The sequence below is a fragment of the Xylanibacter ruminicola 23 genome (genome assembly GCF_000025925.1).
In the GTDB taxonomy this organism is placed as follows: domain Bacteria; phylum Bacteroidota; class Bacteroidia; order Bacteroidales; family Bacteroidaceae; genus Prevotella; species Prevotella ruminicola.
In genome coordinates, this window is sequence record NC_014033.1 from 1,841,081 (window position 1) to 1,956,423 (window position 115,343).

Here is a 115,343-nt window from a genome sequence, read left to right on the forward strand (position 1 = left end):
GTGGCGTAACCAGCAGCTATTACAATATTAATCATTATTCTACAAATCTTGCTCCATCATCTGGCTTTACCCAAAACACCTGGAATGTTTTTTCGTACTCAGGGAACTGAGCCAGATATTTTTCGGTTAATACCTTTTCTATTTCAACCTTATGAGCTGGGTTAACCAAAGCTATGCAAGCACCCTTGAAACCGGCACCAGAAAAACGACCACCATATATGCCTGGCAGGGCACGCATAATCTCGTAGATGGCTATCAACTCAGGACTACCGCACTCGTAGTTATGGATACTGCTCTCACAAGAGTCGAAGCTCAGTTTTCCAAAGAGTTTCAAATTACCCGTTTCCCATGCTGTTACACCCTGACGCACACGGCGATATTCGCTATAGAAATGTTCGGCTCGACGGGCAAAACGCTGGGGCATGGCAATACGTGTTTTCTCGAAGGTAGCCTTTGAAATATCGCGTAAGAACGTCTTATCGAAAGTTTTCAGTGGCTGATCGGTATAAGCCAACATATTCCAAGCAGCAGTCTTACACTCGAAAACACGAAGGTTATAATCGCTATTAACGAGACTTCGGGTTAATCCAGAGAAGAAAATACCAATCTCGAAATCTGGCATATCAGGATGACGTTTGATGATACGCCAATCGTTGCTATCGCAATCTAGGAAGAGCAAACCATCTTTCTTACCTAAGGCAATGCAAGCCTGATCGAGCAAACCGTTATTTAAACCGATATACTCACGCTCAGCCTCGGATGCTATCTTTACTATCTCGAAGGGTTGAAGTGTAATGTCGTTAGCCTTGGCAAATGCCATCACATAGGCAATCAATACAGCAGCACTGGATGACAAGCCACCCACAGGCAGTGAACCTTGAATAACACCAGTGATGCCATGTTTCAATGCGAAACGTTTGCAAAGCGCATACTTAGCACCACGGGCATAGTCGCCCCAATGTCGCTCGCGCACCTGAGAAGGTGCATCAATCTCGAAATCAACCAACCCCTCGAAGGTTTTTGACTCCAGATGTACATGACCATCCTCGTTCACATCAAACCAAAGGTCTACACCTTTATCGATGGCAAAGCCAGTTACCAGTCCATGTTGATGATCAACATGTGCCCCCAACGGGCAAACTCTATATGGTGAAAATATATGGTATTGCATAAACATTCCTATCCGTTAAAAGATATAAAATGTGTCCCCACGGGGACAGATATTTTGTAGTTTCATTACTTATTCGCACCTTTGCAAGGTTGATATAAGCAATAACGATTAATCATAAAATTAACATCTAAAAATTATGACAAAATTAAATTTCATCAAGACAAATTTACATCATGTCACCGAACCATCCTCGATTGCGGGCTTTCTGAAGCAATATCCTCATCCCTTCTTAACCCCCTCTCTATATAGTCCCCACCCTCTCTCTAAAGAGAGGTGGGGCTATAGAAAGAGGGGTGTAAGGGATAGAGATATTTTCCTTATTGGTTTTCATCGAAAATCAAGTTGATTTTTACTCAAAATCAAGTTACTTTTGATCCAAAATCAAGTTAGTTTTTACTGACCATCAACTTGGTTATCTGACACTAACCGGTCATAAATGGTCAATTTACTATCCGGTTATCGTACTTTTGCAACGAAATAATTATCAAAATTCAGCGATATGACGTACAAACAGACAACACTTTTTGGAGCTTTCAACGAACCGTTTTTTCATCGTAATCGAGAGGCCTCCCCCAAGATTGGAGTACCCCTTAACAGGGGTACGTAAATCTTTAGGGGGAAAAGGGCCTCGAAGTGCGGTGAATTAACTCAAAAGGGGCAATGAATTAATTCATTAGGGGTTTTGAATTAATTGACGGTTTTTTAGGGGTTATATTTTCTGGAGGAACGGGGTTGGAATGTAGGCGGTGGCGCAGAGGCAATTGAGGGCGGTAAGAGCAACGAGCACTCGTTGCTGACCGCGGGCTCGGATAACACGCCCACGAACACCTTTGAACTGACCACAGATAACCTCGACCTCATCGTCGGTCTTGTAATGGAAGTCGCCACCTTGGAGCATCAGTAGATTCTCGTCGTTAGTGCAGGTGGCACGGATAAAGTTGAGCATCTCGTGCTCAGGGATAGTAAGCGGCGGGTTGCGCCAGTTCTCACCCTCGACAAAATGATTGTAGTAGAAGCTGAGGAACTCTGACAGCTGCGGTGCAGGCGAAGGCTCATCGGGATCGTTATTACGAACGAACATCATGGCCTGCCTGGGTATGAGATAGGCGAACACGATATTGGCAATGAGGCATTGCAACACCTTTTTAGGGCGCCCCTTCACCTCGATATAGGTATAGCGTTTGGGAACGTAGGCATAAACACCACTCTGGATGAGCAGCTGCTCGGCTAATATCTCACGACCATAGGAGGCACGAAGTACATACCAACGCTTATCAGGGTCAGGAGCGTATTCTACCGACACCCCTTTTTGTGCATTTACAGCTTCGGGGATGGCCATGGGGGTAAGTCCACAGCGGGTTATTGGTGATGTAGCCTTGTTAGCATTAGTCAATGCATCCATATCGGCCTACTGTTTTTAGGCGCGCCAAAGTCTTGGCGGCAAGGCATAAAAAAAGCGTGGAATCGTCGCTGCCTATTCCACGAACTGAGGCTCTGGTATGCCCATTGCAGTTGAACAGACAACGTCAGAGCCCACGCCGATATGAATACAGTTCACCCTACCCCACATACGGAGATAGGGGACGCGTATAAACACATCCCGAGGACATCTACCGTTGCTATGTTCAAGACTGCAAATGTGAATTTACCAGATTCCAGTTCGTCTTAAACGTAGCGCTTGTAAACGCCTTTAATATGTACGAAAACTCGCTACCCACCCTTCCACTTCTTGGCACGATTGCCTTGAATCCGGCGTGGACATGACGAGAATTCGGGCACAAAAATACACCTTTTATTTGAAATAACCAAAGAAAAAGCCAATAAAGAATAAAAAAATCCTCCTGCCTTGATTAAAAGCAGAAAATAACAATTTGTTCATCTTCTTTTCAAAAAACTTGCATGTTTCAACTATTTGTTTTATATTTGCAGCGTCTTAACAATATTAGAGTTATATATGGAAGATAATAATATCAAAATGGCTTCAGAGCCTGCAGTAGCATATCCCATAACATCTTATACGGATGTGATGGAGTATATTCACTCTATCCATATATCACGTGAAGACAAGGAGAAAGTGGCTCAGCGTCTTACAGTTGAGGTAACTCAACCAGCTTTGGCTGAGGCTTATGATCGCATAGATCACCTAAGTACGCTTGGAATAGATTGGGATGGCCACGGAGCTCTTCCTATATCATTTCGAGTACTTAAAAATATCAAGAGCGTTCTGATGATTTCACAGAATTCTGATTGGGAACACTGGATGATTGCTCCTGATACTAACGCTACGATTGATTTGGAGTCGGAAAAAACTGGAGCTGTAATCAGTCTTGGAGCTTATGAGTATTCTTATTTTGCAAAGGTTAATGGTGAAAGATTAGGTGAGAGTCATATTGATTTTAAACCAGAGGCTTTCCTTGAATTAATGCGTAAACTCGGATGAACACATCAGATACACCAACAGAAATACATCAGGTTCCCTCCGAGGAAAATGTCGCTCGTATTCTTTCCAAGGAGTGGTTCGTTAAGGATAAACTTTTATCAGTTGCTTTTGCTTTGGATGCAGGTGAGACTTATCTCTCTGTAAATCGTCCTGCTATTGATACATATGATAGTGATGTTTCTGCATTTGTGAAGAAACATAGTAGTTATGCTTTCGATAGCGATAGTTACAAACGTGCATTGTTAAATGTTGGTGACGTTCGTAGTATAAAAGTAGAGGTTGGGGCAACTCAAATGATGACAGATGTTGAGGTGGAACCTCGAGATGCTCATACAAAGTCGCATGCGGGTATTTTCACCAGGTTCCAAAACGTGAACATCAAGAAAGGTCAGATATTGAAAGCTGGTCCAACAGCCGAGGAAATCTCTGCAGATACGGTACTTTTAGAAGTCCGCAAAGAATTACTAGCCCTTTCAACTGTTGAGGATTGCAAGTTTTAAGTAGGCAAATAAGCAAGTACAATATCCCCTATACAACAATCGACTTGCAAAAATAAACATTTAATGTTTAAATTTACTTTTCGATTGCAGAAACACTAATACCATGCTAAAACACTCAGGGAGCGCCCCGCGGCAAGGGGCAGACAGCCCCGACGAGCGAGGGCGGGTGGAGCGAGCTTTATGCGAGCGGGGGGCTAAATGGCTATAGTACTAGTTAACCCAATAATTTTATTCCGTCTTCAGTTACGTTTTCGCGGAAAGGACTAATTATACTGCTTTCCCAATCGCGTTTGGTATATAAGATCGTATTAATGCACTGATTATAGTCCCAACCCAATTCGCATAATGGATAAGAATAATCATCAATATCCTGAGAGGTTATGTGATCTTTATCAAGCAGGATAAGCACATCCCAATCAGAATCTTCACGAGCATCACCACGTGCTCTTGAGCCAAAGAGAATAACTGTAGCACCCTTTGGCACAATCTGACTAACCTTGTCTCTTATAGCATTCAAGATTTGATTATTAATCACGCTTACCCTCCATCTTATCAATAAAAATCTTATAAACTATCGGATAGGCTTCTGAGGGTGAGAATTTTATCTCAGGGCGGAGAAGTAGCGTTGTGTCCTCCAAGAACTCCGGGTCTTGCATTTTCTCCTCCATATTATTCACAAACTGCTTGTACGACGGTGCCTTATCTACCACAAATTCCATATACTTCTTATAGCATAGCATAACCTTATCCACGTCCACATCATGCTTGGTCAATGCACAATAAAGGTCAAACAGGTCGCGTCCCTTCTTTCGTTGATAAAGCGCACGCAGTTTGGTTCCAAGTAATTCCTCGAAGTGATAGGTTGTCAATTCTGTCTTACCTGTAAACCACGAGTTTTTCATACTAAAAGGAACTTTAGTCAACCCCAGCACGTTAAAATGCTCAAAGCAGTTGATTTCAACCTTCAGTCGAATCTGTATCACAGGAGCTATCTCCGATTCAACCCTAAACAACATTGTATTGTTGTATCGTTTCTGCTTGGTCACTCTATCGGGTAGCCAACTGAGCACTTCTCCTAACCTATACATAATAGGTTTGATAGGACCAGGATTAATCTGCACAAGGTCGATATCCTCACTATAGCGAGGCTGCGGTGATAAGTAAAGCTTATGCAGGGCTGTGCCACCACGAAATGCTAATTGTGAAGCGAGAAATTCATCGCTAAAGATACTTATCAACGCACGGCAGATAATGAGATCTTGCTCCACCATATAAGGCTCTGTCCAAGGAGCCATTTCCTTCCATTCTTGGATAAAGTATTCTGGTATCATATTTCATCAGTTTCTATTTCTTGATTAACGATCACCTTCCATCGACTATCAATTACCATATCGTCTGTTTGAGTCTTCGACTGCTTCAGACGGATTTTCCGAAACAGTTTACTCTGCTTTTGTGCAAGCATCAGCAGACGATCGGCAAGTTCATGCTCTTCAATCAAATCAAGCAAATATCCCAGACGCTGAATAACGGGTGCATTAAAGAAAGTGAGAAGATCTGTGAAGGATTCGTCGAAATGCATGTTTTCTGATAGTTCTATCAGCACCTCTGTAACGCGATTAATACCACCAACCTTGTTCTCATTAAGCACCAAATCAAGGGCCGTTAACTCAGGCGACGAAACATTTATGAACCCCATTTGAGTCTTCACCTGCTTCACATACATCATAGGGAGAGGGTTGCGAAGTGTAAAATCAAGTCTTACTCCATTCTTTATTCCAGAGTGTATAGGTGCTCCGTTCACTGTAACCTGGAACGCCATTGCCCGCTGATGCCCCGCGCCGTTCAGCGCAGCAGCCGACAGCAGAGATACGTAATAATCCCTACCTAAAGACTTCATCAGATGGTCGATATAAAGCGATGGTGGCACATTTCCCTTCAACCGATACTCCGTAGGCACCACCACATAGAAATTCTGCCAAGGAGAAACAATCACACCCTTCTTACCTAACCTCGACAAAGCCGTATTCAGACTATCATCCGCCTGCGATAGCCCTTGTGCTAACACATCTTCCTTCGTAAAGATGTACCTGCCTCGAATCATTTGCTGGTCAACCCAGCTCTGTAAACTACCCGTTCGCATAACAATCTACTAACAGAAATAAACATTTAATGTTTAAATTCGCTTTTCGGCTGCAAATATAAACAATATAATTAAAACTACCAAGTCTTTAAGGGAAAAAGTTACTATTAGATGTAAAAATACCCAAAAGGACCGTGGGGTATGCCGCGCGGCTGGGGGCACGCTGCCCCCAAAGAGCGAGGGCGGGTGGAGCGAGCTTTATGCGAGCGGGGTTATAATGCCGATGCGACTTTGTTGGTGAGTTCGATGAACTGGGGGATGGAGAGCTGCTCGGGGCGGCGGGTCATTATCTCATCGTCGAAGAAACCTGCGGGGGCGGGATGATTGGCATCGAAAATCTGACGGAGAGAAACACGGAGCATCTTACGGCGCTGGTTGAAGGTGGCTTTTACTACACGACGGAACAACTGTTCGTCGCAACCCAGATCGGTCACCTCGTTACGCGTCATGCGGATAACGGCACTCTGTACCTTGGGAGGCGGATTGAACACGCCTGGCTCGACGGTGAAGAGATACTCCACATTATACCAAGCCTGAATAAGTACCGACAGAATACCATACTGCTTATTGCCTGGCTGTGAGGCCATGCGAACTGCCACCTCGTGCTGAATCATACCTGTGCAACAGGGAATCAAATCCTTATTGTCGAGCATTTTGAAGAAAATCTGCGACGAGATATCGTAAGGATAATTGCCTGTAAGCACAAACTGCTGACCATCAAACACCTCACGAAGATCCATTCGCAAAAAATCGCCACCAATGATGTTATCATTGAGACGTGGGAAATTCTCCTGTAGATAAGCCACACTCTCGCGATCGATCTCGACCACCTTGAAGGGACGGGGCTTCTCTACGAGATATTGAGTCATCACACCCATGCCAGGACCAACCTCCAGTACAGGAATGTTGGGACAGGCATCTACGGTATCGGCAATACGCTTGGCGATATTCAGGTCGGTCAGAAAGTGCTGACCGAGATTTTTCTTGGGTCGAACTTGTTTCATGGGGGCAAAGGTACGAATAAGTGAGCGAAAATCCAAATATAGAGCAAAAAAAATCGCAGATTCGAAAATCTGCGACTCCATTTTTCAATTTTTCGTTCAATTACTTATTGTTGTCTACATTAACAGCAACGGTTACTACCAGTGATACAGCTAATGCGAAGGCAGCCATGGTCATTAATAAAAAACTTGTCTCTAAAGTTACCATAATTAATTCCTTTCTCTAATCTTTTATTTATTTGTTATCCTTAAAACCACTGCAAAGGTACGACTGTTATCGCGCACAGCCAAGAAAATAGTAGAAAAAAGGCAAAAAAGTGAGCTTTCTTTGACACGTATCAATTATTATTATTACTTTGGCTTCGCCGAAGGTACTTTCACTCGGAAATAAAAATAAATAGGGATTTATTTTGTATTTCACTCGTTTATTCGTACCTTTGCCCCCATGGAATTAAAAAACATCATCAGTAGCGTTGCTAAAGTGGTGCTGCCTTTTATACTTGGCGGTGCCATTTTGTGGTGGATGTATCGTGGTGAGGACTTCTCGACTATCAGTCGTGTGCTGACCGAAGAAATGAACTGGACTTGGATGCTGCTATCATTCCCCTTTGGAATCTTAGCACAGATGTTTCGCAGTTGGCGATGGAAACAGACATTGGAACCGATGGGCGAGCACCCTCGTTCGTCGGTGTGTCATCATGCGGTGTTTATATCGTATGCGGCCAGTTTGATTATTCCACGTATCGGCGAGTTTTCGCGATGCGCCATACTTAAGCGCTACGACGGCATATCATTCTCGAAAGCCTTAGGCACAGTAGTTACAGAGCGTGCAGTAGATACGCTGATAGTAATGATATACTCGGGTATCATCCTGCTGGTAGAGATGAGTGTGTTTGGCACCTTCTTCCGCAAAACAGGTACATCGCTCGACAGGATATTAGGAGGTTTCTCGGTAACGGGATGGGTGGTAACAGCCATCTGTGCTGTGGCTGTACTGATACTGCTGCATCTGCTGCTGAAAAACTTCTCTATATATAATAAGGTAAAGATGACGTTAGGCGGCATCTGGGAGGGTGTGCTCTCGCTGAAGGGGGTACGCAACCTGCCACTCTATCTGTTTTTCTCGATAGGCATCTGGGTGATGTACTTTCTGCATTACTACCTCACCTTCTTCTGCTTCGACTTTACCGAGAACTTAGGTATCGGCTGTGCATTGGTATCGTTTGTGGTAGCCAACTTTGCCGTTATCGTGCCTACGCCAAATGGTGCTGGTCCGTGGCATTTTGCCATCAAAACCATGCTGATTCTCTATGGTGTGGCTGACGAGCAGGCCCTGTGGTTTGTACTGATAGTTCATACCGTACAGACGATGTTGGTGATTGCATTAGGAATCTATGCCTGGGCTGCCTTGATGTTTACGAAACGTTTTAACCCAATTAAAAAATAAACTATGAGTGAGATTAAAAATCTGAACCCAGTGTGCATCTGGAAGAATTTCTATGCACTGACACAGGTTCCACGTCCTTCAGGACATTTGGAGAAAGTACAACAGTTTCTGCTTGACTTTGCCAAGCAGGTAGGTGTAGAGGCCTTTAAGGACCCTGCAGATAACATTGTGATGCGCAAACCCGCTTCGCCTGGTATGGAGAAGAAGAAGGGCGTGATTCTGCAGGCACACATGGATATGGTACCACAGAAGACACCTGAGAGCACTCATAACTTTGAGACCGACCCTATTGAGCCATGGATTGATGGCGAGTGGGTAAAGGCCAAGAGTACTACCTTAGGTGCCGACAACGGCTTAGGCGTAGCTGCCATCATGGCTGTGATGGAGGATAAGACCTTGAAGCACGGACCTATCGAGGCACTGATTACTGCCGATGAGGAGACTGGTATGTTTGGTGCCAACGCCCTGCCTGCAGGCGAGCTGAATGGCGACATCCTGCTGAACCTGGACTCTGAGTGCTGGGGTAAGTTTGTGATTGGTAGCGCTGGTGGTATTGATGTAACTGCTACTCTGGATTATAAAGAGGTAGAGACCGAAGCCGACGACGCTGCTGTGAAGGTAACCGTAAAGGGACTGCGTGGCGGACACTCTGGACTGGAGATTCACGAGGGTCGCGGTAATGCCAACAAGCTGCTGGTTCGTGTGGTTCGCGAGGCTATCGAGGAGTGCGAGGCCCGTTTGGCCTGCTGGCAGGGTGGCAACATGCGTAACGCTATCCCATTCAAGGCCGAGGCTGTGCTCACATTGCCAAAGGAGAATGTAGCTGCCCTGAAGGAACTGGCTGCCGACTGGCAGGACGACTTCCAGGACGAGTACAAAGGCATTGAGAGTGGCATCGAGGTACTATGCGAGGATGTAGAGACACCAAAGATGGAGGTGCCTGTAGAGATTCAGGACAACCTGATTAATGCCATCTACGGCTGTCATGATGGTGTGATCCGTATGATTCCCAGCTATCCTAACGTTGTAGAGACATCAAGCAACCTGGCCATCATCAACATTGGCGAGGGTAAGGCTTCGCTGAAGATTCTGGCTCGTTCAAGTCGTGAGGATATGAAGGACTATATTGTAAAGACTTTGGAGAGCTGCTTTAACATGGCAGGCATGAAGGTTGAGACTGCTGGCAGCTACGGCGGCTGGGATCCCAACCCCGATAGCGAGATTCTGAACCTGCTCTGCAAGGAATACAAGGCTCTGTTTGGCCAGGATGGTATTATCCAGGTTGACCATGCCGGTTTGGAGTGCTCTATCATCTTAGGCAAGTATCCACACCTGGATGTAGTAAGCTTCGGTCCCACCATGAAGTCGCCTCACACCACTACCGAGCGTGCCCTGATAGCTACTGTAGATCCATTCTGGACACTGCTGAAGCACACACTCGAGGTTATTCCTGAGAAGTAGTTTTTTGGCACGGATTACACGAATTAACACGGATTATTATTATACACAATCGAAAACTTTCGTGTAATTCGCGTAATTCGTGCCTTAAAAATTTGTTTTTTCAATTTTTCTTTTTACCTTTGCACACGATAAATCAATTTAATAACAAACATTATGGACGATTACCCGGCGAATAGTTACAACTGTTAGGCTGGAGGGTGGCAGGCAAGACCGCTAATCCTCTTGCCGCTAAAGTATTGATTGTTAATTACCACTTGTCAAACGGATTAGCAAAATGAAGACATTCTGGAATACCCAAGGCGGACTGACCCAGATAAAGGACTGGCAGCCCAATTGCTGGATACAGGTGACATGCCCCACCGAAGACGACCAGCGCGAACTCGAAGAGAAGTTTAATATCCCCGACTACTTTATGTCGGACATCAGCGATACCGATGAGCGTGCACGTTATGAGTACGATGACGGATGGATGCTGATTATTCTGCGTATTCCTTACGTAAAAGAGATACGATCGCGTACGCCATACACCACAGTGCCCTTGGGTATCATTCATAAACGTGATGTGACTATTACCGTTTGTTTTTACGAAACAAACGTGATGATTGATTTTGTGAGTTTCCAGCAGAAGCGTGGCGAGGGCTTTACCGACCACGTAGATATGATTTTCCGTTTGTTCCTTTCGAGTGCCGTTTGGTACCTGAAGCGACTGAAGCAGATTTCGATGCTGGTAGATAAGGCAAAGCGCAACCTGGATAAGGAGGTGAACAACGAGAGCCTGATTGGCTTGAGCCGACTGCAAGACTCGCTCACCTACTTCCAGACATCTATCCGTGGTAACGAGACCCTGCTGTCGAAACTGAAGTTCAAACTGCAGATTGACGAGCTGGATGCCGACCTGATTGAGGACGTAACCATTGAGATGACACAGGCTCGCGAAACAACCATGATTTACTCGAACATTCTCGAGTCGACTATGGACACTTATCAAAGTATTATCAATAACAACATGAACACCGTGATGCGTACACTTACTACGGTAACCATCCTGATGATGATACCTACGCTGGTGACGTCGATGTTCGGTATGAACCTAATCAACGGCATGGAATCCAAACCATGGGGATTCATCTTGGCAGTCATCATTTCTGTCGCCATTTCGGCTATTGCATGGGGTATTTTCCGTCATAAACGACTGGTTTAGGCCTTAAAAACGCAAAAAAACGCCAAAAAATTAGGTTAATTAAATAATAATGTTTAATTTTGACCCCAAATGTTGATGATGCTAAGCATCATTTAGTAATAATTTAAAAGTTAAATGATGGACTCTCAAGAGAATACCCTCGAACTGGGTAAAAACGAAGAAGTAGTTAACGAAGAGGTTACCTCTCAAGTAGAAACAACTGAAAACTCGGAGCCAGCAGCTGAGCAGGCCGAGGAGCAGACTCGTGTGGTTTATGAGACCAAAGCCGATGTACTGCACCGTTTGCAGGACATTGCACATGGCGAGGAAGTTCCACAGAAGGACGAAGTAGAGTATCTGAAGTCGTCGTTCTACAAACTGCACGTAGCTGAGCGCGAGGCTAAGCTCAAGGCTTATCTCGATGCAGGCGGCGATCCAGAGCAGTACCAGTACACGCCCGACGAGCAGGAAGAGGCTTTCAAAGCCGAGATGGGCATCATCAAGGAAAAGCGCGCCAAGGTTTTCAAGGAGCAGGAGGCTGAAAAGCAAGAGAACCTGACCAAGAAACTGGCTATCATCGACCGCATTAAGGCCATGGTAACTACCCCCGACGAGGCCAACAAGAACTACAAGGAGTTCAAGGCCCTGCAGGAGCAGTGGCGCGAAATTAAGAATGTGCCAGCTGATAAGGCCAACGAATTGTGGCGCAACTATCAGCTGTACGTAGAGCAGTTCTACGATATGCTGCGCCTGAACAGCGAAGCACGCGAGTACGACTTTAAGAAGAACCTGGAGCTGAAGACCGCTCTTTGCGAGGCTGCTGAAAAGTTGGCCGACGAGGAGGATGTGATCAGCGCCTTCCACCAGTTGCAGAAGCTGCACCAGGAGTATCGCGAAATTGGTCCTGTAGCCAAGGAGCAACGCGAGGAAATCTGGAACCGTTTCAAGGCTGCATCAAGCGTTATCAACAAGCGCCACCAGCAGCACTTTGAGGGTGTTCGCGCCAAGGAGGAAGACAACCTGGCCCGTAAGACCGTACTCTGCGAGAAGGTAGAGGCTATTGCTGCCGAGGAGAACAAGGGCAGTGGCGATTGGGAGAAGCACACCAAGCAGATTATCGATATTCAGACTGAGTGGAAGACCATTGGTTTTGCACCTCAGAAGATGAACGTGAAGATATTTGAGCGTTTCCGTGCCGCTTGCGACGATTTCTTTGGTCGTAAGGCTGCTTACTTCAAGGGTTTGAAAGAAACCTTCAAGGAGAATGCCGAGAAGAAGCGCGCCCTGATTGAGAAGGCCAAGGAGCTGCAATCGTCGACCGAATGGAAATCTACCAGCGACAAGTTCATCGCTCTGCAGAAAGAGTGGAAGACCATTGGTATGGTACCAAAGAAGTTGGGCGACCAGCTGTGGGAGGAGTTCCTGGCAGCTTGCAACACCTTCTTCGAGGCCCGCAATGCCGCTGGTGCTGGTGCACGTGGCGAGGAGCGCGAGAACCTGGAGAAGAAGCTGGGCATCATTGAGCAGCTGAAGGCACTGGCTACTGAGACAGGTGAAGAGGTGGCCGAGAAGGTACAGAAGCTGGTTGATGAGTACAACGCTGTAGGTCACGTACCTTATAAAGAGAAGGATAAGCTCTACAAGGAGTACCACGCTGTGCTGGACAAGCTGTATAAGGATTTGAACATCAGCGTAGCCAAGCGCAAGCTGAACAACTTTAAGCAGAACCTGAAGAACGTAGCTGAGCGCGGTGAGAATGCCCTCGACAACGAGCGCACACGCCTGTTCCGCCAGTACGAGAACCTGAAGTCGGAGATTCAGACCTACGAGAACAACCTCGGATTCCTGAATGCCAGTTCGAAGAAAGGTAACAGCCTGATTGACGAGATGAACCGCAAGGTGCAGAAGTTGAAGGACGATATGAACCTGATTCGCGAGAAGATCAAGGCTATTGATGCAGAAAACAAACAATAATTGCGGATGATAACAGAACAAGATAAGAAATTTATGAGGGAAGCCATCCGCCTCGCCAACGAAAGCGTTGAGCGAGGCGGTGGTCCCTTTGGGGCTGTCATAGTAAAGGACGGCGAAATCATTGCTGGTAGCAGCAACAGTGTAACCATTGATAACGACCCTACAGCTCATGCTGAGGTTAATACCATCAGAAAGGCATGTTTTAAGCTGCGCACGTTCGATCTCTCGGGATGTACTATCTACACCTCGTGCGAACCCTGCCCTATGTGCTTAGGCGCCATCTATTGGGCTCGTATCGGCAAGATATTCTACGGCAACACCCGTAAGGATGCCCGCGATATCCAGTTTGCCGATGATTTTATCTACGAGGAGCTGGAACGTCCTATGGACAAGCGTACGGTGCCCATTGTGCCACTACTGCGCGACGAGGCGCTACACACCTTCCGATTGTGGACAGAGAAAACAGATAAAACAGAGTATTAATAACAAAAAAGAGACCTGCGTTGCAGATCTCTTTTTTTGTGGGTGCTGATGGATTCGAACCACCGAAGTCGAAAGACAGCAGATTTACAGTCTGCCCCATTTGGCCACTCTGGAAAACACCCATCGCTCAAATGCGGGTGCAAAGGTACTAAGATTTTTTGAGCTGTGCAAATTTTCGGGCAAGAAATTTTAGAAATAATGCATATTCAGCTAAAAAAACAAGAATGGAGAGCTTGCATGGGCAAACTCTCCATTGTTTTTGTTAGGCCAAAAGAAGCTGATTACTTCTTCTCAGCAGGTGTTTCAGCGGCGGGAGCCTGAGTAGCAGGAGCTGCAGGAGCAGCTGCATCCTTCTGCTGACTGGCACCGAAACCAGGCAGGTTGTTAGGATTGGTAGCAGGAGCCTGATAGTTCTCCATAACAGAGGTGTCGCCACCAGCCTGAGGAGCTACATAAGCGCAGCAAACGCTAACGAGTACCATAAAACCAGCGAGGAACCAAGTGGCCTTCTCGATAAAGTCGGTAGTTTTACGAACACCGCCAATCTGGTTATAACCTGAGAACTGAGAAGCCAGACCGCCTCCCTTTGACTCCTGGATGAGCACAATGCCAATCATAAGCAGTGCTGCAACCACAATGAGAATTACAAATAATGTGTACATTTTTTTATTTATTTTTTTTGTTACTATTTACTATTAATTTCTCTAAGAAACGTATCTGATCTGCAAAGTAAGCATTTTTTTTCGGAATTTGCAAACTTAATCGCTGAATTATTTCCAAAGCTTTCGAATATCTACCCTGTTTGATGTAAATTCGTGCCAAAGTTTCGGTAAAGTACTCACTTTCAACCCCATTTTCGTCCTCAGAGGGCTCTGGTTGGGGCTCAGGACGGTACTCAGGTACCTCGCGCAGCTGGAACCCACCTTTGTCATCATTTATGAACGAATCAATCAGGTCCTGACCAAACATTTTTGGCATCTCACCAGGCATCTCCTGACCACCATCGGGCTCGATATCCATCAGGTAGGCCACGTAATCTACAGCAGCATCGGCAGGCGTAGGCTTGCGCTTGGGCTTCAGTGTCTCGGTCTTGGCCTCCTCGGGGATACTATCCAGGAAGTTATCAATCAGCGAGATGGTACGATCTTCGGTTGGTTCAGCTGGCTGCTGAACAGGTATTGCTGCAGGTGCAGGCTTAGCCACAGGATGATACTCGTAATGGCGCCCCTCGATCATCTGGAACAGCACGCGGCGATCGGTGATATAGGCTGATGCGCGACGCAATTCTTCGTCGAATGTAGGATCATGCAACAGATACAGATTCTGCAGCATCAACAATCGGGCTGTCTGAAAATAGGGATACAGAGCCAGCAGCGAACGCAACTCGTAGAGCGTTTCGCGGTCCATCTGTTCAGGATGCTTAATGAGTTCTGTAATCTCCATTACGCTATTATCTTAACTTAAAATTACCAGTTGGCTACGGTACGGTTGAAGATCTGATCGCAGAGATCCTTCACCATCTGTGTTACCAGTTCCTCCTGCACAGCATTCAGACTCTGTGTAGTCTCGTAGCTCTGCGTGGCAGTAAACTGCTGCTCAAAATCTTCGTTGTGGTTCTTATTATTCGTAAATCGTACGTTCACAGTCATGGAGAGCTCGGTCATAGCCGAATATCCCTCGGCACTCACGCTCTTGTTACGCTGCTCGTAGCGTATAATCTCACCCTCAATCTTCAGGTCGCCATTACGCTTAACCTGCTCCAGTCGGGTATGGTTGGCAAACTGATCCTTCAGCTGATTGTTGAACATCGGGCCCATAGGTCCCCACACATAGCTACTGCGAATGGGGAACTCGGCAATGGTGATGGTCTTGGTCTGCGAATAGTCGATGCTGGCACCGTTGAACTTATAGCTCACGGAGCAGCTTGTTACAACTGCAATGGCAGCAACAAACACGATTGTTTTTATCTTATTGATCCAAGCCATACTGTTTCAATCTGCGATAAAGGGTTCTATCACTAATACCCAGTTCCTGGGCGGCTTTCTTACGATTGCCATGGTTGCGCTCCAAGGCCTTCTCCAGCATCTGCTTACCCATGTCGTTCAGGTTCAAGCTCTCGAGTTCCTTCTCGGGCTCGATGTACTCCTCGGCAACTGCGTCTTCGACAGTTGACAGTGGAGAGTGGATAGTTGAGAGTTGAGAGTTGAGAGTTGACAGTGGAGAAGGCACTGTAGGCAGGGGATCGACGGTGGTAGGCTTCGTGCTCTGCACATCGTCGAGCTGCTTTTTCAGCGCACTCATCTCGCGGCGCATATCGTTCACGTTACCACGAAGCTCGAACAGAATCTTATACAGAATCTCGCGTTCGTTCTCAAAGCTATGATCGCCACTGCCATCGCGATGGATGGTGGCCAGCTGTGTGGTTTCATGATCCTGAGGGATGAACTGACTGAGCACCTGAGCGGTGATGGTACGTTCGGGCGAAAGCACACTGATTTGTTCAGTGATATTCTTCAACTGGCGAACGTTGCCCGGCCACTTGTAGTGCAGCAGTATCTGCTTAGCACCCTCGTCGAGCACCACGCGGTCCATCTTATATTTCTCGGCCATCTGCAAGGCAAACAATCGGAACAACAGGATGATATCCTCGCCACGCTCACGCAGAGGAGGCATCTGGATGGGTATCGAGTTGAGGCGATAGTAGAGGTCTTCGCGGAAGCGACCCTCGCTGATGGCCTGACGGATATTCACATTGGTAGCGGCTACAATACGTACGTCGGTTTTACGAATCTCGGTGCCACCCACCGGGATATACTCACCAGTTTCGAGCACACGCAGCAATCGCGCCTGGGTGGCCAAAGGCAGTTCGCCCACCTCGTCCAGGAAGAGCGTACCCTTGTTAGCTACACCAAAGTAACCTGGCGAATCGTTGATGGCACCAGTGTACGAACCCTTTACATGTCCAAAGAGTTCTGAGTCGATGGTACCCTCGGGGATAGAGCCACAGTTGATGGCAAAATACTTTTCGCGTCGGCGTGGTGAGTTGTCGTGAATCACCCTTGGAATGATTTCCTTACCCACTCCACTCTCGCCTACAATCAACACACTAAGGTCGGTTGGCGCAACCTGCAAGGCTACGTCGAGCACGTGGTTCAATGCGTCGCAATTGCCAACGATATTGTACCGCTGTTTGATGTTTTGAAGTTCTGATGTCTTCATTGAGCTGACAAAATTACATATTTTTTCTGAAACATCTGCAATTTTGGCAGAATTTTAACGCTTATTACTTTTCTTTCTTGTCCAACTTGATTAAAAGCAGACCAATAGCCGTCCATATCAACTCACGCAAGCGCACCAGCAGGGCTACAAAAATACCAGCATTAGCTGTCATACTCAAGCCCTCGGTACTCATCAGGAATCCACCCTCGCGACCACCCAGTTGCAGGGGCATAAAGAACAGCATATTGGCAAACAACGTGGTGAATGCGTAGATGAGGATGCACTGTGGAATGGTTACCCCAGGCATGATTACCAGCAGGATAAAATAGATTTCGAACGTAGAGGCCACACGGCACAGCAGTTCGAGCACCACAGCCAGTTTAAATGTACGGGGGTTCTGATTGTGCAGGGCAGCTATCTGCTCATCTACCTCGGCCAGTTTTTCGCGGTTGCGCTCGATAAAGGGGGCAGCCCACTTCTTTACCATAGGGAAATGACTCAGGATGGTCATACCCGTCATGGCAATACCACGCTTGTAGCCACGCAAGAAGAACCAGATGGCCACCAGTGCCACTGCAGCAATGATGGGCAGCAGGATATAGGTCAGCGGCGTCATCTTCTGCGTGATAATATAAAGAGGTACGCTAAGCAGCCAGAACCAGAAGTGACTGTAGATGTGCGTCATCACATACAGTATGACTGACGATGATGCACGCTGGGTGCCCACCTTGGGCGACAGCGACATGATGCGATAGGGCTCACCACCCATCAGTCCACCAGGGGTAGCATAATTCAAGGCAAAGGCCGAGATGGTGATCTTATAGAGCCACCAGAAGCCCACCTTGCATTTGCGACACACGCCCATCTCGTTGCCGATGGTATTGATAATGAGATACCACGAGGCGGTGTTCATCATATACAGGAAAGCCCAAAGTACCAGCACACCTACGAACCAATAGCCCGCATGCTGGATGCCCTCCCAAGCCTGACGGAAGTCGAGCTGCGAGGCCATGATAATCAGTACCAATAATCCGAACAGGAAAAATCCGTTCTGATATTTTTTATTCATTTTGTCTAGTTTCTCGTGATTTTATTTAAAGATATCCTTGGCACGAGGCATCTGGAAACGTGCCTTGTCGCCATCCTCACGCTTCTCGTGATACAGTTTGGGCAGTGGATTAGCCAATGGCTCATCGTACTCGGCACGATGGCGGAACATATCTACAGCCGTATAGATGGCATGGCGCAACGAGGTAGCATCGGCAATTCCCTTACCGGCTATCTCGAACTCAGGACCATGAACGGCAGTAGTGCAGATGGCAGTCATACCAGCCTTCAGCTTTACGCCATACTCGGTAGCCAGCGCATTAAATGGCAGTGTGCCCTGATCGTCGTACATAGCCAGCACACCATCAAACTGCTCGTACTGGTTGTTGGCAAAGAATTCCTCGGCAGCATAAGGACCAAAGGCCATCATGTTCTGCTTCTCCAGCTCGGCAATGGCAGGGGCGATAATCTGCTCCTCCTCGGCACCTGGCTGTGGATTCAGTGCCAGCACAGCGATACGGGGATTGTTTACGCGGAAGTCGCGCTTCAGGCTCTTGAAGAAGATGGTACCTTTCTCAACGATTTTCTCAACGCTGATGCTCTGAGCCACCTCCTTGATAGGCAGATGGTTGGTAAGCAGACCGATACGTACACGCTCACTGAGCATGATGGTAAGCGGCTTTTCGTCGCGATTGGGGTTGGCATTTGGCACCACGGGGCCCAGCACCAGTACATCAAACAGGTGCTTCTGCATATCCTCTTTAACACGCTGCATCACAGCCTTGGCTGCCTTATCCGACTCATCGGTGGGCTGTCCGAAATCTACCTTCACCTCCTCGTCGAAGGCGGCCAACAGGTTCACACGCCCGTCCTTGGCCTCGGCAGCGTCGTTAATAATGCTATACTGGGTTTCTATCTCCATAGCCTTACGATGAAAGGCTGCGGCTTTAGGCGAACCATAGATGATAGGTGTACACATATCCAGCATCATGGGGTCTTCGAAAGCACGAAGTATCACCTCATAACCAATGCCGTTGGTGTCGCCATGCGTGATGGCCACGCGAATTTTCTTATCCATAGATATATTTGACAATTTTACGATTTACTATTTGACAATTTCTTGGCCGTACTCAGCAGACCACAGGCTGCAAAGATATCCTGTCCACGACTGGCGCGGATAGTGGTAAACACACCATGGGCGGTGAGATAGTCACGCAAGGCTTCCATGCGCTTCTCGTCGGCACCAGGCAAATCCACACCAGGAATCTCGTGGAATCGAATCAAATTTACACGGCAGTCCAATCCACGCACCAGCTTCACAATCTCGCGGGCATGCATGGTGGTGTCGTTCAGTCCGGCAAAGCAGATGTACTCGAACGAACAACGGCGCTGGTGCGAGAAGTCGTACTGCTTCAGCAGGTCAATCACCTCGGTAATCGACATCTGCTTCTCGGCAGGCATCAACATCTGGCGCTGTTCGGGCAGTGGCGAGTGCATCGATATAGCCACGTGGCACTCACTCTCGTCGAGGAATCGCTTCAGCTTGTTCTTCACACCCACACTCGATACAGTGATGCGGCGCGGACTCCAGGCATAACCCCAATCGGCAGTCAGCACCTGGGTGGCCTGCAGGATAGCGTCGAGGTTATCCATGGGCTCACCCTGACCCATAAACACGATATTGGTCAGTGTGTCGCGCTCTGGCAACGCATATATCTGGTTCAGGATATCAGCAGCAGTCAAACTGCCCTCAAACCCCTGTTTACCAGTCTGACAGAACAAGCAATTCATTTTACAACCCACCTGACACGATACACACAGCGTGGCGCGATCGCCGATTCCCGAGCCTTGCTCGCCTACCCGTCGCCTTTCTGGTATATACACCGTTTCAACAAACTTACCACTACGGGTTGGGAACAGATATTTGATGGTTCCATCCACCGAACGCTGACAGTCGATGGGCGCCATGCTGCCCACCTCGTACTGTTCGGCCAGTTTTTCACGGTTTGCCTTCGACAGGTTGGTCATATCGGCAATGCTACCAACATGTTGCTGGTAGAGCCACTTGGCAATCTGTGCAGCCGTAAACTTGGGCATTCCCAATTCGGTTACCACTTGCTGCAATTCGCCAGGCTGCATGCCTAATAATACCTTCTTTTCGTCGTACATCTTTACTTTTTGGGTGCAAAGGTAGAAAAATTTCCCTAATTTATTTGGTTTTCTCGGAAAATATTACGAATTTTGCGCTTTATAAATCACTAATTACACGTAATGAGAGAAAAAATTGACTGTTTTTTGCCTTGCAACGACCTTGAGACAGCGCGCGATGTGATAGCGCAAATCAAGGGTAGCAAGACTATTCAACATATCTGTTTGCTGGTAAACCAACCCCTTGAGGCCACAGACGAGGCCCTGAGCGATTGCGAGCAAATAGTAGTTAACGACCTGACAAGCAGCACAACCCTACAGGCTATTTCAGAACATGCCAAAGCTGATTACGCCCTGTTGCAGATTCGTCCACGACAGATACAGATGGCCAAAGGCACACTCGACCGCATGCTGCGTATCGCATCCGATTCGGATGCTGCCATGATCTACGCCGACCACAACGACCTGATTGATGGCAAGCTGCAGCCCCATCCTGTTATCGATTATCAGATAGGTAGTATCCGCGACGATTTCGATCTGGGCTCGCTCATCCTGGTTAAAACCAGTCTGCTGCACTGCTTTACCATGCAATGCAACGAGCACCCCTATCAGTATGCTGCTGTTTATGCCCTGCGCTTGTTCCTGAGTCGTAAAGGCCGTATCTTCCACATTAACGAGAAGCTTTATACCGAGCAGGAGACCGATACACGCGCCTCGGGCGAAAAGCAGTTCGACTATGTGAACCCACGCAATCGCGAAGTACAGATTGAGATGGAGCATGCTGCCACCGCCCACTTGGCTGCCATCGGCGCCAAAATCGACCCCACGTTCTATCGCCGCCCCGACTTTAACGAGCAGGAGTTTGATGTAGAAGCATCGGTGGTTATACCTGTTTACAATCGCGAAAAAACCATTTGCGATGCTGTTAACAGCGCGCTGAGCCAGAAAACCAAATTTAAGTATAATGTGATAGTGGTTGATAACCACTCTACCGATAAGACGACCGAGTTGCTGCGTGGTTTCCACGACGAGCGACTTATCCATATCATCCCCGAGCGTAACGATTTGGGTATTGGTGGCTGCTGGAACATGGCCATCCACGACGACCGTTGCGGACGTTTTGCCGTGCAGCTGGATAGCGACGACCTGTACTCGTCGCCCAAAACCCTGCAGCAGATTGTAGATACCTTCTACAAGCAGAATGCCGCCATGGTGATTGGTTCGTATCGCATGTGCGACTTCGACCTGAACACGCTGCCACCAGGACTCATCGACCACGCCGAGTGGACGGATGAGAACGGACCTAACAATGCTCTGCGTATCAATGGTCTGGGTGCGCCACGCGCCTTCTTCACCCCACTGCTGCGCCAGGTTGGATTCCCCAACACCTCGTATGGCGAGGACTATGCGTTGGGATTGATTTTCTCGCGCCACTACCGTATCGGTCGTATCTTCAGCGAACTTTATCTCTGTCGCCGCTGGGGTGGCAACAGCGATGCAGCCCTCTCTATCGAAAAGGTAAACGCCAACAACCTGTATAAGGACCAGTTGCGCTCGTTAGAGATTATGGCGCGCCAGCAGATGCTGCAGGGCAAGCAGGAAATGCTGAACGATTCGCCCCTGATGCGATTCTTCAACCGTCAGTTAGAGAAGTGGGATGATGCCCGTCGCCGCTATCACGACCTGCGCAACGTGAAGACCCGCGAGTTGTCGGTAGGCACTTCAACCATGAAGGTGCAGTATAACCCCGCCCGTATCGTATCAACAGGCGCTAAGATTGACAAGCAGACACTGGCCGAGCGCCCCTGTTTCCTGTGCGAGCAGAATCGCCCCAAGGAGCAGGTTAAGAAATCTATCGATGGACAGTTCGACCTGCTGGTCAACCCCTTCCCCATCCTGCCCATCCACTTTACCATTCCATCGGTAAAGCACGAGCCGCAGTTGATTCGTAATGCCTATGGCGAGATTCATAAGCTGCTTACCGAGTATCCACAGATGATGGTATTCTATAACGGACCAAAGTGCGGTGCTTCGGCTCCCGATCACGCCCACTTCCAGGGTGGCACATCAGGTGTATTACCCCTGCAGATGGCATGGGGCCGCTTGTCGCGCAGTCTGAAACCCATCCTGGAGCTGAATAACGAGGAGGGCATCTCGCTGATTGAGGAGTATCCCTGCCCCGCCCTGCTCATCCACAGCAAAACGCAATATGGCGACGAGCAGCTGTTCCGTCGTTTGTACGAGTCGCTGCCCATTAAAGAAGGCGAGCCCGAGCCAATGCTCAACATCGTAAGCTGGCGAAACGATGCCGATTACTACTCGGTGGTATTCCCCCGCGACAAACACCGTCCCGACTGCTACTACAAGGAGGGCTGCGAGCAATACATCATATCGCCAGGTGCTCTGGACATGGCAGGTTTCATCGTTACCCCACGTAAGGAGGATTTCGATCGCATTACCCCCGAGGTAGCCCTGGGCATACTTAACGAAGTATCGCTGCCAGCCGATGCGCTTCAACAGGTTATCGAACGCCTGAGAGCTACTCAAAATTCAATGGTCAATGGTCAATGTTCAATGAAAAAAGAGCCAAACGTTACCGTGGGTATCGTCAGTGGCGAAAAGATATCGTTCAGCCTTAACAAACCTTACATGGCTAAGGGCGAGGTGATTACCGGCGACCAGGTAGTTGAGTTTAGCGATGGCGGTATTCTGTGGCGTGGCACCCAGTATCGTAACCTGACATTTACCCCACAGACCGACGATGCCTCGTTCTCGCTCAACGATGTGACTATCGGCGTTAACTTCCACTGGGAGCGCAAGGAAACCCAGACCTTCGAGGGTACCCTGCGCATTGTGGTTGAGGCCGATAAGATTGTGGCCATCAACGAGTTGCCGGTCGAGAAGTATCTTACCAGCGTGATATCAAGTGAAATGAGCAGCACCTCGAGTGTTGAGTTCCTCAAGGCCCACGCCGTTATCTCGCGTTCGTGGCTGCTGGCACAGATTGAGAAACGCAAACAGCACGAAAGCGGTGGCGACAATTTCTTCTCGTTTACTAAGAGTGACCAGGAGTTTATCCGCTGGTACGACCGCGAGGATCATACCATCTTTGATGTATGTGCCGACGATCACTGCCAGCGTTACCAAGGCATCACCCGCGCCAACAACACCCATGTTGAGGAGGCTATCAGCCAGACTCGCGGTCAGGTGCTGATGTATGGCGACGAGATTTGCGACGCCCGTTTCTCAAAGTGCTGTGGTGGTCAGACCGAGGAGTTCCAATACTGCTGGGAAGATACCCCTAAGCCATATCTCGTTTCGTTCCACGATCCTTACTGCAACACCAGCGATAAGCACATCCTTTCGCAGGTACTCAACGATTTCGATCAGGAAACCCCCGATTTCTATCGTTGGACGGTAAGCTACACCCAGCAGGAACTGTCGGAGTTGGTAAACCGCAAACTCAAGATCGACTTTGGTACCATTACCGACCTCATCCCCGTTGAGCGTGGCAAGAGCGACCGTATCTGGAAACTCAAGATTGTTGGTACCAAAAAGACCCTCACCATCGGTAAGGAGTTGGAAATCCGCCGTGCCCTGAGCGAGAGCCACCTCTACTCATCAGCCTTTGATGTTGAGAAAGATGGCGATAAGTTTGTGCTTAAAGGCAAGGGCTGGGGCCATGGTGTTGGCTTGTGCCAGATAGGTGCCGCTGTGATGGGCGAGCAAGGTCATCCTTACGATGATATCCTGCTGTTCTACTATCGCGGTGCCCAAATCAAGCGCCTCTACGATTAAAAATATTTCATGTTTAATGTTTAATGTTTCATGAACAATAAGAATCCTTGGGCCTGGGTGCCCACCCTTTACTTTGCCGAGGGCGTTCCCTACGTAGCTGTGATGACCATCTCGGTTATCATCTACAAGCGCCTTGGTTTGTCGAATACCGACATCACGCTCTACACCTCGTGGCTCTATCTGCCTTGGGTTATCAAGCCCCTTTGGAGCCCGTTTGTAGACATGTTACGAACCAAACGCTGGTGGATACTCAGTATGCAGATACTGATAGCTGCAGCCCTGGCAGGTGTGGCTTTTACCATCCCGGGACCGTTTTGGCTGCAAGGCTCGCTCAGCTTTTTCTGGCTGTTGGCCTTTAGCAGTGCCACCCACGATATTGCTGCCGACGGCTTTTATATGTTAGGACTGGAGCAGCACGAGCAGGCCTATTTTGTGGGCATCCGTTCCACGTTCTATCGCATAGCCACCATTTTCTCGTCGGGCTTGCTGGTAGGCTTGGCAGGTGTGTTGCAGGTGCTCACCCGTAGCATCAGCTATGCCTGGAGCCTGGTGTTCTATCTCATAGCCGGTCTGTTTATCGCCTTGTGGCTCTATCATAGCTGGGCACTGCCCCGCCCCAGCGAGGACACCCATCGCATACAGAAAACCGCTGCCGATATCATCACCGAGTTCTGGAACACACTCGTAACCTTCTTCCAGAAACCACAGGTATGGGTAGGCATCTGCTTTATGCTGTTCTATCGTATGCCTGAGGGACTGCTGGCAAAGGTATCGGCTCTGTTCCTGGTTGATAAGATGGCCAATGGCGGTCTGGGCCTGAGTGATGTAGAGTTTGGTATGGTTCAGGGTACCGTAGGTGTTATCGGCCTTACCTTAGGTGGCATTTTAGGTGGTATCGCCGCCAGCCGCGACGGACTTAAACGTTGGCTGTGGCCTATGGTGATGGCTATCACCATTCCCGATTTGGTATACGTATATCTTTCGTGCGCCCTGCCATCCAGTCTGCTTATCATCAACATCTGTATCTTCTTAGAGCAGTTTGGTTATGGTTTTGGTTTCTCGGCCTATATGCTATACCTTATATATTATAGTCAGGGCGAGCACAAAACAGCCCACTATGCACTGTGTACCGCTTTCATGGCCCTGTCGATGATGATACCAGGATTGTTTGCCGGTGCCCTGCAAGAGGCTGTGGGCTATCGTGCATTCTTCGTGATCGTCGTGGTTTGCTGCGTGATGACCTACATCGTTGCCAGCTTACTGAAGATCGATCCCGAGTTCGGAAAGAAAAAAGAGTAATTTTTAGGCACGGATTACACGGCTTTAATTATATTAAAACACGGCTTTAGCATCGCAACTAAGGCCGTGTTTCTTTGTAAAAGAGCCGTGTAATCCGTGCCAAATTTAAATTCCAGCTCCGTCTTGGAAAGCTACATCCACTGCTTTACTCTGCTGAATGCGCGAGTAAGGCGGCACGCTATGCGTTACCCAGATGTTACCACCAATCACGGAGTCGTGACCGATGGTGATACGACCTAAGATTGAGGCATTGGAATAAACCGTCACATGGTCTTCCAGGATGGGGTGACGGGGGATGTTCAACATGTTACCATTCTCATCGTACTTAAAGCTCTTGGCACCCAGTGTTACACCCTGATACAGTGTTACGTGGTTACCAATGATGGCCGTTTCGCCTATTACCACACCCGTTCCATGGTCGATGGCAAAGTACTCGCCAATCGTAGCTCCTGGGTGTATGTCGATACCCGTTTTGCTGTGTGCCTGCTCGGTGATGATACGTGGAATGACGGGCACCTGCAGCTCGTGCAACTTATGTGCTATGCGGTAGTGCGTCATCGTGTTCATTGATGGGTAGCAGAAGATTACCTCGCCAAAGTTAGGTGCAGCAGGGTCGTTATCAAACATCGCCTGTATGTCGGTATAAAGCAGTCGTTTAATCTCGGGCAATGCATCAATAAATGCAAGTGCTTTCTCTTCGGCTATGCCATAAACCTGTGCCTTGGTACTGTTAGCCTCGCAGTCCTCGCAGAACTGTAGTCCGTGTGCAATCTGCTTGGTAAGCAGTGTTGTCAACTCCTCCATCCACACACCTATATGATAGGCGCGGATAGCCTCGTCGGGCTGTCGCTTTTCAAAATAATCAGGAAAGATAATGCTCTTTACCAGCGTTACGATACGCTTCACCATCTCTACCGATGGCAGCGGTGCCACCGTGGCTGGCATCATACCCAACTCTCTTTCCGATTGCTTCGACAGCAGCGCCACATTCCTGCGCAATGTCTCGTTTATCTTTGTTTTGTCCATACTTACAACGTTAAAGTTCGGGGGCAAAGGTACGAATAAGTGAGCGAAATACAAAATAAATCGACAAATATTTTTATTTCCGAGCGAAAGTACACTCTTATCTACTACAATCTGATTCCGTACTTAGCTATCCGCTCCTCCATCATTCCTTCGGGCATGAATCGGAGGAGCGTTTTTGTGATGGTATTCAGCATGGCCTGGCGGATGTAGTCCTCGCGGATGTAGAGCGATACACGGCGCTGCGACAGATAATCGCCCTCGATGCGGCGCACATTCTCGCGCTGTGCATCAGAAAGGAACGGCAGGTGCATCTCAGGGATAATGGTAAAACCGCCATTCTCGTCAACAATGCGTATCAGGGTATCGATACTGCCAGCCTCGTACACCCTGCGGCCCTTGGTGCGCGCCTTGCAAAAGCTGAAAGCACTATCGCGCAGGCACTGGGCATCGCGCATAATCCACATTTGTTCGTGCTCCAGATTCTCGGGATGGAACACGGGCAGCTTGCGCCAACAATCGGCCGAGAGATACACCATAAACCGCTCGGTATAAAGCGGTATCTCGAGTATGCCCGGGTGTGCATGTCCGCCAGTGGCGATAGCACCATCGATATGTCCCTGCTGCAATTCGGCCTGAATGGCATCGCCCTTAAGCTCGATGATGGAAAGTCGCACCTGCGGATAATCCTCGGTATAAAAACGGATAAACTTGGGCAGGATATAAGGCGCGATGCTGGACACAACGCACAGGCGCAGATCGCCAGCCACGTCGCCCTTGTCTTCGCTCACCAGCTCGTTGATTCGCTCGGCCTCAGCGATGGTACGCTCGGCCTGACGGATAATTTTCTCGCCGGCAATCGCGGGCGTAACACTCTTGTTGCTACGCTCAAAAATGCGCACGTCGAGTTCGTCTTCCAACTTTACCAACATGGCACTCAGGGTGGGTTGCGAAATGCCTAAGGCGTCGGCAGCCTTGGCAAAACTGCGGTAGCGATCGATGGCTACAATGTACTTAAGTTGCTGTAATGTCATACGTTCCTGATATTTATAATAGATTACATCGATGCAAAGATAGATAAAATAATTCGTATATCTATCAAAATATGCGTAATTTTGCACCGTGAAATAATAAAAATGGTAAAAAGGTAACTATTTAATAAGGTAAAAAGTATGGCTAAAAATTTTCATCGACACTTTAAAACGCCAGGTAAGCCACTCTACTGGATTATCATCGCCTACATCCTGCTGGGATGGTTTTTCCCAGTGATTGGTCTGGTGGCAATCATCTGCATGATTGGTCCGGTGCTATTCAGTATCTGGAAAGGACGATGGTGGTGCGGCAATGTTTGTCCGCGCGGCAATCTGTACAGCCGACTGCTGTCGAAGTATTCCCCCCACCGCGAGATACCTAAGTTTGTACGCACCTTCGGGTTCCGATTGTTTATGGTGTTCTTTATCTTCACCATGTTTGGCATACAGCTGAGCTTTGTGCCCTGGAGCGAGGGCGGACTGCCCATGTGGGCTGGCATCGGTAAGGTGTTCTGGACCATCATTGTGGTAACCACCATCGTGGGTGTGGCGCTGGCATTCATCTATGCCCCACGCACCTGGTGTACATTCTGCCCCATGGGAACCATCTCGAACTGGGTATCGCCCAAGCACGCACCACTGCCCAAGGCATTTACTAATGTACACGTATCGAGTGCCTGCCAGATGAAGTGTAAGAGCTGTGCCCGCGTATGCCCCATGCAACTCACCCCGTACGACTCACGCGGTCAGGAATCGGGCTATCTGGATGCCGACTGCATTAAGTGCGGCAAGTGCACCCTGGCCTGCCCCACGAAGATTATGAGCATGAAACATGAAACATTAAAGATTAAACATTAAACATTAATACCAACACAATTTTTTATATATAGCCCACTAAAACTTGATATCGAACTTATATTCGGGGATTATTTCTACGTTCTGGATATCTACCACAGGGCCGTGTTCGAAATTGGGCACGGCCTTTTTGGGCAGATCGCCTAAGAAGGGAGCGTTGGCACGCAGCGGACGGAAATAAAACGTCAATGGATCGGTCTTAAGATCATCGGCATAGCGTTTCAAGCCAATCGTCCAGGGCTCGCCATGATAGAACTCATCCTGCACCAGCTGGCCCTTCATAAAGGCCATAGCCACATCGCCAACATAGTGGATGCGGAGGAAAAACTCTGACGCCTCTCCCCCTGCCCCTCTCCAAGTAGAGAGGGGAGTTTTTACTGATACCGACATGCGGCGGGGACCTGCTTTTGTTACCTCGAACTGGGGCGTAACAGGTGCTACGCTAGCTGCCAGAGCCTTAAAGCCCTGCTTGCTGGGATAAACCACATAGCTTACCTGATGGTTACCAAGGCTTAGCAGCGTGGCGCCATTGGCTGCAGGCAGCACGGTGGCATCGGTAATCAGCAGTTTGCCGTTTACCTTGAGTGCGTTCAGCGCCTGCTGGCGGGTAAGCGTGGTTACCTTGATGGTGCGACCAGAAGCCGTTTTTAAGGCAAAAGTACTCTTAAAACCTGCAACAGGCTTAAAAAAATGCTTTCCCTTTACGGTGGTGGCATCAAACAGATATTCGGTAGCCATACCATCGGGCGCAAAGAAAAAATAATGCTCGGCATCACCATCCTTCAGCTTTGTAAGCAGCTGTGCGGTGGCGTATTTCAGCAACGCACCATCCATATCGAGATTGAAAGGCAGGATAACACTCTGATCCTTGCCAAGCGTAAAACCTCCCTGAGCGGGAATGTTTAATGTTTCATGTTTCATGTTTAATCTAACCTGCAGGTTAGTCTGATCGTGGCGCAGGGTGTCGTGGTCCTGAAAGTTAACCATAAACAGGAATCCGCTACCATCCTTGATGCGGGCGGCATAGCGCAGATGGTCGCGATTGTCGGGTGTCATCTGCTGCCAATCGGCAGGCAGAACGGGCTCCATAGGCGCCAAAACATCGCCGAAATCGGCCAGGAAAGTGTGCAGCAGTCGCAAGTTACGATACATCTTACCCTCGAGTCCGAACTCACCGATAGGTGCCTGAAAATCGTAGCTAATCTTGGGCATACCCATGGGCTCATCGTTAAACGAACCCACCCCACCTATCTGCTTGGGCGTGCTACCACCATGATACATGTAATAGCCAATGCCATTGCTACCGCTACCCAAGGTGCGCACCATCAGGCCCTCGGCTGCCTGAGCCGTTACTATCGGACGGGCGCCATAAATCATCTGGATACCAGCACCCATCTCGGCACAGAACGAGGGGTAATCGGCAGGGTTATAACGTGTAGGCGCATAATCGGCCTCCTTGGTTAAATCCTTAAACATCAGGAATTTCGACATATGAGGCTTAGCCCAGAAGGGATAGGTATAGGCCGCTGTAACGGGGATGGCCTCGCCCTCGATAACAGCCGCATTACCCCACCCTGTGGCGGTGTAGAAAGGCACATCGATACCAGCCTCAACAGCCATCTTTTTAAGCAGCTGCATGTGCAGGTTACCCATCTCGGCACCAGTAGCCTTACGCGCCTGGTTGCCCACACCAATCATGGCCTCGCCGGCATTGTAGCTGGCAGCCGTGTTATCCTTGGGTTCGCCGGCATAGGTAATGGCCCAAGGGGCAGCCGAATGCTGCATCTCGTTCTCAACCTGACAGCCGATAATCGGGCCACCATCCTTGTAATACAGGCCTTGCAACTGCTTGCCAATCTCGGTATAGAGTCGCTTAACGATTTTCAGGTATTCGGGATCGTTACTACGCACCTCAAGAGGTTTGGCAAACAGCCAATCGGGGAAACCGCCACTACGAATCTCGCCATGGCAGAACGGACCGATACGCACAATCACAGCCATATTGTGCTTTTTACAAAGCTCGATAAAGCGGCGCAGATTGCGCTGACCGTCCCAACGGAACTGGCCCTCAACCTCCTCGTGCAGGCTCCAGAACACATAGGTAGGGATAACAGTTACACCACCCGCCTTCATCTTCAAGATTTCCTCCTCCCACTGCTCGGCCGGGTAGCGACTGTAGTGGAACTCGCCCATCACGGGGATAACAGGCTTGCCTGCCATCGACATATAAAAACTGTTTACATCGATACGCTCGCCCAGCGGGTTTACGCCACCCATGCGCAGGTGGTTACTACGTATAAGCTTAGGCTGTGCTGGCTCGTTAAGCTGGTACACCTGCTGTGCCTGTACCGCGGCACAGAACCCCAACGCTAACATCACGAATATCTGTCGTTTCATACATCTGTTTTTTAATTCGGCTACAAAAATACAAAATCCCCCGCCAAATGACGAGGGATTTGAAAGAATTATTATAAAAATAATGTATTACTGCAATGCAGGGGCATCGGTCTCGGTGGGCCAGTATGGGTTCTGGTACATCGGACTCTGATCGATGCTGGCGTGGTCGGCTGCTGTGAGCAGGAACTGACGCAGAGGCAATGGCTGCAGATAGTAGGCCATACGCCATGTCAATCCCTTAGCATAGCTATTGTTGGTCATGTTAACCACGTGTGGGCAGTGGTACTCGCTGATGCTCTTCTGCGATACGTTCGAGCTGCTCGAGCCATCGGCCACGAGGTCGTTATACCACTTCTCCATCGGTGTGTTCCATAGGTGGATACCCTCGGCATAAACAGGCTTCTTGATCAGCTGCTCGTAGGCGCGCCAGCGCTTCAGGTCCATGTCGCGCAAGCCCTCGGCCAGGAACTCACAGCTGCGCTCACGACGGATGTTGTAGAGTGTAGCATCGGTGAGCAGCTCGCCAGCGGTGTAAGCACCCCAGTCGAGTGTCTCCTTGGTCATGTCGGTAGCAGCGATGGTCACCTGAGGATCGATGGCAGCACCGGTGAATCCGGCAGCCTCGCGCACCTTCTTCCAGTACTCCAGAATCTTGCCCGAGTTGATGTTCTTGGTGAGCATATACTCAGCCTCGATGTAGTTGAGCAGAGCCTCGGTGGCACGGAAGATAACACAAGCGTTGTAGCTACCGCCATTGGCAGTGAGCGAACGGTCGAAAGTCATACCCTTGCGGATAGCGTAACCAGTGATGTAACCATCCTCGGCATTAGCGTTGGTGATGTTTGGTGTAGGCTCTGTCTGAGTCCAGTGTGTACCGGCATCGTCGGTCACGTTCTTAAAGCAGTTCACCTGTCCGGGAACCTTCAGCATCACCTGCAGGCGTGGGTCGCGGTTCTCAACCACCTTGGCAATCTCTGAATCGTCGTAGGTATAGGCCGAAGCGTAGATAGGCTTACCATCAGCCATCACATAGCGCTCCACCAGCGAACGGGTCACGCCTGTGCCGATGTTTCCCTTCTCAACAGCCACCTCGATATCGTTGTTCAGGCCCAGCGACTTGCTGTACTCGCGCCACAGCAGAATCTCGCTCTTGCCAGCGCAGTTGGTAGTGCCCCACAACTCGAGGTAAGGATTGCTCTCGCCCTCGGCCTGAGGAACCACGCCGTTGTTGATAGTCAGGCTGTTCTTATACTTCTCGGCCACCTCCTCGGCTGCTGCTGCAGCAGTCTCGAAGAAATACTTAGCCTCGTTCTCGATCGAACCAGTGGGGAACTGGTAGCCAGGATTCTTGGCAGCACCGGGCCATCCTGCACCATTGGGCACGAATGGAGTGCCGGCAAAGTTGGTGAGCCATGAACCCATGTAGAGGGCCACGCGGCTCTTGAACAGCTTGGCAGCGTCGGCCGAGATGCGGGTGTGGCGCTTCTCAAAGTCGGGTTTCATGTAAGTGATGGCTGTATCCAGGTTGTTCACGATGAAACGAGCCACCTCGTTACAAGGCTGACGATGGCTGGCAGCCACGAGCACTGCCTCGTTATCGGGCAGAGCCTCGGTCAGGATAGGCAGGTCGCCATACTTCTTCAGCATGTCGAAGTAAGCATAGGCACGGAAGAAATAAATCTCGCCCACATACTGACGGATGTTGGTCTCGTTGCCGCTGATGGCATTCTGGGCCAACTTAGCCTTGAGCTCAGCCAGCTGATAGTTCACGTTGCGGATGTTACCCCACGACCAGTCGCCCTCGCTCTGGGCGGTGTGCCACAGATTGGCCGAGAATTTGACGCTTGGTGTGCGGGCTGCCTGAACGTCGGTATTGTTATCGTTAGTGTAGGTTCCGTAGTCCCAACCGCCATGACCAGGCATGATGTCCTGATAAAAACGGTTTGCTACAGCCTGCACCTGATCCTCGCTGGTGTAGAAATTCTCTGGTGTCAGCGATGATGGTGGCTCCTGCTCCAGATAGTCGGTACATGAAGTAACGCCAGCTGCGAGAGCCAATGCTATGAATGATGATTTATAGAGTTTCATAATTTCCTAATCTTTTTTTTTACGTGAATGTTTACCATTAGAATGATACGTTAAGACCGAATGCAAATGTCTTCTGCAAAGGATAGCCGTTGTTCTGATCAACCGAGTTCGACATCAGTTCAGGATCGAACTGGTGAGGCATCTTGGTGATAGTAAACAGGTTCTCGGCCGAAACAAATACACGCAGGTTGCTGATGCCCCAAGGCTGAGTGATCTGGCGTGGCAGGGTGTAACCCAGCTGCAGGTTCTTCAGGCGAACATAAGCACCATTCATCAGGTAGCGTGTCTGGGCCTGCTCGTTCTTGTCGCTGAACTGTACGCGGGGCAACCAGGCATCCTGGTTAGCCTGCTGGTAACCGTTCTGTACCGACCAGGTGTTGGCATCGCGATAGTAGTCCTGAACATCGGTGATACCTACGCTCCACCACTCCCATGAGTTGGTGGTACCGAACAGATACTCCAGACCGCCGCCCCATGAGCCGCCAATCCACCAGTCGCGCTTCATCACGCCCTGGAAGAAGGCGCTGATATCAAAGCCCTTGTAAGCTGCATTCAGGTTCAAACCAACCAGGTAGCGAGGTGTTGAGTTACCAATCACCTTCAGGTCGCCGTGGTCGGCCAGTGTCTGAGCGCCGCGCGAAATCTTGTTATCGCCGTTCAGGTCGCGGTACATAATGTCACCGGCAGCCCAGTTGCTGCCCAGTGAGCTCTGATCGGCTGTTGCCAGGTGAGCGTTCATCTCCTCGTCGCTCTTAGCGATACCGATGGTCTCGAAGCCCCAGATTTCGTTCATGTAACGACCCTCGATATAGTTGTTAATCGAACCGGTGGGGTTGTTAGGATAACGGGTAATCTTGGTGCGGGCGTCAGAGATGTTGAAGGTAACACCGTAAGACAGACCGTTCTTGAGCACGTCGCGCCAGCTGATCTGCAACTCCCAACCAGCAGTGCGCAAGTCAGTATTGTTGGTCACGGGCACACCAGTACCCAGGATGGCAGGCAGCTCAGGAGCGTTACCAACCATATCCTTGGTGTTACGGATATAGTAATCGAAAGTACCAGTCAGTCGGTTGTTGAAAGCACCGAAGTCGAGACCCAGGTCGTAGCTCTCCACCTTCTCCCATGTCAGCAGGGCCGAAACCAGTCCAGGAGCGCTGGTGGTGTTAGGCTTAGCGCCATTCTGCAACCATGAACCAGCCACCGAGTTGTAGGCGATGGTCTGATAGGTCTGATACCAGTTGTTGATGTTCTGGTTACCCAGCGAACCATAAGAAGCACGCAGCTTCAGGGTGTTGACAGTACCGGCCAGATTCTCCCAGAACTTCTCGCGGGCGATGTTCCAACCCAGTGATACTGAGGGGAATAGCTTCCACATCTTGTCGCTACGGAAACGTGAGGTACCATCGTAACGCAGGTTAGCCTCGAACAGGTACTTCTCGTCGTAGTTGTAGTTCACACGACCGAAGAAACCGGCTGTCTGCCACTGGTTGCGCGAACCGTTCACATCAGGAACGATAGCCTCGCCCGAGTAGCTCAGACCGTTGGTCAGGTCAACCTCCGACTTAGTAGGATCCAGGATACCGTTGCGCTGCAGGCCGAACTGAGTGCGCTTGAGCTGCTCGGTCTGGAAACCGCCCATCACGTGGAAGTTGTGCTTCTCGGCCAGCGACCAAGTGTATTCGGTGTAGGCCTGGAAGTTCAGGTAGTTATCCTTATACTCATCCTCGTGAACATTCGAGTTCTGGTTGTAGATGATAGCCTCGCCAGCCACGTTGTGGTTGTAGGTGCGCTGGCTATCCCAGTGGCGGATAGAGTTATCTATTTTGTAGTTGAAATCGATATGGGTGATCCAGTTCTTGATAGGCTCGATCACGAAACCAAGCTGGTGGTTGAGCACGTCGCGCTCCTTACGATCCACACCACCTGTTGCCAAACCCAGAGCTGGTGATGGTGATGAGTACAGATAGCCGTTGCGATCGTAGAGAGGCAGCATAGGCCAACCCTGACGGGCCATATCGTTATACAGGCTGCTGGTGAGGGCAGCTGGACGATGATAGTTGGTGCGGGCAAAACGCATGTTGTAGTTCATGCGAATCCACTTGGCCAGCTCGATGTTCATCTTGGCGGTACCGTTGTAGCGCTTGTAACCATCGCTACCCATGTTCATGAAACCGCCCTGGTCCAGATAACCGATTGAGGCATAGAAGTTAAGCTTGTCGGAACCGCCGTTCACGCTGGCGTTGTGCTCCTGCGAGAAGGCTGAGTTGCGGTAAACCACGTCGTACCAGTCCACATCGTCGATACCGTAACCGTAACCGTCGTCCCAGGTCACACCGTTCTGCGAACCGATAGCGTAAACCAGCTTGCCATCGGCTGTGCGACGGGTGCCAGGACCTACTGGGGTGGCATCGTGATACTCCTTGATGGCTGCCATGCGCTCGGCATCGAAGAATACCGACTGACCCTGATTGGTCTTGGCATCGTTCAACCACGAAGCATAGTCAACCGAGTTCATCATGTGCTTGCCACGAATCAGGTTGCTGAAACGGAAACTGTTGTTATAGTTCACCTTCACCTTGCTGTCCTTGCCACCGTTCTTAGTGGTAATCAGGATCACACCGAAAGGTGCACGGCTACCATAGATTGATGATGCAGCAGCATCCTTCAGAACCGAGATGCTCTGGATATCCTGTGGGTTGATGGTGTTCAGGTCGCCCTCCATACCGTCGATCAGGATCAGAGGCGAACCGCTTGAACCCTCACCGATAGTGGCGGTACCACGAACGTTGATGCTGGGTGATGCATCGAGCGAACCGCTGGTTGATGCAATCTGCAGTCCAGGAACAACACCCTGCAAGGCCTGAGCGGCATTTGCTACGGGGCGCTGAGCCAGCTCGTCGCCATCAACAACAGAAACGGCACCCGTCAGATTCACCTTCTTCTGAGTACCGAAACCTACTACTACCACCTCCTGGAGAGCCTTTGAATCCTCCAAAAGGGTTACCTTTACATGCTGACCAGCGACCTTGATAACCTGAGTCTTGTAGCCGATGTAGCTAATCTCGAGTTCATCACCACGCTGGGCATCGATGGTAAAGTTACCATCATAATCGCTAATGGCGCCTTTCTGGCTACCCTTAACTTTGATGGTGGCACCAATAATGGCTTCGCCAGTCTGGTCAACCACAACACCTTTAACACTTGCAGTTTGCTGAATACCAGTCACTCCACCATACGCCATCACATAGTTTACAGGCGCACCAGCTAAGAGCAACGCAGCCAAGGCCGATGTTAAACACACGCGCCTTGTTGACAATTGATTCATCTTGTACATTTTAATTTTTTGATGAGTTAGTTAATTATTATTGTTAGTAAACAATCTTTCCAAAATTTTTTCAGGGCACAAAATTAAGTAATTTTTCCGATTTAATGCAAAATTACACCAGAAAAATCACTCAAATTGTTATAATATGTAAAAATAACCCTATTTCAGGAATGGCTGGACGGTCTCATCGGGTCCGAGGTAGAATCCTGGCTCCGATGGCTGGTTGTAGCCCACGTTCTGAGCAGCGGTCGAAAGGCGGTAGGGGATGTCCTCCATCAGGCAGTTGATACGATAGGCTGTAGGGATGGGCGACACAAAGATGCGCAGCTCGCTGCTGTCGGGGGTGCGGGCTATCACCTCCTCGCGCCAATCGCCTAATATATCGGCCGACAGGCATGGATTCGACTTGGTCCAGTTGTTGAACACCACGCCTTCGAACTTGGTTACGTCTGCAATAGTATGGTTCTGCCAATCGTACTTGCTCACGGTTTCGTGGTCGAGCAGTTCGCGCAGCAGGTCGCCATCCCACCAGATGCCGAAGTTTACCGACAGGTGGCGGCCACCCAGCTTCAGGTGCTGCTTGTGCTGCGGGTCGTCAGGATCTTCGGCGGTGTAAAGCACCTCGCCCTTCATGTTACGGATGCCATGACTATCGGTACTCCACATCTCCAAGCCAGGATTGGTGGGGTCGATATCAGCCGCCATGCAGCGACCCACATCATTGGCTGATGGTATCTTAAAAATCACCTCGCCTGTACGGGCATTACGGAAATCGCTGCCATCGCGGCGGTTCTCGTGGCAGTCCCACACCTGCAGTTCGGTGCTCTTCGGGTCGAAAGCCATCAGGTGCAGCGCATCGCCATGGCCCATGCCGGTATTATACAATCCACGGCCATCGTGATCTACCGCCATCGAGCCGTAGGTAATCTCGTCGCAACCGTCGCCATCCACATCAGCCACACGCAGGTTGTGGTTACCCTGTCCCGCATAGCTGTGCAGGGGTTTGCCATCCTTGCCAACACCCTCGTTATTGGTGTCGAACACCCAGTGCTGCTTCAGTTCGTGGCCGTCCCAATCCCAGGCAGCCAGCACGGTACGGGTGTAATAACCGCGACAGAAGATGGCCGAGGCATGCTTGCCATCCAGATAGCCCACGGCAGCCAGCATACGGTCGGAACGGTTGGCATAGTTATCGCCCCAGTCGCTCAGGTTACCACGTGCAGGCACGTAGGGTTTGGTAGCCAAAGCCTTACCCGTTAAACCATCAAACACGGTGATATATTCGTTGCCGGTTAATATACGCCCTGTTTTAGGGCGCCCCTGCTTATTATACTTAACCCACTCGCCTTCGGGCTTGGGATTCTCGGCATCGGCAGGCGCACGGTGGCGGTAGTCGGCATTGGCATCGCCAATCACACGCCCCACTCCATCGCGGGTACCATCACTGGTACGCACCATCAGCTCGGCACGTCCGTCGCCATCCAAATCATAAAATATAAAAGGTGTATAGTGGGCGCCGCTACGGATGTTGATACCCAAATCGATACGCCACAGCAGCGTACCATCCAGTCGGTAGCAGTCCAACAGCGTGGAGCCGGTATAGCCATCGTGGGCATTATCGTGGGCATTGGTTGGGTCCCACTTCAGCAGTATCTCGTATTGTCCGTCGGCATCCACATCGCCCACACTGGCATCGTTGGCCGTATAGCCGAACGTACGTCCGTCGGGTGTTACGCCATCGGCAGGCTTCTGCAGTTTGATGGGCAGATAGCCATCGGGGGCATCTGCACGCAACTGGTAGCAGCCGTTCTTGCCGCCACCACGCACCTCGTAGGTAGCATCGGCAGTCAACGGCGCTTCGTCAACAAAAAAAGTACCACCCTGTCGCAAGGGCTTAGAATTCAGCTTTTGTCCGTTGCGGTACACATCAAAGGGTTGACCTACGGCATCGCTGGTAAGGGTGCGCCAGCTTACCATCACCTGATTTCCACTACGGATGGCTACCACGCCACGGTCTAATTGTTCGCGGTTGATATGCTGCATGTCATAACGCGGCTGGGCCTGCAGCATGGTGGCGCCCAACAGCATGAGTACGGTTGTTAGTGTATTCCTTTTCATCGTTAAATCATGTTTTTTCTGCAAATTTACACCATATTTATAATATGCGCTCGACTTTTTATACGAAAATCTGTAGATTTGTACGTTTTACATGCACGTATCTCGGAAATAATCGTTAATTTTGCGCCAAATAACGACTAACAACGATGAACTTCAAACAAACCCTCATACTGTGCCTGCTCAGCATCAGTAGCATGCTATCGGCACAAAACAAGATTCTAACCAACAGCCGCCATATCAGTTCGGCCGATGGCCTGCCAAGCAATCAGATATTCGACATGACACAGGATGCCGACGGCTATATCTGGATGGCCGCCGCCAACGGCTTGTGCCGATACGATGGCTACCACTTCTACAACATCTATAACCTGGGGCCCGAAAGCGACCCTATCCATGGCGTGGTGGGCTACGTGTTCCCCGACGACGATAAGCGCCACCTGTGGATGCGCACCAGTACCTACGTGTATTGCTGTTACGATCTGCATGCAGGCTGCTTTATCGACTTTACCAACAAAGGCGACCATGCCCGCACCTATCGCAGATTTATACGTGGCAAGCAGGGTGTGGTATGGATGTTCGACGATGAGAGCGGTGTGCGCCGCGTAAAGGGTAATACCGACGGCCCCGTGAACTGTACCGACTATACCAAGGCTAATGGCGGACTGCCCATCAACCACGTGAACGACGCTTTCGAAGATACACAGGCCCGCCTGTGGGCCATGACCTCATCGGGCATCACCATCATTGATGCCAAAGGCAAGGCGCGCACCATTGCCAAGGGCATCTTCTTCCGTCGCGGCATACAGATTGGCCGACAGATGCTGGCACTGACCAACACTGGACTGGTTTACACCTTCGATGAGCAGGGTCGCGAATTGCGACGCATACCCATCGCTGCCGACGTGAACAATATCAATATGGTAACCGCCAGTTTCCAGTGGCACGGTTGCTGGATGATTATGACCAACAACCAGACGATTATGGTTAACCCCAAACAGGGCACTGCAGCTGCCACCGAGCAGTATCACGTGCGTAGCGGTGCCGTGATGGAAGGATTGACCAACGACGATAACTACTTTGTGAGCAACAGCACAGGTATACTGTACGTGTTCCCCGCCCAGGGCGACATGCGCGTGCTGAACCTGATGCAGGGCGTGAAATCAACCGTTGAACGTTTCCGTCGTTATAATATTAAGAAAGGTGCCGACGGCCAGTACTACATTGCCAGCTATGGTAACGGTCTGTTTGTGTACGACATCCAAAACGACCGCCTGCAGCACTATTCGGCCACATCGCCATGGGCTATCGTAGGCAACAGCTATCTGAACAACATCCTCATCGACCGCAGTGGCTGCATCTGGCTGAGCGAGGAGTCAACAGGACTCACCTGTATTCTGCCTCCCGACAAGACCAACGCCGACTATTTCTACCCGCAACCCAACCGTAAGGGCGATTGGAGTAATTTTGTGCGTATGGTAACCTACACGGGTGGCAACCGCGTACTGCTGAGCACGCGCGACAACATGCTGTACGAGCTGAACCCCACCTCGTGGCAAAGCGCCACAGCCACCACGCTGCCTGCTGCTGTTTACGCTTATTACAAGGACAGTCATGGCCACCAGTGGATGGGCACTCGCGGTGGCGGATTGTACATCGATGGTAAGCCCATCGAATTCCCATCCAGTCAGATATACGATATTACCGAAGACCCATTAGGCCGATTGTGGATTGCCACCTGGGGCGACGGACTGTTTGTGGTGCGCCTGGAGGCCGACGGACTGCTGAACATCACACATCTGATGAAGCGCTCGTACAACGAGAGTCTGATACGTATCATACGCGCCGACAACCGTCACCACTACTGGCTGGCCACCAACAACGGCGTGTATCATATCGATATGCTGAAGAAAACGCTGACCGACGACGATTTCATCAGTCATAACATCCAGCACGGCGACTTCCCCTTCGACGAGATCTCATGTCTGATGCCCGACTCGGCTGGCAACATCTGGGTAGGCGGTCGTGGTGGTGGCTTGCAGAAGTGCCGCTACCAGGATGGCAAGTTCAGTATCCAGCAGGGCTACACCACCCACGATGGTTTGATTACCAACAATATCCTGAGCGTAACCTCCGACCGTCAAGGCAACGTGTGGGCAGGTACCGACAACGGCATTACCTGTATCCGCAAGGATGGCAAGGTAAACTCGTATCAATTCGGTCATACACTCGAGAGCAACATCTATAGCGAGAACAGTACTGCTATGCTGCCCGATGGACGACTGCTGTTTGGTACAGCCTACGGTATGATGATTCTGGAACCAGAGCGACTGAATGCCAGCACACCCGAGAAGGCTGGTCGACCCATCATCACCATGGTGAGCATTGATGGTGTGGCACGTTACCTTACCACCAGCGACCGCCGATTGGTACTGAGTCACGACCAGAACTCTATCGAATTAGGATTCTCGAACCTCGACTATGCCGGCATCGCCTCTACCCAATACCGCTATTATATGGAGGGATTGGAACACGACTGGCGACAGCTTACCAGCGACAACAGTGCCCGCTACAACGGGTTGCCACCAGGCACCTACCAGTTCCACCTGAGTTCGCTGAACAAGAACAACCAGTGGAGCGAGGAGTATGTGTTTACGGTGATTATCCGTCAGCCTTGGTACAACACCTGGTGGGCTTGGCTCATCTACCTGTTTATTATTGGCATACTGTGCTGGTACTTCTACCGCTCATGGCGACGTAACTTCGAACTCGACCAGCAGATACGTGTGGAGAAAGAGCTTACCACCTTCCGTTTGAACTTCTTTACCCACATCGCCCACGAGTTCCGCACACCATTGGCCATCATCAGCGGTGCCGCCGACAAGCTCACCCAGAAGGGTAACGATACACAGGTATCGCGTTCGGCCGTGCAGACGGTGCGCCGAGGCACGCTGCGACTTACCAAACTAGTTAACCAGCTGATGGAGTTCCGACGTATCAACACAGGTAACCAGCGTTTGGCTGTGGTTGAGGACGACATCATCAAACTGGCACGTACTACCTGCGACGAGTTCCGCGAGGTGGCAGCCCGCAAGGATCAGTCGCTCACCTTTACCCCATTCGCCCATCAGCACCGACTGACGTTCGACCCGCACTTGATCGAGACCATTCTCTACAACCTGCTCTCGAATGCTATCAAATACACCCCACAAGGTGGCAGCATCAGTCTGAAGGCCAAGCTTTCCGACGATCAGCAGCAACTGCAACTGATAGTAGAGGATAGTGGTCCTGGCATCAGCGAGCTGCAGATACCACAGCTCTACCAGCCCTTTATGCACGGCTACGTATCGCAAGGTGGTATGGGCATCGGATTGTACACCGCCTATCAGTCGGCTCTGCTCCACAAGGGACGTTTAGCCTACGAGCGCATTGCTGCCGAAGGTGGCTCGCGTTTCATCGTTACCATCCCCGCCACTGCTGATGTTTATAGTGCCGACGACTATGCCGGCAGTACCGCCGTGAACACCCAGTACGAGCCCGAGCCTACGCCCGACCATATCCGTGAGCTGGCCCCCGTGGCCTTTAACGAGAACTATACCGTGGCTATCATCGAGGACGATCCCGACATGCTCGACCAGATTCGTGAGAGTGTGGGTCGCTATTTCCGTACCATCAGTTACACCGAGGGAAAGAAGGCGCTGAGCGATATCGGCGAGCAGCAGCCAAGTCTGATTCTGTGCGATGTGATGCTGCCCGATGTAAACGGCTTTGAGATTGTGCGCCAGCTGCGTGCCAATGAGGCTACACGCAACACACCGATGATTATGCTTACCGCACTGGATGGCGACGACCAGCTGCTGCGTGGATACAAGGCCGGCGCCGACGACTATATGGTAAAGCCATGCAACTTTGAACTGCTGGTACTGCGCATTACCCAGCTGATTCAGTGGTACGGCCGCTTACATCAGAATGCACAATCGCCAATGGTCAATGGTCAATCTTCAATGGTCAATGTCAATGCCCCCATCATCACCGACGAGGCCGACCAGCGTTTCCGTGAAAAGATGGAAACCATCGTGGCTCAGCGCTTAGGCGATGCCGACTTTAATGTAGATACCCTCGCCTCGCTGCTAAAAATGGGTCGCACCAAGTTCTATGGTAAGATGAAGGAGTTTACAGGCATGTCGCCCAATAGCTATCTGCAGAACGAACGATTGAAGCGTGCCGCCGAACTGCTTATCGAGGGCGATCTGAACGTTACCGAAGTAAGCTACAAAGTTGGTTTCCAATCGCCCACCTACTTCTACAAGTGCTTCAAAGAAAAGTACGGTGTTCCCCCCAGCAAATTCGGGAAAAGCAAATAACATTCCCCTCCTTGAACTGACCAAGGAGGGGAATTTTTAAGGCTGCAGATCAGCGTACTCTTTTGTAACACTCTCGATACACGGGCAGGCCTTCATCGGGTTCAGGTCGTGGTGACCTACGATCACCGCCTTGGGGTAACGACTGTGCAACTCGGTTAACAGCTGTCGCAAGGCTGCTTTCTGTTCCGGTGTGCGGGTGTCGGCTGGCAGATCCAGACAGTTCAAACCGCCCTCGTAGCACACCCCGATAGAGTACTTATTGTGGTTCTTGCAGTGTGCCCCAACCATCCATTCCGGCCTACCCTGCTCTATCTGTCCGTTACGACGCACCACGTAATGGTAGCCAATGCCGAGCTTAAAGCCTCGCTGGCGATGCCAGGTATCTATCTGGGCAACCGAGGATGTCTGGTTGGTTCGCACTGCCGAACAATGAATCACGATGAGGGTTATCGTCCGCATGACTGCACAGCAATAGTTCCCAGAACTGTTGTAATCACTGTTGCCACAAATCGCAACACCTTAGCTACTCTATTCCAATTTACTTTTACCATAAAATCTACTTTTTAATACGTTAATAATCTTTTTCACAACCACCCAACCCTCCTTCATCCTAAGGAGTTTTTCCATCACCCCCTAGCCCCCTCTTCATAAGATGGAGTCTCGACTCTTTTCCCCACCCCTTTCCCTATCCCAGGAAAAGGGGCTTAACCGCTCCTCCTGTCGCTCTTTCATTAAGGTACGCTCAGGGCATCAAAGCCCTGGCGTGTTTTTCCTTAATGGGGGCCAGCCCCCAAACCCCTGTTCGAAAACATTCTTGCGTCCCTTCGGTAGCAAGCGAGCAGAGCTCGTAACCGCACTTCGTGCTTCATGTTTACTCACTACGTTCGAAAACATTCCGCACGAGGAGGTCTTTAGAGGAATGCAAATTCTTTGAATCGATATTGAGTCTCAGATTGCCCTCTGGCAATCTGAGCAACGAAATACGAGAAGCTGTTTGAGCGGAGCGAGTTCTTCGAGTGATTTGAAGAATTTGTGTTCCGGCCTCCGAGCTCAGGACGTTTTCGCACTCTTTCTTTTGCTTCGGTTTTCTTTCTGGTGACAGAAAGAAAATGAAGGAAGGGGGTTGCAGGGGGCTTCCCCCTGCTATGGCTTAGTCACCAATTGGTTCAGTACCGCCACCTGAGGTATTACCGCCACCACCTGTGTTACCACCATTGCTTGGTGTGCTACCACCACCGGTAGAAGGTGAGTCATTCTCCGGCTCTGGGCGCAGCGAGGTGTCGTGAGTCTCCTCAAACACCACATCCTTCAACAAGGTCTTGGCATTCACATACTTCTGAACCACCTTACCGTTCTTCTCTGCAGAACCGGTTACGATACGCTCCACCTCGGGCTGGAACAGCACACGACGAGAGGTGATGGTGCTCGCAGTACAATTGTTGGCGTCGGACACACCGATACTCGAGAATCCTACCTTGAAGATGCCGATACCTGACAGACGAATCTTCTGTCCCATCTCCAGGAAGTGCTTCATAGCAGCTCCCAGCTCGTCGAGAGCCGCCTTGATGTCGCTACGCTTCAGCGTGGCCTGTGTCTGGATAAAGTCGGCAATCTCGTCGGTCTCGATAAACTTCTGGTCGTACACTGGCTGTGCGTAGTACTTCAGATAACTCTTCGCATTGTGAGAGTTCATGTTCTGTGTCTTGATAAATTTCTGTGACATAATGATTAATGTTTAATGTTTAATGTTTAATGTAAAATGGTTATGGTTTATGGTTCGTGAGCGGGGGTGATGTTGGGGTGGATGCTGACGTTTCTACAGCTCGAAGCTCAGTCACTTTGCGGTCGAAGATGAGTTACTTTCCCCTCCTAAACTATCGTCGGAACAACGCGTAGTTGACTTCGGAACGGGCAGAAGATAACGTTCGGACCACCCAAAACTATCATGGATCACTTGCCTTACCGAGTACAAAGATACAACATTCTGAAATACTACTGGCGCACTATGGCGCACTCGGGCGCTCACGGCTTAACTTTTATGATTTTTCTCTTAGGTAGGTCGATATCAAGCTCTTTGCTCAGATATTTTACGGCCCATGGCGGTAACAGTCGCGCTTTAGGACCAACGCCCATGGCAGTGAGCGCAGGCTGATGCAAACTAATCCAACGAGTAAAAGTACGTCGTGGAGCACCCACCATAGCTCGTAGCTCCTTCTTATAGTACGATCTTACTTCTAATTCTTCCATAATGTTTAATATTTAATTTTTAATGTATGACACATTTGACAGATTAATTTATAAAAGTTACGTGCGTACCGTGTAGGTGCGTGCGCGGTACGCGCGAGGCATTCCTAAAACAATGCGTCAAATGTGTCAAAAATGGTTTCGCCGCTTATCACCGATACCTCGTCCTCTGGCTTGGCTTCCTGGGCCATCAGGGTTCTGTTCAGGTCGATATCGGCACCACTATACGCCACCACGTTATAGCCACGCTCACCACGTGAGCGCACACTTACAAAGCCCATGGCCTTCATGGCACGCCCCAGCTTGTTGGGTGTCAATCGGTGTATCAGCAAGCCGCCAATGGTTTGCATAATCTCCGAGGCACTCACAAACACGCACGGTTCGTTCTTAGCAGGCACACGATAGAACTTGCTTACCAGTTCGCGCTCGGGTTTCGACACCTCGAACCGTTTGTTATGCAGCTGCACAACATCCATTTCCTTTTTCTCAAACCAGTAGTGGAACCCCTGCAGATACAGAGCATAGGCCTGGGCAAAGATCTCTTCGTGATGGATAGGATACTCGTAGGGCGAACGGATACTCTCCACCTCGAACGGTAACCAGCGGCGTGTACCCGTGTCGTCGTCGATAAACTGCAGGTTGTTACTGGTACCACAGTAGCTGGCTATGTGTACACGCCGTTCCGAATTGTGCGCATACGGTTTGCGGGCATCGGTAGCTTTTGTGGTCACAGCCCATTTCAGCCTACTCATTGCCTCTGTCTTCAGCGCATCTATCTCATCCAGACAAATCAGTCCGAACGATGATAGTTTCAGCACCTCGTCCTTATCCATCTTACCGAAAGTAGAAGTAGAGTGGAAATAGGCCGACAGTTCGGGAGGTATCAGACTCTCAAGCCAACGGGTTTTGTAGATACCCTGTTCGCCTACCAGCACCAGCACCTCCTCGTTCACCACTTTCTCCTCCAGCCACCCTGCCACCACACCCACCAACCATTTGCGCAAACAGGCGTAAAACAGCAGTTGCTCGTCAGTACCGCCCTTTACTTGTACATCCATCGCCAGCGAGAATATGGGGTTAGTCGTCTCGTCCCACGGCGGCAGTCGGGCCAGATAGGCTTTCAGCGGATTATACAACGGCACAAAATCAGAGTCGATAACCTGCCAGATTTTCTTGGGATTCACATCCTTTTGTTTCGACAGCATACTGCACAGCGAGTTCACCACCCTGTCGCTAATCTCGAACCATTGGCCAGGCAATCGCCATTCTTCCAATGGCGTTTTGCCCGTGGGATATTTAATCCCCATGGCCGCATACTCGCTGATTTCGGGCACTCGGAATTCGTCCTTACCCGTTATCACATTGTGACGCAGGTAGAGCGTGCTCATCAGGAAGTTTTGTATATCCTCCTCGGTGGCACGCACCTCGCGCCAGTTCTTTTTGTGAAAAGCGTCCCCTTGGGCCGAGCGTTGCTTATGCTCCTTTTGTTCGTTCTTAGTCATCTTTTTTCTGTTTATGATTGAAACACGTCACAAAGTTACTGATAATTTCAGCAACCATCACAAAATTAACAAACAGAAACGTTACTTAAAATGATGTTAAAAGGGGCGGTATCCAACCATCAGAACTCGGCATGTATCTCCACATCCTCAAAGCCGGGCACCGTAATGCTGATGCTGGCTGTGCGGATATTCTGCATGATATCGGGGTACAACGGATCGGAAACAGCCGATGGAGTGGCCGTAACATAGCCATCCACCTTGGTTGCAAAACGCTGTACACTATCGGCCGCTACTGTTCCGAGGGCCAACGACTCCTGATAAAACTTCACCATCTGTGGTGTTGAAACCTGATCTTCTGTTACCTGTTCGCAACTTATCACCAAACAGGCCGAGATGATTAAAAATAGTTTGCGCATAAGTAATTTTTTTAATTATTATTGCATTCGGGGTGCAAAGATACAAAAAATATGGCACAAACCGGCATAAAAAGCATAAAAAATCATCATAGCAATAGTGTTTTTAGCGAGGCAAACGAGGGGTTGAGGTTTGAGTTAAGGGTGAGCCAACGAATCAGGTCGTTTTTGCGAAAGCCACGGGCCATGATGTCAGGGCGTGCCAACAGGGCGCCCAGCTCCTGATAGATGATTTTCTTGCTGCCGCGCGGCAGGTCGCAGCGAAAATCCAGACGCTCTATCAGGCGCGCATGGCGGGGCGGGGTTTGCAACATGGGCGCAAGGCGACTGATCATCGCATCGTACTCCCGGTAATACTCACAATTTAAATAGTTGACTAACAGTCGGTTAGATTTGAATTTCATTTTGCCTACGGTTTAACTTCCGCCACTCCATGGGCGGTCGGCTAAACCGTACGAAGCAAAATTTTTCTCTATTATTTATCTACGGCAATCAGCTCGTATTCTTTGATGGCAATACTATAATCAGATGGCTATACTGAATTTCACGCTGGTGCCCTTGGTGTAATGCGGGTCGATATACAGACTGCCGCCAAGCCGCTCTACCAGTGTGCGACTGATGTTGAGCCCGGTGCTGATGCGCCGCTTCATGTGGCGCACAGGGTTGAGCAGCGAGAAGATGGCTTTGCGACGCTCCTGACTGATACCACATCCCGTGTCGGATACCGACACCTCCAGGCAGTCGACCTGGTCGTTGGCCTCCACGCGTATCAACCCTTTGACTGTATATTTAACAGCATTCTCAAGCAGGTTACGCACCACCTTCTCCAGACATTCACGGTTGGTATGCACCGCATAGAAATCAGGCATGCTCGACTTGTAGTCGACAAGCACACTCTCAGGCGCCCGTTTCTGGTATTCATCCACCAGTTCGCGACACAGCTGATTGACATACACAAAGCCCAGCGGCAACTCCTCAGCCAGGTTCTCGTAATAGGTCAGCTCCACCATCTTATCGATGATGGCATCACGGCTCTGCGCATCGGTATGCTCGTTGAGTTCGCGGGCAGCCCAGTACATAAAGTGACGGCGTTCGCGCACATCGTCGACCAGCCGTTCGTTCTGACAGCGCAGTTTCTTCAGCTCGCGCCCGTCGTCGGCGCGCTGGCGTACCAGTTCATCGTTTCGCAGCTGCAGCTCGTCAATCTGCTTATGCCAGTGGTGATACATCACCAGCAGCGCCAAAGCCATGGCCATCACCAGCACGACTGCTATCACACAATAACCACTCATCATCATAGGCCCAACCATTTATATCTTAATACTGAATACAATCGAGGTGCAATCCTTGCGCTGCTGGTCGAGAAACATAGTGCCCCCAATCTTCTGGGTGAGCGCGTAACTGATACGCAGGCGCACACCAACAATCGTGTTGCACAGGTTACCGTCGTTGGGCAGCCGCTCAAACAGCACGTCTTTCATGTTCTCGGGTATCCCCACCCCGGTATTGCTTAACCGAAACACCAGATACTTGCCACTATCATCGGGCATCACCGACAATTTAATATACCCTTCGTGGGTGAACTGCATCGCACTGACAATCAGATTCTTGAACAGCTTGCGCAGATAGCCCAGATGGGTGCGGATGACGAAGTCGTCGGCCAGCGAAGTCTCTACACACATCTGGACATTAGGATTATTCAGATAGCGTTCGCAGGTGTAGAACATATCCTGACAGAACATGTTAACCAGCACTTCGTCGTGACGAGGCACCTGCCCCAGATCGCCATACTGGGCCAGTTCGATGGCACAGTCCACCATCTCACCTACCAACGAGGACTTACTACGCACCTCATGGCACATCATGTCCCAATCGCACTGATCCAACTTCAGTTCGCTGTTCATCAATATCTCCAAGTAACTGTCCACCCCCTGGTAAACAGCCTGCACGTCGTGGAGCACCTGATACAGCATCTTGGCCTTGGAATGCTCGCGACGAGCTTTCTTCATGGTGCTCACCAGCTTCTTCTGGTACTCCAGACTGTCAGGTCTGGGCACCACCTTTTCATTATAGTTATATATCGTCGTTCCCATAGCTCTTACTTGTTTTAGAAGCCCCCTGGCGTCGTCGCGACGGCAAGATGGGGCTGAGTACTAATTACTAATACATAATGTTTTAGACTTTGTTCATTTTATCAACACATTCTGCAGTTCGGCCAGCAGCACCATGCACTGCATGGGCGTCATCGAGGCCATGTTCAACTGGCGGATACGCTCGGCCACATCGTGCTCAACAGGACCTTTGGCTACTGGTGGCTGCAACTCAGGATACACTGGCACCGTCGGCTGCCGCACGACACCCTGAGGCACACTGCTACGCCAGATCTGAAACGACTGCTCGTCGATTGAGCTGTCTATTTTTATCGTTTTACAACCATCCCTGCAGTCCTCTATCTCGTGCCCCAAGCGGTGTAGCACCAACTTCGGGAAGCCTATATCCACTACATCCGAACCTACCACTTTTACAAATTTCCGTCTGACCTCATACTGTCGCACATGGTTCACAAACAGGTAGGCACTACGTTCGAAAGCGCGGTAGAATCCGCCCTCAGGCCATAGCCGGATTGTATTCTCGTTTTGCTGCTCGAAGGCAAGCTTTTCTTTCATTGTCGGCATATCTTCAACTTTCTTTTTTAATACACTACTTCTCGAATAATATCTCCAATTCCACTTCCAGGCGCGCCAGCTGTCGCATCTTCTCACGATACACTCGGCGCACACACACCTTGTATCTCTTACGGTTCATGCTCACATACATCACCTGATACCACTCAGGACTGATCCTGTCGAGCAGTTTCCTAACCTGGTTGTAAGCAGCAAAGTGGCGCATCATGCCAAGATAGGAGTTCATCGTAGAAGCAAACTCGTTCACATGCTCGCGTGCATAGTGCTCATCCGACTGAGCCAGACGATTGTAGCGCTCAATCTTGTCGATACAGGTGGCTATCGTGCGCCGGCTGATATAGGTGCGCCCTGGCATCACCATACCGCCAGTGAACAGTACGCCCTTGGAGTAGTGCTGCAGATACATCTTCTTGGGATGACGCCGCACACCGTTCCGGGCTGCCCATTTGTCGACAATCTCATCACGCATCCATAGTAGCAGTTCCTTGTCGCGACTCACGAATATCATGTCGTCCATATAGTGGCCATAGCTCACCGACATACTCCAGAGACTGTCGGTTATCTCGTGGTCGAGATCGTCCATGAATACCAAGGCTGTCATCTGACTGATTACCTTGCCTATCGGCATACCATGCAGGCCGTCGCTGTGAAACAAACTCTTGTTGGGCGGCAAACCGTTCCAAGCTTTCAGCGGACTGTTACGCACACAATTCAGCTCAGGCCGGTCCATAATCACCACGCGCAGCAGCCATATCATCCACTCCAGGTCGGGACCACGGTATATCTGCCGTAGCAGACTGGCGAACTTGCGCCATGCAAGCTCCTTGGGCAGCGACATGAAGTACGACTGCATATCGAGCTTCATCACCCAGCAGTCGACCGTATAATTAGCTGACTGCTCTCTCACCATCTGCTCTACGCGCTGTATGCCATAGAGCGTGCCCTTGCCCACTCGGGTTGAGTAGTTGTCGTCGATGAACCGCTGCTCAAGAAAGGGCGTTACCCTCTGGGCGAAAACCGTGTCGACCACGCGGTCGCGAAAAGCTGCGCCGAAGATTTCCCGTTTCACGGGCTTATCGCTGACAAACACGATAGAGCGCGAAGGCTTGTAGGTACAGTTTTGCAACTCTTGCCACAGCTTCAGGCACTCCTCTTCGGCATTAATCTCAAAACGAATAGCGTCTATCGTATTACCCTTGTGCCGCAAGCACAGCCAATAGGCTTCGTAGACCTCTTCGTAACTGACACCACATTTCATTTACAAATAGTCAATATTCCATAGGCGAGGACGGGGCGAACGCGTCGGTCCGTATTGGACTTAGTGTTGTTGCCGTTCAGATAGAGTTTACCATCGGTGTTGAAGTTCAGATTGAACGCATAGCCAGCACCCTTTCCACTCGAACAAATGTTATCAGTTGTCTTCTGTCTTTACTAACTGCACCGTTTACGCGACGGTCGTGTCAGTCGATAACCCCTATAGATAATAGTTGACAGCTCTCTCCGCCAAGCCTTGACCGGGCGGACGCTCGCCATTTGGTGTTTGTTATTACTTTATTTAATGATCACTTATCTTTCTGCTCTTTTTCTGTGACACGTATCCACCCCGACAGCATACGCCCGATGGTGTCGTAACGTGGCGCTATCTGCGCATAATGCTTCTTGCTCATCACGCGCTGATGCACACAGATGCGGCACAGCATACGCTGGTAGGTTAGCACCTCGAGGGCCTGGCGCATCTGAGCCACACTCTCGCGACGCTGGTGGTTGGCCACGTAGATGAGCGACATGAGCTTAAGCCCCAGACTGCGCAACTCTTCAGAGAACAGGCGGTCGGTCTTGTTAAACTGGCTCGTCAGCGTGCATATATCGCTGAGCAGCATGGCCGACTCCTTATACACCTTGAGCTTCTCGGCTGGATCGAGCCATTCGCCCTCAACCACCGCAAGGGTCAGCAGTTCGGCACTCAGGCCGAGCTCAAAGCCCCTTCTGGCATCGGTATCAACAGGATTCTCCATTGTTTAATGTTGTTATTTTCTATGTTGCTTCCCCCCTCCCGACCTCCCCCCGCCAGCGGGGGGAGGAGGATTTTGGGAATTTTAAATTTTTAAATTTTTGAATATTTAAATTTTAAAAGGCGAGGACGGGGCGAACGCGTAGGTCCGTACCGGACCTAGTGCCGTTGCCGGCCAGATAGAGGCTACCATCGGTGTCGAAGTTCAGACTGAACGCATAGCCAGCACCCTTTGCGGATTCTGTACTTGCCCAATAGTATCCACCCGATCCTGCAATATCCGTCCACATATTCGACTTATCCACTGTTGCGCCTGTATTCTTCAGGCAGTTCTTTGCAGCAGTATTGAAAGCAGAGGCAGTTGAAGACGCTGCTCCACTCCAATAGCAATAGTTATCAGCATGGAACGTTCCCGGATTGGTACTAATACCACCAAAGAACTTAATCCACTCGTACTGCTGACCGATGCTGGGCAGATACCAGCCGCTGGTACCGGCAGGATGAGCCACCTCGCTCTCGTAAGTGGTCACAGCTGCATAGGCTGCAGGATATACCGCCTGACTGTAATTAGCCGTGCTTGTAATCAGATTTGTTTCGCTGCGACCGTCCATATAGCCAGCACTGGCCACATAGTCATCCAGCTTGGTCTGATTAGTGATATCAACAGGAGTGCCCAGTTGGATGCTCTCGGTTGACCATGCCATGGTGGCACTGCTGCTTACATCCTTCAGAGCGATGGCATAGCCACGCTGGAAGCCTGCTGCATAGTCGACAGCGCTCACGTTGGTACTGAATACGATAGCCACTGGAGTCTTGTCGGGGAACATATCGAGTGTACCCCAGGTACCATCGGCAAACAACAGATCACCAGGAACAGGATCGGGCAATCCCTGATAAGAGATGATACCACTATTGGTAAAGGTAGCGGTAACGCTCTCATCGTCGAAATCGGTCACTGTCACCTGCACATCCAGGTCCTGAATGGTAGATGGCACAGCATTCGACAGGGTGGCTGTGGTAACACTTGCCAGATCGGCAATACTGCTGGCACCATCGCCCTTGATAGTAGCATTTACGACATAGTGCGCATTAGGCTGAACCACATTAGTGGTTTTAGCACCGATAAACACGGGGTAGTAAACCGTCTTGCTATTCCATGCCTGACCATCGCTACTGTAGGTACCCTTGATAACCAGGAAGGTAAGATTACCCGCGTCGTTATTGTTGGGCAGGGTATAAAGGGTGTAGGCAGTGCCATAGCTGGTATGACTGGCATTCATGGTGACATCGGCAATACCGGTACCTGTACCAAGATAATCCTTCTGGTTGGTGGCATTGGTACTTTCGCCCTGATAGTAGCCGGCATAGGCACCCTGACTGAAGGCATAAGTGCCATCATTCATATCCAGATTAATCTTATCGGGCACACCCACGAGGAAGATCTCGGTCGGGGTGAAGCTGGCAGCGGTATGCTTGGTGGTCGAGAAATCAACCGACAGAGAAGCTAATGTCACCTTCGACACCAGGTGGTGGACCGTGACGGTCGACTCCCATTTATCAGCTATGCTGTTGAAAGCAATCGTGCTGTTGCCCACCATAGGCAACTCTGCTGGATTCACATCACCATCATTATCCATATCAAGTGCCTGATCGATAGTAAGTGCTGTAGCCTTGAAGTTGGTAGCGCTAGCCACATTCCACACTTCTTCTGCTTTTCCTTTGATAGTAGCAACCTTCGAGGGTGGCAGATTGATGGCCACACGCACCAGGTCGCCATTGGCGGGCTTCTGAGCATCAGGCAGGCCCGAAGAATAGGTAGAAGAAATCGTCTTCTGCGAGCTGATCTCCTCGCCAGTGCCCTCTATATCAACCTCCTTGATATCAAGCGTACTTCCTGTAGATTTGAAAAGACCTACAGTCAGATTAGTCATCATCATCTCGGCTGAGGTAACCGAAGTCTTATTGTTTGAGTCGTAACCGTTGGAAATAACGGTTGCGCTACGTGTCTGATTACTCACACTGGTAGTGCGGATGTTCAACACGATATCACTTCCCTGCTGCTTACCGGTAACAGCCTCTTCGGTACTGTCGAGCGTACACGAGCTAACACCCACAGCAGCAACGGCCATGAACACCACACTTAGTATTTTTATATATTTTGTATTCATATCTTCTATTTTTTTATTGTTCATATTATGATACTCTCACTATAAGCATGCCAACCTATCAGTTAGTCGTAGTCGTCGAGCCACCTTCGCCACCAAAGGTTGTGTTCTGTTCACCATCACCCCATTCAGACACCGAATTGAAAGCCACGGCTGTGTTAGCCTGCACATCAACACCGGCATCGATACTGGCAGCACCCTTACGCTTAAGCACTACCTTGATGCGATAGTTGCGGTTAGGATAGAATTTGCGATACTGCAACTCATCCATGGCCACACCGCTCACCACATTGAGCAAACGGAAGTTATAATAGCAGGTGCTCTCAGAAGAGCCATCGTTCCAAAGGCCCTTCACAACCAAGCGGGTGTCGTTACCCTCTGTGGGCGAGGCAAACACATTAGGCATGGCATAGAGCACGCACACCTTGTCAACCGAACTACCATCTACCCAGGTGGGATTGGTAGCATTAAGCGTAGCCAGGTCGCCATCACCATCCGAGTAAACCTTTGTTCCCAGATACGCAGCAAAGTGAGCTGGAGCGGGATCGGTCACCTCACCGGTATAGTCGCACACGGTACCTGCAGGCGAGAGGTAATTAGAGAAGCTATAGGTGCTTGAGAAATCGAAACCGAAATCCATCTTGTCAGCCACCTTGTACAGGAACACCTGTGTGGGCTTGAACGAATTGCCGGCTGGGATATCGTTAACACTCAGCGACTCGAGCGTCACCTTCGTAATCATGTGACCCATGGTGACATCGGCTACCAGATGACCGCTGGCAGGCTGGGTAATATCCACCTCGCCATACATTGGCAGACTGTTGGATTCGGTCGCACCATTGCCGTCGGAATCCAACGCCTGAGAGATAGTGAGAGGAGTAGCCTTGAATGTGGCGAGCGGTGTACCAAGCGCCTTTACCCCAGTGAATACTTCCTCGGGCACATTGGCAATGATCACTGCACGGTCGCCAGCAGCAAACTGCGTAGCGGGACTCACGTTATCAACTGTCGTAGAGAATCCTGATGCTGCCGACTGCCCATTCACGTTGAGATAGTTATAATAAATCAACTTGGGAGTATTATTGTCGCCGGCATCTTCCTTGAACACAGCCACCAGCATCGTCTGGATCATCTTCTCAGAAGTCTTGGCTGCCAATGCATCATGGATATTAGTAGCACGGGTAGCACCTACCGAACCACTGTTAATCTTAATCGTCAGAGTACTACCTCCGGTAGATGGGCTTACGTCCTCGTCGGTCTCGCTGACGCAGCCTGTCATCACAACTGCCGTGAACAGCACTACTGCCCAGGCACTCATTCCTAAAAGTTTCTTTTTCATAAGCTTTTCCTTTCTTTTAAAGGGTGAATAAACTAGATTGTTAATACTTATTTTCGAGTTATTAATTCGACTCTCCCTAGGAATAAAGCTCATGGAATGACGTTCAGTAATATTAAGTAATCAGTTCCTTATCCCATGCCTGCAGCTATTTCCACTGCAGGCTCTTCAACGCATCACGCGCCGGTATCACCCCATCGGCCTCGGCCATACGCAGATAAACCTCGGCTTTGTCACGGTTGCCCTCGAGCAGATGCAGCAATCCCAGGTTGCACCAGGCACGCGGGTCGGTCTCCCAGGCCAACAGGTACTTGCGGGCGCGCTGGGCATCGCCACGCAACAGGGCCACACCAGCGGCATCGATAGCTGCCTCGGCACAGTTGGGGAACAGGCGCGCAGCCAGGTCGATGATGTCGCAGAACTCCTGTGAGCCTATCTCGAAGGCGGTGGCTGCCTGATAGAAATTGTCGGGACTGATCGAGGCAGGAATACTGCCATTGCGATAGCTGGTAAGCTGGATGGGCACAGGGCGCGGACCAAACGTGAGCTGATAGTTCAAGCGGCACACGCGGGGGAACAGCTCGTGACGCATCACATCGTAGGTGCTACCAGAGCCTAAGGTGCGCAGAGCCTGCTCACGCCCCTGATCCACAGGGATATTGGCGATGATATCAGCAGCAGCGGCCTGCAAAGGCAACTTGCTGACCGACACCAGCTGACGGATGCTGTCCCAGTCCTCGGATATCCACTGCACGCGCAATTCGTTCTCGCCTGCCACCTGACGCTCCGACAGCATGCGGCGCAATTTCAGCACCTGCTCGGCAGCACGCTCCTCGTTCTTCGGACGGTTGCCTATGGGCGCACCATAGCCGGTAAGCTCTATACCCAGCAGACGACTGCCATAACTGGTGGTCTCGCGACTGATGGCCTGCTGTAACGAGTCAACCAGTCGGCGGTAGTCGGTACTGGTAAGACGGCAGTTATAGGGCACACGCAGCGCTCCTCTGACAGTGATGCCACCCGTACTAGCAGGCTCGGGCGAGAGGAACTGCACCCAATGCTTGGCAATACGAACACCAGTAACATTACTGGCAACTGGGGCAGCGGCAACAGCCGACTCACCAAACAGCGGCTGGGTATTAACGGGCTGCCCTAACGGGATACGCTGCAGCAGCAGGTCTTCGTAAGTATGAGGACTACGGCCCTGCCAGGTGCTCTCCTCGCACTCGGCATACATGGCGGCACTGGCCATCCACTGCTGGTAGGGCACGGTGGTGTCGTAGATAAAGAAACGAGTGCGACGCTGGTTGTCACGGGTAACCAAGGGCACATTGATACGGCGGCGCTTCTTCAGCTTGTCGACGCGACGCTCGTAGCGGTCGCGAGAATCACCGTTGATAGCCACCGACGACAGACGGACAAACTGATGACCAGTCTTCAGCACGGGCGTGAACGTGAGCGTCTCGCCGGTGTTGAGAACCTTGTCGTCGTAACTGACCTTCATGTGCACGCGCAACAGATCGCCCTGAAGCGAGAACTGCTCGTCGCTAATGTGTAGCTGACCTTTATAGGCCCCCTGAGCCGATGCCATCAATGGCAGTGTCAGCAGCAGAAACAGAGTTTTAATTCTGGACATTCTCATTTCTATATATACATTTTTTTGTGATTCAGCTTGTCATTATCGCAGCATGTACACCAGCTGCAGACTGGCCGCTGTAGGCCCTAAGTAGTGCATATAGCACCTGCGGCTTACGACCCGCGTACGGGGCTCGGCGTAACGGCGGTAGTCGTTATAGGCATAGCCAAGGGTGAGCGAGGACTCGAGCCCCCAACGGCTACTCAGTGTAAAATGCCAGCCAGCGGTAACGCCCACCGAGTAGAAGTTGCCCTGTATGCGCTCGTCCTTGAGCTTGAACACGGGCAGGCCAGCCATATTGTAAACGCGCCAGTGAGCCGACGGACCAATGAACGGCCCCGTAAACGGCGCACGGAACCAGAAGCGGGCTTCGGGCTGCACCTTCAGGGTGCGCAGGTAGTGGTTTGTGCTCTGATAAGCGGGCATCCACTCTACATCCGCGTTCAGTGTCCAACGGTGACCGATAGTGAACTCCGCGCCCAGCGACGGTACCGTCAGGGCATCACTCAGCAGATTGGTTTTCACAGCCAGCTCCTGAGCAGAGCCTGTAATGGATGCCAGCATCACCGCCGAGACCATCGCTGCGCGAACTTTATGATATATCTTCATACACATTCCATTTTTCCTTCTCCCCGTACATTCCTATTATCAATAGGAGTATATCATTCTATTAAAAATATTATGCGTACCTTTGCAGCCTAAATTAAATGATTAATGGATTATGAACATACTATCAACTATCAGGATTAACAAATTGGCATCACACTGCTTGAGAGCCATCATCAACAAGAAAGGCAAATCAGAAACGGTTTCTGTCATCAGTCTGCTGCGCCAGACAATCAACGAAACCAAATCGCAACACAAAACCAGTACCCATAAGAATCAGGTGACAGCCGTCAATGCCTTCCAACGGTTCTTGCACGAAACCATGCAAACGTTAGAAACCGTCACGATTGATGAGCTGACACCCGAGACCATCAAGTCCTTCGAGAACTGGGCCATCGGCGAAGGGTTCAAACCTAACTACGTAGCGCTACATATGCGCTGCCTGCGCACTCTGATCAACAAAATCAATGGCCGAGGCTCCGAACTGTTCAAACATGTGTGTACGACCAACCGTCAGACAGAGAAACGTGCCGTAGGCAAGGAAACCATCAAACAGATCCGTGAACTGCATCTGCCATCAGATTCCAACATGGCCCTAGCACGCGACATCTTCTTGTTTTGTTTCTACGGCATGGGCATTCCCCTTATTGATGCCGTGATGCTTAAGAAGTCGCAACTGCGCGATGGGTACATCATATATAACAGGCACAAAACCAACCGCATGGTGAAGGTGCCAGTATGCCAAGAGTTACAACTGTTGCTGGAACGCTTGCCCTCTAACGATTCGCCATACCTGCTACCGGTCATTACCAATGATAAGACAGATAAGATGAAACAATACAGGAGTTTTTACCAGCGCTATATGCGTAGTCTAAAGAAATTAACCCTGCTCTCAGGTATCGAGTGTCGCCTCACGTCCTACACCCCACGTCACACATGGGCAAGCATTGCCTACAGGAACGGAGTCAACATCAACAACATTGCACAAGCCCTTGGACATGCCAATACCAATATTACCTATTTATATATAAAAGAACTGAGTTGCTGGCATCTGGAGACCGCCAACAAAATTGTAATGCAGGCCGTTCAGTAAATAAATGCCTATTTTTTATCTATAAAAGTGGTTTAACCACCCTGATTAGTTAATTAAGCTTAAAATTTGGTTGTTTTTAATTATAAAATAGTATTACAATAATTTAAAAGCTTATATTTGCACCCAGAAACCGCACTCCTATTGATAATAGGATTGCGGTTTTATAATGCCCACAACAAAAAAACGACCAAAAGTTTGGAAGTTTCGGATAATCATCGTATCTTTGCAGCGGATAATGAATATAGAATATGGAACCAAAGATTGGAGACAAGATGAAAGTTAGTCCACAGTTGACTGCACAGTCAGACTGGATTGATGGTGAAGTGATTGATGTTGAACACAATCCGTATATGGGGCTCATCATTTCAATTAAGGATAAGCTCGGAAGAATATTCTTCGGACAGAGTCGTTTCTTTATAGCCTTGTAATAGCAGAATGTTTGCAATCGCTTTTGATATGGACATAAAGGAACTCCGTAGTACTTACGGAGAGCCTTATAATAATGCATACTACGAAATAAAGATTTTACTTCGTAATTATAACTTTTATAATACTCAAGGTAGCGTTTATCTAACAGATAAAGACGATATGGCAAATCTTTTTGCTGCAATCTATGCCTTGAAGAAGATTAAATGGTTTAAATCTTCAGTTCGAGACATTCGAGCATTTAAGGTTGAGAACTGGTCTGATTTCACTGATATAGTTAAAGCAGAAGATTAGGATGTTTCGAAGAACCGGTGCATCTTAACAGCCAAATATAACTTTTCATAAAATAAGAAACCGCCCTGACGAGTCGCTACTCATGGGGCGGTTTTCAAAAAACAACTAACCTTAATTAATCTGCTAACATTTAATATGTATGAACCAAATTATGTCTAGTTGGTAGAATTAATAACCAGGGTTCTGCCAAGCCTTCTTGTCGGCATCGCTCAGGTTGGTACCATCCTCGTTCTGCAGAGTATCAATGAACTTCTGAGGAATAGGACGATACATGTGACGGTCCTGTACGTTAGGTGCAGCCTCGGGGTTGAAAGCCTTGGCACGCTTAACCAGCAGTCCGGTACGAGCCAGCTCATCCCAACGGTTCCACTCACCTAACAGCTCACGAGTACGCTCGTTGAATACGAAGTTAAGCATACGATCGTAATCGCTGGTTGCACCAATCTCCTTCAGGATAGCCTCATCCTCGGCAGGCAGCTGAGTGTAGCTCTTGATCTGCAGATCAGAAGCATCGGTAGTCTCGGCAATACCTGTTGAGAGGTAATAAGTATTGGTGTGAGTCATTGAGTAAGCGTAAGCCTCGGCATTAGTGAGTTGCTTACCACTCTTATCCTTGTTCTTCTTAGGAGTGATGCTGGCAGCTGTAGAGTTATCGGTGATACCACCATCGCTCTTCAGGAAGGCCATCGAACCATCGGTGTAGTAGCTACGATCCTCACCCTTCTTCCACTGACCACGGGCACGCAGCACGTTAACAGTGTTGATAGCCTCCTGGTAGTTACCCATACGAACCTGGCACTCGGCCTTAACCAGATAGGTCTCACCACTACGAGCCATGATTACATCGCGGTGGGCATCGCCCTTCTCACCGGTACGGCTACCGTCGGCAGTCTTGTTGATACCGCAGAATACGTTTGAGGTTGAGGGGTTACCAGTATAGGTGTTCAGCACGTACTTGCCATCCTGGAAAGTAACGAAAGCATTGGGCACCCACTTACCTGTAAGAGGATTAACAAAGCTGTGTACATCGCCACCACGACCGAATGTTCCGTAAGGATTGCCATCGAAACGAGCATCGCTCTTCTTGTTCAGGATGAAGATGATACCCTCGTCGCCCAGATCGGGAACCTGATCGGCTGTGATACCGTTCTGTGAAATCACGTCGGCATCCTTCTTAGCAGCATGGTTCAAACCGTAAACGGTCTTGAAGGTCTTCCACATACGGGCATCGTTCACATTATCGTAAACAGAGTAAGCATACTCAGTAGGACGGCAGCGCTGGAAGTCCATACCACCGATGTACTGGCCACGCTGAACCCAACCACCTGAGAAGTTAGAGAACTGAGGATCGAAGTAGTTATAGGTACGGTTACCGAAACGACCCTGAGTGGTCTTATCCTCATTGTGCTCGGCAGCCATCAGGATTTCATCCAAGCCCTCGTTAGGACAGTCGATACCAGTCCACTTAGCATACAGATCCCAGTAGTCAGATGCCAGAGGACATGCTGCAATCACCTCGTCGCAAAGAGAGATGGCACGATTCAGGTCGGTAGCCTTATCGTACTTAGATGCCCAAGAGGCGCAACGCTCACTCTGACGATACAGCAGGGCCTTAGCCAGGAAGTGGGCTGCAGTGTACTTGGTCCAAGTACCATTACCACGCCACTTATCCTTTGGCAGCATCTTATAAGCATTCTCGAAATCGTCGATAATCAGGTTCAGAGTCTCCTCCTCGCTGGCACGGGTAAAGCTCTTCTTAACAGTACCATTGGCAGGCTCGGTCTCGAGTACCACGCCACCATACTGGCAGAACAGGCGATAGTAGTTGTAACCACGCAGGAAGTGAGCCTCGCCAAGTGCCTTGTTACGCGAATCTTCCTTAGTAACGTTATCGGCCTTGCTGATAATCAGGTTGGCGGTAGAGATACCGTAGTACATCTGATCCCAGAGAGCTGATACGGCAGGACAGTTCTTGTTAGCAGCACCCAGAGCAGGTGTACAGTCCTGAGGATTCAAACGGTTATCGTATGTGTTCCAAGGCTCGGCGGTCAGGTCGGCTCCATTGGTAAACTCATCGCAACCATAAAGGGTAATACCGTAAGCCCACTCGTAACCGAAGTGCCAGCGGATGTTACCATAGAGTCCGGCAGCCATCTTCAAAGCACCAGCCTCGTCTTCCAGCAGTGCATCCGAATAAAGATGTCCAGCATCCTCCTTCAGGAAATCGTTGCCACATGAGGTTGCACCCAGCAGGGTAACCATCGACAGCGCACCGCAAACTATTTTATTGCTGATATATTTCATAATTATCTCATTTTTACATTTTATAATTGTTGCATTTTCTTAGAAGTCAACCTGCACACCAGCAGTTACACCACGATTGAAGTAAGTACGGCCGGTATCGAGATCCATAAAATCGATTGAAGAATAGAGCATACCCAGGTTGCGGCCCTGAACATAGAGCTTCAAACCATTCAGACCGATGCTCTTGAGCACCTTCTTATCGAAGTTGTAACCCAGAGACAGGTTGCGGATCTTGATGAACGATGCATTCTTGAATCCAAGCAGACCAGAATAGGGGTCACCACCAGCCTGGCTGTAAACAGGCTTCTGCCACTCGGCGCCAGTATTGCTTGGTGTCCAGTAGCTGATTTCGCGCTGCTGATACATACCCAGCTGGCCCTCGCCACCGGTACTAACCATGTACTTGAAACGACCCTGCAGATCGAGTGTGAGCTCGAAGCCCTTCCAGCTGATGGTGTTGCTCCAACCAGCGGTGAGGCGTGGGTTCTTGTTACCCAGGATAACACGGTCGTCGGCATTAATCTTGTAGTCGCCGTTCTGGTCAACAGGACGTACGCTACCAGCAGTAAACTTCTCGCCGTTCTCGTTGAACTTAGCCATCTCGGCAGCGTCGCTCTCCTGCCAGATACCATTAGCAGCATAACCGTAGTAAACGGCGATTGACTGACCGATGAACCAAGCATTATTTACATCATCCTCCTTACCATTGGCCAGCTCAACAATCTCGTCCTTCTGCCAAGCCAGGTTCAGGTTAGAGTTCCAGGTAAAGTCCTTAGTCAATACAGGGATAGTGTTCAGAGTAAGCTCAATACCCTTGTTCTTGGTCTTACCCACGTTGGTCTTCATTGAAGGATAACCAGAGAGTGAAGGAATGCTCATATCAAGAATCAGATCGCTGGTGCGAGAGGTGTACATATCGATGGTACCACCGATGCGGCCCTTCAGGAAGCTGAAGTCGATACCAAGGTTCCACTGTGTGGTCTTCTCCCAACCCAGGTTCTTGTTAGGCATCTGCACCTGACTGTTAGAATAGTAAGGCTCGTTGGTAACCAGAATCTGTGAGTTACCAGTGCTGAATGGCATCCAGTAAGAGTTGATGAGACCGAGTGTTCCGTAAGGAGATACGGCAGCGTTACCAGTAACACCCACACCCAGACGAAGCTTCAACTGATCAAGCCATGATACGTTCTTCAGGAACTCCTCCTGCTCCATGCGCCATCCTAAGGCCATTGATGGGAAGAAATCCCACTTCTTACCCTCGGCCAGTACCGAAGCACCATCCCAACGGGCTGAAGCTGTGAGCAGATAACGATCCATGTACGAGTAGTTAACGCGAGCCATGTAAGAAGCCAGCTGACTGCCAGAAGTACCTGAACCGATACCTACCTTATACTTGGTGTCGGTTACATCTACAGCACCCAGGTTGTTCCACAGGAACGAAGGAATGGGCACATTCTCCTCGCTGATGCTGCTGCTCTCCGACTTAGTCTTCGAAGCACTCTGCAACAGGGTTACACCTACAGTATGCTCGCCGAATGTACGGTTGTACATCAGCATGTTATCCAGTGTCCAAGCCAGCTGATGACCATCGCCACGGCTAACGGTGTTGTTACCCCCGGCACGGCTGATAGAGCTGGCATCCAAGAAGTTACCATTACGATAGTAACGGAACTCAGGACCGAACTGTGTCTTCCACATCAAACCCTGCAGAGGCTCGTAGATCTGACCGAGGTCAATCTGAGCATAGAAGCTACCCAACAAGCGGAAGTTCTGACGCTCATCGGTACTCTTGGTCCACTCATCAATAATAGAATAGGTGTTAGTGGTTGAACCACCAGGCTGTGTAATCAGGTCGCCATTCTCGTCGTAAGGCAAGGTGTAACGCAGGATAGCCTTGGCAGCACCGTACAGATCGGTAGGACCTGAGCTGGTACCATAAGCCTTAGAGTAACCATACTGCTGGATGCCATACGAAGCATTGAACGAACCACCGGTCTTGAACCACTTGTTACCCTTTACATCAGCACTGGCCGAGAAGTTGTAACGCTCAAAGGTCTGACCCTTCTGAGTACCCTCGTTACGCAGATAACCGAAAGATACGAAACCGGCAATATTCTTGGTACCACCACGGGCACTGAGAGTGTGCTCCTGAGTAAGACCGGTCTGGGTCACCATGTCGGTCCAATCGGTATCGGTCACCTTCGAACCATCCCATGTTCCACCGGCCCAACCTTTCATCACGTTGGCCAGAGCTGTATCATCACCACCAAAGAAGTTCTTATCCTGCTCCATGGTTGGCTGATCGCCAGGAGTGTACTTATCGGGGCTCATGTTGTAGTAAGCCCAACGGCGCCATGTGATATAATCGCTGGCACTCATAGCAGGACTCTTATCTACAATCTTCTCGAAAGTGAGCGATCCGCTATAGCTAACCTGCATCTTGCCTTCCTGTCCACGCTTGGTTGTTACCAGAACAACACCGTTGGCACCACGGCTACCATAGATAGCGGTTGAAGAGGCATCCTTCAGAATGTCGATGCTCTCGATATCACGAGGGTTCAGAGCGTCGAGGCTGGTTGCCTGAAGGGGCACACCATCAACAACGTAGAGAGGACCCTTACCTGCAGAGATTGAACGCTGACCACGGATAGCAATGCTACCTACGGTACCTGGGCGCTCGCTGGTGGTGATATCCACACCGGCAGCCTTACCCTGCAAAGCCTCGAATGCATTGTTTACTGGACGGGCGTTCAGCTCTTTCTCGCCTACACGTGTGAGCGCACCTGTTACATCGCTCTTACGCTGAACACCATAACCTACTACTACCACTTCGTCGAGCAACTGCTTATCCTCCTCGAGGGTAATCTTAATGTCGCTCTTACCACCAAGGGCAATAGTCTGTGAACGATAACCTACATAACTAATAACGAGGTTACCTTTTGCGGGAGCGTTAGCAACAGTGAACTTACCGTCGAAATCGGTAACGGTACCATTGCTGGTTCCCTTAACAACGACACTTGCGCCGATGATTGGCTCGCCCTGTACATCGACGACAGTACCGGTTACTTTGTTCTGAGCGAATGCGCCAATAGCAAACACTGCGAACAGAACCGTAAACATCAACCTCTGGAGCATGCCCCAGCTGTTGTTCAGACTTGATTTACCAATGTCCTTCATACTGTGTTAATTTTTTGAATTTATAGTTTTGAAATAAAATTTGGTTTTGCTGCAAAAGTAGGTGTTTTTACCTATTTTATATATTACAAAATCGTTCGTTTACTATGATTATCGTACAAACTGTACATTTTTAATTGCCATCGGGCTTGGTTAGATTGGTATTTCCCGAAGGATACCATACAAACGTATCGGGATCATCAGGCTGATTAGGATTGTAATCCTGCCAATCTGTACGCAAGTGCTCTACCAATGGCGAGTGCATCTGTTTCAGCCCCATCACGATACACTTGGCCACCTGCCACGCACCGTAAGGATTAAAATGGGTGTTATCGGCCAGTGCTTCGGGCTGATTAGCAAAGGTATTAGCAGGATAGTGTACCAGCGCCTTCTTTGAGCCCTCGTAACCTAAAGTTTCGTACAGGGTGGTAGTCATACCATTCAGTTCAATCACAGGCACATTCTCTCTGCGAGCCACGGTACGCATAGCCTCAGGATAGTCGCCATGGGTGTTACGCAGTGTTTTCTGGTCGGCCTCGAAGAACCTGCGTGCTGTAGGTGTCACAAAGATGATGTTACCACCTTTGGCACGTACGCGGTCCACAAATATCTTCAGATTGCGTGAGTAGCTGTACCAGGCACCATCGCCAGCTTTCTTCTCCTTCTCGTCGTTATGACCGAACTCACAAATCACATAGTCGCCCTTTCGCAGTTGGGTAAGAATCTTATCCAAACGCAGCTGTGCCAAGAAGGTAGTTGCCGAGAGTCCGCTTTCGGCATAGTTGGCTATCACCACCCTATCGTCGAACCAACGTGTAATCATCTGTCCCCACGAAGCCCAAGGCTCCTGCTCCTGATCCACCACCGTGCTGTTGCCACACAGAAATACCGTAGTGGCTGTGGTATCGGGGGTGATGGTGATGCGCTGCACAGCTGGTGCTGGTCCGCAGAACTGCAGGTTCAGGGCATCATCCCAGTTTTTGTAACTCAGCTCGCGGGGTTTCAGCTTCACGCTGGTGGTAGCATTTATCCGAGGCTCGTGCTTGTTTACCACAAAACTTACGGTTTGGTATTTACCTCTCCTGGTGCTGACAACATCGGTGTAATGCCTACGACTCTCAGCACGTACCACCGTCTGGGCAGCACGCTTCTTTGAACCGAGCGTTACGGTAACACGATAATTACCATCGGGCACCCGGACCGAGAAATCGATGGGACTGACACTCTCTTTATATAATAAGGTGTCGATGGTCTGCGCCTGTACACACAGACTGGCAGCTACGGCCACAGTTAGAATCATTAGTCTTTTCATCAGAGTTATTAATTAGTATGGTGCAAAAGTACAGCCTTTATCACTATCATACGACCGATTATTGTCCGTAAACTATCAAACTTGTACAAAATTGCTAATTTCAGAACGAACGTATATGTATCATCACCACATATTTGCCTACTTTTGCAGCAGAAAACTAAAAACGTACGAAAGAGATGAATACAAATCGTATCACCGCATTGGTTTTACCGCTATGCATGGCAACGAGCATGTGGGCACAACCTAGAACAGTGCAATCGCTGAACCTGGGTTGGGAGTTTGCACGCGACTCGTTGTTTACTAACGCGCACCAGGTTGACGTGCCTCACGACTTTCAGATAGAACAGCCATGGGTTGCTCCAAGTGCCGACGAACGTGGCGACAACACCGATGTGGCTGCCAACATAAAAAGCCGTCTGTCGGCCAGAGGTTTTAAAGAGATGGGTGCAGGCTGGTACAAAAAGACATTAAACATTAAACGATTAAACATTAAAGATGCCCGTCGTTTATTGCTCGACTTCGAAGGCATTATGTACGTAGGCGATGTATGGTTGAACGGTGTGCATATCGGTGGCACCGATTATGGCTACGTGGGTTTTGAAATCGATGTAACCAAACTATGGCGCTATGGCGAGGACAATGAGATTATCGTCAAGGCACATACCATGACCGAAAAGAACTCACGCTGGTACACAGGTGGCGGTTTGTTCCGCAACGTATCGCTCATCGACACACCTGCCGATTTGTATTTCGAGCGCCATCCGCTCTACATCACTACGCGCGATAATAAATATGTAAATATAGCAGCCGATTTTACAAATCGCACCAAGAACCGTCAAACAGTTATGAAGGTAAGTATTTACGACCCTCAGGGAAAACTGGTAACAGAACAGACGGCTAAACGTGGCGGCAACCCACAAACACGTACACTCACGATACAGGCACCCGAGATGGAGATACCCAATGCGCAGCTTTGGGACACAGAGCACCCCGCCTTATATAAAGTGGTGTGCCAGTTGCTGTATGCTGATGATACCGTGGCCGATGAAGTAAGCGAGCAATTCGGTATCCGCACCATTGAGTACGGTCCCGACTTCGGCTTGAAACTCAACGGTAAGAAAGTGCTGCTCAAAGGCTATGCCAACCACCACACCTTAGGCGCCTTAGGTGCAGCTGCCTATCCCCGCGCCATCGAGAAGCGTCTGCAACTCATGAAGCAGTTCGGCATCAACCACATACGTACCTCGCACAATCCATACAGTCGCGATTTTATCCGCCTATGCGATAAATACGGCATACTGGTTGTTGATGAGCTTTACGATAAGTGGACCCAGCAGCACACTGGCGGACGCGTGCCGTTTATGAACCACTGGGCACAGGATGTTACCGAGTGGATTAAGCGCGACCGCAACTCACCATCGGTGATTATGTGGAGCTTAGGCAACGAGCTACAGCAAGATCCAAACCTGCCGTTTAACGACTTTGGTGTTACCTGCTACCAGATGATGCGCCCCGTAGTGAACCGCTACGACTCTACCCGCAAGGTTACCGTAGCCATGCACCCGCGCTACCGCAACTGGGAGACCGACTCGCTGCCCTGCGACTTGGCCATGCACACCGATATACAGGCCTATAATTATAGGTACATGTACTTCCCTGGCGATGGTCGCCGTTTTCCATGGATGACTTTCTACCAGAGCGAGGCCAGCATCAACAAGATGGGCCCGAACTGGTTTGAGATGGACCTGAACAAGGTTATCGGTCTGGCCTACTGGGGTGCTATCGATTACTTAGGCGAGAGTCAGGGCTGGCCAGCCAAAGGTTGGGCACAGGGTGTGTTCGACATCGCGTTAGAGCCCAAGCCCAAAGCCTACTTTTTGAAGAGTTATCTGACCGACACCCCCATGGTACATATAGCCATTATCGAGGATACTGATGCCGGCATAGAGTGGAACGGCATACAGACAGGTAACGATATCCAGTCGGAAAACTGGAACCGCATCGCTGGCACAAAAGTAAATCTGTTTACTTACACCAATGGCGATGAGGTAGAACTGCTACTGAATGGCAAAAGCCTTGGTAAGCAGGCCAACTCTACCGATGCCGAAAAGCGCAACCGCATTTTGTGGAAAGCCATCCCCTATCAGGCAGGCAAGTTAGAAGCCGTGGCCTACAAAAACGGTAAGGTGATAGCCCGCCATGCTATCGAAACCACTGGTAAGGCTGTTAAGCTGCAGGCTATTCCCGATAACACCAACTGGCAGGCAGATGGCGAGGATCTGCAGCATGTGCGCATCATCGCCGTAGATAGCAGAGGTCGCCGTGTATCCGATGCCAGCAACGAACTGCAGTTCGAGGTTGAAGGCGATGCCCGTATTGTGGCTGTAACCAATGGCGATATTGAGAGCGACGAACTGAACGTAACCAATCACCGTCGCCTGTGGCATGGTTCGGCTATGGTTATCCTGCGTGCAGGCAGCCAGCCATCAAAAGTAACGCTAAAGACTACATCCGACAACTTTAAAACCGTTGTCAACAAGTTTGAAACTAAATAAACTACATATGAAGAAAACTATTATCGCACTCGTAGCACTCGTGGGACTCACCACCACAGCTACCGCACAGAACAATGTGTTAGAATCAGCACAGAAAACAAACAACTACTTCATGATGAAGTATAGTGACCCTACCCTTCCCACCAACGTGAAGAAGGTGCGCCCCTCGTCGCTTTGGACACGTGCCGTGTACTACGAGGGACTGATGGCCCTGAATGCCATCGACCCACAGCAGCGTTACATCGATTACGCCATGACCTGGGCCGACTTCCACAAGTGGACACCACGCAACGGCGTGAACACCCTTGATGCCGACGACCAGTGCTGCGGACAGACCTACGTTGAACTGGCAGCTTTGAAAGGTGGCGATCAGAAAGCACTCTTAGCTAACGTCATAGCCAATCTGGATCACCAGATGGTTACCCCAAACTCAAAGAAGCAAACCTCTACGCCCAAGGCCAAGACCAACGTGAACTCGTTGTACGGCTGGTGGACCTGGATTGATGCCATACAGATGGCTATGCCACTCTACATGCAGATTGCAAACGTTACTGGCGAACAGAAATATCGCGACCACGCCATGCAGATGTACCGCTGGACTCGTAACGAGTGTGGTGGTGGTTTGTTCAACACCAAAGACGGTTTGTGGTGGCGCGATGCCGACTACGTACCACCTTACAAGGAAAAGGATGGTAAGGACTGCTACTGGAGCCGTGGTAACGGTTGGGTGTATGCCGCCATCGTACGCTGCATGAACCAGTTGAGTCCTAAGAGTAAAGAATATAAGGAACTGAAGAAGGACTTCCTGCTGATGAGCAAGGGCTTGCTCAGCTGTCAGCACGAAGATGGTTTCTGGCATGCCAGCTTGGTAAGCGATGCCGACTACCCTACCCCCGAGATGACAGGTACCGCCCTGTTCCTCTATGGTATGGCATGGGGGATTCAGCAGGGGTTGCTCAAAGCCAAGACCTATCGCCCTGCATGCGACAAAGCCTGGCAGGCACTCGCATCATGCGTACATAACGATGGATTCTTAGGATGGAACCAGGGCACAGGAAAGGAACCCTCAGCCGGACAACCTGTTACCTTCGACAGCGTACCCGACTTTGAAGACTATGGCACAGGCTGTTTCCTGCTTGGCGCTTCTGAGTATTACAAACTTACCAGATAATGAGGAAATTCTTAACCATAATATGTGTGGCGTGCTGCTATGCCTCGGCAACCTTTGCCCAGGCATGGCCACAGCCCAAACCAGAAGCTAAACCCGGCACCCGTTGGTGGTGGCTGGGTTCAGCTGTTAATCAGCGCGACCTGCAGTGGAACCTCCAGGAGTATGCCCGTGCAGGCATAGGCGCTGTTGAGATAACGCCTATCTATGGCGTAAAAGGTAACGATGCCAACAACATCGCTTACCTCTCACCCCAATGGATGCAGGCCCTGCAATCGGTTCAAGACATCGCCCGTCCGTTAGGCATCGAGGTGGATATGAACTGCGGTACCGGCTGGCCCTTTGGCGGTCCGCACATCTCGTTAGATCAGGCTGCTTGTCGTGCGATTATCAAGGATACCATTATTAATGGCAAGCACCAGTATGAGGTTGAGATTGGACACACCAAGCAGAAGGTAAAACGTGCCGCTCCTGGTGGCGAAGGCTGGGTGGTGGATCATTTCGACCGCAACGCCGTAGCACACTACCTGGATCGTTTTGAACAGGCATTTGCAACATCGGGCGTACCTTACCCTCACACGTTCTTTAACGACAGCTACGAGGTGTACAAGGCCGATTGGACGCCCACCCTGTTCGATGAGTTCCAGAAACGTCGTGGATACGACCTGCGTACTAAACTGCCCGAACTGTTAGGCAAGGTAGATGATGGCAACCAGACGTTGGCCGATTATCGCGAAACACTCAGCGATATGCTGCTCGAGAACTTCACCCAGCAGTGGGTGGCATGGGCACACAAGCATGGTGTAAAGGTGCGCAACCAGGCTCATGGCTCACCTGCCAACCTGCTCGATCTTTATGCCGCTGTAGATATTCCAGAGATCGAAGGGTTCGGTCTTTCAGAGTTCGGCATTAAGGGCTTGCGCACCGATCCTGGCAAAACCCGTAAGAATGATAGCGACGTGTCGATGCTCAAGTATGCATCGTCGGCTGCTCATGTCATGGGCAAGCCCTTCACATCCAGCGAAACGTTTACCTGGCTCACCGAGCATTTCCGTACCTCGCTCTCACAGATGAAGCCCGATCTCGACCTGATGTTCACCTGTGGTGTAAACCACGTGTACTTCCATGGTTCGTGCTACACCCCACAGAACGCTGCCTGGCCTGGTTGGAAGTTCTATGCATCGGTTGATATGAGTCCTACCAACTCTATCTGGCGCGATGCCCCTTTCCTGATGAAGTACATCGAGCGTAGCCAGAGTTTCCTGCAGTTGGGCGAGCCTGACAACGATTTTCTGGTATATCTGCCCGTACGCGACATGTGGCACCAGCGTGATAACAACAACACGCTACTCATGCAGTTCGACATCCACTCGATGGCCAAGAAAGCGCCTCAGTTTATCCGCAGCATCCTGACGATTGACAGCTTAGGTTACGACTGCGATTACATCAGCGATCGTCAGTTGGCTAAGGTACGCATGCAGGATGGCATGCTTGTAACCGAGGGTGGCACCCGCTACAAGGCGCTTATCATCCCCAGCGGCACCACCATCGATGCGTCGCTGCAAGCACAGATCAACCGCTTGAACGCCTATGTGATTCGTGGCGAACAGGCTGCCGATATGGCCAAGTTTGCCAAAGCCGAACAGATGAAGACCACCTACGGCTTGCGCGCCATCCGTCGCCATACAGCCGATGGTTGGCACTACTTCATCGTAAACCTCACACCCAAGGATATTACAGGCGATGTAACCCTGGCAGTACCTTTCGAGAGTGCTACCTGGTTCAACCCCATGAACGGTGATATTCAGCCTGCCGAAGTACATAACGGACAGCTGCACATCGCCCTCAAATCAGGCGAAAGCCGCATCCTACAGACGTCAAATCAACCTTCAACAAATATTACTACAACTGCATCCGGGACCGAGGAGATAACTCTCCAAGGTCCATGGGTGCTTTCATTCACCGACGAAAGTCCACGTGTTGAAGGCACGTTCAAACTGAACAAGCTCCAGACGTGGGAGACACTGAGCGACAGTGCTGCCGTTACCATGGGTACAGGTGTTTACACCACCAGCATCAAGCTTTCGGCCCAACAAGCTAAGCAGCACTGGCAGATTGACTTAGGCGACGTACGCGAGAGTGCCCGTGTGTATATCAACAGTCAGTTTGTAGGTTGTGCCTGGGCCGTACCATTCATTCTGGATTGCGGCAACACTCTGCACAAGGGCAAGAACGAGATACGTATCGAGGTTACCAACCTGCCTGCCAACCGCATTGCCGAGCTTGACAGAAAAGGCGTACAGTGGCGCAAATTCAACGAGATTAACGTGGTGGATATCAACTATAAGAACACCACCTACGCCGATTGGAAACCCGTTCCAAGTGGACTAAATACAACCGTTAAACTGGTTCGTTAAGTCGCACGTTACTTATTATAATAATGTACGTAAACGTTTCGTATTCGAAAACGTTTACGTGCTTTTTTACGCACTTTTTTACCATCGAATAGCCGATTTTTAATTTTTTTATACTATATTTGCACCAATTTAAGGACTAATCTCTGAGAAGTAATTGACTTACTATTATAATTAATAACTTAAACATCAAAGTATGAATCAAGCAATGAGAAGATTGTGCAAACTGTGTCTCTTAGCAGCATTCTTTGTACTGGCTCCCCCTGAGGTGCTGGCTCAAACGATTGCGAAAGGACAGGTGTTTGACTCAACTAACGAGCCCGTTATTGGCGCTACAGTTGTAGAAAAAGGTAGTCCTAAAAACGCTACGATTACCGACTACGACGGTAACTTTAACCTCACGCTGCAGAACAGTAAGCAGGTTGTAATTACCTACATCGGTATGAAATCCAAGACCGTTACCATCAGCGGTGCCCCCGTTAAGGTAACCATGGAAGACGACAACACCACCCTGAACGATGTGGTAGTAATTGGTTACGGTTCGGTTAAGAAGAAAGATCTTACCGGATCGGTAGCAACCGTTAACAGCGAAACCTTGCAGGCTGTACCTGTAGCCAATGCCTCAGAGGCCCTCACCGGTAAGATGGTGGGTGTACAGGTAACTACCACCGAAGGTTCGCCCGATGCCGAAGTAAAGATTCGTGTTCGTGGTGGTGGTTCTATCACCCAGAGCAACGATCCCCTTTACATCGTTGATGGATTCCCCGTTGAGACCATCAGCGACATTCCCGCAAATGATATCGAAGACATCACCGTACTGAAGGATGCATCATCTACCGCCATCTATGGTAGCCGTGGTGCTAATGGTGTTATCCTGGTAACCACCAAGAGCGGTAAGGAGGGTAAGACCAAGGTAAGCTACAATGCTTACTACAGCTGGAAGAAGATTGCCAAGAAGCAGGATGTGCTGAGCGCACGCGACTATGCTACCTGGCAGTACGAGCTGGCCTTGCTGAAGAACAATAACGATCCTGAGAAGATCTCGTCGTACACCGATTATTTCGGCAACTATCAGGATCTGGATATGTACGACAATATTGCCACCAACGATTGGCAGGATCTGGTTTACGGCCGTACCGGTCACACCTTTAATCACAACATCAACATCAATGGTGGTACCGAGAATATCAAATATGCATTCAGCTATGCACACATGAACGATAAGGCCATCCAGATTGGTTCAAGTTTCAAGCGTGATAACTTCAGTCTGAAGCTGAACACCAAGCCCACCAAGACCACAACACTCGATTTCCAGGCACGTTATGCCGATACCGATATCCGTGGTGGTGGTGCACAGGATGCTACTGGTGTATACGATTCTGACCACCGTCTGCGTTATGCTGTTATCTACAGCCCATTCCCCATCAAGAACCTTGATCCATCAGCCGGTTCTGCCGATGACGATTTAGGAAACCTCTACAATCCTATCCAGGCTCAGTGGGATAACGACCAGAAGAAGGAACGTAAGAACCTGAACATTGCAGGTGCTTTTGGATGGGAGATTTACAAGGACCTGAAGCTGCGTACCGAGTTTGGTTACGACGACTACAACAACTACGACCAGCGTTACTGGGGTCTTACCACCTATTATATTAAGAACGTACCAGCAGTTGACAACCAGAACATGCCAGCCATCCGACTGACATCAACTAACCGTCACCGCTTCCGCAATACCAACACCATCAACTACGACTTCAAGAATCTGATTAAGAACGAGGATCACAAGTTGAACCTGATGGTAGGTCATGAGTACGTGATTACCAAGCAGCGCGTTAATACCGACGAGGTACACGGTTTCCCCACCGACTTTGATGCTGCCACTGCTTGGAAGCTCACCTCACAGGGTGTACCCTACTCTATCGACGATGCTTACAGTGCTGATGACAAGCTGCTCTCTTTCTTCGGTCGTTTGAACTACAACCTGAAGGACCGCTACCTGCTCAGTGCTACATTCCGTGCCGATGCCAGCTCTAAGTTTGCTAAGGGCAACCGTTGGGGTTACTTCCCCTCAGCCGCTCTGGCTTGGCGTATCTCTTCAGAGCCATTCATGGCCAGCACAGCCTCTTGGCTCGACGATTTGAAACTGCGTGTAAGCTACGGTACTGCTGGTAACAACAATATTCCAGTTGGTCAGCTTGTACAGACTTATAGCGCCAGCTCTACCGCTTGGGTAAACGGTATCTCTTCATACTGGGCACCATCAAAGACGATGGCTAACCCCGACCTGAAGTGGGAGACCACCATCACCCGTAACGTAGGTTTGGACTTCACCCTGTTCGGTGGCAAACTGAATGGTACCATCGAGGCCTATCTGAACACCACCAAGGACCTGCTTATCCAGTTCCCTGTAGGCGGTACAGGTTACGACAACCAGTATCGTAACATGGGTAAGACCGAGAATAAGGGTCTTGAGTTCAGCTTTACCTGGCATGCCGTTAACCAGAAGAACTGGGGTATCGACATCAGCGGTAACATCGGCTTCAACAAGAATAAGGTTAAGAGCCTTGGTGTGATGAACGACTTTGGTTGGAACACCAACTGGGCTTCGACCGAAATCGGTAACGACTACTGGATTTCTGTAGGCGATCCTCTCGGCCAGGTAATGGGATTCCGCATGGATGGCGCTGGTCGCTACGAGGTGAGCGACTTTGCTGGCTACGATGCTAAGCAGGGTTGGATTCTGAAGGATGGTGTAGCCGATGCTACAGCCGTAGTAGGCACTATCCGTCCAGGTTCGCTCAAGCTCAAGGATCTGGATGGCGATGGATTCGTAACATACGAGAACGATGTAGAGGTTCTGGGTGATGTTAACCCAACAGCATTCGGTGGATTCACCCTGAGCGGTCACGCTTACGGCTTCGACCTGAGCGCTGCCTTCAACTACAGCATTGGCAACAAGGTTTATAATGCTAATAAGATTGAGTACACCTCAACCTCAAAGTACCAGTATCGCAGTATGAGCACCGAGATGGCTGCTGGCAAGCGCTGGACCAACCTCGATCCTGAGACCGGTCTGCTCAGCAACGACCCAACCCGTCTGGCCGAGTTGAACGCCAACACCACTATGTGGAGCCCTTACATGAGCCGTATGGTACTTACCGACTGGGCTCTTGAGGATGCTTCATTCCTGCGTCTCAACACCCTGTCGCTGGGTTACACTATTCCTGCTGCCCTCACCAAGCGTGCTGGCATTCAGAGCCTGCGCTTCTATGTAACAGCTTACAACGTATTCACCATCACTAATTACAGCGGTTTCGATCCAGAGAGCGACTGCTACCGCCGTACAGCGCTTACACCAAGTGTTGACCACTCTGGTTATCCACGTAGCCGCCAGTTCGTTGTAGGACTCAATTTGAATTTCTAAAATGAAGGAGGACATGAACATGAAGAATAATATCAAATTAGCTATACTGTCAATGTCGCTGATGGGTCTGGCCTCGTGCGACATGGATGCCCCCAGCATCTCAACCCTCGACGAATCATCGGTATTCGCCACCTACTCGCTGGCCGAATCAGAGGTGATGTCGATCCACGTATCATTTGGCGAGACCAACTCATACCGTGGCCGTTTCCTGCCCTACTATGGTGTTAACACCGATGTAGAATGGGGTAACGCACCATCGTATGCCGACCGCGTAAGCGATAAGCAGAGTCTGTGGAACTACAGCACTCAGGCTGCTAACGGACAGATGAACACCGCCAACAATGCCTACGCAAAGTTCTACGAGGGTATCGAGCGTGCCAATCTGGCCATCAAGGGTATCCGCCAATATGGTAACATCGAGAACAACGCCGATATGCGCCACCTGTTAGGCGAGGCCCTCACCCTGCGTGCCGTTATCTATAACGACCTGCTGAAGGCTTGGGGCGACGTGCCTGCACGTTTCGAGCCTAACAACTCAGATAATATGTACCTGCCCCGTACCAACCGCGATGTGATTTACAAGCAGTTGCTGGCCGATCTGTTAGAGGCTGAGGACTATTGCTACTGGGCTAAGGAGAATGCTATCACCAAGACTACCGAACGTGTAAACAAGGACTTTGTTAAGGCCCTGCGTGCCCGTCTGGCTCTCTATGCAGGTGGTTACGGTCTGCGTGGCGATGGCTATCGCCTGTCGAAGGATCCCGAGTTGGCTCCTGAGAAGATGTACCAGATTGCCAAGCAGGAGTGCGAAGAGGTGATTGCCCATGGCAGCAGCAAGCTGGGTTCGTTTAAGGAGAACTTCGTTAAGCTCTGTCAGGATAATGTAACAGCTGGTGGCGAAAGCCTTTGGGAGATTCCATTCTCTGCCGGTCGTGGCCGTGTGCTCTACACATGGGGTTTGAAGCATAACGCTAAGGACCAGTACACCCAGCAGTCGCAGGGTGGTATCAACCGCGCAGTTTCTACTCTGTACTACGATTATGATCCCGAGGATATCCGTCGCGACATTACTGTAGTACCTTACGAGTGGAGTAAGGACCTGAAGGATGGCAATGCGCACGTTGTGCTGAGCGGCTTGAACAAGATGTGCTTCGGTAAGCTGCGCTACGAGTGGATGAACCGTATTGTTACCAGTACCAACGACGATGGTGTAAACTGGCAGTACATGCGCTTGGCTGATGTTTACCTGATGGCTGCCGAGGCCGAGAACGAACTGGGTAACACCGCCGCTGCATGGAGCTATATGAAGCCCGTTCTGGATCGTGTACTCCCCGCTGCTAAGGTATCTGCCCTGCAGACCAAGTACACCGCCTCTCAGCAGGCATTCCGCGAGGGCATCTACGATCAGCGTGCACTCGAGTTTGCTGGCGAGGCTCTGCGTAAGGCCGACCTGGTTCGCTGGGGTATCATCGACCAGAAGATGGCCGAGGCCAAGGCTAAGCTCCAGGCTCTGCAGACACGTACTGGCGACTATGCCGGACTGCCCGACAAGGTTTATCTGAAGACTGTTGAGAACGAGAGCGAGATTGAAATCTACGGTCTGAACAAGGGCGAGAACGATGCCACTGTTATCAACGGTTTCGAAGGCGATTGGGAGAGCAAGAGCTGGTTCGGCAGTGCCGACAAGCCAAGCCTTACCGACGATATTATCGACGGTCTCTACGTGGCTACTCCAAGTCTTAACTGCCTGTGGCCTATCTGGCAGAACTTCATCGACTCAAGCAACAACATGCTGAACAACGATGTTAACTACGGTCAGTTGTCTGATTGAAAATTGAACATTGAAAATTGAAGATTTTTTATGAAAAAAATATATTTAAAATCTATCGTATTTGGTCTGGCTACTGTGGCTTTAGCTTCATGTAGCGACGTTGCCGACGAGATTACGAGCATTGTGTATAACCGTAATTTCTCGCCCACCAGCGTAGAGGCCAAGGTGCGCAACCGCACCAATATTGAACTGAGCTGGAACCTTGGCGATGGCGTAACCAACTATAATGTTGAGGTTTATGCCAACGACAGCTTGACCTTTGCCGGTTCGCCCGTACAGAGTTTCTCTGTAACACCCGATCAGGTGCCCGTGCTTATAACAGGTCTGGATGGCGAAACCCAGTACTCATTCCGTGTTCAGGCCACCGATGGCGATGCCACACGCGACTCAAAGTGGAGCGGTGTGTATGCCAAGACCGAGGCCGAGCAGCTGTTCAAGAACGTGAAGGAAGAGGATATCAAGGCTAAGGAGGTAACCCTGCGCTGGACTGCTGGCGAAGAGGCTGCCACCATCACCCTTACACCTGGTAACATTGTGTATAACATCACAGCTGCCGATATCGCAGCTGGTGCTGCTACCGTTACAGGTCTTACACCTGAAACTGAGTATACCGCTGTGATGGCTCGTGCCAATGGTAAGACTCGTGGTAAGATCAGCTTCACCACAGGCGTATATCTCGAAGAGACCGACATTCTGGTTAAGGCCGGTTCTAATATCGCACAGGCCATCACCGACGCTCCTGAAGGCTATCGCCTCATTGTGGAGCCTGGCACATACGGTATCGCTACCGACGAGGCTGCATTTGGCGGTTCAGTAACGGTTAGCAAGAATCTCACCATCAAGGGTCTGCGCCAGAACGATCATCCTGTTATCAAGGGCCGTTTCAAGGTAGAAGCTTCGCTCACTATCGATCAGGTAACACTCGATGGTAAGGGCACCGATGGCGGTCAGGCATTCGATTTCACAGCTGCCAACACCATCGACCACTTCACTGTTAACAATAGCGAGGTGACCAACTACACCAAGGGATTCTACTATGTGAATAAGGCTGCTAAGATTAACAGCTTGGTTATTAACAACTGTCTCATCAGCAACATCGAGTGTGATGGTGGTGATATGTTCGACTGCCGTGCAGGTGCTATCCTGATGCTCAACATCACCAACAACACTATTTGGAACTCTTGTAAGGGTCGTGACCTGGTACGCTACGACGACAAGTCAGGCAACTTTGCCGGTGTAGCTCCTGTCATCACCATCGATCACAACACCATCGTAGGTGCTTGTAACGATGCAGGAAAGCGCATCCTCTATGTTCGCTTCAAGGGCAACAGTATCACATTCACCAACAACATCGTAACCGCCTCTGCCGGTAACTTCTCTAACCAGAAGAATACCGCCGAGCCTACATTCGAGAACAACTTCTACTCAGGAGCTGATGGTTACGTAACCGAAGGTGCCAACGCCAATGCCCTCTTCGTAGATAAGAGCGGAACCATTGCCGATCCTCAGTTCAAGGACGCCGCTAATGGCGACTTCACTGTAGGCAACGATGCCGTGAAGGATAACAAGGCTGGTGACCCACGCTGGTTCTAATCCACAAGTGATTACATAAAAAGAGAGCTGTGCATCATGCACAGCTCTTTCTTTGTTTAGAACGTAAGACGTACAAATACGGGATAATGATCAGAAGGAAGGCGCTTTTGATGCTTCTGGAAATTAATCTCCTGAGGAGCATCGGCGCCTTTTACTGTATCTGTTTGTTGGGGTGCTTCCGACCAATAGGTGTTAGTTAACACGCCGTAACGCTGTACGGTAAAGGCAGGCGATACAAACACGTGGTCGATACGACTGGCGGTCTTCAATTCAGGATCCCAGCTGTTAAAGGTACCGTTCTCGGCAAAGCGGAACTGCGCCTTCTCAAAGCTGTCGTCCAATACACCCGACTGTGTAAAGATACCATAAATCTCGTTAGTCTGATCCACATTAAAGTCACCTGTCAGCACCACGGGCTTACCCTTAGCAATCTCTTTGATACGCTGCACCACCAGTTTAGCACCCTCACGACGGGCCACAGTACCTACGTGGTCCATGTGCAGATTAAAGTAATAGAACTTCAGGCTGGTACCCTTGAGTTTAAAATAGCCCCACGAGCAGATACGCACACAAGCAGCATCCCAACCCAAACCAGGCTTCTCAGGGGTTTCCGACAACCAGAAGTCGCCGTGATCCAACAGTTTGATTTTGTTACGGTCGTAGAAGATGTTTGAGTGCTCGCCAGCATGCTTACCATCATCGCGACCTAAACCGATACAGTCGTAATCGGTCAGTTGCTTTAATAAGTCCTGACGCTGCGACTCCAATACCTCCTGAGCACCAAAGATGTCCGGATGCTCAAACAGTATCTGACCGCACAATACCGGCATGCGCTGCTGCCAGGCATTACCTGCTTTGGCATCGCCGTCGTTCTGATAACGAATGTTGTAACTGCCCACGTAAAGTTCCTGGGCCTGTGTAGTAATGCTGGCTGCCATCATCATGGCAACCAGCATAAGTTTACTGAATACTTTCATTAGTAGCGTTTAATTATTTGTGTAAATGAATTGAATAAATTATCTGTTCGATTCTACTTCGGCACGCTTTGCACGATAGTAACGATCCACGAAATCAATCTGCTCACGGTTGGGCACATTAATCAGCGATGCACCATTGCTGAACTGCATAGTGGTTGGCTTGCTCTCGTCGAAGGTTGGCCAGTAAGGCAGCCCCTTACCGTTAGGATTACCCGTCTTGGCAAAGTTCACCCAGTACTGCTGAATGATTTCGGCCAGAGCACTCTCGGTAGGATACTTCTGAGGTTGGTCGAGGAACATACCGTTCAGGTACATGATATCATCGGCATGAGCCACACCCTTACGACGCGGATCACGTGAAAAACTCATCTCCGAAGGCTGAGCCAGATAAGCCGCATAAGCCGCACTCTTACCAGTCTTGGCCTGCAAGCTAACCCATGCATACGATGGCCATGCAAAGCCCATATCACGGAAGGCATCGCCAAAGCCGTGCCAAGCCTCGTCGTTGGTAGCACCAGGATAGAACTTCAATGCCTCGTCGGCCCAAGCACCAAAAATGCTCTTCAGCGTTTTCTGATAGTCCTCGGCAGTAATGTTACCTGGGGCAAACAGCGCACCCTCGTCGCTATTGGTCATCACGATTACAGGCACATCGTTATACTCGCCGCGCTCATACATACGATACTGGTCGTCGCAAATCACGTAACCATCCACGCAAGGCCAGAAACCAGCAAAGCCCACGTTACCATCGCACAGTGCCATGGCATCCATGGCACGCAGCTGCTTCAGATTCTTTTTCTTCAGATGCTTCATAAAGGCCACACCCTGCTGCTCGGCACCCTTCTGCGAGGCATCAAGTCCTAACGAACGTGGCGCATCGCTCCAAGGCGCAAACGAGCCACCGCTATGACTGATACAACGATGGAACAAACCACGTGCCAAAGGCGATGCACACAGCATGCTACAGCTGATGGCACCAGCACTCTCACCAAAGATGGTTACCTGATCAGGATCGCCACCAAACTGGGCAATGTTACGCTGTACCCACTGCAGGGCATAAATCTGGTCTAACAATCCGTAGTTACCCGAATGGCCGTCTTTGCTTTCCTTAGTCAGTTCGGGATGGGCCATAAAGCCTAAGGCACCTGTACGGTACTCGATGCTCACGATCACTACACCACGCAGTGCCAGGTGCTTCCACAGGTCGCCACCATACCACTCGGTCTGGAAACCGCCACCGTGAATCCATACCATCACAGGCAGTTTGTCGTTTACGGTCTTAGCTGGTGTGGCAATACCCAGATACAGGCAGTCCTCGCTCATCATATCGGCCGTACGACCAGGACGTGTGGGCTGAGGAGGCATTTTTCCAAACTCATCGCACACGCGTACACCCTCCCAGGCCTTGGCAGGCTGTGGAGCGCGCCAACGCAGATTACCAACAGGAGGTGCTGCGTATGGGATGGCCTTATACACGGCCAGTCCATCGTCCAGTACACCTTGTACATCACCAGTCTCTACATGTGTTGCCAACAGCGGTTGAGCCTCAGCAACAAAGCTGGTTGCCATCACAACAGCAACCAGCATCAGTCTTCTAAGTAACACTTTCATCACTTGTTTAATTATTATTTTTTAGTTGTTGTACATTCATTTACCAGATACACAATACTCATATAAGGTATGCCTGTGTTCGATTCGAGACCAATCTCACAGGTACGACTGTTAGAGTAGCCCACCTCGATATGGTTAGCCTCAATCTGTGGGCGCAGCTTGCGCAATCCGTACTTATTCAGCTCTGGGAAGGTAAAGCCTCTGTCGCCAGCAAAGCCGCAACACCCCACACCCTCGGGTAGGAACACGTTGTTTGAGCACAGCTTAGCCAAAGCTATCATATCCTTATCTACACCCATCTGTCGGGTAGAACACGTCAGGTGCAGTGCTATATGACGGTCGATAGGATGGAAATCCAATCGAGGTACCAGGAACTTCATAATAAACTCGGCAGGCTCGTAGAGGTGCATCTTATGCATCACCTTCTTCATACGGTGCAGACACGGACTCTGGGCGCACAGCACAGGATACTTACCCTCCTCGCTGGCTTTCCACAGGGCTGCCTCCAGTTCGGCACTCTTACGGTCGGCAATATCCAGCATACCCTTACTCTCCCATATCTGGCCACAGCACATACGCTCCATGCCCTCTGGGAAGATTACCTCGTAGCCAGCCTTAGCCATCAACTGTATCACCTCATCCACCAGGTCGTGAATCTTGCCACCACTCTTCGACTGTCCCATGGTCTGATTGATACAGCTGGGGAAGTAAACCACCTTTGAACATTGAACATTCTTGCCTTGCAAGCCAGCAGAGCTGGAGCGGAACATTGAACATTGAACATTTTTATCTTCTGTTTGCGCAGCAGAATGGTCAATGGTCAACGGTGAATGGTCAATGGAATTAATGATAAACTGCGTCAGGTCGCTCTTCTTGGGCTGGCGATGCTTCTTAGGCATAGCGGTAGTCCAGAGTGGCAGGCCCATCTTGTTCATCGTACGACATACGGTAGTCATCAGTGTCGGACCGAGTGTGACGTGTGCGGCATGTGCCACGTCGAGCACTACGCGCAGTCCGCTCTTGATGCCCGCCATATGCTTGGATGCATAATCACCCACCCAGTAGCCCAACGGACGTGTGTTCATGTCCAGTTGTCGTATCAGGTGCGTCAGCTCGCCTGTGTTTATCTTCATGGGGCATGACGTTGAACACAAGCCATCGGTAGCACAGGTCTGATCGCCATAGTACTTATACTGCTTCTGCAGGCGCTACAGGCGCTCGTCGTCCTCACCAGTCTTAATCAGATGACAAATCTCGCGCTGTACGGCAATACGCATACGAGAAGATAGTGTGAGTCCGCACGACATACAGTTAACCTCGCAGAATCCGCACTCAATACACTTGTTGGCACGCTTCACCTGCTCGATGGTTTCCTTGGCTGTACTCAGCTTGTGATCCATCAGGTAGTGTCCGCCATCAGGCACACTCTTGAAGTCGTAATCCAACTCTGGCAGCGGCTTCAGACACTTGATAAAGCAGTCGGGATCGTCGTTGAATATCACACCCTGGTTCAGCAGTCCGTTCGGGTCGAAAATAGCCTTCAGCTCCTTCATCACCTCGTAGGCATTCTCGCCCCACTCGTACTTCACAAATGGTGCCATATTGCGACCCGTACCGTGCTCGGCCTTCAAACTGCCGTCGTAGCCCTCTACCACCAGCTTGGCCACATCGCGCATCATCTCGGCATAACGGGCCACCTCGTGCTCATCGGCAAAGCTCTGATTCAGAATAAAGTGATAGTTACCCTCGAACGCATGACCGTAGATACATGCATCGTCGTAGCCATGATCGGCTATCAGCTTCTGCAACTTCACGGTAGCCTCAGGCAGACTCTCGATGGGGAATGCCACATCCTCAATCAGGCACGAGGTGCCTACCGGACGTGTACCGCCTACCGATGGGAATATACCGCTACGGATGGCCCAGTACTTACCGTACACAGCCGGATCCTCGGTAAACTCGGCAGGAATATAGAGTTTGAATGGACCTAAGCACTCCTTAATCTTCTCGATCTTCAACAGCAGCTGATCGTGGGTAATACCCTTGGTCTCGGTCAGTATAGCCGTTAAGTTATGGTAATCGCCAGGCTGCACGCCCTCAATCTTACCGGCATCCACATCCTGCTTATACTGCAGATAAACGGGATCATCAACCGATGATAGCGACTTATAGTCGAGCATCTCGGCACTCTTCACCATCAGGTTCTCGGCGCTCATCTCCAGGTCTTCGTCGCCAGCCTTCAGCTTCTTCATAGCCACCACAGCCTCGCAACTCTCCTTCATGGTCATAAAGTAAACCATGGCCGATGCCTTGAACGGATAGTCCTTCAGTGTTTTCATCGTTACCTCCGACAGGAAGGCCAGTGTACCCTCGCTACCTACGATAGAGTGTGCGATGATATCAAACGGGTCGTCGTAAGCCACCAGTGGGCGCAGATTCAAACCCGTTACATTCTTAATACTGTATTTCTTGGTAATGCGATTAGTCAGCTCCTGGTCGGCACGTACCTTGTCACGCAGTGCCTCGATCTTAGAGATAAAATCAGGATGTTGTTTCTTGAATGCTTCGCGACTCACCGGGTCGCCAGTATCCAGTACCGTACCATCCGTCAGGATGATACGCGCCGATAGCAGCATACGGTCGCTATTGGCATGCACGCCGCAGTTCATACCCGAGGCATTGTTTACCACGATACCACCTACCATGGCAGCACCGATAGATGCCGGATCGGGTGGGAACACACGTCCGTATGGCTTCAGTATCTGATTAACCCTCGCCCCCACTATACCAGGTTGCAGCTTGATGCTCTCGGCTGTATCCGAAAGCATATACTTCTCCCAATGCTTGCCAGCCACAATGAGCACGCTGTCGGTACAGCTCTGTCCCGAGAGCGATGTGCCAGCAGCACGGAAGGTAAAGGGCAGTTTATACTTGTCGCACAACTGTACAATCTTTGATATCTCGGCCTCACCATCACTACGAAGCACTACCTTCGGAATCTGGCGATAAAAACTGGCGTCGGTACCCCAACCTAAGGTACGTAGCTCGTCGGTGTAAATGCGCTCGGCAGGCATGAATCGCCGAAGTTCTGATAAGAATTCGTTTAGCATAGGGCGCTTGGGTTTAGTTATACTTCGATTTTTGTGAGCAAATATACAAAATTTTTCGATATCACCACACTTTTTCAACGTTTTTTTGACTCTTTTGATTTTTTCACAAAAAAATCGTGGTACGTATCAAAAGTTTTCGTATATTTGTCGGCAGAACTTATATAAATATTCACTAACACTAAAATCCTATGTCAGCATTAGTATCTGCTATCCCTATTCTGTTACTCATTGTATTAATGATGGGTTTCAAGGTATCTGGCTACAAGAGCGCTATCGTTACGCTGATTGTAACCGTTGTATTGGCACTGTTCGCAGCACCAGCCTTAGGCATTGTGCCCGAGAAGTATGCACAGGCAAGCATTGTTGGCATCACGCTATGGTCGGTAGTCGAGGGACTGCTCAAGGCCTGCTTCCCTATCATACTTATTATTATATGTGCGATATTCAGTTATAACATCCTTTGCGAAACCAAGGAGATCGAGACGATTAAAACGCAGTTTATCCAGATGACCTCGGATAAAGGTCTGCTGGTACTGCTGCTTACATGGGGTCTTGGTGGTGTGCTCGAAGGTATGGCAGGCTTTGGTACGGCTGTGGCCATCCCGGCAGCCATCCTGATTGGCTTAGGTTTCAAGCCCATGTTCTCGGCTGTAATCTGTTTGATTGCCAACACCGTAGCTGTAGGCTTTGGTGCTGTGGGATTGCCCGCCACCACACTGGCCAACCAGGTTGCTGCCAGCGGTACCGCTACCCCCGAGGAGCTTTGCGAGGTAGCCACCTTTATTATCCTGCAGCTGTCGCTCATGTTCTTTATCACCCCGTTCCTTATCCTAATGCTTACCGATAAGACCAAGGTTGTCAAGAACATCTGCATTGCATTGTTTGTGGGTTCGTTCTCTATTATCGTGCAGTTCTGCTGTGCCCACTTTATCGGTCCTGAGACACCAGCCATTCTGGGTTCGGTAGCCGCCATCGCCGCCATGCTGATTTACAACAAGCTGTTTATACACGATGAGAATCCTAATGACGAGGTGAAGGTTGAGAAGAAGAACTTCGGTCTGGTTAAAACGCTCAAGGCCTGGAGTGTTTACGGTTTGATTATCTTCTTCATCCTGATCAGTAGTAAGATTGTGCCTCCTGTTAACGAGCTGTTGGGTAGTACACTGGTTACCAAGTTCGAACTGCCCGTTATTGGCAACACCTTTAAGTTTGGCTGGCTGTCGAATGCCGGACTGATGATTTTCCTGGGTGCTGTGATTGGCGGATTGATTCAGGGCATGAGTATCGGTGCCTTGCTGAAACTGCTGGCCAAGACCACACTGAACCTGCAGAAGACGGTGGTTACCATCTGCTGTCTGGTGGCCATGGCTATGCTCATGAACAATGTAGGTATGACTAACGATATCGCTAAGGGTCTGGTAATGCTTACCGGCGTGGCCTTCCCATTCTTTGCACCGCTCATCGGTTCTATCGGTACGTTTGTTACAGGTAGTGCCACCAACGCCAACATTCTGTTTGGTAAGCTGCAGGCCACTGCCGCTACCGACTTAGGATTGGTTAACCAGGGCACTTTCTTTGGTGTGAGTGGTAGCGAGACCAACTGGCTTGCTGCAGCCAACTGTGCCGGTTCCGAAGGTGGTAAGCTGCTGTCGCCACAAAGTATCGCCATCGCAACCGCAGCATGTGATATGGAGGGTCAGGATGGCGATATTATGCGTAAGACCATGCCGTTCGCTATCTTCTGGATACTGATGAACGGCCTGATGGTATTCTTAGGCTTGCACGTTATTTAGCAGGCTGCAGGTACCAGCGTACCGTCCAGCTTAGCTCAGCACCGGGAGCCAGGGTTGTATAAGCACCTTGGCTCTCGAGTTCTATATAGGTCTTGCCACGGTTCACGTACACCTGAATCTCGGCCTCACCAGGAGCAGGCTCATCAGCCTTCAGGTCGGCAAACTTCTTGGTCAGCACCAGTCCGTTGTTCTCGTAGCTCAGCCAGCCCTTACCGTCGGCATTCACCTTACGGTTCTGCTGGGCCTCGTCGGCAGCATAGCAAGCCACTCCGTCTTTCTGCTCAAAGTTCATCAAGCCAGCAGGCCAGATGCTCTCCACAGGGGCATCAAACTTAATCACACCGGCATTAGGCACACGGGTAATCTCCCAAGGAGCCACTTTACGTTCCTCACCACTCTCGTTTATGATCGAATAGGTAATCACAATGGCACCATCCTTCTTGTCGGTACTGAAGTCCTTGCGCACACGGTACTTCAGCTTCTCCGATACCGGACTGGTCATCACCAGATGCCCGTCTTTCTCTACCACCTCGTACACGCCCTTGTCGAGTTCGAATACGGGAGGCCAGTTCCACTCCTTCTGCGGACTTGTCCAGAAGGTGCTACCGAAGCTTTCGGGCCACCTGAGCTGCGAAATAACTTCCTGATCCTGATACTTGAGCGACGTGATTTTAGCGCCCTTTTCGGGGGTGATGGTCATGGTTACATCACCAATCTTCACCTCTTTGGTCTGAGCCATAGCAGCCGATGACATGAGCAGGGCTACAGCCGAAAGCATTACAATTCGTTTCATACTTATAGTTGATAATGATTTTTTTGATGTTAGACGCACGCCAAGGGCAAAAGTTAAGCCTCATTATAGTTCGTTAACGTTAGTTGTTTTGTTTTGTGCGCGCTTAATCGTACCTTTGCACCCGAAATGGATAAACTTTGGAATAGGAACTACTGCAAGGTAATGGCAGCCAACTTTACGTTGTTTTTTGCCTTTTACGTGCTTACACCACTGTTGCCGCTCTACCTGAGCGAGCACTTCGGAGCCACTAAGGACGTGATCGGACTGGTGCTTTCGGGCTATACCATCACCGCCCTGCTGTTTCGTCCGTTCAGCGGCTATGTAGTAGATTCGTTTCCCCGCAAAATGGTGCTCATGGTGTCGTTTAGCGTGTTTGCCATCTTCTTTGCCGGCTACCTGGCCGCCTCTACCCTGTTGCTGTTCACCATTGTGCGCACGCTGCATGGCGGTCCGTTCGGCGCCCTCACCGTGGCCAATTCTACCGTGGCCATCGATGTGCTGCCCAGCAGCCGTCGTACCGAGGGTATCGGCTATTACGGCTTGAGCAACAATCTGGCCATGGCCATCGCCCCCACCATCGGCATTTTCATCTACCAGCTTACCAACAGCTTCGAGTTTCTGTTCTGGTTAGCGCTCATCGTAGCCACCACAGGCTGGCTGATCGATAGTACTGTAAAGCTTAAGCCTAGAGATTCTAGCCAGGCTAGAAGCTCAAGGCTCTCACTCGACCGCTTCTTCCTTACACGTGGCTGGCTGTTGGGCCTGAACATGGTGGCTTTTGGCTTTAGTTTTGGTGTGCTTAGCAACTATCTGGCCATTTATGGTAAGGAGGTAATGGGTATTACCGGTGGCACAGGCACCTATTTCATGCTGTGCTCAGTAGGTCTTATCCTCAGTCGCCTGCAGGGTAGCAAAGCCCTCCGCGACGGTCGTGTAACCCATAACGCCGCTACCGGTATGGTCATCTCCCTGGTAGGCTACACATTGTTTATACTCATGCCAACCTTGGCTCAAAGTTCCATGGTCAATGGTCAATGTTCAATGGTCAATGGTCAATGTTCAATGGTCAATGGTCAATGGTCAATGTTCAATGGTCAATGGTCAATGTTCATCGGCTACTACGGTTCCGCATTGTTGATTGGTTTAGGCAACGGTCATATGTGGCCTGCGTTCCAGAACATGACCATCAATGTGGCCACCAACAAACAGCGTGGCACTGCCAACAGTACCATCCTTATCTCGTGGGATATCGGTATGGGATTAGGTATTCTGGCTGGTGGTATCGTAGCCGAGCTCATTAGCTATAGCGCAGCCTTCTGGACGGTAGTACTCGTTAACGGTACGGGTGTAGCCACGTATTTCCTGGCTACGCGCGCCTTCTTCCTGCGCCGTAACCTCAATCCTACCGTACGATAAAATCAATGATTAGCGTACCAGCCCCTTCTTCATGTCGCGCATCTTACAAGGTATCCAAACCGTAACATGGGTACCCTTGCCTTTCTCCGACTTCAGGTCGATGGTGCCATGCAGCCCCTCAACAATCGACTTGCAGATAGATAAGCCCAGACCCGAACGCTGATTAAACAGTGCCAGCGAATCGTTACCCTGAATGAGTGTTGAGAAGTTCGACTTGAAGTCCTGAGGCTCACCGTCGCCTGTATCAATCACTTCTATCTTCAAGCCATTATCGGCATAATCATAATCGATGGTAATGGTACCCTCCTGGGTGTGCGCAAGCGCATTGTGCAACAGGTGTGTCATCAGCTGATACATCAGGTTGGTATCTACCATGCCCTTGGCGTGAGGCGATAATGGCGAACGTACAACTACTTGTACATTGGCACCTGCGTCGCGCTGAGCCTCACGGCGATACGACGCTATCAGCTCGGCCAGATTCACCTCTATCAAGGTAAAAGTGGCCATATTACTATCAAAGCTCGACAGTTCGAGTAGCTGCGATATAAAATACAGCAGCTGCTTACCATTCTGGTTAATGGTAGTCATCATGGCTTTCAGTTTCTTCGGATCAGACTCTTCATTATCCAGCAGCTTCTGACTATCGGTAATAATAGCATTCAAAGGCGTACGCAAGGCATGACTCACATTGGCCATAAACACCGTTTTAATACGCTCGCTACGCTGTGCACGACCTATTTCATTTCTTAGGCGCACGTGATAATAATGCTGCACCAAAAAAAGACAGATTGCAAACAAAACCAGAATCAGAATAAAAATAATCGATTGCCAACTCATAATGCTGTATTTTAGGTTTTAGACTGCAAAGATAAGAAATAATCCGAAAAAAAAGAAGCAGTTAACATTTGTTAACTGCTTCTCCAATGTTTTATTATGCAATGTCTATCTGTCGCGATAGCTTTACCTTCTCTTCTTCTATCTTAGGCAACTCTACGGTAAGTACTCCGTTCTCTACGCGTGCCTTAATGTCCTCCTTCTTCACATCGTCGGGCAGTATCAGTGTCTGCTCAAACTTCGAGTACGAGAACTCGCGGCGCAGATAGCGCATATTCTTATCCTCATCCTTGTGCTCCTGCTTCTGTTCCATCTTAATAATCAGGTTGCCCTCATCGTTAATATGAACATTAAAATCCTCCTTCTTCATGCCCGGTGCTGCAAGCTCTACGGTGTAGGCCTTGTCGCTTTCTTTTACGTTAATAGCAGGTGCTGTGCAATTTGCCTTCGGCATATACTCGGTGTCGAACAAATCTGCAAATACACTTGGAATCCAACTGTTAGTTCTCATTACTGGCATCATAATTTTTACCTCCTAATTCTATTTTTTTAAATTGTTAAACCATGTTGTTGAGCGCCTAGTGGCGTTCACAATCCATGATTGCAAAACAGATACCAGAGGCAAAGTATGCGTCAGATTGACATAATCTCCTGACAGATTGTCAGTGCAGAAGCTACAGTAGGTACTTCCGAAATCACCACCGAATGCTTGCCCTTACCCTCGCGGAAGTTGCACTTACGGGGATAGCGCGACACGTACTGCAGTATCTTACCAAAGGCCTCGCTCTGGAAGTAAGGACTATCGTCGCGACTCACAAAGTAGAAGAACATCTTCTGCTGCTTCAGCATGATTTTCTCGATACCCAGCTGCTTACCGGCCACACGTAACGGTACCACCAGAATCAGCTCCTCGCTCACAGCTGGTATGGCACCAAAACGGTCAACCAAACGCTTGCGATAGGCATCCAGCTGCAACTCCAACTGGGTACTGTTGGCCAGGTTGTCAAGCTCACGATACAGCAGCATGCGCTCCGAATCGCTCGGCACATACTGATCGGGGAAGTACATCTCGATATCGCTATCCAGCGCACAGTCGTCAACCCAGGAGATATTACTAGTCTCACTAGCCAGGCTAGCCGGGCTAGTTTTTCCAGCGGCAGAATCTGCCGCTGAAGCGGCCGATTCGGCCGAAGCTAGGAATTCGGGCTCTTCGTTTTTAAGCTCACTCATTGCCTGACTCAGAATCTTCTGGTACGTTTCGTAGCCCAAGTCGGCAATAAAGCCGCTCTGCTCCGAGCCCAACAGGTTTCCGGCACCACGGATGTCCAGATCCTGCATGGCGATGTTAATACCCGAACCTAAGTCGGAGAAGTTCTCGAGGGCCTCCAGTCGTCGGCGACTCTCCGGGTTCAGTGCCGAGAGTGGTGGTGCCAGCAGATAGCAGAAGGCCTTGCGGTTGCCACGTCCCACACGACCGCGCATCTGGTGCAGATCGCTCAGTCCGAAGTTATGGGCGCCATTGATAATGATGGTGTTGGCATTAGGTATGTCGATACCGTTCTCAACGATGGTGGTCGAGAGCAGTATGTCGTAATCGTAGTTCGAGAAGTCGAGGATAATCTTTTCCAGCTCCTCGGGCTTCATCTGTCCGTGTCCGATACATATACGCGCATCGGGCACGTACTTCTGTATAATCTCGGCTATATGCTGCAAATCTGAAATACGGTTGTTCACAAAGTACACCTGTCCGTTTCGGCTCATCTCGTAGTTCACAGCCTCGGCAATAATCTCCGGACTAAAGGTATGGATCTCGGTCTGTATCGGATAGCGGTTAGGTGGTGGCGTTTGTATCACACTCAGATCGCGTGCGCCCACCAGCGAGAACTGCAGCGTACGTGGTATAGGCGTGGCACTCATCGTGAGTGTATCTACCGATGTCTTCATCTGGCGCAGCTTTTCCTTGGTTGATACACCGAACTTCTGCTCCTCGTCGATAATCAGCAGTCCCAAGTCCTTAAACTTCACGCTCTTGCTAATCAGTCGGTGCGTGCCGATGATGATATCTATCTTACCCTCGGCCAGATCTTTCTGTATACGATTGGTATCCTTAGTGGTACGTGCACGCGTCAGGTAATCCACCGTTACAGGCATGTCTTTCAGTCGGTTGCTGAACGTACGGAAGTGCTGATAAGCCAGCACCGTAGTAGGCACCAACACTGCCACCTGCTTGCCATCCACAGCGGCTTTAAAGGCTGCACGCACAGCCACCTCGGTCTTACCAAAGCCCACATCACCGCACACCAGTCGGTCCATGGGTCGTGCCTTTTCCATATCGGCCTTCACATCCTGCGTAGCCTTCAGCTGGTCGGGTGTATCCTCATACAGGAACGATGCCTCCAGCTCGTGCTGCAGATACGAGTCGCGACTAAAGGCAAAGCCCTTTTCCTTCCTACGCTTGGCATACAGTTTTATCAGGTCGCGTGCTATCTCCTTAATGTGCTGCTTGGTGCGCTCCTTCAGGCGCTCCCACTGCCCCGTACCCAAGGTCGAGAGTCGTGGTGCCTCGCCATTATCCTGCGACTTGTATTTGGCCACCTTATACAGCGAGTGGATGCTCACGTAGATGGCATCGCCATGCTGATAGGTGAGCTTGATCATCTCCTGATAGCCATCGCCCTGTGGCATGCGTACCAGTCCGCCGAACCGTCCCACGCCATGATCCACGTGTACCACGTAGTCGCCAATCTCAAACTGCTGTATCTCCTTCAGCGTCAGCGCCATCTTTCCGCTACGGGCCTTGTCGCTCTTCAGGTTGTACTTATGGAAACGGTCAAATATCTGGTGGTCGGTAAAGAAGCACACCTTCAGGTCGTCGTCGATAAAACCCTCGTGCAGTGTCTTATCTACCGGTGTAAAACGTATCTGTGCATGCTCACCCTCGTTTTCGGCACGCTGTGCAAAGATATCCTTCAAGCGTTCGTTCTGCTTGGCACTGTCGGCCAGTATATACACTTGGTAGCCCTGGTGCAGATAGTTGTCGAAAGCCTGAAACAGCATCTCAAAGTTCTTATGGAACAGAGGCTGAATGGTGATATCGAATCGGATGATGCTGCAGTCGGATATCGAGGCACGATGACCGAACTCAATCCTGCGGAAGCCCTCGGCCTGATGCATGAACTGCACGCCTGTTACCAGCGGCATATCCTCCTGGAAAGCGGCATCGATGGCATCGCGCACATACAGATAGTCCTTGGTGGCAATGATGGTATCCTGGGGCAACAACGACAGGAACGGCTCCTGAGCTGCCTCGTCGGCCTCCAGTTCGGGCACTATCTCTACCCTGTCACGTGCATCCAGCGAGAGCTGATCCTCTACCTGGAAGGTGCGCACGCTCTCCACATCGTCGCCAAAAAAGTCGATACGATACGGGTACTCGCAGCTATAGCTATACACGTCGAGGATAGAGCCACGCAACGCAAACTGTCCGGGCTCGTACACGTAGTCCACCTCGTTAAAGCCCAACTCGCGCAACTGTTTGGTAATATCGCCTACGGGTACCTCCTGCCCTTTCTCAATCACCACCGTACGGTCGTTCAGCGTTTGCTTAGGCACCACCATTTCGGCCAGCGCCTCGGGATAGGTTACGATGAACACCGATTTGTCGATCTGTGTCATAACCTCGGTGCGCAGGATCTGTGAGGCAGAATCAAGCTGTCCGTACTTGATGGCACGACGGTAGCTGCTTGGGAAGAACAGCACCTGTCGGGTGCCCAACAGCTGTGTCAGGTCGTGATAAAAGTAGCCCGCCTCCTCGGCATCCTGCAGTATAAACAGGATGGGCGACTTGCACTTAGCAGCCAGACTACCAAACAACATGGGTGCACTCGAGGCCAACAGCCCCTCAAGGAAAATACGTCGTGTAGCCGCATTTTCTATCTCATGAGCCAGCGCCGCCACCTGTGGCAACTTGGCATATACCTTCTCTAGTTCTTCTATCTTCATTGTGATTCGCGGACAAAGATACAAAAAAAGGCACGAATAACGCGAATTTACACGAATTAATTTATTTTCTTCGCGTTAATTCGCGTATTTCGTGCCTAAACACACTCTGGCGCTACACGATTTCTTCGACAAGCGAAGCGTTTACACGATTTGTACGCCCGAGGCAGCTGCTCCTGCCGCTCCTAACAAGGCGGTGATTACTGCCACCACGATCTTCGCAATCGTCCTCCAGTTCTTCATCATAATTCCTCCTTTCTTAATTTTTACATTATTACATTTTTACATTTTAATAAGGCTGGGGCCGAAGCCCCAAACCTTAATCCCCGATGGGCTCGTGGCTGCCACCGCCGTTACCACCGTTGCTTGGCTGGGTGTTGCCACCGTTGCCACCACCGTTGCTACCGCTGTTAGCGGGCTTAGTGGTGTCGACATCGTTCTTTGGCGCCTCCTGCACACTGCAACCAGTGATGAAGGTCTTCTGACGCAGACCACTGCCATCGGTCTTTACCTCGGGCTGAAACAGCACGTGCAAGCCTTTGATGTTCTTGCTGATGCTGAAGTCAGCAGCGCTGTCAGCGCCCTCGCCACGGATACCGATCTTAAACGATCCAAAGCCATTCAGCTTCACGCGCTTAGAATCCTGTAACTGGTCGGCCATCGTCTCGATGAGCTCAGAGATCACAGCCACGATATCGGCCTTTTTCAAGGTACAGTTACGCTGCATGATAGCGGCCAGCATCTCCGTATCCACGGTCTGGGTAATCCAATCGTGCGCCCATAGCCAGGAAAGCAGCCCAACAAATTGATCCTGGGCTTAGATAATTAGTTGTTGTGTTAGCTACTTCGGTCATTCCGGAATGCAAAAGTAACAAAAATATTTGAAACTTTAAATACTTCTTCGTATCTTTGCCGCAGAAATGGAGAATAAGCTATTCTTTTGGTTGAACTCACCCGAATTAGCAAAATTACGTGTATCAGAACGAGTTGCTAATGGTGGTCATAATATCCCTCAAGATGTAATTAGTAGAAGATATGTCGCAGGTATTATACTTAAAAATGCAGAGTTATGTCAAATAAAGAAATACAGGAATTTAACGAGAAATTGCGTCGTGGCTTAGAGCTGGCTGAGAAAAGGATGCTTCAAGAAAAAGCTCTAAGAAATCAGGATGTAGTGGTTTGCGGAGCCGACCAGGTTATACGCCGTATACCTGCCAAACAGGTAATAGCCGATAATCCTATTTTTCAGGATTAGAAGTAACTAACAGTACAAATGAAACTAAAAACATGATGAGATTAATGGTGGTATGCTGATTATAGATTATGGCATGGCTGCTGATGGGCCTGGATATTACTTCAAAAAGATAATACCAACATTTTCTACATTTGAAAATTAAATAAAACAACAATAACCATACAAAGAAAAACGAGTTTTCCTTTGGTATTTCGCTCGCTTATTCGTATATTTGAACTCCGTTCGAAGATAGGCTGCACCTCGGAAATACAAAGAAAAACGAGTTTTCCTTTGGTATTTTGCTCACTTATTCGTATCTTTGCCACCGATTTAAATGAGAATATATGAAGCAAAGCGATAGTATAGTTATCATACCAACCTATAATGAGAAGGAGAATATCGAGAAGATTATACGCGCGATATTCGGGTTGGAGAAGAGTTTCCATATACTGGTGATCGACGATGGATCGCCTGATGGTACGGCTGCCATTGTGCGTAGCCTGATGTCCAATGAGTTTGGCGGACAGCTGCACCTGGTGGAGCGTAGCGGCAAACTGGGACTGGGAACAGCTTACATTGCCGGATTTAAGTGGGCACTGGAGCGCGACTACGAATACATATTTGAGATGGACGCCGACTTTAGTCACGACCCGAACGACTTGCCACGACTGTATGCGGCCTGCAAAGACGAGGGCTACGATGTGGCTATCGGTAGCCGTTACGTGAGCGGTGTGAACGTGGTTAACTGGCCTATCGGACGTGTGCTGATGAGTTACTTTGCATCGAAATACGTGCGCTTGGTAACGGGCTTTAACGTACACGACACCACTGCAGGATTTAAGTGCTACAAGCGCCGTGTGCTGCAGACCATCGAACTGGATAAGATCCGATTCAAGGGCTATGCCTTCCAGATAGAAATGAAGTACACTGCCTACAAGATTGGCTTTAAGATCAAGGAGGTGAGCGTGATATTCGTGAACCGACAGGAGGGCGTGAGCAAGATGAGCGGTGGCATATTCGGCGAGGCATTCTTTGGCGTGATGAAACTGCGCTGGGACGGATGGACGAGACGATATCCGAAAATTGAAAATTGACCATTGAACATTGAACATTATGCTTAAGATACTATATAGAATCTACCAGTTTATTGTTTGTTTGCCGGGAATAGTGCTGATGACGATGATTACAGCACTCGAGGTGGGCATTGGTACCACCATAGGCAATGGCCACTTCTGGGGCTACATGCCTGGCCATATATGGGGAAAGATTATCCTCAAGATGTTTCTGATACCGGTAAAGGTGGAGGGGCGCGAACATCTGGAAAAGAACCAGAGCTACGTGTTTGTGGCCAACCATCAGGGTTCGTTCGACATATTCCTGATTTACGGACATCTGAACCGCAACTTTAAGTGGATGATGAAACAGGCGCTGCGCAAGGTGCCATTCTTAGGCTATGCGTGCGAAAAGAGTCACCAGATATTTGTGGACAAGCGCGGACCCAGCAAGATACGTAAGACCTACAACGATGCACGTGAGATACTGAAGGAGGGCTACAGCGTAACGGTATTCCCAGAGGGTGCACGCTCGTTTACCGGGCATATGGGCGTATTCAGAAAGGGCGCCTTTGCACTGGCCGACGAACTGCAGTTGCCGGTAGTACCACTCACCATCAACGGATCGTTCGACATCCTGCCACGCATGAAGGGCTTTAACTTTGTGAACTGGCATCCGATGACGCTGACCATACACGAGCCTATCTACCCCGTAGGACAGGGTCCTGAGAACGTAGAGGCAACGCTGCGACAGGCGTACGACTCGGTAATGTCGGCACTCGCCCCTAAATACCAGGGCTTTGTAGAGAATCCCGATCAATGATTATCATCCGATTTATCATCATCACGGTGCTATTTGTGATAGCACTTACTGCCGTCAGCATCTGGGCCTATAAGCGCCGACAGAAGCTGGTGATGGCAGGTGCTGCCGTGGTGTGGTATATTGCGCTGTACGGCACCTTTATCGGCTTCCAGAAGCTGGAAGTGAACCATCAGACATATACATCGGCCGAGCTGCCGAAGGCTTTCGACGGCTACAAGATAGTGCTCTTTTCGGATGCGCACGTGGGCAGCTACACGGGGCGCAACGAGTGGCTGCTGCAAAGGGCGGTTGACTCGATAAATGCACAGAAGCCCGACATGATTGTGTTTACTGGCGACCTGCAGAACGTGGATCCGCAGGAGATAGCCGAACACCTGAGCACACTGAGCCAGCTGAAGGCTAAGGACGGCGTGTACAGCGTGCTGGGCAATCACGACTACGATAAGTACTTGCTACAAAAGGATGGGCTTGACACGCAGCCTTGCCGCGAAACCATCGCTCTGGAGAAGCGCATGGGCTGGCACCTGCTGCAGAACGAGAACTGCACCATTAAGCGCGGCAACGACAGCTTGACGATAGCGGGCTTGGATAATGATGGCGACGGCAAGCGATTTCCACAGCGAGGCGACGTAAAAAAGGCGTTGCAAGGGGCTACACCATTTGTAATCATGCTGGAGCACGACCCGAGTGGATGGCGACGCAAGATACTGCCCGATGGGCGCGCACAACTGACCCTGAGCGGACATACGCACAACATGCAGTTTGCACTGTTTGGTTGGGCGCCGATGAAGTTGACGGGCAAAGAGATTAACGGCTGGTACGAGGAAGGTAGTCAATCGCTGTTTGTAACGGCAGGCTTAGGGGGATTGATTCCGTTCCGCTTTGGTGCCACAGGGGAGATCGTGGTGATTACATTAAACATTAAACATTAAACATTAAACATTAAACATTTAACCACTTTCTTAGGACTTCGGCGGGAACGGCACGGCGGCGGGCGTAATCCTGTAACTGATCTTCGCCGATTTTACCAATGGCAAAATAACGGGCTTTTGGGTTGGATATCATCATGCCACTCACACTGGCATGGGGCTTCATGGCACCGCTCTCGGTAAGGCGGATGCCAATCTGTTTCATATCCAATATCTCATCTAACAGGAAATTCAAACTGGTATCGGGCAACGAAGGATAGCCCACAGCGGGACGGATACCCTGGAACTTCTCGACGAGCATATCCTCTATGCTCAGGTTCTCATCCTTGGCATAGCCCCAATACTCCTTACGTACCTGTTCGTGCAGGCGCTCGGCAGCGGCTTCGGCCAAACGGTCGGCTAGCAGCTGGGTGAGCATCTTCTGATACACATCGCCATCAAAATCGGTCTCTAAGCCAATATCAACAGTAGTGGCGAACAAGCCTAGTTTGGATGCCTTGGGCGAAATAAAATCGGCTAAGCACATAAACGGGGGATTGCCTTGCTGCTGGCGCAGACAGGGGATGGTGGCTACACGCACGGGGTGCTTAACGCCACAATCGGGGCACAGCTGGGTGCGGTAAATCTCGATATCATCATCCTGACTACGGGCATCGAACAGCTCGAAGACGGCATGCATCTGATACTGGGCATCCAGCTCCTGCAACTTGGCAAGGGCTTCGGCGTGCATACGCTGCTTCTCGGCCTCTTCCTTTACCTGCCAGGCAAAGTAGTAGTACACCCAGTTGATATAGGGCACCAGCTCGGATATGCGGTAGGTAATCTTCATCTAAACTGAACGGGTTGACCGATATAGTTGGTATCTACAACGCCATCCTTGTAAACGGTATGACCATTGCAAAGCGTCTGCTCAACACGCCACAGGTAGGTGTGGTTCTCCATCGGACTCCAACCGCACTTGCTCTGGATGATGTCCTTGGTTACAGTCCATGCGGCATTAGGACGCACAATCACGATGTCGGCCTGATAACCTTCGCGCAGATAGCCACGGTTACGCACACCGAACAAATCGGCTGGGCGATGGCACATCAGCTCAACCAAACGCTCGATGGTGAGCACACCTTTATCAACCAACTCAAGCATGGTTACCAACGAGAACTGCAGCATGGGCATGCCACTGGCAGCCTTACAGCAACCACCCTCTTTCTGTTCTAACAGGTGGGGAGCATGGTCGGTACCAATCACTGCGATACGTCCATCGGCCACAGCCTGACGCAGCGCATCGCGATCGGCTGCCGACTTGATGGCTGGGTTGCACTTGATACGGGTGCCTAAAGCGTTGTAATCGCGATCGCAGAAGTAGAGGTGACTTGGTGTCACCTCACAGGTGATGGGTGATGGGTGTGGGGTGTGGGGGATTAGCTCTAACTCCTTGGCCGTAGTGAGGTGGGCAATATGCAGATGGGCATGGTGCTTCAGGGCCAGCTCTACAGCCAGTTTGGTGCTCTGATAGCAGGCCTCAACGCTACGAATCTCGGGGTGATGGGTTACCTTAGGGTCGTCGCCATACAGGCGCTTAGCCTCGGCCATATTGCGGTTAATAATGTCGGTATCTTCGCAATGTACCATGATAGGCATCTGGGCGGTAGAGAAAATCTTCTCTAAAGCCTCACGACGATCTACGAGCATGTTACCCGTTGAACTACCCATGAAGAGCTTGATGCCAGGAATACGATGCACATCGAGTTGCGAAAACAGATCGACATTATCGTTGGTGGCACCGAAAAAGAAACTATAGTTGACGTGACTTTTCTGAGCGGCCAGCTTAAACTTTTCGTCGAGGGCCTCGAGGGTGGTAGTCTGCGGTACGCAGTTGGGCATATCAAAGTAGGTGGTAACGCCACCTGCTGCTGCTGCCCTACTCTCGCTATCGATATCGGCCTTGGCAGTTAAGCCTGGCTCACGAAAGTGCACATGATCATCAATCAGACCGGGAAGTACGAAACATCCCGAAGCATCAATCACTTCGTCGAATGATGCGTTCGGGATGGTGTTTCCTTCTACAATCTTAGTTATCTTAGAATCTTCGACGATGACAGAACCGTCGAATTTGTTGGCGTCGTTAACGAGCGTTCCGTGTAGAATCAGGCGTTTCATTGTTTTCTTGAGCTGGTGCTGGAGTGGGTTGTACATCTTCAACAAGTCCGTTCTGACGAGCCTGAATCTCGTTAGCTACCTGGTAGTACTGCTTCACGTAAGGATCGGCCTTGAACTTCTTGGTAGCCTTGCTCATAATATCCTCGATCTGGGGAGTAAGGATAGGATACTGGTAGCTGCCAGTAATCATCATAAACACACCAGGACCCAGTACATTATCAAAGTTATCGACAATGAAGTTGGTAACGAGCGAATCCTCCTGCATGGCGATGCGATTGGCCTCGGCAGAGAGCTGACGGTTGATGACGTTCTCGTCGATACCCTCGAGCAGCATCTGACTCTGCTTGTGCGAGAGTTCGTTGAGCTCGTTGCCCAGCTGATCGTGACGCTTCATAAACTCGTAGAGTTTCTCGTTGAGAGGTGAACCGCTAACGGTACGATTGGTATTGTCGATATGTATCTCGATATCGCCCTGCTCAATCACAACAGGCATCATGAGTGGCTCATCGTCCATATACAGACTGGCCATCTTGATGGTGTCGAGCAAACCGGCGAATTTAAATTTTCCATGTACAACATCGCACGAGTCGAGATTCTTCAACTCGTCGTTGACCATTGTTTTGAGGTAAAGCTTACTTCCATCGAGTGCCGACACAGAGGTTGAGCCCTGAATGTTGTATGATTCAGCACACGATGCGAAAGTTACTGCTGTTAGTAATGCGTAGAATATCTTGTTCATAACATATTGTTTTCGGCCGCGAAATTACAACTATATATTGAGGTATGAAAATAATTTTGCGCATTTTAAAACAAATGCGCAATCTTTTAATTATTTTTTTGCCTCTTTTTCGAGTTCACTACCAATTCGGTGCATAGAATAAAGCTGCAACAGAGCGGCAATCAGGAGCACTATTACCCATTTGTTATACACATATTCTATATAGGTAATATAGCTCAAGCCTAAAAAGTTGCCTTTGCTGGCAAACATGAGCAGGGCTGCCACCAGGAACAACACATCGCTGAGCAGCATCATGCGGCGCAGGCGACGGATGGTGAAGTTCTGACCCTCGTAACGCTGCTGCATCTGCATAGAGCTGAAGCCCAGAGCGCCGATGGCAAAAATATAAGGGGCACTGCCCCACCCTAATAATGTAGTACCGGCTCCAACAGCCATTAATATACCGCCAAACAGAAAGATGGCGGTTTGCAGTTTATTCAACTCTTTCATTAGTCTCTAACGGTTTTACATCGCGATCATCATCGCTCAATACAAATATATCTTCATCGTCGGCCTTCATGAAGTAGCGTTCGCGCGCTATCTTCTCGATAGCCTTGGGATTACGGTCTAACTCCTTGATCTGAGCCTGATCGCGGTTGAAATCAGCTTCGAACTGATCCTTCTCCTCTGTGAGCTCGGCAATACGCTGACGGTTCTTGAAATGACTCCAAAGACTGTTGTCGTCGAGGAAACCTACCAGCAGCACACCTACAATACAAACCACGGCATACTTGAAGTAAACCGAGCGCCACACCTGCAGTGCATAAGCCTTAATACTCAACAAAACTTTCATAAGCTCATCAATTTGCCTGCAAAGTTACATTTTTTTAGGCACGAATTACGCGAATTACACGATTTTTTTTATTATTTCGTGTTAATTCGTGCAATTCGTGCCTAATTTTCACTATCTTTGCACCAAGAAATTAAATTGAGCAATATGGAATATATCGTTTCGGCCAGAAAATACCGTCCGCTGAGCTTTGATACAGTGGTAGGTCAAGCGGCCCTCACTACTACACTGAAGAACGCAGTGAAGAGTGGGAAGCTGGCTCATGCCTATCTGTTCTGCGGACCGCGTGGTGTGGGTAAAACCACCTGCGCACGTATCTTTGCCAAGGCCATCAACTGCCAGCACCCTACGGCTGAGGGCGAGGCTTGTAATGAGTGTGAATCGTGCCAGAGCTTTAACGAGCAGCGATCGCTGAACATCTTTGAGCTCGACGCCGCATCGAACAACTCGGTTGAGCACATCAAGACCCTGATGGAGCAGACACGCATTCCACCGCAGTTGGGCAGGTATAAGGTGTTTATCATCGACGAGGTACACATGCTCTCAACAGCCGCCTTCAACGCATTCCTGAAGACGCTGGAGGAGCCACCTGCACACGTGATATTCATTCTGGCCACCACCGAAAAGCATAAAATACTGCCTACCATCCTGAGCCGTTGCCAGATATACGACTTTGAGCGTATGACCATACGCAACACCATCGACCACCTGAAGCATGTGGCCGAGCAGGAAGGCATTACCTACGAGGAGCAGGCATTGGCAGTGATTGCCGAGAAGGCTGATGGCGGTATGCGCGACGCCCTCTCTATCTTCGACCAGGCAGCATCGTTCTGTCAGGGCAACATCACCTACGAGAAGGTGATTGAGGACCTGAACGTGCTGGATAGCGAGAACTACTTTAAGATTATCGACCTGGCCATAGATAATAAGGTGAGCGACATTATGGTGCTGCTGAACGGCGTAATTAACAAAGGCTTTGACGGCGGACTGCTGATTCAGGGTCTGGCTAAGCATGTGCGTAACGTGCTGATGGCACGCGACCCACAGACACTGCCACTGCTGGAGGTGAGCGACCAGATGCGAGCACGCTACGAGGAGCAGGCAAAAAAATGCCAGATAACATTCCTGTACGACGCGCTGAAGCTGATGAACCAGTGCGATATTAACTACCGCCAGTCGAGCAACAAGCGCCTGCTGGTAGAGCTCACACTGATTGAGATAGCCCAGATAACACAGCCAGCGGAGGACGGCGCGAGTGCGGGGCGCAAGCCCCGACGACTGAAATCCCTGTTTAAGAACATGATTCAGCAACAGAAGCCCAAGAACGCAGCCCCACAGGTAGCTGCGGCTAAAGTTGCTGTATCGGCTGCTGCAGCTGTTACTGCAGAAGCAACTGGCGAAAGCCAGACGGCTGGCACCACTGCCAGCGAGGCAAGCACTACAAGCAATGCCAAGCCCAAGCTATCGCTGGGTGGCATCGGCTTTTCATGGAAGAAACTGCGCCAGCAGGATAATGGACCGCAGAAGGGCGGCATGCAGATCATCCCAGGATCGATTAACATGCCTACCGGACAGGATGCCGTTACCGATGCACAGTTTACACAAACCGATCTGGAATTCCAGTGGATGGCCATGTGTAACCGTATGCCACAGAAACTGAGCGGTATTGCTACCCGCATGAAGAACATGAACCCTGAGATAACAGAGTTTCCTACGGTTGAGGTAGTGGTGGATAACGAGCTGATCAAGCAAGAGATTGAGGATATCCAGAAGAGCATTGCCAAAACACTGCAGGTATATCTGCACAACAACCAGATACAGATAACTGTTCGTGTAGCCGAACAAACGGAACACGTGAAGATACTATCACGACGCGAACAGTTTGAACAGATGGCAGAAAAAAATGCTGCCGTAGCAAAGCTACAGCAGGCATTTGATTTAGAATTGGCTTGAGTCATTCCGACTCAAGCCTTTTTCTTTCTATTAATCTCCAAGCAGTTTCTTAAGCAGCGCCATGCACTCATCGCGATTAACGGGCTTTGAGAGGAAGCCGCAGCATCCAGCCTGTTCGGCAGCTGTACGGTCGCTATCAAAAGCATTGGCCGTAAGGGCTACAACAGGCAGCTCGGGATGCTTCTCCTTAATCTGGCGAGTGGCCTGCAAGCCGTCCATGACAGGCATCTTAATGTCCATCAGTACCAGATCGTAAGCATTGGCATCAACCATCTCAACTGCAATCTGACCGTTCTTGGCACGTTCAAACTCAAAATCCTTCTTAAGCAGATACGTCATCAGTACGTAATTGCTGTCATTGTCTTCAGCTACTAAAATCTTTTTCATGTGTCAAAAAGTTATTTGTTAGTGAGTTTATCTTTCCACATCTTACTCATATCCTCGAGTGTCTTACCCTTGGTCTCAGGCACAAGGCGCCATACAAACAGGGCTGCCACTACGCAGATAATGCCATAGAGTCCGTAAGTGAACCAGTGACCAAAGTCGTCGCCCTCACTCAGGTGCATGTTGAACATGGGCACGAACGATGAGCTGACGATGAAGTTTGAAATCCACTGGAATGCCACAGCAATAGCTACAGCACCACCACGGATGGTGTTGGGGAAAATCTCGGCAATGAGCACCCAGGTGATGGGGCCCCATGAGAACATGAACGAAGCCGAATATACCAACAGCGATGCAGCTGTAAGCATCTCGAGTCCGGCATGTCCGAAGGTAACTGCCACACCAAAGGCACCAAGTGCCATACCCAACGAACCGCTAATCAACAAAGGCTTACGTCCCCACTTCTCGACGGTGAACACAGCCACCAGGGTGAACGTAATATTAATAATACCCATAAATACAGTAAGAATCATGGGGTTATCCATTCCCATATCACCAAAGATACGTGGTGCATAGTAAAGCACGGCATTGATACCTACAGCCTGCTGGAATACTGAGAGCATGATACCCACAAAGATGCAGAGCGCACCGTAGGTGAGCAGCTTCTCGGTCTTAACAACCATGGTATCCTTGATATCCTGCAGAATCTGCTGAGCCTTGGCTGTACCGTTGATCTTAGCCAGAATACCCTCGGCCTTCTTATCCTCGCCAATAGAAACAAGGTAACGTGGAGTTTCGGGTACAAAGCAGATGAGCAGTGCAAACAAGCCTGCAGGTACAGCCTCGCTACCAAACATATAGCGCCAACCGGTAGTAACTGTCCACTGTGCAGCAGGGGTAATCTCGGCAATCTGCTTACCGATATCCTCAACCAGTGGCTGCAGGTGGTCGCCCAGGATAAAGAAGTTAACGAAGTAAACTACCAGCTGACCGAAGATAATGGCAAACTGGTTCCAGCTTACAAGCATACCACGGATATTTGAAGGGGCAACCTCGCCGATGTACATAGGACAGATGGCCGAAGCCAGACCTACACCGATACCACCGATAACACGGTAGAAGTTGAACATCAGAGCCAGTGTGTAAGTGGGCTGACCGTACTCGAAGAACAGGAACTCAGGGTCCATTGAGCCGAGTGCTGAGATAAAGAACAGCAAACCGGCAACGATAAGCGACTTTTTACGTCCCAGGTTAGTGGCCAGGAATCCAGAGATGGCAGAACCGATGATACAGCCGATGAGGGCAGAGGCAGAGGTAAAACCATGCCAGCCGTCGGTGTAATCAAAATCCTGCGCTGTTTTGAAAAACGCCTGTAATCCCTTTTCTGCACCGGATATAACAGCAGTGTCGTATCCGAACAGCAGACCGCCAAGTACGGCGACCATCACGATTGAAATGAGGTAGGCCTTGCTACCTTGTTCTGTTTGTTGATTCATAACTAATTATTTGTTTTAAGTTTAATTGGCAAACTGAGTGTAAAGGTGGTTCCAGCCGCAGAGGTCTGATCGAGCACAAGTGTGCCACCTAACTTGGCCACGGTTTCGTGGCAGTAGGCCAGTCCCAGTCCTAATCCTTCCTTGAATTCATCTACCTTGGTAAAGCGGTTGAAGATGGTACCAATCTTATCCGACGGAATACCACAACCGGTATCCTCGATAGTGAAGTGGAAGTAGTTCTTATCTTTGCTGAGTATAAGACGGATATAGCCGTCGTCGGTAAACTTAGCCGAGTTCTCAAGAATGTTGCCCAACATCTGCAGCAAGCTGTCGCTGTTGGTGGTGAGCGTCTTGCTATGACCTTCGGCCTGATCTACCAGTTCCAGGCTCACACGGTCGGGATTAACTGGTGGCATGGCACTCAGGGCCTTGTGGCAGATATCAAGGGCATCGGTTTCCTCTACATCCTTCAGCAGGTCCTTGGTATGCTCATTAGCCAAAGCCAGCATCTTGTTAACCAACGATGTAATCTGACGGGTGTTCTTACCGATGGTGTCAGCCAGACTTTGACGCTCCTCGGGCTCAAACTCGGCATTAGGCTCCATCAGCACTTGGGTAAAGCCATTGATGATGTTGAGCGGGGTACGTATCTCGTGACTCACACTACGGATAAAATCGGTTTTCATCTCATCGGCTGCAGCCACCTGCTTATAAGCGCGTTTCAATTCCTTGTTCTTGGTGAGCAGCATCTCCTGGTAGCGGCGGCGACCATAGATCGATAAGGCCAGCGCAACTATCAGCATCAAGGCCAGCACCATGGCTATCACCAATACGATGTTCATGATACGGGCAGCCTTCTGCTTCTGGTTCAACAGGAACATCTCCTCTTCCTGATTCTGGATGTTCTCGGCTATAATCACACCTGTGATAGAGTCGCGGGTATGCATCAGCTCACGCTGCAACAGGAAAGCCTTATCCGTATTGCCTAAATAAGTATAGATATCGCAACTTACCAGATAGCGCTCTTTCAGGTTGGACAGATTCTCTACCTCGGCTAAGGCTGCCTGGGCATTGCCATTGAGCAGCGTTTGATAGATACGGGCATAGGGCAGGAAGATGTCGCCCTGAGGATTGGCATTCTTGGCATCCGACTGCTCGGCCAGAGCGATATACTTATGAAAATCGGCGTACCTGCGCTTTTTAAACATCACGATGGCCTTCATGGCATAGGCATCGGTCAGTCCACGCCAATAGTCCTTCTGATCCTTATTGCGTGCCAGCTCCTCTAAGTCCTTATCAAGCCATTTCAGCGTTTCTGCACTATTGTTATTAAGCTGTATGTGCGCCATACCTAAGTACAGGAAGCTCAGTCCGTCCTTCTCGTACTTGGTACCTTTAATCAGCTCGATAGCCTTCTCAAACTCTTTCAGGGCACCAGGAATATTTCCACAGGCATTATACACATGACCTAACATCTTGGGCGCCAGATACTGCTCGTCCTTAGCCACATCACGACGGCGTACCAGGTCGTCCTTCATGGTGTTGGCAATATGGTAGGCATCGTGAATATTCAAGCGGTCGAGATTATACATCACACCGCATACCCACGAGTCGTAATAGCCGGTATTGTCCTTACATTCTATGCAATGAGCCTGATAAGCCCAGCAAGCTGCATACACCTTATGAGAGTCGTCCTGAGAGCAGGCGGCCCACATCGCATCGCGCAGCTTGCTATGCTTAGCCGTGTCGTTACAAAAGTCAGTCTGAGACACCGCAGGCAACGTAACCAACAGTGTAGCAGTACATAAGATATATTTAGCCCAATGGTTCAAAGTCATTCTAAATAGGTTTATTTGGAAAATCCTCCGCAAAAGTAACGTTTTTCTGCGAAATCGCCAAACTTTTTCGGGCATAAAATGTTATTTTTCGTATAAACTACACTAATATCAGAATTTTTATGTATTTTTGTGCCCGCTGACAACTAATTACAAAACGAGATATGAAACATTTATCAACAATCCTGCTGCTTGCAGCCAGTATGAGTGCTGGAGCGCAGACTCACGTTCTCGACGTGAACACCAAGAAATTAGGGGCACCCGTACAGCCCACTATGTACGGTATCTTTTTCGAGGATATCAACTATGCGGCTGATGGCGGACTGTATGCCGAACTGGTGATGAACCGCTCGTTTGAGTACCCCAACCACTTTGCCGGATGGGATGTATCGGGCAACGTAACCATCAAGGACGACGGACCCTTTGAGCGTAATCCTCACTACGTACGTATGGCGCCTACAGGTCATGGCGACAAGCACTCGATGATTGAGAATCGCGGATTCTTCGGCATGGGTGTTAAGGGCGGTCAGGAGTACCGTCTCTCGCTTTGGGCCCGTGTACCTGATGGCGGTAAGGCCAAGCTGTGGATTGATCTGGTTGACAATGCCACCATGGGCGAAGACCAGAAGCTGTGCAACGCTGGCGTAGAGGTTAGCGGCAGCGAGTGGAAGAAGTACACAGCCACACTGAAGCCAAAGACTACCTTTGCCAAGGCGCACCTGCGCGTATGGGCAGATAGCAAGGTAACCACCGATGTAGAGCATGTAAGTCTGTTCCCAACCGACACCTGGAAGGGTCGCGAGAACGGCATGCGCAAGGACTTGGCTCAGGCCCTGTTCGATATGCACCCAGGCGTATTCCGTTTCCCTGGTGGCTGTATCGTTGAGGGTACCGATTTGGCTACACGTTACCAGTGGAAGAACACTGTAGGTCCCGTTGAGAACCGACCACTGAACGAGAACCGCTGGCACTATACATTCACCAACCGTTACTTCCCTGATTACTATCAGAGCTACGGTCTGGGATTCTTTGAGTTCTTCCAGCTGTGCGAGGACTTTGGTTCAGAGGCACTGCCAGTCATCTCATGCGGACTCTCTTGTCAGTTCCAGAACCCTGATCCTACCAAGCCTGGTGTACACGTAGCACTCGAGGATCTGGAGCCATATATCCAGGATGCACTCGACCTGATTGAGTTTGCTAACGGTCCTGCCGACAGCAAGTGGGGTAAGGTGCGCGCCGAGATGGGCCATCCAGAGCCATTCAACCTGAAGTATCTGGGTGTAGGTAACGAGCAGTGGGACTACGACGAGGCACATGGCGGTTTTGGACCTGTGTTCACAGCACGCCTGAAGAAGTTCAGCGATGCCATCCGTAAGAAGTATCCAAACATCAAGCTCATCGGTACCACAGGTCCTAACTCAGAGGGTTGGGATTTCGACCTGCTGCAGCCTCGTATGAAGGAGCTGAAGGTTGACCTGTACGACGAGCACTACTATCGCAACGAGGAGTGGTTCCTGAGCCACGGACTGCGTTACGACTCATACGACCGCAAGGGTCCAAAGGTATTTGCTGGCGAGTATGCCTGTCACGGCAGCAACAAGCACAAGTGGAACCACTACTATACATCATTGCTGGAGGCTGCCCACATGACCGGTATCGAGCGTAATGCCGACATCGTACACATGGCTACCTATGCCCCACTCTTTGCACACGTTGAGGGTTGGCAGTGGCGTCCAGACGCTATCTGGTACGACAACCTGCGCATGTTCAAGTCGGTTAGCTACTATGTTCAGCAGCTCTATGCCATGAACAAGGGTACCAACGTACTGAAGCTGACAATGGACAAGAAACCTGTAGCAGGTCAGCCTGGTCAGGACGGTCTGTTTGCATCGAGCGTATGGGATGCTGCCACAGGCGAGGTGATTGTGAAGGTAGTAAACACTGGCGATCAGACACAGCCCGTTAGCATTCAGCTGCAGGGCATCAAGGGTGCACGTACAGCCAACACCATCACACTCTGTCACGATGGTATGGACGACGAGAACACCCTGGATCAGCCCGAGAAGATTATCCCTCAGCCAGGCACATGCCAGGTAGAGGCAGGCAAGCAGGCTGCGGTTATCAACGATAATCTGCCAGCTAAAAGCTTCCGCATTTACAAGATTAAAAAGTAATCAAGTATATCGCAACATCATCAAGAGTCCCGCTAAACAGCGGGATTCTTTTTTATATATACGGGCGCGCGTTCAGTTAAATATTCTAAAATAGTGGTATAACATACAGAAAATTAGTAATAAAATATGTAATTTTGCAGGTTGAAAACATGTTATACAACTATATGGATAAGAAAGAAATTATTAGCATTTGTACAAAAGTAGTGGCTGGAATTCTGGTTACAGTCGGCATCTTTGCTGTAGTACCCATGATTATGCTGGCCATGGACATTATCGGTGTAAGAATGGCTCCAGAGGGAATGGAACTGCCATTTACATTCAAGAAACTTGGACTTGACGCAATGGAAGCTAGCAACCCAGGCGTACTTACAACTTACGTATTTACACTCGCAACAACATTGCTGGCTGCTATCTATGCCCTGCTGCACGCTATCGGCAGAGCTACATTCAACATTGCACCCATGAAGCGTATTGAGCAGATTGCAGTAGGTGCCATCTTCGTGGTATCACTCTGCGTATTGCTGCCCACTACCAAGCGTATTTTCGATGCTACAGAGAAGGCCCTGGTACCTCAGGATGAGGATCGCAACACCTATATGGGCACACAGATGGATGAGTTTAGCAAGAACTACTTGATTAAGAACGGTTGGACTCTGGTTAAGCACGAGCACTGTAACGACAACTACGTACGTAAGGGCGAGTACTACACAGGCGACACCGAGCACGCATATCTGGATGCTTGGAACCCTGCAGGACAGCAGGTTTACCACGCAGAGAAGCGCATGCCTGTTGAGCCTGGTACATACCGCATAATCTGTAGCGCACGTGCCGAGGGTAACGGCTGTTACATCTTTGCAACTACAACCAGCAAGAAGAGCGGTCTGAAGCTTGTTGAGGTTCCTCACTATGGCAACAGCGGTGGTGAACTGTGGGAGAATGCTCCTGAGGGTTCAGACATCAAGGAGGCCAACAACGGCGAGGGCTTTGGCTGGAGCAAGGTAGTAGTTACCATCGAGGTGAAGGACGATGATACACTGGTATTCGGTGTGACAACCGATAAGAGCTTCACTGGAAAAGCCTACAACTCAAAGTGGTTCTCAGCAGCCGACTTCGAGGTTGAGCGCCTGAACATGAACTAATGATTAAGAGTCCTGATGATAGGTTATCAAACCTTCTAAGGGACTCTTTAATATAGTACCCAAATGATAGCCTAGTGTTTGCAGCACTAGGCTTAATTGTGCCTGATAGTACCAAGCGATACTGCCTACAAACGATACGGGCAGTTCGGGACGACCATAGCGAGAAAGATGCAGATTTACAAAATCACTGAAAGCGCTGTAAACCATCTCACGGATACCATCATCGTCGAGATGGCGATGAATAAACTCAGAGAATGAAGCCAGGAAACGATTAGGCTGTGGCTGACGGTAAACCTTATCAATAATATCCGACAATTTGAGTTTTGTTTCCTGTTCAAACATATTACGCACACGCTGCGACAGAACGCCTGTATAGATGTCGTGAATCAAATGCTTACCTAACACAGCACCACTACCCTCATCGCCAATAATATAGCCCAGAGCGGGGGTGTTGTGAACAATCTTATGACCATCGTAAACACACGAGTTTGCACCTGTTCCAAGAATACATGCTATACCCGAAGTACGACCGCACAAGGCACGGGCAGCGCCTAACATATCGCTATGAGCCTCGATGGTTTGAGCCGCAGGGAATGCCTCACGCAGCAAACCTGTTACACGCTCCTCAACCTCAGGGCGCACACCACTACCATAAAAATATACATCAGTAATCTCTACATCACCCAACTGGGTAAGCAGGTCGCGCACAAGCACCTGACGGAACTCGTCGTCTGACATATGGAAAGGATTCAGACCCACGGTATGGGCCTCAACAGGTTGAATAGAGTTATCGGCATTAATACAAACCCAATCGGTCTTTGTACTGCCACTATCGGCTATCAGTTTCATAACTAAGCAATGTTAAAGCGTTCATTTTGGTGCAAAAGTAACAAAAAATTTGGAGAACTTGCAGAAAATAAAGAAAAAAAGAGTAATTTTGCAAGCAGAATAAAAAGAACTTTAGCTGATTATGAAAAGATTATTGGTATTTTGTATATTCGCATTGGCCATCGTTTCCGAGGCTGGCGCGGTACTGAAGGAGAAGGATCTGGAACAGACGTTGGGTATTCTGCGTACTGAACTGAAGCAATACAACAACGAACTGGACCGACGTTCGACAGCACGCAGGGATCGCGCCAAACGACTGATACAGCAGTTGATGGGCACCATGAAGCGAGCCGACCAGAACGCACTGATGCTGTACTCGCAGCAGCAGGATAATGTGTTCGACCTGACTTATGCCTGTCATGAGGCCACACAGCAGTATCGCGATTTTCATAGACAGCAACTGCCTTTTACCAGTTTCCTGGAGAAAACCGAGGGTGAGATTGTCAGATACGACAGTCTGATAAACCATCTGCAAGGTATCCCTACACGCATTATGACCAAATATGGTACCAGCAATCGCGACTCTTGTCTGGTACTGGCCCAGAGCATCCGTGAGAAACTGGAGGTGAACGCCAATATACTGCGTAGAAACATCTATCTGTACACAAAAGCCGAAAACCGTTTGAGCGAGCTGAACGAGTACGCCCAGAAACGCTATTCGGACATACAGCAGAGCATATTCATTAATGGTGGCGACAGCTACCCCACCCTGCTAAAGAACTTAGGTCGCCGATGGCAACAGATGACCGACAACATACAGAAAAAGTACAGCTTTAATGCCAATGCCAACTCACAATGGAGTCCGCAGTGGATATTCGGTATGTTCCTGGGTATCGTGTTCTACGTCATCGTATCTATCATACTCAACCTGCTGTTCTTCAAGTTCATACTCCCCAACAAGGTAAAGACCGAGGAGTTCAAGAAAAAGCGTGTATGCATTATCATGGCTACCACTACGGTAACCTTTGCCATCATACAGGGACTGGTAATCAACAACTCTAATCAGAACTTCCTGATTATGGCCTCTGGACTGCTGGTAGAGTACTCGTGGCTGCTGGGCGTGGTATTATTCTCGTTGCTTCTGCGTGTGAAAGGCGACCAGATAAAGAGCGCCTTCCGTATCTACGCACCATTGATTGCAGTAGGATTCATAGTTATCGGATGTCGCATCATCCTGATTCCTAACGAGCTGGTAAACCTGGTACTGCCTCCTATCCTGCTGCTGTGTGCACTGTGGCAATGGCTGGTAATACGTCGACACAATCAGAACATTCCACGTAGCGACATCTTTTACACATACGTATCGCTCATCGTGTTCGTAGCTTCGGTAGTATGCTCGATGATAGGTTACACGCTGTTTGCCGTACAGCTCATCATCTGGTGGATTATGCAGCTCACATGTATCCTCACCATCACCTGTATCAGTCGTTACCTGGAGATATACGCTAAGCGTAAACGACTGACCGACAAGCCCATAACGCAGACGTGGTGGTACTATCTGGTTGAAAAAGTGGCCATGCCTGTACTGGGTGTACACTCCATCCTGCTGAGTATCTACTGGGCAGCCAAGGTGTTCAACCTCACGGATATGTGTGTAAGAATATTCATGTACCCTGTTATCGATACGCCTAACCTGCAGATATCGCTGGTAAAACTGATTATGGTGATTAACTCGTGGTTCCTGTTCCGTTACGTATCCAAGACTATTCTGGCATTCCTGAAGATGCACTATCAGATAAGCGATCCATCTACAGCCGCCAGCAAGGAGGTGATGGGACGCAACGTAATACAGGTGCTGGTATGGGGCATCTGGCTGATGTTCTCGCTATCGCTGCTTAACATCAGTATCTACTGGATGCTTGCCCTGGGAGGCGGCTTATCAACAGGTATCGGTTTCGCCTCGAAAGATATCATCGAGAATATCTACTATGGCGCCTCGCTGATGGCAGGACGCATAAAAGTGGGCGACTGGATTGATGTGGATGGTACCATGGGTAAGGTGGTATCTATCAGCTACACCTCAACGGTGATAGAATCAATTCAGGGTGAGGTGATTACCTTCCAGAACGCCCAGTTGTTCACTAAAAATTACAAGAACCTGACGCGTAATCATGGTTATGTGCTCACCACTATCCCATTCGGTGTGGCCTATGGCTCGAACCTGAAAGAGGTAACCAACTTGGTTGAAGCAGCTGTAAACGCCATGCACAACCAGTATATCGATCCTGAGAAACAGGCCAAGTGCGTGGCTACCGAAATGGCCGACTCGAGCGTGAACTTCAAGCTGGCTATCTGGGCCGAGGCTCCTAAGCGCACATACGTTACCAGCGAGGTACTTAAGTGCGTTTACGACACGCTGAACGAGCATCACATCTCGATCCCATTCCCACAGCACGATGTACACATAATCAAAGGATAAAAAGTTGTAATTTCCGTATAATCCGTAGGCAAAACTAAAATTATTAATAAATAATTTGGCGGATTTAGAGAAAATGCGTATTTTTGCAGCATAATTATGAGCAAAATGACAACTATCATAGCAGGACCTTGCGTTATCGAGTCGGCAGAACTGCTCGACACGGTAGCGCAGGAATTGGTGAGTATCAATAAAACACATGGTACCGACATCATCTTCAAAGCCTCGTTCGACAAGGCTAACCGTACATCGATTACCTCATTCCGTGGCCCAGGCATCGACCGTGGACTGCAGATGCTGGCAGATATCAAGTCGAAGTACGGCTTGCGTATTCTGACTGATATTCACGAGAGCTGGCAGGCTAAGCCCGTTGGCGAGGTATGCGACGTGATTCAGATACCGGCTTTTCTGTGCCGACAGACCGATCTGATTGTTGCTGCAGCCAAGACAGGTGCAGTAGTAAACATCAAGAAAGCCCAGTTCCTTTCGGGTAAGGATATGGTTTACCCTGTAGGTAAAGCCAAGGACGCAGGTGCCAAGGAGGTTTGGTTGACAGAACGTGGCAACATGATGGGCTACAACAACCTGGTGGTTGACTTCCGTAACATCCCTGACATGCTGGAGATTGTACCAACGGTTATCATGGACTGTACACATAGTGTTCAGCGCCCAGGTGGCAGTGATGGTAAGACTGGTGGCGATCGCCGTTTTGTACCACAGATGGCATTGGCTGCCAAGGCCTTTGGTGCCACAGGTTACTTCTTCGAGGTACACCCCACTCCCGATCAAGGCCTCAGCGATGCAGCCAACATGTTAGAACTCGCCAACTTCGAGCCCCTGGTAAAGAAGCTGATTGAAGATTAAAGGATTAAAATGAAGACTACAAGAGATATCGCAATACAATGTATTAAGGACGAGGCGGAGGCAGTGCTGAGTCTGATTCCACAGCTGGACGAGAACTTCGACAAGGCTGTAGAGCTGATTCTGAACTGCAAAGGCAAGGTAATCGTAACAGGCGTGGGCAAGAGCGGCCATATCGGTGCCAAGATTGCAGCCACCCTGTCGAGCACAGGCACCCCATCGTTCTTTACAAACCCTCTGGATGTATTCCACGGCGACTTAGGTGTAATGACACAGGACGACGTGGTACTAGCCATATCAAACTCAGGTCAGACAGACGAACTGCTGCGTTTCATCCCCATGGTACTGCACATGCAGATACCTATCATCGGCATGAGCGGCAACCCCAAATCGTTGTTGGCCAAATATTCTACCTATCACCTGAACGTTCAGGTTGAGAAAGAAGCTTGTCCACTGAATCTGGCTCCTACCAGCAGTACCACAGCACAGCTGACGATGGGCGATGCGCTAGCCATTGCCTTGATGGAAAAGCGTAACTTCCAGCCACGCGACTTTGCTCAGTTCCACCCTGGTGGCGAGCTTGGTAAGCGCTTGCTGACAACGGCTCAGGATGTGATGCGTACAGAGGACATGCCTGTATTGCCACCAGAGATGCATCTGGGCGAGGCCATCATCTTAGTGAGCAAGGCCAAGTTAGGTCTGGGTATCGCGATGGTGAACAACGAGATTGTTGGTCTGATTACCGATGGTGACATCCGTCGCGCTATGGAGAAATGGCAGGCCCAGTTCTTCGATCGTACCGTGAGCGACATTATGACACGTACGCCAAAGATGGTAAAACCTGATACAAAGATAACAGAGATTCAACGAATCATGAACCAATACAAAGTACACTCAGTACTTGTTACCGATGGCGAAAACCACCTGCTAGGAGTGGTTGACCATTACTCGTGCATGATTTAGTGAAGAGTGAATAGTGAACGATATGAAGACTATAAAGAAAATACTAATCGCCTTAATGCTCATCATTCCACTAGGAGTGGTGGCTGCCTATCTGTTTAAAACACTGGAAGCCCGCGATGGACTGACATCCAGTCAGGTGAACTGCATATTAAAGGACTCTCGAGGTTACATGTGGTTTGGTACCCCAGCAGGCTTGTACCGCTTCGACGGATACACCTTCCGTAACTTCCAGAGCGACTCACAGAAC

General features: G+C 49.9%; 88 protein-coding genes, 1 tRNA gene and 2 pseudogenes (2 of these 91 running past the window's edge). 34 read left to right on the forward strand and 57 right to left on the reverse strand.

The genetic code is table 11. The features are described 5' to 3' along the window. The 3 genes from PRU_RS07990 to PRU_RS08000 form a co-directional block, all read right to left on the reverse strand. A protein-coding gene (locus PRU_RS07990) for a sugar phosphate nucleotidyltransferase (RefSeq protein WP_013063937.1) crosses the window boundary here: on the reverse strand, positions 1–35 show its 5' end (the start). Its footprint begins 703 nt before the window's first position; only the first 35 of its 738 coding nucleotides appear in the window; the start codon lies at positions 33–35; the stop codon falls past the left edge of the window. After that, the gene (locus PRU_RS07995) at positions 35–1,171 is read right to left on the reverse strand and encodes a GHMP family kinase ATP-binding protein (RefSeq protein WP_224083039.1); all 1,137 of its coding nucleotides are present in this window, start codon (positions 1,169–1,171) and stop codon (positions 35–37) included. Before PRU_RS07995 ends, PRU_RS07990 begins: the two co-directional genes overlap by 1 nt. A gap of 709 nt (positions 1,172–1,880) precedes the next feature. Continuing rightward, the gene (locus tag PRU_RS08000) at positions 1,881–2,573 is read right to left on the reverse strand and encodes a transcription termination/antitermination NusG family protein (protein ID WP_013064791.1); all 693 of its coding nucleotides are present in this window, start codon (positions 2,571–2,573) and stop codon (positions 1,881–1,883) included. 552 nt (positions 2,574–3,125) lie between these two features. Here PRU_RS08000 and PRU_RS08005 point away from each other — a divergent pair. Both PRU_RS08005 and PRU_RS08010 read left to right on the forward strand, forming a co-directional pair. Next, positions 3,126–3,611, forward strand: coding sequence for a hypothetical protein (locus tag PRU_RS08005; protein WP_041385958.1), 486 nt, complete (start codon positions 3,126–3,128; stop codon positions 3,609–3,611). Continuing rightward, positions 3,608–4,111, forward strand: coding sequence for a hypothetical protein (locus tag PRU_RS08010; protein ID WP_013064328.1), 504 nt, complete (start codon positions 3,608–3,610; stop codon positions 4,109–4,111). The genes PRU_RS08005 and PRU_RS08010 overlap by 4 nt, the downstream gene beginning before the upstream one ends. Before the next feature lie 214 nt (positions 4,112–4,325). Here the strand turns inward: PRU_RS08010 and PRU_RS08015 are convergent, their stop codons facing one another. The 4 genes from PRU_RS08015 to rsmA all read right to left on the reverse strand — a co-directional run bounded on the left by PRU_RS08015 (position 4,326) and on the right by rsmA (position 7,255). Next, on the reverse strand, positions 4,326–4,643 hold the full coding sequence (locus PRU_RS08015) for a nucleotidyltransferase domain-containing protein (protein ID WP_041386735.1): 318 nt from the start codon (positions 4,641–4,643) through the stop codon (positions 4,326–4,328). After that, on the reverse strand, positions 4,639–5,442 hold the full coding sequence (locus PRU_RS08020) for a nucleotidyl transferase AbiEii/AbiGii toxin family protein (RefSeq protein WP_041385960.1): 804 nt from the start codon (positions 5,440–5,442) through the stop codon (positions 4,639–4,641). The genes PRU_RS08015 and PRU_RS08020 overlap by 5 nt, the downstream gene beginning before the upstream one ends. Then, entirely contained in the window at positions 5,439–6,251 is an 813-nt protein-coding gene (locus tag PRU_RS08025; RefSeq protein ID WP_041385961.1) for a type IV toxin-antitoxin system AbiEi family antitoxin domain-containing protein, read from the reverse strand. The genes PRU_RS08020 and PRU_RS08025 overlap by 4 nt, the downstream gene beginning before the upstream one ends. Before the next feature lie 212 nt (positions 6,252–6,463). Further along, positions 6,464–7,255 (reverse strand): 16S rRNA (adenine(1518)-N(6)/adenine(1519)-N(6))-dimethyltransferase RsmA, encoded by a 792-nt coding sequence (gene rsmA, locus PRU_RS08030; RefSeq protein ID WP_013064380.1) that lies wholly within the window; start codon positions 7,253–7,255, stop codon positions 6,464–6,466. Positions 7,256–7,697: 442 nt separating this feature from the next. Here rsmA and PRU_RS08035 point away from each other — a divergent pair, with 442 nt between their 5' ends. The 5 genes from PRU_RS08035 to PRU_RS08055 all read left to right on the forward strand — a co-directional run bounded on the left by PRU_RS08035 (position 7,698) and on the right by PRU_RS08055 (position 13,797). Beyond that, positions 7,698–8,699 (forward strand): lysylphosphatidylglycerol synthase transmembrane domain-containing protein, encoded by a 1,002-nt coding sequence (locus PRU_RS08035; RefSeq protein WP_013063342.1) that lies wholly within the window; start codon positions 7,698–7,700, stop codon positions 8,697–8,699. Positions 8,700–8,702: 3 nt separating this feature from the next. Next, positions 8,703–10,160 (forward strand): aminoacyl-histidine dipeptidase, encoded by a 1,458-nt coding sequence (locus PRU_RS08040; protein ID WP_013065490.1) that lies wholly within the window; start codon positions 8,703–8,705, stop codon positions 10,158–10,160. A gap of 274 nt (positions 10,161–10,434) precedes the next feature. Further along, a complete protein-coding gene (locus PRU_RS08045; RefSeq protein ID WP_013064835.1) occupies positions 10,435–11,361 on the forward strand; it encodes a magnesium transporter CorA family protein in 927 nt (308 codons plus the stop codon). A 114-nt stretch (positions 11,362–11,475) separates the two neighbouring features. Beyond that, complete coding sequence (locus PRU_RS08050) at positions 11,476–13,314, forward strand: DUF349 domain-containing protein (protein ID WP_041385963.1); 1,839 nt, start codon at positions 11,476–11,478, stop codon at positions 13,312–13,314. A gap of 6 nt (positions 13,315–13,320) precedes the next feature. Then, positions 13,321–13,797 carry a nucleoside deaminase gene (locus PRU_RS08055; RefSeq protein WP_013063926.1) on the forward strand — a complete coding sequence of 159 codons (477 nt, stop codon included), beginning with the start codon at positions 13,321–13,323 and terminating at the stop codon, positions 13,795–13,797. Positions 13,798–13,836: 39 nt separating this feature from the next. On the opposite strand, the gene PRU_RS08060 is transcribed toward PRU_RS08055, so the two are convergent. From PRU_RS08060 to rlmN, 8 genes are all read right to left on the reverse strand, one after another. After that, positions 13,837–13,919 (reverse strand) — tRNA-Tyr (locus tag PRU_RS08060). Between the two features lie 159 nt (positions 13,920–14,078). Then, a complete protein-coding gene (gene secG, locus PRU_RS08065) occupies positions 14,079–14,459 on the reverse strand; it encodes a preprotein translocase subunit SecG (protein ID WP_013064528.1) in 381 nt (126 codons plus the stop codon). Positions 14,460–14,463: 4 nt separating this feature from the next. Continuing rightward, complete coding sequence (locus PRU_RS08070; RefSeq protein WP_041385964.1) at positions 14,464–15,240, reverse strand: tetratricopeptide repeat protein; 777 nt, start codon at positions 15,238–15,240, stop codon at positions 14,464–14,466. 23 nt (positions 15,241–15,263) lie between these two features. Then, on the reverse strand, positions 15,264–15,782 hold the full coding sequence (lptE, locus tag PRU_RS08075) for an LPS assembly lipoprotein LptE (protein ID WP_013063325.1): 519 nt from the start codon (positions 15,780–15,782) through the stop codon (positions 15,264–15,266). Further along, positions 15,766–17,016 (reverse strand): sigma-54-dependent transcriptional regulator, encoded by a 1,251-nt coding sequence (locus PRU_RS08080; protein WP_013065702.1) that lies wholly within the window; start codon positions 17,014–17,016, stop codon positions 15,766–15,768. The genes lptE and PRU_RS08080 overlap by 17 nt, the downstream gene beginning before the upstream one ends. Positions 17,017–17,080: 64 nt before the next feature. Beyond that, positions 17,081–18,085, reverse strand: a complete 1,005-nt coding sequence (locus PRU_RS08085) for a lysylphosphatidylglycerol synthase transmembrane domain-containing protein (RefSeq protein ID WP_013065408.1) — start codon at positions 18,083–18,085, stop codon at positions 17,081–17,083. A gap of 21 nt (positions 18,086–18,106) precedes the next feature. After that, complete coding sequence (locus tag PRU_RS08090; RefSeq protein WP_013064170.1) at positions 18,107–19,141, reverse strand: PdxA family dehydrogenase; 1,035 nt, start codon at positions 19,139–19,141, stop codon at positions 18,107–18,109. Positions 19,142–19,158: 17 nt separating this feature from the next. Further along, entirely contained in the window at positions 19,159–20,232 is a 1,074-nt protein-coding gene (gene rlmN, locus PRU_RS08095) for a 23S rRNA (adenine(2503)-C(2))-methyltransferase RlmN (protein ID WP_013064355.1), read from the reverse strand. A gap of 102 nt (positions 20,233–20,334) precedes the next feature. Here rlmN and PRU_RS15690 point away from each other — a divergent pair, with 102 nt between their 5' ends. Next, positions 20,335–24,009 carry a DUF4922 domain-containing protein gene (locus PRU_RS15690; RefSeq protein WP_013064740.1) on the forward strand — a complete coding sequence of 1,225 codons (3,675 nt, stop codon included), beginning with the start codon at positions 20,335–20,337 and terminating at the stop codon, positions 24,007–24,009. A 30-nt stretch (positions 24,010–24,039) separates the two neighbouring features. Continuing rightward, entirely contained in the window at positions 24,040–25,308 is a 1,269-nt protein-coding gene (locus PRU_RS08105) for an MFS transporter (RefSeq protein ID WP_013065139.1), read from the forward strand. Positions 25,309–25,413: 105 nt separating this feature from the next. Here PRU_RS08105 and PRU_RS08110 read toward each other — a convergent pair whose 3' ends face one another. Both PRU_RS08110 and PRU_RS08115 read right to left on the reverse strand, forming a co-directional pair. Continuing rightward, positions 25,414–26,334, reverse strand: a complete 921-nt coding sequence (locus tag PRU_RS08110; RefSeq protein ID WP_013063536.1) for a serine O-acetyltransferase — start codon at positions 26,332–26,334, stop codon at positions 25,414–25,416. Positions 26,335–26,438: 104 nt separating this feature from the next. Next, positions 26,439–27,365 (reverse strand): LysR family transcriptional regulator, encoded by a 927-nt coding sequence (locus PRU_RS08115; RefSeq protein WP_013065646.1) that lies wholly within the window; start codon positions 27,363–27,365, stop codon positions 26,439–26,441. Between the two features lie 138 nt (positions 27,366–27,503). Here PRU_RS08115 and PRU_RS08120 point away from each other — a divergent pair, with 138 nt between their 5' ends. Further along, positions 27,504–28,220 carry a 4Fe-4S binding protein gene (locus PRU_RS08120; protein WP_013063642.1) on the forward strand — a complete coding sequence of 239 codons (717 nt, stop codon included), beginning with the start codon at positions 27,504–27,506 and terminating at the stop codon, positions 28,218–28,220. Positions 28,221–28,256: 36 nt separating this feature from the next. Here the strand turns inward: PRU_RS08120 and PRU_RS08125 are convergent, their stop codons facing one another. From PRU_RS08125 to PRU_RS08140, 4 genes are all read right to left on the reverse strand, one after another. Continuing rightward, positions 28,257–30,614 (reverse strand): beta-galactosidase, encoded by a 2,358-nt coding sequence (locus tag PRU_RS08125; RefSeq protein WP_013063966.1) that lies wholly within the window; start codon positions 30,612–30,614, stop codon positions 28,257–28,259. 87 nt (positions 30,615–30,701) lie between these two features. Then, positions 30,702–32,702, reverse strand: a complete 2,001-nt coding sequence (locus tag PRU_RS08130) for a RagB/SusD family nutrient uptake outer membrane protein (protein WP_013064300.1) — start codon at positions 32,700–32,702, stop codon at positions 30,702–30,704. A gap of 37 nt (positions 32,703–32,739) precedes the next feature. After that, the gene (locus tag PRU_RS08135; protein ID WP_013065238.1) at positions 32,740–36,036 is read right to left on the reverse strand and encodes a SusC/RagA family TonB-linked outer membrane protein; all 3,297 of its coding nucleotides are present in this window, start codon (positions 36,034–36,036) and stop codon (positions 32,740–32,742) included. Positions 36,037–36,186: 150 nt separating this feature from the next. Then, complete coding sequence (locus PRU_RS08140; protein WP_013064657.1) at positions 36,187–38,145, reverse strand: rhamnogalacturonan lyase; 1,959 nt, start codon at positions 38,143–38,145, stop codon at positions 36,187–36,189. Positions 38,146–38,291: 146 nt separating this feature from the next. Here PRU_RS08140 and PRU_RS08145 point away from each other — a divergent pair, with 146 nt between their 5' ends. Further along, entirely contained in the window at positions 38,292–42,506 is a 4,215-nt protein-coding gene (locus tag PRU_RS08145; protein ID WP_041385966.1) for a hybrid sensor histidine kinase/response regulator transcription factor, read from the forward strand. Positions 42,507–42,542: 36 nt separating this feature from the next. Here PRU_RS08145 and PRU_RS08150 read toward each other — a convergent pair whose 3' ends face one another. The 15 genes from PRU_RS08150 to PRU_RS08220 all read right to left on the reverse strand — a co-directional run bounded on the left by PRU_RS08150 (position 42,543) and on the right by PRU_RS08220 (position 57,106). After that, positions 42,543–42,965 (reverse strand): N-acetylmuramoyl-L-alanine amidase, encoded by a 423-nt coding sequence (locus PRU_RS08150; RefSeq protein ID WP_013063069.1) that lies wholly within the window; start codon positions 42,963–42,965, stop codon positions 42,543–42,545. 691 nt (positions 42,966–43,656) lie between these two features. Continuing rightward, positions 43,657–44,229 carry an HU family DNA-binding protein gene (locus PRU_RS15325; protein WP_013062994.1) on the reverse strand — a complete coding sequence of 191 codons (573 nt, stop codon included), beginning with the start codon at positions 44,227–44,229 and terminating at the stop codon, positions 43,657–43,659. 299 nt (positions 44,230–44,528) lie between these two features. After that, entirely contained in the window at positions 44,529–44,753 is a 225-nt protein-coding gene (locus PRU_RS08160; RefSeq protein ID WP_041385967.1) for a hypothetical protein, read from the reverse strand. 104 nt (positions 44,754–44,857) lie between these two features. Continuing rightward, the gene (locus tag PRU_RS08165) at positions 44,858–46,252 is read right to left on the reverse strand and encodes a VapE domain-containing protein (protein ID WP_013064983.1); all 1,395 of its coding nucleotides are present in this window, start codon (positions 46,250–46,252) and stop codon (positions 44,858–44,860) included. A gap of 119 nt (positions 46,253–46,371) precedes the next feature. After that, positions 46,372–46,668, reverse strand: coding sequence for a hypothetical protein (locus PRU_RS08170; protein ID WP_013064294.1), 297 nt, complete (start codon positions 46,666–46,668; stop codon positions 46,372–46,374). A gap of 86 nt (positions 46,669–46,754) precedes the next feature. After that, entirely contained in the window at positions 46,755–47,069 is a 315-nt protein-coding gene (locus PRU_RS08175; protein ID WP_013063475.1) for a hypothetical protein, read from the reverse strand. A gap of 120 nt (positions 47,070–47,189) precedes the next feature. After that, positions 47,190–47,963 (reverse strand): sensor histidine kinase, encoded by a 774-nt coding sequence (locus PRU_RS08180; protein WP_177168140.1) that lies wholly within the window; start codon positions 47,961–47,963, stop codon positions 47,190–47,192. 12 nt (positions 47,964–47,975) lie between these two features. Continuing rightward, complete coding sequence (locus tag PRU_RS08185) at positions 47,976–48,758, reverse strand: sensor histidine kinase (protein ID WP_013063217.1); 783 nt, start codon at positions 48,756–48,758, stop codon at positions 47,976–47,978. A gap of 93 nt (positions 48,759–48,851) precedes the next feature. Beyond that, positions 48,852–49,331 (reverse strand): hypothetical protein, encoded by a 480-nt coding sequence (locus PRU_RS08190; protein WP_013065534.1) that lies wholly within the window; start codon positions 49,329–49,331, stop codon positions 48,852–48,854. A gap of 34 nt (positions 49,332–49,365) precedes the next feature. Further along, complete coding sequence (locus PRU_RS08195; protein ID WP_013065555.1) at positions 49,366–50,607, reverse strand: reverse transcriptase domain-containing protein; 1,242 nt, start codon at positions 50,605–50,607, stop codon at positions 49,366–49,368. A gap of 304 nt (positions 50,608–50,911) precedes the next feature. Beyond that, positions 50,912–51,364 (reverse strand): four helix bundle protein, encoded by a 453-nt coding sequence (locus PRU_RS08200; RefSeq protein WP_041385970.1) that lies wholly within the window; start codon positions 51,362–51,364, stop codon positions 50,912–50,914. Positions 51,365–51,476: 112 nt separating this feature from the next. Further along, positions 51,477–53,528, reverse strand: a complete 2,052-nt coding sequence (locus PRU_RS08205) for a hypothetical protein (protein ID WP_148214887.1) — start codon at positions 53,526–53,528, stop codon at positions 51,477–51,479. 58 nt (positions 53,529–53,586) lie between these two features. Further along, positions 53,587–54,864 (reverse strand): fimbrial protein, encoded by a 1,278-nt coding sequence (locus tag PRU_RS08210; RefSeq protein ID WP_041385973.1) that lies wholly within the window; start codon positions 54,862–54,864, stop codon positions 53,587–53,589. Positions 54,865–55,009: 145 nt separating this feature from the next. Further along, complete coding sequence (locus tag PRU_RS08215; RefSeq protein ID WP_013063802.1) at positions 55,010–56,497, reverse strand: DUF3868 domain-containing protein; 1,488 nt, start codon at positions 56,495–56,497, stop codon at positions 55,010–55,012. A 42-nt stretch (positions 56,498–56,539) separates the two neighbouring features. Continuing rightward, a complete protein-coding gene (locus tag PRU_RS08220) occupies positions 56,540–57,106 on the reverse strand; it encodes a DUF3575 domain-containing protein (protein ID WP_013064626.1) in 567 nt (188 codons plus the stop codon). A 112-nt stretch (positions 57,107–57,218) separates the two neighbouring features. Between PRU_RS08220 and PRU_RS08225 the strand changes: the two genes are divergently transcribed. From PRU_RS08225 to PRU_RS08235, 3 genes are all read left to right on the forward strand, one after another. Beyond that, complete coding sequence (locus PRU_RS08225; protein WP_013065382.1) at positions 57,219–58,196, forward strand: tyrosine-type recombinase/integrase; 978 nt, start codon at positions 57,219–57,221, stop codon at positions 58,194–58,196. 272 nt (positions 58,197–58,468) lie between these two features. Next, positions 58,469–58,624 carry a hypothetical protein gene (locus tag PRU_RS08230; protein WP_224083040.1) on the forward strand — a complete coding sequence of 52 codons (156 nt, stop codon included), beginning with the start codon at positions 58,469–58,471 and terminating at the stop codon, positions 58,622–58,624. Positions 58,625–58,631: 7 nt separating this feature from the next. Then, positions 58,632–58,916 carry a virulence protein gene (locus PRU_RS08235; protein WP_013063035.1) on the forward strand — a complete coding sequence of 95 codons (285 nt, stop codon included), beginning with the start codon at positions 58,632–58,634 and terminating at the stop codon, positions 58,914–58,916. Positions 58,917–59,084: 168 nt separating this feature from the next. On the opposite strand, the gene PRU_RS08240 is transcribed toward PRU_RS08235, so the two are convergent. From PRU_RS08240 to PRU_RS08250, 3 genes are all read right to left on the reverse strand, one after another. After that, complete coding sequence (locus PRU_RS08240; protein WP_013064874.1) at positions 59,085–61,220, reverse strand: RagB/SusD family nutrient uptake outer membrane protein; 2,136 nt, start codon at positions 61,218–61,220, stop codon at positions 59,085–59,087. Positions 61,221–61,259: 39 nt separating this feature from the next. Beyond that, positions 61,260–64,397 (reverse strand): SusC/RagA family TonB-linked outer membrane protein, encoded by a 3,138-nt coding sequence (locus PRU_RS08245; protein ID WP_041385976.1) that lies wholly within the window; start codon positions 64,395–64,397, stop codon positions 61,260–61,262. Between the two features lie 130 nt (positions 64,398–64,527). Continuing rightward, positions 64,528–65,706, reverse strand: a complete 1,179-nt coding sequence (locus tag PRU_RS08250; RefSeq protein WP_041385977.1) for a rhamnogalacturonan acetylesterase — start codon at positions 65,704–65,706, stop codon at positions 64,528–64,530. A gap of 176 nt (positions 65,707–65,882) precedes the next feature. Here PRU_RS08250 and PRU_RS08255 point away from each other — a divergent pair, with 176 nt between their 5' ends. The 6 genes from PRU_RS08255 (at position 65,883) to PRU_RS08280 (ending at position 78,691) form a co-directional block, all read left to right on the forward strand. Beyond that, positions 65,883–68,261, forward strand: coding sequence for a glycoside hydrolase family 2 TIM barrel-domain containing protein (locus PRU_RS08255; RefSeq protein ID WP_041385978.1), 2,379 nt, complete (start codon positions 65,883–65,885; stop codon positions 68,259–68,261). A gap of 7 nt (positions 68,262–68,268) precedes the next feature. Continuing rightward, positions 68,269–69,432, forward strand: coding sequence for a glycoside hydrolase family 88/105 protein (locus PRU_RS08260; RefSeq protein WP_041385979.1), 1,164 nt, complete (start codon positions 68,269–68,271; stop codon positions 69,430–69,432). Then, on the forward strand, positions 69,432–71,846 hold the full coding sequence (locus PRU_RS08265) for a glycosyl hydrolase (protein ID WP_013064927.1): 2,415 nt from the start codon (positions 69,432–69,434) through the stop codon (positions 71,844–71,846). The genes PRU_RS08260 and PRU_RS08265 overlap by 1 nt, the downstream gene beginning before the upstream one ends. A 205-nt stretch (positions 71,847–72,051) precedes the next feature. Further along, positions 72,052–75,267 (forward strand): SusC/RagA family TonB-linked outer membrane protein, encoded by a 3,216-nt coding sequence (locus PRU_RS08270; protein WP_143040039.1) that lies wholly within the window; start codon positions 72,052–72,054, stop codon positions 75,265–75,267. 19 nt (positions 75,268–75,286) lie between these two features. Further along, on the forward strand, positions 75,287–77,098 hold the full coding sequence (locus tag PRU_RS08275; protein WP_013063335.1) for a RagB/SusD family nutrient uptake outer membrane protein: 1,812 nt from the start codon (positions 75,287–75,289) through the stop codon (positions 77,096–77,098). A 30-nt stretch (positions 77,099–77,128) separates the two neighbouring features. Further along, entirely contained in the window at positions 77,129–78,691 is a 1,563-nt protein-coding gene (locus PRU_RS08280; protein ID WP_013065717.1) for a DUF4957 domain-containing protein, read from the forward strand. Between the two features lie 56 nt (positions 78,692–78,747). Here PRU_RS08280 and PRU_RS08285 read toward each other — a convergent pair whose 3' ends face one another. From PRU_RS08285 to PRU_RS08295, 3 genes and pseudogenes are all read right to left on the reverse strand, one after another. Then, positions 78,748–79,668, reverse strand: coding sequence for an endonuclease/exonuclease/phosphatase family protein (locus PRU_RS08285; protein ID WP_177168139.1), 921 nt, complete (start codon positions 79,666–79,668; stop codon positions 78,748–78,750). A 39-nt stretch (positions 79,669–79,707) separates the two neighbouring features. Continuing rightward, positions 79,708–81,279 (reverse strand): carboxylesterase/lipase family protein, encoded by a 1,572-nt coding sequence (locus tag PRU_RS08290; RefSeq protein ID WP_143040038.1) that lies wholly within the window; start codon positions 81,277–81,279, stop codon positions 79,708–79,710. A gap of 14 nt (positions 81,280–81,293) precedes the next feature. Further along, a pseudogene (locus PRU_RS08295) lies at positions 81,294–84,389 on the reverse strand (FAD-binding and (Fe-S)-binding domain-containing protein). 188 nt (positions 84,390–84,577) lie between these two features. Between PRU_RS08295 and PRU_RS08300 the strand changes: the two are divergent. Next, complete coding sequence (locus PRU_RS08300) at positions 84,578–86,182, forward strand: L-lactate permease (RefSeq protein ID WP_013065494.1); 1,605 nt, start codon at positions 84,578–84,580, stop codon at positions 86,180–86,182. Here the strand turns inward: PRU_RS08300 and PRU_RS08305 are convergent. Beyond that, complete coding sequence (locus PRU_RS08305; RefSeq protein ID WP_143010881.1) at positions 86,175–86,975, reverse strand: hypothetical protein; 801 nt, start codon at positions 86,973–86,975, stop codon at positions 86,175–86,177. The genes PRU_RS08300 and PRU_RS08305 overlap by 8 nt on opposite strands. A 126-nt stretch (positions 86,976–87,101) precedes the next feature. Here PRU_RS08305 and PRU_RS08310 point away from each other — a divergent pair, with 126 nt between their 5' ends. Next, entirely contained in the window at positions 87,102–88,391 is a 1,290-nt protein-coding gene (locus PRU_RS08310) for an MFS transporter (RefSeq protein ID WP_041385981.1), read from the forward strand. A 9-nt stretch (positions 88,392–88,400) separates the two neighbouring features. On the opposite strand, the gene PRU_RS08315 is transcribed toward PRU_RS08310, so the two are convergent. The 5 genes from PRU_RS08315 to PRU_RS08330 form a co-directional block, all read right to left on the reverse strand. After that, positions 88,401–89,147, reverse strand: a complete 747-nt coding sequence (locus PRU_RS08315) for a sensor histidine kinase (protein WP_177168138.1) — start codon at positions 89,145–89,147, stop codon at positions 88,401–88,403. 175 nt (positions 89,148–89,322) lie between these two features. Continuing rightward, entirely contained in the window at positions 89,323–89,748 is a 426-nt protein-coding gene (locus PRU_RS08320) for an Hsp20/alpha crystallin family protein (protein ID WP_033149828.1), read from the reverse strand. Between the two features lie 110 nt (positions 89,749–89,858). After that, on the reverse strand, positions 89,859–93,227 hold the full coding sequence (mfd, locus tag PRU_RS08325; RefSeq protein WP_013063223.1) for a transcription-repair coupling factor: 3,369 nt from the start codon (positions 93,225–93,227) through the stop codon (positions 89,859–89,861). A 141-nt stretch (positions 93,228–93,368) separates the two neighbouring features. Next, on the reverse strand, positions 93,369–93,470 hold the full coding sequence (locus PRU_RS16300) for a DUF6486 family protein (protein WP_224083041.1): 102 nt from the start codon (positions 93,468–93,470) through the stop codon (positions 93,369–93,371). A 73-nt stretch (positions 93,471–93,543) separates the two neighbouring features. Further along, complete coding sequence (locus tag PRU_RS08330; RefSeq protein ID WP_013064717.1) at positions 93,544–93,978, reverse strand: HU family DNA-binding protein; 435 nt, start codon at positions 93,976–93,978, stop codon at positions 93,544–93,546. Positions 93,979–94,156: 178 nt separating this feature from the next. Here PRU_RS08330 and PRU_RS16305 point away from each other — a divergent pair. The 5 genes and pseudogenes from PRU_RS16305 to PRU_RS08350 all read left to right on the forward strand — a co-directional run. Beyond that, a pseudogene (locus PRU_RS16305) lies at positions 94,157–94,273 on the forward strand (zeta toxin); the annotation flags it as partial. A 20-nt stretch (positions 94,274–94,293) separates the two neighbouring features. Next, a complete protein-coding gene (locus tag PRU_RS08335) occupies positions 94,294–94,479 on the forward strand; it encodes a hypothetical protein (RefSeq protein ID WP_041385982.1) in 186 nt (61 codons plus the stop codon). A 323-nt stretch (positions 94,480–94,802) separates the two neighbouring features. After that, positions 94,803–95,552, forward strand: coding sequence for a polyprenol monophosphomannose synthase (locus PRU_RS08340; RefSeq protein ID WP_013063502.1), 750 nt, complete (start codon positions 94,803–94,805; stop codon positions 95,550–95,552). Between the two features lie 19 nt (positions 95,553–95,571). After that, on the forward strand, positions 95,572–96,333 hold the full coding sequence (locus PRU_RS08345; protein ID WP_013064415.1) for a lysophospholipid acyltransferase family protein: 762 nt from the start codon (positions 95,572–95,574) through the stop codon (positions 96,331–96,333). Further along, positions 96,330–97,265 carry a metallophosphoesterase gene (locus PRU_RS08350; RefSeq protein WP_013064307.1) on the forward strand — a complete coding sequence of 312 codons (936 nt, stop codon included), beginning with the start codon at positions 96,330–96,332 and terminating at the stop codon, positions 97,263–97,265. Before PRU_RS08345 ends, PRU_RS08350 begins: the two co-directional genes overlap by 4 nt. Positions 97,266–97,275: 10 nt before the next feature. Here PRU_RS08350 and PRU_RS08355 read toward each other — a convergent pair whose 3' ends face one another. From PRU_RS08355 to PRU_RS08375, 5 genes are all read right to left on the reverse strand, one after another. Beyond that, positions 97,276–98,091: a vitamin B12 dependent-methionine synthase activation domain-containing protein gene (locus PRU_RS08355; protein WP_013063100.1), complete on the reverse strand. Its 816-nt coding sequence runs from the start codon at positions 98,089–98,091 to the stop codon at positions 97,276–97,278. Further along, the gene (locus PRU_RS08360; protein ID WP_013063137.1) at positions 98,088–99,419 is read right to left on the reverse strand and encodes a dihydroorotase; all 1,332 of its coding nucleotides are present in this window, start codon (positions 99,417–99,419) and stop codon (positions 98,088–98,090) included. The genes PRU_RS08355 and PRU_RS08360 overlap by 4 nt, the downstream gene beginning before the upstream one ends. Next, positions 99,385–100,158, reverse strand: coding sequence for a DUF4369 domain-containing protein (locus PRU_RS08365; RefSeq protein WP_013063767.1), 774 nt, complete (start codon positions 100,156–100,158; stop codon positions 99,385–99,387). The genes PRU_RS08360 and PRU_RS08365 overlap by 35 nt, the downstream gene beginning before the upstream one ends. A 90-nt stretch (positions 100,159–100,248) precedes the next feature. Then, positions 100,249–100,647 (reverse strand): hypothetical protein, encoded by a 399-nt coding sequence (locus PRU_RS08370; protein ID WP_013063039.1) that lies wholly within the window; start codon positions 100,645–100,647, stop codon positions 100,249–100,251. Then, the gene (locus PRU_RS08375; protein WP_013065368.1) at positions 100,631–100,990 is read right to left on the reverse strand and encodes an FtsB family cell division protein; all 360 of its coding nucleotides are present in this window, start codon (positions 100,988–100,990) and stop codon (positions 100,631–100,633) included. The genes PRU_RS08370 and PRU_RS08375 overlap by 17 nt, the downstream gene beginning before the upstream one ends. Positions 100,991–101,134: 144 nt before the next feature. On the opposite strand from PRU_RS08375, the gene PRU_RS08380 reads away from it, so the two are divergent. Next, complete coding sequence (locus PRU_RS08380; RefSeq protein WP_013064648.1) at positions 101,135–102,940, forward strand: DNA polymerase III subunit gamma/tau; 1,806 nt, start codon at positions 101,135–101,137, stop codon at positions 102,938–102,940. A gap of 30 nt (positions 102,941–102,970) precedes the next feature. On the opposite strand, the gene PRU_RS08385 is transcribed toward PRU_RS08380, so the two are convergent. From PRU_RS08385 to PRU_RS08395, 3 genes are read right to left on the reverse strand one after another with little or no spacing between them, the layout of a single operon-like run. Next, a complete protein-coding gene (locus tag PRU_RS08385) occupies positions 102,971–103,327 on the reverse strand; it encodes a response regulator (protein ID WP_013063336.1) in 357 nt (118 codons plus the stop codon). Between the two features lie 11 nt (positions 103,328–103,338). Further along, entirely contained in the window at positions 103,339–104,820 is a 1,482-nt protein-coding gene (gene xylE / locus PRU_RS08390; RefSeq protein ID WP_013065642.1) for a D-xylose transporter XylE, read from the reverse strand. Positions 104,821–104,822: 2 nt separating this feature from the next. Next, positions 104,823–106,658 carry a sensor histidine kinase gene (locus tag PRU_RS08395; protein WP_013065040.1) on the reverse strand — a complete coding sequence of 612 codons (1,836 nt, stop codon included), beginning with the start codon at positions 106,656–106,658 and terminating at the stop codon, positions 104,823–104,825. Positions 106,659–106,819: 161 nt separating this feature from the next. Here PRU_RS08395 and PRU_RS08400 point away from each other — a divergent pair, with 161 nt between their 5' ends. Then, the gene (locus tag PRU_RS08400) at positions 106,820–108,829 is read left to right on the forward strand and encodes an alpha-L-arabinofuranosidase C-terminal domain-containing protein (RefSeq protein ID WP_013063036.1); all 2,010 of its coding nucleotides are present in this window, start codon (positions 106,820–106,822) and stop codon (positions 108,827–108,829) included. Positions 108,830–108,993: 164 nt separating this feature from the next. Next, positions 108,994–109,968, forward strand: coding sequence for a hypothetical protein (locus PRU_RS08405; RefSeq protein WP_041385984.1), 975 nt, complete (start codon positions 108,994–108,996; stop codon positions 109,966–109,968). Positions 109,969–109,971: 3 nt separating this feature from the next. Here the strand turns inward: PRU_RS08405 and PRU_RS08410 are convergent, their stop codons facing one another. After that, positions 109,972–110,817 (reverse strand): hypothetical protein, encoded by an 846-nt coding sequence (locus tag PRU_RS08410; RefSeq protein WP_013064891.1) that lies wholly within the window; start codon positions 110,815–110,817, stop codon positions 109,972–109,974. Between the two features lie 121 nt (positions 110,818–110,938). Between PRU_RS08410 and PRU_RS08415 the strand changes: the two genes are divergently transcribed. From PRU_RS08415 to PRU_RS08430, 4 genes are all read left to right on the forward strand, one after another. After that, the gene (locus PRU_RS08415) at positions 110,939–113,275 is read left to right on the forward strand and encodes a mechanosensitive ion channel domain-containing protein (protein ID WP_013063902.1); all 2,337 of its coding nucleotides are present in this window, start codon (positions 110,939–110,941) and stop codon (positions 113,273–113,275) included. Positions 113,276–113,371: 96 nt separating this feature from the next. Continuing rightward, positions 113,372–114,136 (forward strand): 3-deoxy-8-phosphooctulonate synthase, encoded by a 765-nt coding sequence (kdsA, locus tag PRU_RS08420; RefSeq protein ID WP_028907204.1) that lies wholly within the window; start codon positions 113,372–113,374, stop codon positions 114,134–114,136. A 9-nt stretch (positions 114,137–114,145) separates the two neighbouring features. Beyond that, positions 114,146–115,096, forward strand: a complete 951-nt coding sequence (locus PRU_RS08425; protein WP_013065130.1) for a KpsF/GutQ family sugar-phosphate isomerase — start codon at positions 114,146–114,148, stop codon at positions 115,094–115,096. Positions 115,097–115,118: 22 nt separating this feature from the next. Continuing rightward, positions 115,119–115,343, forward strand: the 5' end (the start) of a protein-coding gene (locus PRU_RS08430; RefSeq protein WP_013064516.1) for a two-component regulator propeller domain-containing protein. The gene runs 3,555 nt beyond the window's last position; the window shows 225 of its 3,780 coding nt (coding positions 1–225); its start codon is at positions 115,119–115,121; its stop codon lies off the right edge, out of view.

What these genes read in the sequence shown, in the direction of transcription:
- PRU_RS07995 (WP_224083039.1), bottom strand. Translation starts at nt 1,171, where the DNA reads ATGCAATACCATATATTTTCACCATATAGAGTTTGCCCGTTGGGGGCA.
- PRU_RS08000 (WP_013064791.1), bottom strand. Translation starts at nt 2,573, where the DNA reads ATGGATGCATTGACTAATGCTAACAAGGCTACATCACCAATAACCCGC.
- PRU_RS08005 (WP_041385958.1), top strand. Translation starts at nt 3,126, where the DNA reads ATGGAAGATAATAATATCAAAATGGCTTCAGAGCCTGCAGTAGCATAT.
- PRU_RS08010 (WP_013064328.1), top strand. Translation starts at nt 3,608, where the DNA reads ATGAACACATCAGATACACCAACAGAAATACATCAGGTTCCCTCCGAG.
- PRU_RS08020 (WP_041385960.1), bottom strand. Translation starts at nt 5,442, where the DNA reads ATGATACCAGAATACTTTATCCAAGAATGGAAGGAAATGGCTCCTTGG.
- PRU_RS08025 (WP_041385961.1), bottom strand. Translation starts at nt 6,251, where the DNA reads ATGCGAACGGGTAGTTTACAGAGCTGGGTTGACCAGCAAATGATTCGA.
- rsmA (WP_013064380.1), bottom strand. Translation starts at nt 7,255, where the DNA reads ATGAAACAAGTTCGACCCAAGAAAAATCTCGGTCAGCACTTTCTGACC.
- PRU_RS08035 (WP_013063342.1), top strand. Translation starts at nt 7,698, where the DNA reads ATGGAATTAAAAAACATCATCAGTAGCGTTGCTAAAGTGGTGCTGCCT.
- PRU_RS08040 (WP_013065490.1), top strand. Translation starts at nt 8,703, where the DNA reads ATGAGTGAGATTAAAAATCTGAACCCAGTGTGCATCTGGAAGAATTTC.
- PRU_RS08045 (WP_013064835.1), top strand. Translation starts at nt 10,435, where the DNA reads ATGAAGACATTCTGGAATACCCAAGGCGGACTGACCCAGATAAAGGAC.
- PRU_RS08050 (WP_041385963.1), top strand. Translation starts at nt 11,476, where the DNA reads ATGATGGACTCTCAAGAGAATACCCTCGAACTGGGTAAAAACGAAGAA.
- PRU_RS08055 (WP_013063926.1), top strand. Translation starts at nt 13,321, where the DNA reads ATGATAACAGAACAAGATAAGAAATTTATGAGGGAAGCCATCCGCCTC.
- secG (WP_013064528.1), bottom strand. Translation starts at nt 14,459, where the DNA reads ATGTACACATTATTTGTAATTCTCATTGTGGTTGCAGCACTGCTTATG.
- PRU_RS08070 (WP_041385964.1), bottom strand. Translation starts at nt 15,240, where the DNA reads ATGGAGATTACAGAACTCATTAAGCATCCTGAACAGATGGACCGCGAA.
- lptE (WP_013063325.1), bottom strand. Translation starts at nt 15,782, where the DNA reads ATGGCTTGGATCAATAAGATAAAAACAATCGTGTTTGTTGCTGCCATT.
- PRU_RS08080 (WP_013065702.1), bottom strand. Translation starts at nt 17,016, where the DNA reads ATGAAGACATCAGAACTTCAAAACATCAAACAGCGGTACAATATCGTT.
- PRU_RS08085 (WP_013065408.1), bottom strand. Translation starts at nt 18,085, where the DNA reads ATGAATAAAAAATATCAGAACGGATTTTTCCTGTTCGGATTATTGGTA.
- PRU_RS08090 (WP_013064170.1), bottom strand. Translation starts at nt 19,141, where the DNA reads ATGGATAAGAAAATTCGCGTGGCCATCACGCATGGCGACACCAACGGC.
- rlmN (WP_013064355.1), bottom strand. Translation starts at nt 20,232, where the DNA reads ATGTACGACGAAAAGAAGGTATTATTAGGCATGCAGCCTGGCGAATTG.
- PRU_RS15690 (WP_013064740.1), top strand. Translation starts at nt 20,335, where the DNA reads ATGAGAGAAAAAATTGACTGTTTTTTGCCTTGCAACGACCTTGAGACA.
- PRU_RS08105 (WP_013065139.1), top strand. Translation starts at nt 24,040, where the DNA reads ATGAACAATAAGAATCCTTGGGCCTGGGTGCCCACCCTTTACTTTGCC.
- PRU_RS08110 (WP_013063536.1), bottom strand. Translation starts at nt 26,334, where the DNA reads ATGGACAAAACAAAGATAAACGAGACATTGCGCAGGAATGTGGCGCTG.
- PRU_RS08115 (WP_013065646.1), bottom strand. Translation starts at nt 27,365, where the DNA reads ATGACATTACAGCAACTTAAGTACATTGTAGCCATCGATCGCTACCGC.
- PRU_RS08120 (WP_013063642.1), top strand. Translation starts at nt 27,504, where the DNA reads ATGGCTAAAAATTTTCATCGACACTTTAAAACGCCAGGTAAGCCACTC.
- PRU_RS08125 (WP_013063966.1), bottom strand. Translation starts at nt 30,614, where the DNA reads ATGAAACGACAGATATTCGTGATGTTAGCGTTGGGGTTCTGTGCCGCG.
- PRU_RS08130 (WP_013064300.1), bottom strand. Translation starts at nt 32,702, where the DNA reads ATGAAACTCTATAAATCATCATTCATAGCATTGGCTCTCGCAGCTGGC.
- PRU_RS08135 (WP_013065238.1), bottom strand. Translation starts at nt 36,036, where the DNA reads ATGTACAAGATGAATCAATTGTCAACAAGGCGCGTGTGTTTAACATCG.
- PRU_RS08140 (WP_013064657.1), bottom strand. Translation starts at nt 38,145, where the DNA reads ATGAAAAGGAATACACTAACAACCGTACTCATGCTGTTGGGCGCCACC.
- PRU_RS08145 (WP_041385966.1), top strand. Translation starts at nt 38,292, where the DNA reads ATGAACTTCAAACAAACCCTCATACTGTGCCTGCTCAGCATCAGTAGC.
- PRU_RS08150 (WP_013063069.1), bottom strand. Translation starts at nt 42,965, where the DNA reads ATGCGGACGATAACCCTCATCGTGATTCATTGTTCGGCAGTGCGAACC.
- PRU_RS15325 (WP_013062994.1), bottom strand. Translation starts at nt 44,229, where the DNA reads ATGTCACAGAAATTTATCAAGACACAGAACATGAACTCTCACAATGCG.
- PRU_RS08160 (WP_041385967.1), bottom strand. Translation starts at nt 44,753, where the DNA reads ATGGAAGAATTAGAAGTAAGATCGTACTATAAGAAGGAGCTACGAGCT.
- PRU_RS08165 (WP_013064983.1), bottom strand. Translation starts at nt 46,252, where the DNA reads ATGACTAAGAACGAACAAAAGGAGCATAAGCAACGCTCGGCCCAAGGG.
- PRU_RS08170 (WP_013064294.1), bottom strand. Translation starts at nt 46,668, where the DNA reads ATGCGCAAACTATTTTTAATCATCTCGGCCTGTTTGGTGATAAGTTGC.
- PRU_RS08175 (WP_013063475.1), bottom strand. Translation starts at nt 47,069, where the DNA reads ATGAAATTCAAATCTAACCGACTGTTAGTCAACTATTTAAATTGTGAG.
- PRU_RS08180 (WP_177168140.1), bottom strand. Translation starts at nt 47,963, where the DNA reads ATGATGATGAGTGGTTATTGTGTGATAGCAGTCGTGCTGGTGATGGCC.
- PRU_RS08185 (WP_013063217.1), bottom strand. Translation starts at nt 48,758, where the DNA reads ATGGGAACGACGATATATAACTATAATGAAAAGGTGGTGCCCAGACCT.
- PRU_RS08190 (WP_013065534.1), bottom strand. Translation starts at nt 49,331, where the DNA reads ATGAAAGAAAAGCTTGCCTTCGAGCAGCAAAACGAGAATACAATCCGG.
- PRU_RS08195 (WP_013065555.1), bottom strand. Translation starts at nt 50,607, where the DNA reads ATGAAATGTGGTGTCAGTTACGAAGAGGTCTACGAAGCCTATTGGCTG.
- PRU_RS08200 (WP_041385970.1), bottom strand. Translation starts at nt 51,364, where the DNA reads ATGGAGAATCCTGTTGATACCGATGCCAGAAGGGGCTTTGAGCTCGGC.
- PRU_RS08205 (WP_148214887.1), bottom strand. Translation starts at nt 53,528, where the DNA reads ATGAATACAAAATATATAAAAATACTAAGTGTGGTGTTCATGGCCGTT.
- PRU_RS08210 (WP_041385973.1), bottom strand. Translation starts at nt 54,864, where the DNA reads ATGAAAAAGAAACTTTTAGGAATGAGTGCCTGGGCAGTAGTGCTGTTC.
- PRU_RS08215 (WP_013063802.1), bottom strand. Translation starts at nt 56,497, where the DNA reads ATGTCCAGAATTAAAACTCTGTTTCTGCTGCTGACACTGCCATTGATG.
- PRU_RS08220 (WP_013064626.1), bottom strand. Translation starts at nt 57,106, where the DNA reads ATGAAGATATATCATAAAGTTCGCGCAGCGATGGTCTCGGCGGTGATG.
- PRU_RS08225 (WP_013065382.1), top strand. Translation starts at nt 57,219, where the DNA reads ATGAACATACTATCAACTATCAGGATTAACAAATTGGCATCACACTGC.
- PRU_RS08230 (WP_224083040.1), top strand. Translation starts at nt 58,469, where the DNA reads ATGAAAGTTAGTCCACAGTTGACTGCACAGTCAGACTGGATTGATGGT.
- PRU_RS08235 (WP_013063035.1), top strand. Translation starts at nt 58,632, where the DNA reads ATGTTTGCAATCGCTTTTGATATGGACATAAAGGAACTCCGTAGTACT.
- PRU_RS08240 (WP_013064874.1), bottom strand. Translation starts at nt 61,220, where the DNA reads ATGAAATATATCAGCAATAAAATAGTTTGCGGTGCGCTGTCGATGGTT.
- PRU_RS08245 (WP_041385976.1), bottom strand. Translation starts at nt 64,397, where the DNA reads ATGAAGGACATTGGTAAATCAAGTCTGAACAACAGCTGGGGCATGCTC.
- PRU_RS08250 (WP_041385977.1), bottom strand. Translation starts at nt 65,706, where the DNA reads ATGAAAAGACTAATGATTCTAACTGTGGCCGTAGCTGCCAGTCTGTGT.
- PRU_RS08255 (WP_041385978.1), top strand. Translation starts at nt 65,883, where the DNA reads ATGAATACAAATCGTATCACCGCATTGGTTTTACCGCTATGCATGGCA.
- PRU_RS08260 (WP_041385979.1), top strand. Translation starts at nt 68,269, where the DNA reads ATGAAGAAAACTATTATCGCACTCGTAGCACTCGTGGGACTCACCACC.
- PRU_RS08265 (WP_013064927.1), top strand. Translation starts at nt 69,432, where the DNA reads ATGAGGAAATTCTTAACCATAATATGTGTGGCGTGCTGCTATGCCTCG.
- PRU_RS08270 (WP_143040039.1), top strand. Translation starts at nt 72,052, where the DNA reads ATGAGAAGATTGTGCAAACTGTGTCTCTTAGCAGCATTCTTTGTACTG.
- PRU_RS08275 (WP_013063335.1), top strand. Translation starts at nt 75,287, where the DNA reads ATGAAGAATAATATCAAATTAGCTATACTGTCAATGTCGCTGATGGGT.
- PRU_RS08280 (WP_013065717.1), top strand. Translation starts at nt 77,129, where the DNA reads ATGAAAAAAATATATTTAAAATCTATCGTATTTGGTCTGGCTACTGTG.
- PRU_RS08285 (WP_177168139.1), bottom strand. Translation starts at nt 79,668, where the DNA reads ATGAAAGTATTCAGTAAACTTATGCTGGTTGCCATGATGATGGCAGCC.
- PRU_RS08290 (WP_143040038.1), bottom strand. Translation starts at nt 81,279, where the DNA reads ATGAAAGTGTTACTTAGAAGACTGATGCTGGTTGCTGTTGTGATGGCA.
- PRU_RS08300 (WP_013065494.1), top strand. Translation starts at nt 84,578, where the DNA reads ATGTCAGCATTAGTATCTGCTATCCCTATTCTGTTACTCATTGTATTA.
- PRU_RS08305 (WP_143010881.1), bottom strand. Translation starts at nt 86,975, where the DNA reads ATGAAACGAATTGTAATGCTTTCGGCTGTAGCCCTGCTCATGTCATCG.
- PRU_RS08310 (WP_041385981.1), top strand. Translation starts at nt 87,102, where the DNA reads ATGGATAAACTTTGGAATAGGAACTACTGCAAGGTAATGGCAGCCAAC.
- PRU_RS08320 (WP_033149828.1), bottom strand. Translation starts at nt 89,748, where the DNA reads ATGATGCCAGTAATGAGAACTAACAGTTGGATTCCAAGTGTATTTGCA.
- mfd (WP_013063223.1), bottom strand. Translation starts at nt 93,227, where the DNA reads ATGAAGATAGAAGAACTAGAGAAGGTATATGCCAAGTTGCCACAGGTG.
- PRU_RS16300 (WP_224083041.1), bottom strand. Translation starts at nt 93,470, where the DNA reads ATGATGAAGAACTGGAGGACGATTGCGAAGATCGTGGTGGCAGTAATC.
- PRU_RS08335 (WP_041385982.1), top strand. Translation starts at nt 94,294, where the DNA reads ATGTCAAATAAAGAAATACAGGAATTTAACGAGAAATTGCGTCGTGGC.
- PRU_RS08340 (WP_013063502.1), top strand. Translation starts at nt 94,803, where the DNA reads ATGAAGCAAAGCGATAGTATAGTTATCATACCAACCTATAATGAGAAG.
- PRU_RS08345 (WP_013064415.1), top strand. Translation starts at nt 95,572, where the DNA reads ATGCTTAAGATACTATATAGAATCTACCAGTTTATTGTTTGTTTGCCG.
- PRU_RS08350 (WP_013064307.1), top strand. Translation starts at nt 96,330, where the DNA reads ATGATTATCATCCGATTTATCATCATCACGGTGCTATTTGTGATAGCA.
- PRU_RS08355 (WP_013063100.1), bottom strand. Translation starts at nt 98,091, where the DNA reads ATGAAGATTACCTACCGCATATCCGAGCTGGTGCCCTATATCAACTGG.
- PRU_RS08360 (WP_013063137.1), bottom strand. Translation starts at nt 99,419, where the DNA reads ATGAAACGCCTGATTCTACACGGAACGCTCGTTAACGACGCCAACAAA.
- PRU_RS08365 (WP_013063767.1), bottom strand. Translation starts at nt 100,158, where the DNA reads ATGAACAAGATATTCTACGCATTACTAACAGCAGTAACTTTCGCATCG.
- PRU_RS08370 (WP_013063039.1), bottom strand. Translation starts at nt 100,647, where the DNA reads ATGAAAGAGTTGAATAAACTGCAAACCGCCATCTTTCTGTTTGGCGGT.
- PRU_RS08375 (WP_013065368.1), bottom strand. Translation starts at nt 100,990, where the DNA reads ATGAAAGTTTTGTTGAGTATTAAGGCTTATGCACTGCAGGTGTGGCGC.
- PRU_RS08380 (WP_013064648.1), top strand. Translation starts at nt 101,135, where the DNA reads ATGGAATATATCGTTTCGGCCAGAAAATACCGTCCGCTGAGCTTTGAT.
- PRU_RS08385 (WP_013063336.1), bottom strand. Translation starts at nt 103,327, where the DNA reads ATGAAAAAGATTTTAGTAGCTGAAGACAATGACAGCAATTACGTACTG.
- xylE (WP_013065642.1), bottom strand. Translation starts at nt 104,820, where the DNA reads ATGAATCAACAAACAGAACAAGGTAGCAAGGCCTACCTCATTTCAATC.
- PRU_RS08395 (WP_013065040.1), bottom strand. Translation starts at nt 106,658, where the DNA reads ATGACTTTGAACCATTGGGCTAAATATATCTTATGTACTGCTACACTG.
- PRU_RS08400 (WP_013063036.1), top strand. Translation starts at nt 106,820, where the DNA reads ATGAAACATTTATCAACAATCCTGCTGCTTGCAGCCAGTATGAGTGCT.
- PRU_RS08405 (WP_041385984.1), top strand. Translation starts at nt 108,994, where the DNA reads ATGGATAAGAAAGAAATTATTAGCATTTGTACAAAAGTAGTGGCTGGA.
- PRU_RS08410 (WP_013064891.1), bottom strand. Translation starts at nt 110,817, where the DNA reads ATGAAACTGATAGCCGATAGTGGCAGTACAAAGACCGATTGGGTTTGT.
- PRU_RS08415 (WP_013063902.1), top strand. Translation starts at nt 110,939, where the DNA reads ATGAAAAGATTATTGGTATTTTGTATATTCGCATTGGCCATCGTTTCC.
- kdsA (WP_028907204.1), top strand. Translation starts at nt 113,372, where the DNA reads ATGAGCAAAATGACAACTATCATAGCAGGACCTTGCGTTATCGAGTCG.
- PRU_RS08425 (WP_013065130.1), top strand. Translation starts at nt 114,146, where the DNA reads ATGAAGACTACAAGAGATATCGCAATACAATGTATTAAGGACGAGGCG.